Annotated in this window: 94 protein-coding genes (1 of these 94 only partly in view); 51 read left to right on the top strand and 43 right to left on the bottom strand. The window is 73.3% G+C overall.

Translation table 11 applies throughout. The annotated features are described in order from the left end of the window. Positions 1-377 precede the first annotated feature (377 nt). The 3 genes from HCK00_RS11585 to HCK00_RS11575 are packed head-to-tail and all read right to left on the bottom strand — an operon-like array spanning position 378 to position 2,100. Complete coding sequence (locus tag HCK00_RS11585) at positions 378-845, bottom strand: hypothetical protein (protein ID WP_168101767.1); 468 nt, start codon at positions 843-845, stop codon at positions 378-380. Then, on the bottom strand, positions 842-1,582 hold the full coding sequence (locus HCK00_RS11580) for an Asp23/Gls24 family envelope stress response protein (protein WP_168101766.1): 741 nt from the start codon (positions 1,580-1,582) through the stop codon (positions 842-844). Before HCK00_RS11580 ends, HCK00_RS11585 begins: the two co-directional genes overlap by 4 nt. After that, positions 1,579-2,100, bottom strand: a complete 522-nt coding sequence (locus tag HCK00_RS11575; protein WP_168101904.1) for an RNA polymerase sigma factor — start codon at positions 2,098-2,100, stop codon at positions 1,579-1,581. Before HCK00_RS11575 ends, HCK00_RS11580 begins: the two co-directional genes overlap by 4 nt. A gap of 632 nt (positions 2,101-2,732) precedes the next feature. Between HCK00_RS11575 and HCK00_RS11570 the strand changes: the two genes are divergently transcribed. The 6 genes from HCK00_RS11570 (at position 2,733) to tyrS (ending at position 8,080) form a co-directional block, all read left to right on the top strand. Continuing rightward, a complete protein-coding gene (locus HCK00_RS11570; RefSeq protein ID WP_168101903.1) occupies positions 2,733-3,236 on the top strand; it encodes an Asp23/Gls24 family envelope stress response protein in 504 nt (167 codons plus the stop codon). Positions 3,237-3,308: 72 nt separating this feature from the next. Beyond that, entirely contained in the window at positions 3,309-3,497 is a 189-nt protein-coding gene (locus HCK00_RS11565; RefSeq protein ID WP_168101765.1) for a hypothetical protein, read from the top strand. Continuing rightward, positions 3,494-5,077 (top strand): Asp23/Gls24 family envelope stress response protein, encoded by a 1,584-nt coding sequence (locus HCK00_RS11560; protein ID WP_168101764.1) that lies wholly within the window; start codon positions 3,494-3,496, stop codon positions 5,075-5,077. Before HCK00_RS11565 ends, HCK00_RS11560 begins: the two co-directional genes overlap by 4 nt. Further along, positions 5,074-5,658 (top strand): hypothetical protein, encoded by a 585-nt coding sequence (locus HCK00_RS11555; RefSeq protein ID WP_168101763.1) that lies wholly within the window; start codon positions 5,074-5,076, stop codon positions 5,656-5,658. The genes HCK00_RS11560 and HCK00_RS11555 overlap by 4 nt, the downstream gene beginning before the upstream one ends. After that, positions 5,648-6,571 carry a YihY/virulence factor BrkB family protein gene (locus HCK00_RS11550; protein ID WP_168101762.1) on the top strand — a complete coding sequence of 308 codons (924 nt, stop codon included), beginning with the start codon at positions 5,648-5,650 and terminating at the stop codon, positions 6,569-6,571. The genes HCK00_RS11555 and HCK00_RS11550 overlap by 11 nt, the downstream gene beginning before the upstream one ends. Before the next feature lie 240 nt (positions 6,572-6,811). Then, the gene (gene tyrS / locus HCK00_RS11545) at positions 6,812-8,080 is read left to right on the top strand and encodes a tyrosine--tRNA ligase (RefSeq protein WP_168101761.1); all 1,269 of its coding nucleotides are present in this window, start codon (positions 6,812-6,814) and stop codon (positions 8,078-8,080) included. Positions 8,081-8,181: 101 nt separating this feature from the next. Here the strand turns inward: tyrS and HCK00_RS11540 are convergent, their stop codons facing one another. After that, on the bottom strand, positions 8,182-8,700 hold the full coding sequence (locus HCK00_RS11540) for an ATP-binding protein (protein ID WP_168101760.1): 519 nt from the start codon (positions 8,698-8,700) through the stop codon (positions 8,182-8,184). A gap of 180 nt (positions 8,701-8,880) precedes the next feature. On the opposite strand from HCK00_RS11540, the gene HCK00_RS11535 reads away from it, so the two are divergent. From HCK00_RS11535 to HCK00_RS11525, 3 genes are all read left to right on the top strand, one after another. Next, the gene (locus HCK00_RS11535; protein WP_168101759.1) at positions 8,881-9,795 is read left to right on the top strand and encodes a helix-turn-helix domain-containing protein; all 915 of its coding nucleotides are present in this window, start codon (positions 8,881-8,883) and stop codon (positions 9,793-9,795) included. Then, positions 9,792-9,983: a DUF397 domain-containing protein gene (locus HCK00_RS11530; protein WP_168101758.1), complete on the top strand. Its 192-nt coding sequence runs from the start codon at positions 9,792-9,794 to the stop codon at positions 9,981-9,983. The genes HCK00_RS11535 and HCK00_RS11530 overlap by 4 nt, the downstream gene beginning before the upstream one ends. 67 nt (positions 9,984-10,050) lie before the next feature. Further along, positions 10,051-10,245: a DUF397 domain-containing protein gene (locus HCK00_RS11525; protein WP_168101757.1), complete on the top strand. Its 195-nt coding sequence runs from the start codon at positions 10,051-10,053 to the stop codon at positions 10,243-10,245. Between the two features lie 109 nt (positions 10,246-10,354). Here HCK00_RS11525 and HCK00_RS11520 read toward each other — a convergent pair whose 3' ends face one another. Then, the gene (locus HCK00_RS11520; protein ID WP_168101756.1) at positions 10,355-11,368 is read right to left on the bottom strand and encodes a LacI family DNA-binding transcriptional regulator; all 1,014 of its coding nucleotides are present in this window, start codon (positions 11,366-11,368) and stop codon (positions 10,355-10,357) included. Positions 11,369-11,798: 430 nt separating this feature from the next. Between HCK00_RS11520 and HCK00_RS11515 the strand changes: the two genes are divergently transcribed. Next, positions 11,799-12,764, top strand: coding sequence for a glycoside hydrolase family 6 protein (locus HCK00_RS11515; protein WP_168101755.1), 966 nt, complete (start codon positions 11,799-11,801; stop codon positions 12,762-12,764). A 195-nt stretch (positions 12,765-12,959) separates the two neighbouring features. On the opposite strand, the gene HCK00_RS11510 is transcribed toward HCK00_RS11515, so the two are convergent. Beyond that, a complete protein-coding gene (locus tag HCK00_RS11510) occupies positions 12,960-13,394 on the bottom strand; it encodes a MarR family winged helix-turn-helix transcriptional regulator (RefSeq protein WP_168101754.1) in 435 nt (144 codons plus the stop codon). 108 nt (positions 13,395-13,502) lie between these two features. On the opposite strand from HCK00_RS11510, the gene HCK00_RS11505 reads away from it, so the two are divergent. Continuing rightward, a complete protein-coding gene (locus HCK00_RS11505) occupies positions 13,503-14,420 on the top strand; it encodes an alpha/beta hydrolase (protein WP_168101753.1) in 918 nt (305 codons plus the stop codon). A 69-nt stretch (positions 14,421-14,489) separates the two neighbouring features. Here the strand turns inward: HCK00_RS11505 and HCK00_RS11500 are convergent, their stop codons facing one another. After that, positions 14,490-14,882 carry a winged helix-turn-helix transcriptional regulator gene (locus HCK00_RS11500; protein WP_168101752.1) on the bottom strand — a complete coding sequence of 131 codons (393 nt, stop codon included), beginning with the start codon at positions 14,880-14,882 and terminating at the stop codon, positions 14,490-14,492. Positions 14,883-14,993: 111 nt separating this feature from the next. On the opposite strand from HCK00_RS11500, the gene HCK00_RS11495 reads away from it, so the two are divergent. Both HCK00_RS11495 and HCK00_RS11490 read left to right on the top strand, forming a co-directional pair. After that, complete coding sequence (locus HCK00_RS11495) at positions 14,994-15,368, top strand: VOC family protein (RefSeq protein WP_168101751.1); 375 nt, start codon at positions 14,994-14,996, stop codon at positions 15,366-15,368. A 160-nt stretch (positions 15,369-15,528) separates the two neighbouring features. Then, on the top strand, positions 15,529-16,155 hold the full coding sequence (locus tag HCK00_RS11490) for a YdcF family protein (protein WP_168101750.1): 627 nt from the start codon (positions 15,529-15,531) through the stop codon (positions 16,153-16,155). A 220-nt stretch (positions 16,156-16,375) separates the two neighbouring features. On the opposite strand, the gene HCK00_RS11485 is transcribed toward HCK00_RS11490, so the two are convergent. The 12 genes from HCK00_RS11485 to HCK00_RS11430 form a co-directional block, all read right to left on the bottom strand. Then, a complete protein-coding gene (locus HCK00_RS11485) occupies positions 16,376-17,410 on the bottom strand; it encodes a 3-oxoacyl-ACP synthase III family protein (protein ID WP_168101749.1) in 1,035 nt (344 codons plus the stop codon). Positions 17,411-17,542: 132 nt separating this feature from the next. Continuing rightward, positions 17,543-18,718 carry a hydroxymethylglutaryl-CoA synthase gene (locus tag HCK00_RS11480; RefSeq protein WP_168101748.1) on the bottom strand — a complete coding sequence of 392 codons (1,176 nt, stop codon included), beginning with the start codon at positions 18,716-18,718 and terminating at the stop codon, positions 17,543-17,545. Then, positions 18,708-19,784 carry a hydroxymethylglutaryl-coenzyme A reductase family protein gene (locus HCK00_RS11475; protein ID WP_168101747.1) on the bottom strand — a complete coding sequence of 359 codons (1,077 nt, stop codon included), beginning with the start codon at positions 19,782-19,784 and terminating at the stop codon, positions 18,708-18,710. The genes HCK00_RS11480 and HCK00_RS11475 overlap by 11 nt, the downstream gene beginning before the upstream one ends. Further along, positions 19,781-20,962, bottom strand: coding sequence for a type 2 isopentenyl-diphosphate Delta-isomerase (gene fni, locus HCK00_RS11470; RefSeq protein ID WP_168101746.1), 1,182 nt, complete (start codon positions 20,960-20,962; stop codon positions 19,781-19,783). Before fni ends, HCK00_RS11475 begins: the two co-directional genes overlap by 4 nt. Beyond that, complete coding sequence (locus tag HCK00_RS11465) at positions 20,959-22,374, bottom strand: phosphomevalonate kinase (RefSeq protein WP_168101745.1); 1,416 nt, start codon at positions 22,372-22,374, stop codon at positions 20,959-20,961. Before HCK00_RS11465 ends, fni begins: the two co-directional genes overlap by 4 nt. Next, positions 22,374-23,375 (bottom strand): diphosphomevalonate decarboxylase, encoded by a 1,002-nt coding sequence (mvaD, locus tag HCK00_RS11460; RefSeq protein ID WP_168101744.1) that lies wholly within the window; start codon positions 23,373-23,375, stop codon positions 22,374-22,376. Before mvaD ends, HCK00_RS11465 begins: the two co-directional genes overlap by 1 nt. Further along, positions 23,362-24,384 carry a mevalonate kinase gene (gene mvk, locus HCK00_RS11455; protein ID WP_168101743.1) on the bottom strand — a complete coding sequence of 341 codons (1,023 nt, stop codon included), beginning with the start codon at positions 24,382-24,384 and terminating at the stop codon, positions 23,362-23,364. Before mvk ends, mvaD begins: the two co-directional genes overlap by 14 nt. Positions 24,385-24,744: 360 nt before the next feature. Further along, a complete protein-coding gene (locus HCK00_RS11450) occupies positions 24,745-26,139 on the bottom strand; it encodes a protoporphyrinogen/coproporphyrinogen oxidase (RefSeq protein ID WP_168101742.1) in 1,395 nt (464 codons plus the stop codon). Beyond that, the gene (locus HCK00_RS11445) at positions 26,136-27,650 is read right to left on the bottom strand and encodes a protoporphyrinogen/coproporphyrinogen oxidase (protein ID WP_168101741.1); all 1,515 of its coding nucleotides are present in this window, start codon (positions 27,648-27,650) and stop codon (positions 26,136-26,138) included. The genes HCK00_RS11450 and HCK00_RS11445 overlap by 4 nt, the downstream gene beginning before the upstream one ends. Continuing rightward, the gene (locus tag HCK00_RS11440; RefSeq protein ID WP_168101740.1) at positions 27,647-28,681 is read right to left on the bottom strand and encodes a terpene synthase family protein; all 1,035 of its coding nucleotides are present in this window, start codon (positions 28,679-28,681) and stop codon (positions 27,647-27,649) included. Before HCK00_RS11440 ends, HCK00_RS11445 begins: the two co-directional genes overlap by 4 nt. A 166-nt stretch (positions 28,682-28,847) precedes the next feature. Next, positions 28,848-29,918, bottom strand: a complete 1,071-nt coding sequence (locus tag HCK00_RS11435) for a polyprenyl synthetase family protein (protein ID WP_168101739.1) — start codon at positions 29,916-29,918, stop codon at positions 28,848-28,850. Then, the gene (locus HCK00_RS11430) at positions 29,915-31,129 is read right to left on the bottom strand and encodes a polyprenyl synthetase family protein (protein WP_168101738.1); all 1,215 of its coding nucleotides are present in this window, start codon (positions 31,127-31,129) and stop codon (positions 29,915-29,917) included. Before HCK00_RS11430 ends, HCK00_RS11435 begins: the two co-directional genes overlap by 4 nt. A gap of 687 nt (positions 31,130-31,816) precedes the next feature. Here HCK00_RS11430 and HCK00_RS11425 point away from each other — a divergent pair. Then, a complete protein-coding gene (locus HCK00_RS11425; RefSeq protein WP_168101737.1) occupies positions 31,817-33,172 on the top strand; it encodes an NsdA family TPR-like regulatory protein in 1,356 nt (451 codons plus the stop codon). A gap of 249 nt (positions 33,173-33,421) precedes the next feature. After that, a complete protein-coding gene (locus HCK00_RS11420; RefSeq protein ID WP_168101736.1) occupies positions 33,422-34,834 on the top strand; it encodes a cytochrome P450 in 1,413 nt (470 codons plus the stop codon). Positions 34,835-35,522: 688 nt separating this feature from the next. Here HCK00_RS11420 and HCK00_RS11415 read toward each other — a convergent pair. The 4 genes from HCK00_RS11415 to HCK00_RS11400 all read right to left on the bottom strand — a co-directional run bounded on the left by HCK00_RS11415 (position 35,523) and on the right by HCK00_RS11400 (position 39,424). Continuing rightward, on the bottom strand, positions 35,523-36,542 hold the full coding sequence (locus HCK00_RS11415; RefSeq protein WP_206320248.1) for an ABC transporter ATP-binding protein: 1,020 nt from the start codon (positions 36,540-36,542) through the stop codon (positions 35,523-35,525). Positions 36,543-36,655: 113 nt separating this feature from the next. Beyond that, positions 36,656-37,585 (bottom strand): molybdate ABC transporter permease subunit, encoded by a 930-nt coding sequence (gene modB / locus HCK00_RS11410; protein WP_168101734.1) that lies wholly within the window; start codon positions 37,583-37,585, stop codon positions 36,656-36,658. Beyond that, positions 37,582-38,418: a molybdate ABC transporter substrate-binding protein gene (gene modA, locus HCK00_RS11405; RefSeq protein WP_168101733.1), complete on the bottom strand. Its 837-nt coding sequence runs from the start codon at positions 38,416-38,418 to the stop codon at positions 37,582-37,584. The genes modB and modA overlap by 4 nt, the downstream gene beginning before the upstream one ends. Before the next feature lie 610 nt (positions 38,419-39,028). Further along, positions 39,029-39,424: a TOBE domain-containing protein gene (locus HCK00_RS11400; RefSeq protein ID WP_168101732.1), complete on the bottom strand. Its 396-nt coding sequence runs from the start codon at positions 39,422-39,424 to the stop codon at positions 39,029-39,031. Positions 39,425-39,658: 234 nt separating this feature from the next. Here HCK00_RS11400 and egtA point away from each other — a divergent pair, with 234 nt between their 5' ends. From egtA to HCK00_RS11385, 3 genes are all read left to right on the top strand, one after another. Next, a complete protein-coding gene (egtA, locus tag HCK00_RS11395; protein WP_168101731.1) occupies positions 39,659-40,927 on the top strand; it encodes an ergothioneine biosynthesis glutamate--cysteine ligase EgtA in 1,269 nt (422 codons plus the stop codon). 294 nt (positions 40,928-41,221) lie between these two features. Continuing rightward, entirely contained in the window at positions 41,222-42,163 is a 942-nt protein-coding gene (locus tag HCK00_RS11390) for an NAD-dependent epimerase/dehydratase family protein (protein ID WP_168101730.1), read from the top strand. Continuing rightward, entirely contained in the window at positions 42,133-45,885 is a 3,753-nt protein-coding gene (locus tag HCK00_RS11385; protein ID WP_311765264.1) for an aminotransferase class I/II-fold pyridoxal phosphate-dependent enzyme, read from the top strand. Before HCK00_RS11390 ends, HCK00_RS11385 begins: the two co-directional genes overlap by 31 nt. Before the next feature lie 29 nt (positions 45,886-45,914). Here HCK00_RS11385 and HCK00_RS11380 read toward each other — a convergent pair whose 3' ends face one another. The 5 genes from HCK00_RS11380 to HCK00_RS11360 all read right to left on the bottom strand — a co-directional run bounded on the left by HCK00_RS11380 (position 45,915) and on the right by HCK00_RS11360 (position 50,497). Beyond that, positions 45,915-46,508, bottom strand: a complete 594-nt coding sequence (locus tag HCK00_RS11380) for a toxin (RefSeq protein WP_168101729.1) — start codon at positions 46,506-46,508, stop codon at positions 45,915-45,917. Positions 46,509-46,521: 13 nt separating this feature from the next. After that, on the bottom strand, positions 46,522-47,001 hold the full coding sequence (locus HCK00_RS11375; RefSeq protein WP_168101728.1) for a helix-turn-helix domain-containing protein: 480 nt from the start codon (positions 46,999-47,001) through the stop codon (positions 46,522-46,524). A gap of 324 nt (positions 47,002-47,325) precedes the next feature. After that, positions 47,326-48,534 (bottom strand): MAB_1171c family putative transporter, encoded by a 1,209-nt coding sequence (locus HCK00_RS11370; protein WP_168101727.1) that lies wholly within the window; start codon positions 48,532-48,534, stop codon positions 47,326-47,328. A gap of 54 nt (positions 48,535-48,588) precedes the next feature. Beyond that, entirely contained in the window at positions 48,589-49,329 is a 741-nt protein-coding gene (locus HCK00_RS11365; protein ID WP_168101726.1) for a TetR-like C-terminal domain-containing protein, read from the bottom strand. 124 nt (positions 49,330-49,453) lie between these two features. Next, the gene (locus HCK00_RS11360) at positions 49,454-50,497 is read right to left on the bottom strand and encodes a medium chain dehydrogenase/reductase family protein (RefSeq protein ID WP_168101901.1); all 1,044 of its coding nucleotides are present in this window, start codon (positions 50,495-50,497) and stop codon (positions 49,454-49,456) included. A 352-nt stretch (positions 50,498-50,849) separates the two neighbouring features. Here HCK00_RS11360 and HCK00_RS11355 point away from each other — a divergent pair, with 352 nt between their 5' ends. Then, positions 50,850-51,617 carry a TetR/AcrR family transcriptional regulator gene (locus HCK00_RS11355; RefSeq protein WP_168101725.1) on the top strand — a complete coding sequence of 256 codons (768 nt, stop codon included), beginning with the start codon at positions 50,850-50,852 and terminating at the stop codon, positions 51,615-51,617. A gap of 10 nt (positions 51,618-51,627) precedes the next feature. Here HCK00_RS11355 and HCK00_RS11350 read toward each other — a convergent pair whose 3' ends face one another. Next, complete coding sequence (locus tag HCK00_RS11350; RefSeq protein WP_168101724.1) at positions 51,628-51,831, bottom strand: hypothetical protein; 204 nt, start codon at positions 51,829-51,831, stop codon at positions 51,628-51,630. Positions 51,832-53,107: 1,276 nt separating this feature from the next. On the opposite strand from HCK00_RS11350, the gene HCK00_RS11345 reads away from it, so the two are divergent. From HCK00_RS11345 to HCK00_RS11295, 10 genes are all read left to right on the top strand, one after another. Then, positions 53,108-55,645 carry an AfsR/SARP family transcriptional regulator gene (locus tag HCK00_RS11345; protein ID WP_168101723.1) on the top strand — a complete coding sequence of 846 codons (2,538 nt, stop codon included), beginning with the start codon at positions 53,108-53,110 and terminating at the stop codon, positions 55,643-55,645. A 916-nt stretch (positions 55,646-56,561) separates the two neighbouring features. After that, a complete protein-coding gene (locus tag HCK00_RS11340; protein WP_168101722.1) occupies positions 56,562-56,957 on the top strand; it encodes a chorismate mutase in 396 nt (131 codons plus the stop codon). Continuing rightward, a complete protein-coding gene (locus HCK00_RS11335; protein WP_168101721.1) occupies positions 56,954-57,847 on the top strand; it encodes a menaquinone biosynthesis protein in 894 nt (297 codons plus the stop codon). Before HCK00_RS11340 ends, HCK00_RS11335 begins: the two co-directional genes overlap by 4 nt. Beyond that, the gene (locus tag HCK00_RS11330; RefSeq protein WP_168101720.1) at positions 57,844-58,137 is read left to right on the top strand and encodes a Dabb family protein; all 294 of its coding nucleotides are present in this window, start codon (positions 57,844-57,846) and stop codon (positions 58,135-58,137) included. Before HCK00_RS11335 ends, HCK00_RS11330 begins: the two co-directional genes overlap by 4 nt. A gap of 39 nt (positions 58,138-58,176) precedes the next feature. Next, positions 58,177-58,593: a DUF2000 domain-containing protein gene (locus tag HCK00_RS11325; RefSeq protein WP_168101719.1), complete on the top strand. Its 417-nt coding sequence runs from the start codon at positions 58,177-58,179 to the stop codon at positions 58,591-58,593. 26 nt (positions 58,594-58,619) lie between these two features. After that, complete coding sequence (locus HCK00_RS11320) at positions 58,620-60,044, top strand: phenylacetate--CoA ligase family protein (protein WP_168101718.1); 1,425 nt, start codon at positions 58,620-58,622, stop codon at positions 60,042-60,044. Then, positions 60,041-61,105: a branched-chain amino acid transaminase gene (locus tag HCK00_RS11315; RefSeq protein ID WP_311765263.1), complete on the top strand. Its 1,065-nt coding sequence runs from the start codon at positions 60,041-60,043 to the stop codon at positions 61,103-61,105. The genes HCK00_RS11320 and HCK00_RS11315 overlap by 4 nt, the downstream gene beginning before the upstream one ends. Positions 61,106-61,127: 22 nt before the next feature. After that, entirely contained in the window at positions 61,128-61,733 is a 606-nt protein-coding gene (locus tag HCK00_RS11310) for a prephenate dehydratase domain-containing protein (RefSeq protein WP_168101717.1), read from the top strand. Positions 61,734-61,749: 16 nt separating this feature from the next. Beyond that, positions 61,750-62,757: an ornithine cyclodeaminase family protein gene (locus HCK00_RS11305; RefSeq protein ID WP_168101716.1), complete on the top strand. Its 1,008-nt coding sequence runs from the start codon at positions 61,750-61,752 to the stop codon at positions 62,755-62,757. Positions 62,758-63,070: 313 nt separating this feature from the next. Beyond that, entirely contained in the window at positions 63,071-64,147 is a 1,077-nt protein-coding gene (locus HCK00_RS11295; RefSeq protein WP_168101715.1) for a histidinol-phosphate transaminase, read from the top strand. Here the strand turns inward: HCK00_RS11295 and HCK00_RS11290 are convergent. Further along, complete coding sequence (locus HCK00_RS11290; RefSeq protein ID WP_168101714.1) at positions 64,131-64,583, bottom strand: Lrp/AsnC family transcriptional regulator; 453 nt, start codon at positions 64,581-64,583, stop codon at positions 64,131-64,133. The two genes, HCK00_RS11295 and HCK00_RS11290, sit on opposite strands and share 17 nt — an antisense overlap. Positions 64,584-64,742: 159 nt before the next feature. Here HCK00_RS11290 and HCK00_RS11285 point away from each other — a divergent pair, with 159 nt between their 5' ends. Next, complete coding sequence (locus HCK00_RS11285; protein WP_168101713.1) at positions 64,743-65,684, top strand: DMT family transporter; 942 nt, start codon at positions 64,743-64,745, stop codon at positions 65,682-65,684. Between the two features lie 205 nt (positions 65,685-65,889). Here HCK00_RS11285 and HCK00_RS11280 read toward each other — a convergent pair whose 3' ends face one another. Further along, the gene (locus HCK00_RS11280; RefSeq protein WP_168101712.1) at positions 65,890-67,056 is read right to left on the bottom strand and encodes a Dyp-type peroxidase; all 1,167 of its coding nucleotides are present in this window, start codon (positions 67,054-67,056) and stop codon (positions 65,890-65,892) included. Positions 67,057-67,143: 87 nt separating this feature from the next. Between HCK00_RS11280 and HCK00_RS11275 the strand changes: the two genes are divergently transcribed. Continuing rightward, complete coding sequence (locus HCK00_RS11275) at positions 67,144-68,481, top strand: right-handed parallel beta-helix repeat-containing protein (RefSeq protein ID WP_206320218.1); 1,338 nt, start codon at positions 67,144-67,146, stop codon at positions 68,479-68,481. A 7-nt stretch (positions 68,482-68,488) separates the two neighbouring features. On the opposite strand, the gene HCK00_RS11270 is transcribed toward HCK00_RS11275, so the two are convergent. The 6 genes from HCK00_RS11270 to HCK00_RS11245 form a co-directional block, all read right to left on the bottom strand. Continuing rightward, entirely contained in the window at positions 68,489-69,169 is a 681-nt protein-coding gene (locus tag HCK00_RS11270) for a hypothetical protein (protein ID WP_168101898.1), read from the bottom strand. Positions 69,170-69,483: 314 nt separating this feature from the next. Then, positions 69,484-72,039: an SdrD B-like domain-containing protein gene (locus HCK00_RS11265; RefSeq protein ID WP_311765262.1), complete on the bottom strand. Its 2,556-nt coding sequence runs from the start codon at positions 72,037-72,039 to the stop codon at positions 69,484-69,486. Between the two features lie 839 nt (positions 72,040-72,878). After that, positions 72,879-73,985, bottom strand: a complete 1,107-nt coding sequence (locus tag HCK00_RS11260; RefSeq protein WP_168101710.1) for a nucleotidyltransferase family protein — start codon at positions 73,983-73,985, stop codon at positions 72,879-72,881. 97 nt (positions 73,986-74,082) lie between these two features. Next, a complete protein-coding gene (locus HCK00_RS11255) occupies positions 74,083-75,258 on the bottom strand; it encodes an acyl-CoA dehydrogenase family protein (protein ID WP_311765261.1) in 1,176 nt (391 codons plus the stop codon). Next, positions 75,251-76,540, bottom strand: coding sequence for a type III PLP-dependent enzyme domain-containing protein (locus tag HCK00_RS11250; RefSeq protein WP_168101709.1), 1,290 nt, complete (start codon positions 76,538-76,540; stop codon positions 75,251-75,253). Before HCK00_RS11250 ends, HCK00_RS11255 begins: the two co-directional genes overlap by 8 nt. Next, on the bottom strand, positions 76,537-78,054 hold the full coding sequence (locus HCK00_RS11245) for a class I adenylate-forming enzyme family protein (protein WP_168101708.1): 1,518 nt from the start codon (positions 78,052-78,054) through the stop codon (positions 76,537-76,539). The genes HCK00_RS11250 and HCK00_RS11245 overlap by 4 nt, the downstream gene beginning before the upstream one ends. 295 nt (positions 78,055-78,349) lie before the next feature. On the opposite strand from HCK00_RS11245, the gene HCK00_RS28455 reads away from it, so the two are divergent. The 9 genes from HCK00_RS28455 to HCK00_RS11200 all read left to right on the top strand — a co-directional run bounded on the left by HCK00_RS28455 (position 78,350) and on the right by HCK00_RS11200 (position 87,703). Then, complete coding sequence (locus HCK00_RS28455; RefSeq protein WP_168101707.1) at positions 78,350-78,595, top strand: acyl carrier protein; 246 nt, start codon at positions 78,350-78,352, stop codon at positions 78,593-78,595. A 93-nt stretch (positions 78,596-78,688) separates the two neighbouring features. Then, positions 78,689-80,593: an ATP-binding cassette domain-containing protein gene (locus HCK00_RS11235; RefSeq protein WP_168101706.1), complete on the top strand. Its 1,905-nt coding sequence runs from the start codon at positions 78,689-78,691 to the stop codon at positions 80,591-80,593. Continuing rightward, entirely contained in the window at positions 80,590-82,449 is a 1,860-nt protein-coding gene (locus HCK00_RS11230) for an ABC transporter ATP-binding protein (protein ID WP_168101705.1), read from the top strand. The genes HCK00_RS11235 and HCK00_RS11230 overlap by 4 nt, the downstream gene beginning before the upstream one ends. An 831-nt stretch (positions 82,450-83,280) precedes the next feature. After that, positions 83,281-83,907: a hypothetical protein gene (locus HCK00_RS11225; protein WP_168101704.1), complete on the top strand. Its 627-nt coding sequence runs from the start codon at positions 83,281-83,283 to the stop codon at positions 83,905-83,907. Beyond that, positions 83,904-84,527 carry a hypothetical protein gene (locus HCK00_RS11220; protein WP_168101703.1) on the top strand — a complete coding sequence of 208 codons (624 nt, stop codon included), beginning with the start codon at positions 83,904-83,906 and terminating at the stop codon, positions 84,525-84,527. Before HCK00_RS11225 ends, HCK00_RS11220 begins: the two co-directional genes overlap by 4 nt. A gap of 7 nt (positions 84,528-84,534) precedes the next feature. Next, on the top strand, positions 84,535-85,023 hold the full coding sequence (locus HCK00_RS11215; RefSeq protein WP_168101702.1) for an NUDIX domain-containing protein: 489 nt from the start codon (positions 84,535-84,537) through the stop codon (positions 85,021-85,023). After that, on the top strand, positions 85,013-85,510 hold the full coding sequence (locus HCK00_RS11210) for a protein-tyrosine phosphatase family protein (protein WP_168101701.1): 498 nt from the start codon (positions 85,013-85,015) through the stop codon (positions 85,508-85,510). The genes HCK00_RS11215 and HCK00_RS11210 overlap by 11 nt, the downstream gene beginning before the upstream one ends. Next, entirely contained in the window at positions 85,500-86,555 is a 1,056-nt protein-coding gene (locus tag HCK00_RS11205; RefSeq protein ID WP_168101700.1) for a glycosyltransferase, read from the top strand. Before HCK00_RS11210 ends, HCK00_RS11205 begins: the two co-directional genes overlap by 11 nt. After that, a complete protein-coding gene (locus HCK00_RS11200; protein WP_168101699.1) occupies positions 86,546-87,703 on the top strand; it encodes a glycosyltransferase family 2 protein in 1,158 nt (385 codons plus the stop codon). The genes HCK00_RS11205 and HCK00_RS11200 overlap by 10 nt, the downstream gene beginning before the upstream one ends. Positions 87,704-87,902: 199 nt before the next feature. On the opposite strand, the gene HCK00_RS11195 is transcribed toward HCK00_RS11200, so the two are convergent. Continuing rightward, on the bottom strand, positions 87,903-89,432 hold the full coding sequence (locus HCK00_RS11195) for a helix-turn-helix domain-containing protein (protein WP_168101698.1): 1,530 nt from the start codon (positions 89,430-89,432) through the stop codon (positions 87,903-87,905). Positions 89,433-89,984: 552 nt separating this feature from the next. Here HCK00_RS11195 and HCK00_RS11190 point away from each other — a divergent pair. From HCK00_RS11190 to HCK00_RS11145, 10 genes are all read left to right on the top strand, one after another. After that, complete coding sequence (locus HCK00_RS11190; RefSeq protein ID WP_168101697.1) at positions 89,985-92,831, top strand: aconitate hydratase; 2,847 nt, start codon at positions 89,985-89,987, stop codon at positions 92,829-92,831. Between the two features lie 641 nt (positions 92,832-93,472). Then, entirely contained in the window at positions 93,473-94,897 is a 1,425-nt protein-coding gene (gene ngcE / locus HCK00_RS11185; protein WP_168101696.1) for an N-acetylglucosamine/diacetylchitobiose ABC transporter substrate-binding protein, read from the top strand. Between the two features lie 147 nt (positions 94,898-95,044). Next, positions 95,045-95,968 (top strand): carbohydrate ABC transporter permease, encoded by a 924-nt coding sequence (locus tag HCK00_RS11180; RefSeq protein WP_168101695.1) that lies wholly within the window; start codon positions 95,045-95,047, stop codon positions 95,966-95,968. Further along, the gene (locus HCK00_RS11175; RefSeq protein WP_168101694.1) at positions 95,968-96,936 is read left to right on the top strand and encodes a carbohydrate ABC transporter permease; all 969 of its coding nucleotides are present in this window, start codon (positions 95,968-95,970) and stop codon (positions 96,934-96,936) included. The genes HCK00_RS11180 and HCK00_RS11175 overlap by 1 nt, the downstream gene beginning before the upstream one ends. Before the next feature lie 494 nt (positions 96,937-97,430). After that, on the top strand, positions 97,431-98,630 hold the full coding sequence (gene rok7B7 / locus HCK00_RS11170; RefSeq protein ID WP_168101693.1) for an ROK family transcriptional regulator: 1,200 nt from the start codon (positions 97,431-97,433) through the stop codon (positions 98,628-98,630). A 120-nt stretch (positions 98,631-98,750) separates the two neighbouring features. Further along, a complete protein-coding gene (locus HCK00_RS11165) occupies positions 98,751-99,839 on the top strand; it encodes a sugar ABC transporter substrate-binding protein (RefSeq protein ID WP_168101692.1) in 1,089 nt (362 codons plus the stop codon). A 169-nt stretch (positions 99,840-100,008) separates the two neighbouring features. Next, positions 100,009-100,797 (top strand): ATP-binding cassette domain-containing protein, encoded by a 789-nt coding sequence (locus tag HCK00_RS11160; protein WP_206320216.1) that lies wholly within the window; start codon positions 100,009-100,011, stop codon positions 100,795-100,797. Next, on the top strand, positions 100,794-102,092 hold the full coding sequence (locus HCK00_RS11155; protein WP_168101690.1) for a sugar ABC transporter permease: 1,299 nt from the start codon (positions 100,794-100,796) through the stop codon (positions 102,090-102,092). The genes HCK00_RS11160 and HCK00_RS11155 overlap by 4 nt, the downstream gene beginning before the upstream one ends. Before the next feature lie 347 nt (positions 102,093-102,439). Beyond that, positions 102,440-104,368, top strand: coding sequence for a 1-deoxy-D-xylulose-5-phosphate synthase (dxs, locus tag HCK00_RS11150; RefSeq protein ID WP_206320240.1), 1,929 nt, complete (start codon positions 102,440-102,442; stop codon positions 104,366-104,368). 245 nt (positions 104,369-104,613) lie between these two features. Next, positions 104,614-106,353, top strand: a complete 1,740-nt coding sequence (locus HCK00_RS11145) for an ArnT family glycosyltransferase (protein ID WP_168101688.1) — start codon at positions 104,614-104,616, stop codon at positions 106,351-106,353. Positions 106,354-106,433: 80 nt separating this feature from the next. Here the strand turns inward: HCK00_RS11145 and HCK00_RS11140 are convergent, their stop codons facing one another. Next, a complete protein-coding gene (locus tag HCK00_RS11140) occupies positions 106,434-106,850 on the bottom strand; it encodes a PIN domain-containing protein (protein ID WP_168101687.1) in 417 nt (138 codons plus the stop codon). A 137-nt stretch (positions 106,851-106,987) separates the two neighbouring features. On the opposite strand from HCK00_RS11140, the gene recQ reads away from it, so the two are divergent. Next, positions 106,988-109,192, top strand: a complete 2,205-nt coding sequence (gene recQ, locus HCK00_RS11135; RefSeq protein WP_168101686.1) for a DNA helicase RecQ — start codon at positions 106,988-106,990, stop codon at positions 109,190-109,192. A gap of 228 nt (positions 109,193-109,420) precedes the next feature. On the opposite strand, the gene HCK00_RS11130 is transcribed toward recQ, so the two are convergent. The 4 genes from HCK00_RS11130 to HCK00_RS11115 all read right to left on the bottom strand — a co-directional run. Beyond that, positions 109,421-110,533 (bottom strand): LCP family protein, encoded by a 1,113-nt coding sequence (locus HCK00_RS11130; protein WP_168101685.1) that lies wholly within the window; start codon positions 110,531-110,533, stop codon positions 109,421-109,423. A 309-nt stretch (positions 110,534-110,842) separates the two neighbouring features. Next, the gene (locus tag HCK00_RS11125; protein ID WP_168101684.1) at positions 110,843-112,972 is read right to left on the bottom strand and encodes a 3-hydroxyacyl-CoA dehydrogenase NAD-binding domain-containing protein; all 2,130 of its coding nucleotides are present in this window, start codon (positions 112,970-112,972) and stop codon (positions 110,843-110,845) included. Continuing rightward, positions 112,969-114,189, bottom strand: a complete 1,221-nt coding sequence (locus tag HCK00_RS11120) for a thiolase family protein (RefSeq protein WP_168101683.1) — start codon at positions 114,187-114,189, stop codon at positions 112,969-112,971. Before HCK00_RS11120 ends, HCK00_RS11125 begins: the two co-directional genes overlap by 4 nt. Positions 114,190-114,529: 340 nt before the next feature. Further along, positions 114,530-115,343: the 3' portion of a ribonuclease D gene (locus HCK00_RS11115; RefSeq protein WP_168101682.1), read on the bottom strand. The gene runs 473 nt beyond the window's last position; the window shows 814 of its 1,287 coding nt (coding positions 474-1,287); the start codon falls outside the window, past its right edge; it ends in the stop codon at positions 114,530-114,532.

Genomic DNA, 115,343 nt, shown 5'->3' with positions numbered 1-115,343 from the left:
TCCCGGGATCCGCGGGGAGATCTCACCGGCCGGCGTCCGGCCGGGTGGTCGTGCACGGCGGAGGGGCGCGAGCGGCCCCGTGCCCCCTGGGTTGCCTCCCATGGCCTGATCCGCCGGTCCGCACGACCGGGTTGGCGGGGCACGGCCGCGTCTGGTGGCCCGGGCGCTGCTGCTGCGGTTCGGGACGGTGGCCGGTTCCTCGGCGAGCTTCCATGTGCTGCTGCCGGTCGTCCCCACGTCGTCTTCGAAACGGACTCCCCGGGCCAGCGTCGGCGGCCGCGCATGGTGATGCGCGCGCCCGCCCGCCGGGCGGCGGCACCGTGCCGGCCCCGCATGTGCCGACCCCGCACCGGTGCCGGGCTCAGACGGTGCCGGGCTCAGACGGTGCCGGTGATGGTGACCGTGATGTGGGCCGTCTCGGTGGGGAAGTGGGTGGCCAGGCAGGCTTCGACGGCTCCGCGGGTGGCGCGGGTGATGTCCAGGGCACGGGTGCCGGCGCGGGTGACGATCCGCACGTCGATCGTCCACGGGCCGGTGCCGCCGGGGCGGCTGATCCGCAGGCCCGCGGGGGGTGGCGCGCCGTCGCCGGGGTGGTGGGAGCCGTCGGGTCCGCCGGGCCCGGCGGACCCCTCTTGTGTGTGCCGTCCGTGGTGCGCGTCGGGCACGTCCTGCCCTGCGGACCCTGCGGACCCTGCGGACCCTGCGGACACGGCGGGCCGGTCAGCCCGCCGGAGGGCCGTGCGCAGGGAGCGCGCGATGCCGGGCTTGAGGAAGGCGACCCCGGGCACCCCGCGCACGGCCGCGGTGAGGGCCTCGGTGAGGGCCGGGAGCTGGGGCTGGGTCATCGGCCGTGGCCTTTCTCGCCGCTGTCGGGTTCGTCGATGAGGTCCGTGACGAGGATGTCGACGCCGGCCACGTCGAGGCCGAGGTGCCGGTCCGCCGCCGCCTGGACGTGCCGGCGCACCCGCTCGGCCAGGCGGGGCAGGTCGGGGGTGGCCAGCGGGGCGTGGATCTCCAGGCGCACGGTGACCCGGGTGGGGCGGACCGGCCGGCCGGCGACGGTCACCTGGGCGGGGCCGGCGGTCCCGGCGGGGGCGATCCGGCAGGAGCCCGCACGGACGCCGGGTACCTCTTCGGCGGCGGCGCGCAGCGGGCGGGCCGCGACCGACTCCATGATCCACAGGTCCTCGCCGGCCTCGCCCAGCGGCAGCGGGCGCCCGGGGCGCAGTTCGCGGCGCACCAGGTCCATGACCCGTCCGGTGAGGCGGGCGGCGATGTCGGCGTCGCGGGAAGCGGTACTCCCGGCTCCCGCCTCTCCGGGGCCGCCGGCGGCAGCGCCGTCAGCGGCATCAGCGCCGGCAGCGCCGTCAGCGGCGCCGTCGCGCAGGGCGCGGACCGCTGTCTCCAGTTGTTCCAGGTCCGCCACCGCGGCGCGGCAGTGCGGGCACCGCTGCCGGTGGGCGTCGGTGACGCCCTCCTCCCAGTCCGTCCAGACCTGGGACAGCAGCCGTCCGCAGGGCAGCCGTTCGTCGTCGGGCTCGTGTGGCGGTGGCGCGTCGGGCGGGTGGATTCGGGTGGTCATCGCCAGGCCCCCAGTGCGTTCGTCAGGTGGCGTCGGGCACGGAAGACGCGGGCGCGGACGGCTTGCTGGCTGATGCCGACCGTTTCCGCGATGAATGCGTAGGACTGGCCGTCCCATTCTCTCAGCACCCAGCAGGTGCGCTGTTCCGCCGACAGCCCGCCCAGCGCCTCGTGCAGCTCGGACACCGCGGCGCGGGCCTCGGCGATCCGGCCGGGGGAGACGGTGTGTTCGGGCGCGGCCACGGCCCCCGCCGCCTCCAGCGGCTCCTGGGGTTTGCGGGCACGGAGGACGTTCAGGCAGCGGTTGGTGACGATGCGGTACAGCCAGGTGGAGAAGGACGCGTGGCCGCGGAACTCCGGCAGGGTGCGCCACGCGCTGATGAACGCCTCCTGCACGGTGTCCTCCGCCTCCGGTCCATTGCCCACCAGCCGGGTCGCGAGCCGTACCAGCCCGGGGGCGTGCCGGCGCACCAGGACGGCGAAGGCCTCCTCGTCGCCCTCCGCCGCACGCACCGCCAGGAGGGCGTCGTCCGGGCCGGGGGAGGCGACGGCCGGCGTGGGGTCCGGCGCGGGTCCCGGCGCGGGCGGGGCGCCGGCCGTCGCCCCCGGAAGGGCGTCGCCCGGTCCGGCCGCCTCGTCGGGCGGTCCGGTCGGTGTGGGGTCCCCCGCCACGGGGCGGCTCCTCTCGTCGGTGCGGTGCGGTGCGGTGCGGTGCGGTGCGGTGCGGTGCGGGCCTCGCCGGCCTCCGCCGGTTCCGCGCCGTCCTCGCCGCTCCTTCCTGTTGGACACCGCGGGCGCCGTTCTGTGACGCGCTCCGCCGGATCCGCGGTCACGCGGCCGGCCGGTGCTTCCCGGAGGCGGTGCTTCCGGAGGCGGTGCTTCCGGAGGGCGGACGGGGCCGTTCGTGAGGCGGCGCGAGCCGGCCCCGAAGCTGCCCACCGATCGCAGTGGTGCAGGTCAGCGTCGCACAGACGGTGACTCCGGCGGGGACCGGCCGGCCCCGGGCCCCTCCCCGGCGCGGCGGCGCCGGTGCGGCTGCCGGAGGTTTTTCCGGGAAGGTGCGTCACAACCTCCGTCCGGTGGTGTCCAACGGAGTGAACGCACTTCACAGCACACCGCGACAGCGGCGGGCACGGAGAGGACTGATGACGATGGCCACGCAGCAGACGACCCCGGTTTCCCCGAGCGTCACCGCCCCCCGGAAGGAGCCGGCGGGAGGCTCGACGGACGTGGTCCTGGGCGCCCCCGGCGTGAACGAGCCCGCCGGGACGCGGGGCAGGACGTCGATCGCGGATGTCGTCGTCGTGAAGATCGCCGGTGTGGCGGCCCGGGAGATCCCCGGCGTCTTCGACATGGGCGGCGGCATGTCCCGCACCATCGGCGCGGTCCGCGACCGGGTCCCCGGCGGCCGGCCGAACGTGGGCCGCGGCGTGAAGGTGGAGGTCGGCGAGAAGCAGACCGCCATCGACCTGGACCTGGTCGTCGAGTACGGCGTGCCCATCACCGACGTGACCGCCGAGGTGCGGGAGAACGTGATCGGCGCGGTGGAGCGGATCACCGGCCTCGAAGTCGTCGAGGTCAACATCGCCGTCAACGACGTGCACCTGCCCGACGAGGACCACGACACCGCGCCCGCCGAGTCCCGCGTCGAGTGACGTCCGGCGTCCGGGACTGTCCTACGCACGGCGGGACCGCGCCCCGCGAGGGCCGGTGAGAGGTGGTTGACCATGAGCAGAGCGGTGATCGGGATGTTCGCGGGGATGGCGCTGGCCTTCGCCGGCTACTTCGGCGGCTTCGCGGCCTTCCTCCTCGTGGCCGCCCTCGGCGGGGCCGGCTTCGCGGCCGGGTCCTGGCTCGACGGTGAGGGCCGGACGGAGGACCTGCGCGAGATGTTCCAGGCACGGAGACGGCGATGACCTCCGGCACGGGACGCGGCACCGCCCCCGGGGCCGGGCGGGGCGAGGTCTCCTGGGTCGGCCGGGGCGGTGCCCCCACGAGGCGGGGCGGCGCCCCGGCCGGGACGCGGGTCGCCGGCGCGCCTCCCGGGGCCGGGGGAGGGACCGCCGCCGGAGCCCGGGCGGGCGCGCCCGTCGCCGCGGCCCGGCGGGGCACCACGACCATCGCCGGCAAGGCGGTCCGCAAGATCGCCGAACGGGCCGCCGGGGAGGTGCTGCCCGCGCCGGCGGCGGGCACCGTCAGCGGTTCCGCGACCGTCCGGGGCCGGCGGGCCTCCGTCGCGCTGCGCGCCGCGCTGCCCTACCCGGCCCCGCTGTCGGAGACGGCGCGCGAGGTCCAGCGTCATGTCGCCGACCGCGTCCGCGGGCTGACCGGGCTGGAGACCGGGCGCGTGGACCTGACCGTCACCGGCCTGAGGAATCCGCCGGCGCTGCCCGCCCCGGCGGCTCCGTCCCCACCGCTGTCCCCGCGGCCGTCCGGACAGCCGGCCGGCCGGCTGGGTCTCGCGCCGCCGTTCACGCCGGCGGAGCAGGTACCCACGGAGGCCGCGCGTCCCGCCGTGCGGCAGGCCCGGCGTCGCTGGTGGTCGGCGCGGCGCGGGCCGATGGCCGCTCTGACGCTGACGGCCGCGGCGGCCTGCGCGGCGGTGACCGCGGACGTCATCCGCGTCCACGCCACCGGCCGGCCGGCCGCCGCCTGGCGGACAGGGCTGCTGGACTGGCTCTCCGGGCACGGCCCGGGCGGCACACCGGTCACGATCGCCGGTGCCCTGCTCGCCCTGGCGGGCGCGTGGCTGCTCGTCCTCGCGTGTACCCCGGGGCGGCGTCACCAGCTCACCCTGACCCCGCCCGCGCCCGGATGGAACGTCGCGGTGGACCGCTCCACCGTGGCCGCGCTCGTCCGGGACGCCGTCGAGCGGGCCGGCGGGATCTCCACGGCCACCGTCCGGGTGCGCCGCGGGCGCGTCACCGTCCGGGCCCGCCTGGCCTTCGGTGACCTTCCCACGGCCCGCGAGCAGGCCACCGCCGCTGCCCGCCGGACCCTCGCGGACTGCCCGCTGCGCCGCGCGCCCGGGCTGCGGGTGACCGTCACCCCGGAACCGGCCTGGCAGCCACCGGGCGGCACGGGCACCTCCGTGACGGGGCGGTCGCGGAGGTCCGGCGAGGCCGGCGGTGGCGGCACGGACGCGGAGCCCCGTGACGTCATCGGCGACGGGCCCGGCGGCGCCCCCGGCGGTGAACCGGGCGGTGCGCGCCGTGCCGCCCCGGGGGACGCGCCGGACGACGGGCCCGGCCACCGGTCCCGCGTGATCTCCGGCGGGGCACCCGCCGGCCCTCCCCCTGACGCGGGCCGCTACGGTCCCCAGGGCGCTGCCGGCGCGGCCCGTCCCCTTCCCGAACGGGCTCCCGGACGGGACACGGAAGCCTTCCCCGGCGGCGGGCCCGGCGATCACGCCGGGCACGGGCACGGGCCCGGCCACGATCACGGCCACGACCACGACCGGCACCAGGACCGGCACGACGGAGGCGAGCGCCGATGAGACAGCCCCGTACCGCGGTGAACCGCACCGTGCTGGCGGCGGCCGGCCTGGCCCTGCTCCTCGGCGGTGGCCGGCTGGCGTCGGCCGGGACCGACGTTCTCCCGGGCCGTCCGCCCGCCTGGTGGCCCGCCGCGCCGGCCGGCGGCGTGCTGCTGGACCGCGAAGGGCTCGCGGCGCTGCGCGGCCAGGACTGGTGGACCCCCGCCGTCGTCACCGTGGGCGTCCTCGCCACCGTGCTGTTCGCGGTGTGGTTCCTCGCCCAGGTCCGGGTCCGTACGCGGTCCCTCCTGCCGCTGGCCGCCCCGGGCGGCGCCGTGCGCACCCGGGCCCTGGCGGACGCCCTCGCCGAACGGGCCGCCACCGTGGACGGTGTCACCCGCTGCCACGCGCGTGTTCATGCCGGACCCCGGATCCTGCGCGTGCGGCTGCGGGTCCGGCTCGCTCCGGACACCACCCCCGCGGACGTCCTCGGACCCCTCGCCGCCGCCACCGCGGAAGCCGAACGGGCCGCCGCCCCCTACACTCTCGACGCCCGTGTACGACTCAGCCACCAGAAACGCCCGAGGCCCCATGTCCGCTGATTCCCGCCCGGCCCCCGCAGGGCTCCGGGCCTTCGGGCGCACCCTCGCCGGCCCCACCCGCGCCTGGGGCCCGGCGCTGCGCCGTACCCCGGTGTCGATGTGGAACGACGACATCGCCGACTACGCGGCGGCCCTCACCTACTACGCCATCCTCACCGTGCTGCCGACCCTGCTGGTCACCGTGCTCGTCTTCGGGGCCGTCAGCCCCGGGACCGCCGAGCAGATCATCACGAACGTCACCCTCTACGCCCCCGGCGAGGCCGGCTCCGACCTGCACACCGCGCTCGCCGGGATCCTCACCCGGCACTCCGCCGTGTGGGCCGTGCTGGCCACGGGCGTGGTCAGCGCACTGTGGTCGGCGTGCAGCTACCTGGCGGTCTTCCGGCGGGCCCTGCACCACATGCACCGCGTCCCGGACGCCCGTTCGCCCTGGCGCAAGGCCCACCGCATCGTGCTCACGGCGCTGGCCCTGCTGGCCCTGCTCGTCGTCAGCGCGCTCGTGCTGGTGCTCAGCGGGCCGGTCGCCGAGTCCCTGGGCAGTCTGCTGCACCTGGACGCGACCGCCGCCTTCGTCTGGCGACTCGCCCGCTGGCCGCTGCTGGTGTTCCTGGTCGCCGTCCTGGTCGTGGTGGTCTTCCACACCGGCTCCGTCCCGGACCGGCGGCGGCGCGACAGCGTGCTGGGCGGCGCCCTCGCCGCCACCCTGTGGCTGGCCGTCTCCGGCGGGTTCACGCTGTACGCCTCCCTGCTGAGCACCTACAGCCGCCTGTACGGCTCGCTCGCCGGCATCGTCGTCTTCCTCATCTGGCTCTGGCTGTCCAACCTGGCGCTGCTGGCGGGCGCCCAGTTCACCGCCGAACTCGGCAAGCGGCGGCCGGTCCCGGCGCAGAGGCACACCACCGCGACGGCGTAGACGGCCCTGGCCCCGCCCCGGGAAGCCGCCCCGGCCGCCCGGCGCCCGGGGCGGGACCGAGCGCGCGGATCACGGGGCCACCGGGCAGGGGCTCCGGCCGGCCCGGGCCCGCCGACGGAGCTCGTCAGCGCCGGGCCCGCCTTTCCTCGCACATCCGCTGACCAGCGGAAACACGGGCGAACGGGCGCGGCACTACACTGGCCGCCTCAGCGAACACATCAACCGAGGAGACACGGGATCGTGACGGCCATCGTCGACGAGTTCCGGTGGCGCGGGCTCATCGCCCAGTCCACCGACGAGGACGCATTGCGCAAGGCTCTCGCGAACGGCCCCGTCACCTTCTATTGCGGCTTCGACCCGACCGCGCCCAGTCTGCACGTCGGGCACCTGGTGCAGGTCCTCACCGTCCGCCGGCTCCAGCAGGCCGGGCACCGGCCGCTGGCGCTCGTGGGCGGCGCGACCGGCCACATCGGCGACCCCCGGCCGACCGCCGAGCGCACCCTGAACGACCCGGAGACCATCGCGGGGTGGGTCGGCCGGCTGCGCGGGCAGATCGAGCCGTTCCTCTCCTTCGAGGGCGACAACGCGGCCATCATGGTCAACAACATGGACTGGACCGCGGGCCTGACCGTGATCGAGTTCCTGCGGGACATCGGCAAGCACTTCCGCGTGAACAAGATGCTCACCAAGGACTCGGTCGCCCAGCGCCTCGCCTCCGACCAGGGCATCAGCTACACGGAGTTCAGCTACCAGCTCCTCCAGGCCATGGACTTCCGCGAGCTGTACCGGCGCTACGGCTGCACGCTCCAGACCGGTGGCAGCGACCAGTGGGGCAACCTCACCGCCGGCCTGGACCTGATCCACCGCCTGGAGCCGGGGGCCGAGGTGCACGCGCTCGCCACCCCGCTGATGACGAAGGCGGACGGCACCAAGTTCGGCAAGACGGAGACCGGCGCGCTCTGGCTCGACCCGGAGATGACCACCCCGTACGCCTTCTACCAGTTCTGGCTGAACACCGACGACCGCGACGTCACCCGCTACGCGCGCATCCTCTCCTTCCGCTCCCGCGAGGAGCTGGAGGAGCTGGAGCGGATGACCGAGGAGCGGCCGCAGGCCCGCGCCGCGCAGCGCGCCCTCGCCGAGGAGCTGACCACGCTGGTGCACGGCGCCGGCCAGTGCGCCGCCGTGATCGCCGCGTCGAAGGCGCTCTTCGGGCAGGGCGAGCTCGCCGCGCTCGACGAGGCGACGCTGGCGGCCGCCGTCGCCGAGCTGCCCCACGTCACGGTGGGCGAACTCGGCCTGGTCACCGACCTGTTCGCGGAGGTCGGCCTGGTGGCGAGCAAGTCGGCCGCCCGCCGCACCGTGAAGGAGGGCGGCGCCTACGTGAACAACGCGAAGGTGACCGCCGAGGACGCGGTGGTCACCCCCGGTGAACTGCTCCACGGCCGCTGGCTGGTGCTGCGCAGGGGCAAGAAGAACCTGGCGGCCGTCGAGGTCACCGGGGCCTGAGACACCCGGACGCCCCCGGGGGCCGGAGCGCGCCGCTCCCGCCCCCGGGGGCGTCCCTGTGCCGTTCACCGGCCCCGGGGCGCGCACCGTCCCCGTGCCGCTCACCGTCCCGGGGCGCGCCTCGGGCCCGGGACCGTGAGCAGCGCGCGGACCGTCTTGCCACCGGGTGGGTGGGGGACGGTCTCCCAGTGGTCGGCCAGGGCGGCGACCAGCAGCAGCCCGCGCCCGCCGTCGCGCGGCCCGTCCGGCCCGCCCGAGCCGCCCGGACAGCCGGGCCCGCCCGGACAGCCGGGCCCGTCCGGCTCGTCCTCCGCCGGGACGAGGCGGGGGAGCCGGTCCCCGCGCGCATCGGTGACCTCGACGCGCAGACGCCCGGCCGCCGCCTCGTAGGTGAGCGTGAGCCGGAAGCCGCGGCCCGGCAGGAGGCCGTGGAGGGCGGCGTTCCCCGCGAGTTCCGCGACCACCAGTTCGGCACGCTCCGTAAGGTTCTCCGGGACGCCCCACGTTCGGAGCTGGTTCACGCCGAGCAGCCGCGCCAGCCGCGCGCCGCGCCGCGTCGCCGAGAGCAGCTGGGTAAACGTGCAGGCGGGGGAGTCCACTTGGGACGTCGCGTGGTTCATGACGCCAGCGTGACGGCCGGGACGGCCCACGTGCGAGCGCGGCACTCCGTACGCGGAGTGCGTGTACGGGCACAGAGGGTGGACGGTACGCACTTGTTTCCGTCACGCTGAGTGCCGTATGCCGAGTGCGGCGGCCGGAACGGGCCGTCGCGGTGGCGCGGTACGGAGAGAGGGCGGCGCATGGAGATCGTCGGTGGGGACGCGGCGGCGGAGGCCGAGTGCGACGGCGGGGGCGTCGGCACGCGGCCGGAACCGGGGAGCGGGACGGCGGGGGAGTGGGAACGCGAGCCGCATCCGTCGGACAGTCTGCGCACGTTCGGCGCGGTCGTCCAGGCGTTGCGCGAACACGCGGGGCTCAGCCGGGTGGAGCTGAGCACGCGGGTGCAGTACTCCAGGCACACCGTGGAGTCGGTGGAGCTGGGGCGGCGGATGCCGGACGAGGCGTTCGTCGAACGCGCCGAGGAGGCGCTCGGCAACACCGGCGCGCTGCGGAAGGCGGCCCGTCACCTCACCCGGGGCGAGGTGGGCCTCGCCGCCTGGTTCCGGCGCTGGGCACGGCTGGAACGGGACGCGGTGAGCCTGTGCACGTACGAGTGCCGGCTGGTACCGGGGCTGCTGCAATCGGAGGCGTACGCCCGGGCGGTGATCGAGGGCACGATCCCGCTGCGGACCGACGAGGAGCTGGAAGCCCAGTTCGTCGCCCGGATGGAACGACAGGCGACGATGCGGGAACGGCCGACGGTGCCGTTCAGCTTCATCGTCGAGGAGCACGTGTTCCGGCGGCGGTTCGGTGACGCGGAGGCGACGCGCGAACTGATCGACCACGTCCTCGAGCGCACGGCTCCTCGCAACGTGACGCTTCAGGTGGTGCCACTGGAAAGCGGGCTGCACGCCTGCCTGGACGGGCCATTGCAAGTGCTGGAGACGCTGGAGGGGCGGAGGCTCGGTTACTCCGAGGGGCAGCAGAACGGGCGGCTGATCTCCGACCGGAAAGAGGTGAGTCTGCTCTGCCGGCGCTATGACACACTGCGCTCGCAGGCCCTGGGCCCTACGGAGTCCAGGGACCTTCTGGAGCGACTGCGAGGAGTGTCATGAGCGCTGCTATGCCGGATCTCGTGTGGTTCAAGTCAAGTTTCAGCGGCAGTCAGGGTGACAGCTGTGTGGAGGTCGCGATCACCGGACAGGCCGTCCACGTCCGCGATTCCAAGGATGTGAGTGTCCCGGCCTTCGCGGTCGGCCGCGAAGGCTGGGACCGGTTCCTGCGGTTCGCCTCGGAGCACTGAGGTTGCGTCGACCGACTTGAAATCGGCCGGAGTCCAGGGGCCTTCCGGAGCGACTGCGAGGAGTGTCATGAGCGCTGATATGCCGGGTCTCGTGTGGTTCAAGTCCAGTTACAGCGGCAGCGAGGGCGATGACTGCGTCGAGGTCGCCGTCGTCGAGCAAGGCGTCTACGTGCGGGATTCCAAGGACGTGAGCCGACCTGCTGTCGGGGTTGGCCGACCTGGCTGGGGCCAGTTCGTGCGGTTCGCGGCCTCCGGGCGCTGAGGCCTCGTCGGGGTGCCGTCCGCACGGCGGGCGGCGCCACCGCGCCTGACGGCCGCCCAGGAGGCGAGCCGGGCGGGCGGGTGCCCGTCGCCCCGTGGCCGTCCGGCCGTCAGGCGCTGGCGCGGACGACCAGCCGGGTGGGCAGGAGCAGCGGGGTGGGGGTCTGCCCGCCGATCAGGGCGGTGAGCATGCGCGCCATCTCCCGCCCGAGGGCCTGTATGGGCTGGTGCACGGTGGTGAGCGGCGGGTCGGAGACCCCGGCGGGGGCCAGGTCGTCGAAGCCGACCACGGCGACGTCCCCGGGGACCCTCCGGCCGGCTCCGCGCAAGGTGCGCAGCGCCCCCACCGCCATGTTGTCGTTGGCGGCGAACACCGCGTCCAGGTCAGGGTGTTCCGCCAGCAGGGTGCTCATGGCGGCGGCGCCGCCGGTCTCGGTGAAGTCCCCCTCGCGGGGCGGGAGCGGTTCGAGACCGGCGGCCAGCAGGGCGTCGCGGTAGCCGCGGTACCGGGCGCGGCCCACTTCGGTGTCGAGCCGCCCGCAGAGCGCGGCCACGCGCCGGCGGCCGAGCGAGACGAGATACTCGACCGCCTCGCGCGCCCCGCCGGCGTTGTCGACGTCCACGTACCAGCGGGGCGCCGGGCCGACGGGGCGCCCGCCGAACACGACGGGCATCGGCGCCTCCTCGGCCATCCGGGCCAGCGGGTCGTCCTCGCGCAGCGCCATCAGCATCACGCCGTCGGCGCCCTGGGACCGCAGGAGTTCCGCCACCCGCTTGCGGCCCCGGTCGGAGGCGGCCAGACAGAGCATCAGATGCAGGTCCGCCTCGTCCAGGGCGGCCGACGCCCCGACGATCACCTGGGCGAAGAACGGGTCGGCGAAGATCGACGGGTCCTCGCCCGAGATCACCAGGGCCGCCACCCCCTTCTGCCGGGTGGCCAGCGCCCGGGCGGACGGGTTGGGCACGTAGCCGAGGTGCCGCACGGCCCGTTCGACCGCCTCGCGCTTGGCCCGGCTGACGTGCGGGGCGTTGTTCAGGGCCCGCGAGGCCACGGAGCGGGACACGCCGGCGAGCCCGGCCACCTCGTCGAGCGTCGGCTGCCGGCGCGGAGCGTCCTCGGTCATCGGCTGGATCCTCTCGCGGTCGGCCGGACGGCCGCCCGGCCTCGTCACCCTCGTCGCCCTCGTCATCCTCGCTCATCCGGCCGCCCGGCCCGGCGGAGGGGAGCCGGACAGGGGCGGCCGACGAAACTGGGACCGCTTCCAGTCTTACCCCCGCCACCTCCGGCCACCTTGCCGATCCCTGACACCGGACCCTTGACAGGGGAAACAGAACGGCACAACCATACCGGTCACATGCCGGGGAACAGCGCTGGAAACGCTTCCAGTTGGGAGCGCTTCCAGTCTCCGCCGTCTCCTCGCGCACGGCGTCCCCGCCGGGAGTGCCCGTTCACCGGGTGGGGCCGCCGGACCACCGCGCTCCGCCAGCCTCCAGCGCGCCGCACGCCCGGGACGAGGGCGGGCGGCGCATCCCCCACGAAACCGAGGTACCGACATGCGCCGCAGTCTCCGCACCCTGGCAACCGCGCTGTTGACCCTGCCGCTCGCGCTCGCCCTCGCCCCGCCCGCCCACGCGGCCGACCCGACCACCATGACCAACGGGTTCTACGTGGACCCCAACTCCAGCGCCAAGCAGTGGACCGCCGCCAACCCGGGCGACGGCCGGGCCTCCGCGATCAACTCCTCGATAGCCAACACCCCGACGGCCCGCTGGTTCGGTTCCTGGAGCGGCAACATCTCCTCCGCCGCCGGGGGGTACGCGAGCGCCGCGGACAGCCAGGACAAGCTGCCGATCATGGTCGCCTACAACGTGTACAACCGCGACTACTGCGGCGGGCACTCCGCCGGTGGGGCCTCCTCGCCGTCCGCCTATCAGAGCTGGGTCTCCCAGTTCGCCGGTGGCATCGGCCAGCGCCCGGCCGTCGTCATCCTGGAGCCGGACTCCCTCGGCGACTACGGGTGCATGAACCAGGCGCAGATCAACGAGCGCCAGTCCATGCTCAGCGGCGCCGTCTCCGAGTTCGGCCGCCAGGCCCCCAACACCTGGGTCTACATGGACGCCGGCAACCCGGGCTGGGCCGACGCGGCGACCATGGCCCGCCGGCTGCACGACGCCGGGCTCCGGCAGGCCCGCGGCTTCTCGCTGAACGTCTCCAACTACTACACCACCTCCCAGAACACCGCCTACGGCAACGCCGTCAACAACGAGCTGGCGTCCCGCTACGGCTACACCAAGCCGTTCGTCGTCGACACCAGCCGCAACGGCAACGGCGCGAGCGGCGAGTGGTGCAACCCTGGCGGCCGGCGCATCGGTACGCCCACCCAGCAGGGCGGCGGCGCCGAGATGCTGCTGTGGATCAAGGTGCCGGGTGAGTCCGACGGCAACTGCGGCGTCGGGTCCGGCTCCTCGGCCGGTCAGTTCCTGCCCGAGGTGGCCTACAAGATGATCTACGGCTACTGACGCCCCGCCTCACACCTCCGCCTCACACCCCCAACCTCACAGCCCCGCTCCCTCGGGACCCCGTGGCCCGGCCGCTCCCCGCCTCGCGGCCGGGCCACGGGTGCGCCGTCCCGCCGGTGCCGGACGCCCGTTGTCGTCGCGGCCGGAAAGGCGCGACGCGGGCGCCCGGCCGGGGCGGCGCGCCGAACGGACGGGTCAGTCGCGGTCCCGGTCCTGCGCGGGCGGGGTGAGCATCGCCGTGAGGATGCGGAGCAGTTCGGCGCGGTCCCGGGGGGTGACCCGCGCCAGCCTGCGGTCGTACTCCGCCGCGAGGGCCGCCAGGGCCCGATCGCGCGCCCGGGTGCCCTCGGGGGTCAGGACGAGCCGATGGCGCCGCAGGTCGGTCTCGTCGATCTCGCGGCGGATGAAGCCCTTGGCGACGAGGTTGCGGACATAGACGGTCACGCTCGCCTTGGGCAGCAGCAGCGCCGTCGCGATCCGCGCCGGGTACGGCGAGGCCTCCACCTCGGCCAGGACGAAGAACTCCTTGGTCTCCAGCCCGCACCCGGCCAGCTCCTGTGCGCAGGCGTCCATCACGGCACCCAGCAGCCGCTGGTTCAGCGTCCACAGCCGTGCCCCGTCGACGGGCATGCGGGATCCTCCTTCAAGTGCTACCGTTTCGTACTAGTTCCAAGCTGTACTAATAGCTGTGCCGTACTGCGCAGCCACGGAACGACGACCTCACGAAGGGTGCCACACGTGCCTCAGCACTTCAGGATCCCGCGCGGTCCCGTCGAACTCGACGCCCACCTCCACCTGCCCGACGCCACCACCGGCAGTGCCGCGCCCCTGCGCGCGGTGGTGCTGTCGACCCCCGGCAGCAGCGTGAAGGAGCAGATCGGCGCCACCTACGCCGCCCGCCTCGCCGCCCGCGGCATCGCGGCGCTCGTCTTCGACCCCGCCCACCAGGGCCGGAGCGGAGGAGAGCCCCGCGACCTCGAAGACCCGTACCGCCGCGGCGAGGACATCTCCTACGCCCTGGACGCGCTCACCACGATCCCCGGGATCGACCCGCGGCGCATCGGCGTCCTCGGCATCTGCGCCGGTGGCGGGTACGCCGTGCACACCGCCCGCACCGACCACCGCATCAAGGCGGTCGGCACGGTCGTCCCGGGCAACATGGGCACCTCGTTCCGCGGCTTCCCGCCCGGCGGCCCGGCCGCCGCGCTCGACGCCCTCGCCGCCGCACGTCTCGAAGAGGCCCGCTCCGGCGAGATGACCCGGGTGAACTGGCTGCCCGACACCCCGGAGGACGCCGTGGCGGCCGGCCTGACCGACATCGACACCACCCAGGCCGTCAGGTACTACCGCACCGAACGCGGCCGCAACGCGTACTCCACCAACCGCCGCCTCGCGCGCGGTGACTCCCTCCTGCTGGGCTACGACGCGTTCCACCTGGTCGAGGAACTCCTGACCCAGCCGTTGCAGATCGTCCTCGCCGGGCGCACCGGCAACACCGGCCAGTACGAGGCCGGCATGGAGCTGTGGAAGAGGGCCCCCAACCCCGTCGACCTGATGGTGATCGACGGCGCGGGCCACTACGAGATGTACGACGAGCCCGAGTACGTCGACGCCGCCGTGGAACGCCTCGCCGGGTTCTACGGGAAGCATCTCTGAGGGGGCGGTTCGTGGTTCCTTCGCCACGGACCCGGCCATGACCGGTCCGGCTGTTCCCGTTCGGCCGCGTCACATCGCACGGGCCGAGTCGAACCGGCGCCGAGCCTCCTCGATGTGGTCCAGATAGGTGCGGGTCCAGGCGCACATGCCGTTGATCGTGGCGCGCAGTGCCTGGCCGGCTTCGGTGAGGCGGTACTCGACCCGTGGCGGCACCACCGGATGAACGGTCCTGTCGACCAGCCCGTCCCGTTCGAGGTGCCGCAGCGTCTGAGACAGCATCTTGTGGCTGATGCCCCCGACCTGCCTCTGCAACTCGGTGAACCGCAGGGTGCGGTCGGCCAGGACGTTGATGAGCAGCAACGCCCATTTGTTGGCCACGCCCGCGAAGACCTCACGGGCCAGCGAGTCGGCGCGGGTGAGATCCGTGTCGGCCGGATCACGGGCGGGGTGCTTGGTCACCACGAGGTGCCCCTCTCACCGAAAAGTGCGTTCTTCCAGCTCAGAGCATACTCTCCTACGGTTAGTCCGTATCCGCTGGAGACTGAACAGCCTGAACGGACCCCTGGAGCAACGATGATCCTCAAGACGTACGCCCGCCTCTGGGCCGACGACCTGAGCACGACCCTCCCCCTGCTGGAGCGCCTGACGGGAACGCGTCCGGACCTGCGCTTCGCCTTCGACGAGATCGAGCTCGCCGCCATCGGTGACTTCCTGGTCATCGCCGGACCCGCCGGGGAACGCGCCCGGTATGCCCACGCCACGGCCACGGTGATCGTCTCCGACCTGGACCAGGCGCGCGCGGCGCTGGACGAGGCGGGCGCCGAGATCACGACGGAGGAGGCCACCAGCGCAACCGGCCGCTTCCTCTACGCCCGTCACCGGGGCGGGGTGGAGGCCGAGTACGTCGAATGGAAGCCGGAGGTGCGGCGTCAGGTACTCGGCGCGTAGGTGTGTCGGCCGGCTCCTCCGGAGAGGAATCAGCGGATGCCGTCAGAGACTCACGAGCCGCCCACGGAGATATCCCTGAGGCATCGCTGAGCCATCTCCGAGGCGTCTCCGGGGCATCCGGACCGGCGGGCCCGCACGGTCACGGCGGTAGGGTCACCGCATGCGACGCGGGACGGGGCCGGTGGTGGCCGGGGCGGTGGTGGTGGCGTCCGCCCTGGCCTGGAGCGAGTGGCTGAACTGGCGCTGGTCCCGGACCCTGGTGGGGACGGGCGCGGGCGCCGGTGAGGCCGTGGTCGTGCTGGGATACCGCAACCCGCGGCCGGCGGTGAACGCCGTCAACCGCTGGCGGGTACGCGCCGGGATCCGCTCCCTCGCCGCCGGGGGCGGCCGGGAGACCTGCCTGATCCTCAGCGGCGGCACGACCGGCGACGGCGCCACGGAAGCCGAGCTGATGGCCGGTTACGCGAGGTCCGTGCTCGGCTTCGACGGCACGGTGCTGCTCGAAGACCGGTCCACGACGACCTGGGAGAACATCACGAACGTGATCCCGCTGCTGGAGGACGCCGGCCGCATCAAGATCGTCTCCCAGCCGGCGCACGCCCTCAAGGCCCGGGCGTACCTGCGACGGCAACGCCCCGACCTCGCCGAGCGGCTCGTGCGGGCGGACGACTACCGCCCGGGCGAATGGCTCGCCGCCAAACCGCTGCTGGCGCTCTACGGCCTCTGGAAACTCCGCGTCCTGACGGCCGGGGAGCGCGGGGCCCCGGCGCGGGCGGAGGCTCGGTAGCGGCCGGCCGGCCCGGATCGCGGAGAGCGCCGGTGAGACGTCCGCGAACAGCGGCCGGAGCATCTGCCGCCGCAACGCCGTGAGAAGGGCCCGGGTCTCCGGGACCGGTCTCGCCGGTGGGCCGGCGGCGGCGCTTGCCGCGCGCGGAGGGTGGTGCGGAATCGGCGGGGGCGCCCGGACCGGTGGTGTGGGTCGTGCCGGGCCGGGCGCCCCGGGGGTGTCAGGCGCCCGGCGGGCGTGGGTCCCACTCCAGGAGGGCCAGCCCGGCGGACATCCCGCCGCCGAAGCCGGCGAGGAGGACGCGATCGCCGGGGGCGAGGCGGTGCGCCGCGTGGTCGAGGGTGATCGGCACCGACGCCGCGCCCGTGTTGCCGTACTCCCGTACCGTCACATGCGTACGGTCCGGGGCGAAGCCCAGCGAGGCCGCCAGGTCGTCGATCATCCGGCCGTTGGCCTGGTGGGGCACGAAGTGGACGGGGGACGTCCCGTCGGGCTCCGCGCCGTCGGTGTGCTCCCGGAGGAAGTCGCGGATCATGGGCCCGACGTTGTCCTGGACGAAGGCGCGCACCGCCCTGCCGTCCATCGTGAAGTAGTGCAGGCCCTCCGCGAGGGAGGCGGCCGAGGCCGGGATCCGGGAGCCGCCCGCGGGGACGCGGATGAGGTCGCGGTGGTCGGGGAAGGTCGCGAGCCGGGTGGCGAGCACGCCCTGGCCCCGGGTGGGGCCCAGCACGACCGCCCCCGCGCCGTCGCCGAAGAGGACCGCCGTGCGGCGGTCGGTGGGATCGAGCGTGCGGGAGTAGATGTCGGCGCCGACGACCAGCGCGTGCCCGGTGGTGCCCCGCAGCATCCGCTCCGCGCTGACCAGCGCGAAGACGAAACCGCTGCACACGGCGTTCACGTCGTAGGCCGGCGTGCCGGGCCGGACGCCGATCTCGAAGGCGACGGAGGTGGCGGTGGGGGGCTGCGGCGAGTCCGGCGTGGAGGTGGCCACGATGACCAGCGAGATCTCCTCGGCGCCGATACCGGCGTCGGCCAGGGCGGAGCGGGCGGCCGCCGCGGCGAGGTCGGAGGTGGCCTCGTCGGGCTTGGCCCGGCGGCGCGCGTGGATGCCGGTGCGATCGGCGATCCACGCGTGGCCCACCCCGGCCGGCTCTCCCACCTCCTCGTTGGTGACCACGTCGCCGGGGAGGCAGGAACCGGTGCCGAGGACGCCGACGGCGCCCCGCGCGGGAACGGCTGCTGAACGGAAGGTCATGTCGACTTGTCTCCTGTCGCGCCGAGTGGGGGCGGCTGTGGATGACCCGGTCGCGCCGCCCCGCCGCGGCGCCGGGCCGCGGGACCGAGGGGCGTGAACGCCGGGAGGGGACGGACGCGGGTGCGGGGACGCTCAGGCCGCCTCGTAGATGCGCTGGTGGTCGCGGACCGCCGTGAGACGGAAGGGCCCCTGGGTGCGGTGCGGCAGCTCGTGCCATCCGCCGTCGGTGGGCAGCGACCGCTCCCTCAGCGAGCGGTAGGTGGCGTAGTCGATGACCTGCCGGTCCTCCACCGCCCGCCGGTGCGCCTCCTGGCGCAGGTGGGCCCGGTAGCCGGGGCGGACCCGGGCGGCGAGGAACTCCGCGACGCTCCCGGAGCCGTAGCTGAACAGGCCGACGGTCCGCCCGTCCAGGTCGTCGCGGTTCTCCAGCAGCGCGGTGAGGGCCAGGTACACCGAGGCGGTGTAGCTGTTGCCGACCGTCTCGTTGTAGCTGGTGGTGGGGGCCACGTCCCGGTGGAGCGCCTCCTCGTCCAGGTGCGCCCCGGCGGTCTCCAGCAGCTGCCGGTGCGCCTTGAACGCCATGCGGGTGTACGGCTGGTGGTAGCAGAAGCCGCGGAAGTCGGTCAGGGGCAGCCCGCCCTGGGACCGGTAGTCGCGCCAGGCGCCCTCGACGGCGTCGAGGTAGGCCGCGACCGACTCCTTGCCGTTGACCAGCGGGGTGGCCCGGTAGTTGGGGCGCCAGAAGTCCATCACGTCGGCGGTGAACAGGCCCGAGGGGCCGGTGAGTTCCAGCAGCGCGGGGTCGGCCGTGACGAGCATCGCCGCCGCCGCGGCCCCCTGGGTGGCCTCCCCGGGGCTGTCCAGGTCGTACTGGGAGACGTCGCTCGCGATGACGAGCACCCGCTGCCGGGGGTCCCGGTGCACCAGTCCCGCCGCGAACTGGAGGCCGGCGGTGGCGCCGTAGCAGGCCTGCTTGACCTCCACCACGCGCGTGTTCGACGCCAGCCCCAGCAGGGAGTGGACGTAGACACCCGCCGCCTTGGACTGGTCGACGGAGCTCTCGGTGGCGAGGACCACGGTGGTCACGTCGTCCGGGCCGTGCCGCTCGATCAGGGGGAGGGCGGCGGCCGCGGCCATGGTGACGATGTCCTCGTCCTCGGTGGGGACGCTCATCGCGCGCTGCCCGAGGCCCTTGTGGTACTTCGCCACGTCGCTGCCGTTGTACCGGGCGAGTTCGGCATGGGGCAGGACGAGACTGGTGGTGCGGAGGGAGAGGTCGTGGACGCCGATGGCGAGGTCAGTGGACATGGGAGTCTCCTGTCGCGCGTTCGAGTCGGGTGTGCGCCTTCATCAGTTCGCCGGGGTTGGTCTGGGCGGCCAGCAGGGACAGCTCGCCGCACAGGACGGTGGCCGCGGCGAGGGCGGCGAGCCGGCGGGCGTTCTCCCCGGCGGGGCGGTCCTCGCGGCAGCCCAGCCGGGTGAGGTTGTCCTCCACGAAGCCCAGGCCCTTGCCGTTGCCCACGGTGCCGAGGATCAGATTGGGCAGGGTGCAGGAGAAGTACAGGTCGCCGTCGCGGTCCTGGACGTACGTCACGCCCTGGGAGCCCTCGACGATGTTGGCGGCGTCCTGCCCGGTGGCCAGGTAGAAGGCGAGCAGCATGTTCGCGTAGTGCGCGTTCGCCGAGCGGATGCCGCCGGCCAGCAGGGTGCCGACCAGGTTCTTGTTCGTGTTGAGCGCCGTCACCCGGGCCGCCGTGGTGCGCAGGCGCTCGGCCACGATGTCGCGGGGGATGAGGATCTCCGCGACGACGTTCTTGCCCCGGCCGAGGATGCCGTTGATCGCGGTGGCCTTCTTGTCGGTGCAGTAGTTGGCGGAGATCGAGCCGTAGCGGATGCCGTCCACCGTGGCCAGCAGGTGGGCGAGGAGCGCGTCGGAGGCGAGCGTGGCCATGTTGTGGCCCGAGGCGTCCCCGGTGGCGAACTCGAAGCGGATGAACAGCAGTGGGCCGGTGATCTCCTGACGGATCCCCAGCAGCCGTGCGAAGCGGCTGCTGCGGGCGGTGACCTCCCGCAGCCGGGGCAGCTGTTCCTCGACGGCCAGGGAGGCGGCGTGGGCGCCCGCCGCGTCGTCGGCCTCCACCAGCACCGAGCGCGTCATGCGCTCGTCGACGAGCGTGGTGCGGATGCCCTCGTCCACCAGGCGGGAGATCTTCGCCCCGCGGCCGACCGACGGCCACAGCGGTGACTCGTAGGTGGCCAGGGGGACCTCGGTCTCGGCCGTGGTGACGTTGCCCGTGACGCGCAGGGGGCCCACCCAGCGCAGGGGGACGCCCGCGGCGGTGACCTCGGTGGACGGTTCGGCCGTGATGGTCATGACGTGATTCCTTTCGCGGTGTTCCCGGCGTGCGCGGTGTTTCCGTTGCGCGCGGTGGCCCAGCCGTTTTCGGGGGCCCGCCCCGTGGCCCGCTCCGTGGCGAGGCGCGTGGCCCCTTCCGTGGCCCCGGCGAGGCCGCGGTCGAGGCAGAAGGCGCGCAGTTCGCCGGTGAGCTGCACGTCGCAGTCGGCGAGTTCGCCCGGGCTGTGCGCGCCGAGCAGGGTCATCAGGGCCGCGAGGTGGTCCAGCCAGGTGGTGATCTGCTCCACCAGGGCCTCCACGCCCCCGTCGAGCAGGGTGGTGAGGAACGGGCCGGAGGCGCCGGCCGCCCGCGCGCCCAGGGCCAGCGACCTGGCCACGTCCAGCGGGTCGCGGATGCCGCCGGAGGCGAGCAGCGGCAGACCGGCGTCCCGGGCGTCGAGCAGCGCTGCCGGGGTGGACAGGCCCCAGCCCTCCAGGTAGGCGTAGTCGGGCCGGTCGCGGCGGCCGTTTTCGATCCGGGCGAAGTCCGTGCCGCCGCTGCCGGCCACGTCCGCGGCGTGGACACCGAGCGAGGCGAGTTCCCGCACCGTCCGGCCGCTCAGGCCGAAGCCGACCTCCTTGACGATCACCGGTACCCCGACGGCCGCGACGATCTTCTCGATGGCCCCGGCCCAGTGCCCGAAGGAACGGTCCCCCTCGGGCATGACGGTCTCCTGAACGGTGTTCAGGTGGATCTGCAGCGCGTCCGCCTCCAGCAGCTCCACCGCCCGGCACGCCTGGTCGGGCGTGGCGTCGGTGTTGATGTTGGCCAGGACGAAACCGCCGGGGTTCTCCCGGCGGACCGGGGTGAAGGTGGGGGCCGTGGACGGGTCCTTGAGATAGGGGCTCATGGACCCGGTGGCGATGGGCAGCCCCGTCTCGTGGGCGGCGATCGCCAGGTCGCGGTTGATCTCGCCGGTGCGCGGGCTGCCGCCCGTCATGGCGTTGATGTAGAGCGGGCGCCGCCAGCGCATCCCGGCGAAGCCGGTCTCCAGCGAGACCTTCTCGCGGTCGGTGCCGGCCAGGGCGTGGTGCACGAAACGCACCTCGTCGAACTGGCTGGGCCGGCGCGGCGGTCCGGCGTCCCGTCCCTCGCCGGCCGCGGTGTGCTGGGAATGGGCGAGCCGTACGTGGTCGTCCTTCCGGTGTGCGCTCATCGGATCCGTCCTCGCGGGGTTGGGGAGGGGAGACCGGCCTGTGGCCCGGTACCGGCGGGGTGCGCTTCCGCGCGGGGGGCGGAGCGGGCTGAGCCGGCGGAGGGGGCTGAGCGGGCTGAGAGGGCGGGGCGGGCTGAGCCGGCGGCCGGGGCGGAAGGACCGGCCGGGGCCGGGGCCGTGGCCGCGCCCGCGCCCGCGGCCACGGCGAGCGGCAGGGGCGTGATGCCGGCCTCGCGCCACCGCCGGTGCAGGGGCGCGGCGGACGCGGCCGAACCGTCCCCCGGCAGCAGGGCGATCCCGCAGTCACCGCCGCCCGCGCCGGAGGGCTTGGCCGCCGCGCCGCACGCCTCCGCCACCTCGCACAGGCGGCGCAGGGGCTCGGTGACGACGCCCTGCGCGGCCTCCCCGTCCAGGCGGTCCAGCAGGCGCCGGGCGGTGCGGACGGACGCCAGGAGGTCCGCCGGCCGGTCGTCCTCCAGGGCGCGGACCATGCGCGTCACGCAGTCCTCGCTGTCGTCGAGGAAGCGGCCGCGGGCGTCGCTGTGCCACCACGGCCCGGCGGTCAGCCCCGCGACCAGGTCCGGGGTGGAGGCCGGGCTGCCGCTCCAGCCCACGTGCAGGGTGACGCCGGACGGCGGGGGCAGCGGCCGGACCGCGAAGCCCGGCCAGGGCGCGGCGAGCGTCGCCGCGACCCCGTCCCGGCGCACACCGGCCAGCAGCGCCCGGCGGTCGGGGGCGCGGTACGCCACCCAGCCGCCGCAGGCCGCGGCCGCGAGATCGGCACCGGAGGGCCCCGCGTTCACCCGGACGCCGGCCAGCAGCGCGACGCGCAGGCACTCCCGGTCCGGCAGCGGCGTCCCGTGGTACTCCGCCAGCGCCCGGACCGTCGCGACGGTGACGGCGGCGCTCGACCCCAGCCCGGTCTTGACGCCGCCGTCGTGCAGGTCGCTGCGGATCGTGAGCCGGACGGCGGCGGGCCCGAGGGGACGCCGCCCGACCGGCGCCGCCTCGGCCAGCGCCTCGACCGTCTCCACGGCGGACACCACATGCGCCAGCACCGCCGGCACCGCGGCCGTGGCCGGGAAGCCCTGACCCGGCAGGACCCGCAGCCCCTCCGGGGTCCGGCGCAGCCCCACCTCGTGGCCGACCAGGTCGGAGTCGACGATCACGTCGGCGGTTCCGGGGCCCGGGGAGGCCGGGGCGTCCCCGCAGGGCGCGGAGCCGGCGGTTTCCGCGGGGCTTCCGGGGTGCGCGGGGTGATCGGTGCGCACGGTCCCGTCGGCGTCCCCGGCGGTGACGGTGACATACCGGTCCACCGCCACCACCACCGCGGGCCGCCCCGGTTCGAGGACCGCGTACTCCCCGGCGACCAGCAGCTTGCCCGGCGCCCGGCGGGTGACCCGGCGCGCCATCAGGCGTCCTCCGTCCGCAGCCGGGCCCCGGGCCCGCCGCCCGCCACGACCACCCGGGCGCCGGTAACCTCACCCATCCGGGCGGCGACGGTCTTCGCGTCGGCCGCGTCGCAGATCACCTTGACGTTGGGGCCGGCGTCCATCGTCGCCCAGGCGCCCAGCCCGTCCGCGCGCAGCCGGCGGACCTGGGTGAGGGCGGCGTCGGAGGCCGCGGTCCGGTACCGGACGGGTGGGCTCGCCGTTTCCATCGTGGCGTGCATGCCGAGGGCGTTACGTTCGGCGGTCTCACCCACGGTGGTGATGTCACCCTCGCGCAGCGCCGCGCGCATGCGGCCGAGATCCTCCCGGCTCTTCCGCAGCCAGCCCGGGAACAGCGGTGAGGTGGCGACCGTGCGGCGCATGGCCTCCCTGCTGGACACGGACTTGGGACCGGCCTCCAGGATGACGGCGACCAGCGCCAGGTCGACGCGGGCGTCGGTCACCGCCTCGGCGTAGGAGGCGTGGTCCGGATCGGCGGCGCCGGGGTCGCCGGCGTGCCAGACGGCGAAGCCGCCGTGGACGGAGCGGGAGGCCGAGCCGGAGCCGCGGCGGGCCAGCCGGGAGAGCGACACGGGGTCGCGGGGGAGCCCGTAGGCGCGGGCCGCGGCCAGGGCCAGCGCGGCGAAACCGCCGGCGGACGAGGCGAGTCCGGCCCCCACCGGCACGGTGTTGCGGGTGTCCACCACGGCGGGGGCGCGGATCCCCGACCGCTCGCGCACCAGATCGAGGAAGTCCGTGATCCGGCGCCGCATCTCGCCGCGGGCCGGCACCCCGTCCATGATCACCCGGTCCTCCGGGGCGTCCGGGGCCTGCCGTACGGCGGTGGTGGTGGGGAAGGCGTCGAGGGTCAGGGACAGGCTGTCGGCGAGCGGGAGGATGAGACGCTCGTCGCGCTTCCCCCAGTACTTGACGAGGGCGATGTTGGGGTGGGCGACCGCCACCGCCGGTTCACAGTCCGTCATGGCCTGCTCCTTCCGTCAGCGCGGCCGTCCAGGTGCGGGCGCCGAACGCGCCGGCGAGGGCGGCGGCCACGGACTCCGCCTCCCGGGCGGTGGTGGTGAGGGCGATGACGCAGCCCCCCAGCCCGCCGCCGCTCATCTTGGCGCCGAGGGCACCCGCGCCGACCGCGGCCCGGGCCAGGGCGTCGGTACGCTCCGTGGTCAGCCCCAGGCCGGCGAGGAGTTCGTGGCAGTCCGTCAGCCGCTCACCGAGCCGGGGGAGGCGGCCCGCCGCCAGATCGGCGAGCGCGGCGCGTGTCAGGGTGCCCGACCGCTCGACGAACCGGTCGCGGGCGGCGGGGTCGCGGGTGAAGGCGTCCCGCAGCATGCCCACCGCCTGCCTGGTGCCGCTGCCCCGGCCGCTGTCGGCCACGACGACGTGACAGCCGGTGCCCACCGGCGGGGTGACGCAGGTTCCGCCCGCCAGCAGCACCGGGTGGTCGCTGCCGGTCGTCCAGGCGTCGATCCCGCTGGCCAGCCCGTGCGCCGACCGCTCGGACACCTGCACCAGCTCGTAGATCTCCGCCGGGCCCAGACCGGTGGCGAAGAGCCCGTCCAGGGCGCGGACGAGGGCCCGGGCGTGCGCCGCGCTGGACCCCAGCCCGCGGGACGGGGGGATCCGGCTGTCCAGGCGGATGTCCAGCGCCGGGCGGCCGTCGAGCCCGGCCCGCCGGGCGAAGGCGTCCAGCAGCGGTTCGAACTCCTCGGGCAGCTCCTGCCAGGTCTGCTCGGCCGGATCGGGCGAGGGGCCGGGAGCGGGCGCGGGAGGGGCGGGGTGGCGCGTGCCGCCGGCCGGGGAGCCGGAGGGCGGCGCGTGGCGGACGGTGGCCCGGCAGCCGAGCGCGGGGAGGGGGAGCGCCAGCGCGGGGGCCCCGTAGACGACCGCGTGCTCGCCCAGCAGGATGGCCTTGCCGTGGGCTTCCCCCGTCGCGGTGGATCGCTCCTCGGTCACGAGGGCGCGGTGCGTGGACATGGAGTGCGGTTCCCTTCTGCGGTCGTGGCCTTCCTGGGGTGGTGCCGGAGCGGCCTTTCCGTGACGCGGCGGCCTGCCGTGGTGGGGCGGCGGCGATCGCCGTCCGGCCGTCCGGACTTCCAGCCTTGCCTGGGCGCGGGGCTCTTTCCAGTCGCCCACCGCCGTCGTCCCGCCGGGACCGCCCCCTCGTCCCGCCGGGACCGCACGGCTGTCCCGACGGGACCGCGCCGGTGTCCCGCGGGGACCGCACCGCCGTCCCGCCGGAACCGCGCGGCCGTGACGGCGGTCCCGGCGGGACGGTGGCCCCGGCGCGTCCGGACCGGACGGGGCGCGGCCCCCGGGCCGGACGCGCCCGCCGGGTCAGACGCGGCCCGCGGCGACCGCTCCGCCGGTCACCACCTCGCGCACCCGGCGGGCCGCGCGCTCACCGGTGACGAGGCTGGAGTTGGTCGCGCTGAAGCCGAGGTAGTCGCCGGCGAGCTGGATGCGGGAGCGGGGGTCCAGACCCTGGTTGAAGGCGCGCAACCGCGCGTAGTCCCCGGGCTTGCGCAGGATGACCGCGTTCTTCCAGCGCTGGACGTACGCCATGTCCTGGTGGGCCTCGATGTGCCGGGCCATCTCCGGCCAGGCCTGCCGGTGGATCTCGTGGGTGAGGGCCTCGACCGTGTCGTCGTCGTCGTCCCAGTGCGCCATCGCCCAGGGGTAGCGGTAGTAGCTGGTCAGCAGGGCGTGGCCCTGCGGGGCGCGGCCGGGGGCGAAGTTGTGGTTGAAGGTGATGACCCCCAGGTCGGCGTGTTCCCGCTGCGGGAACAGGACGCAGGTGGCGGGCTCGCTCGGCACCCGGTCGACGCCGAAGTAGACGTGGATGTCCGGCACGTAGGGGACGTTCGCCAGGTAGTCCAGGGTGCTGGGGGCCAGCCCGGGGCAGAGCCCCGCGGCGACCGGCCCCGGCAGGGCGACGATCGCGGCGGCGGCCTCCTCGGTGTGCTCCGGCTCGCCCTCGCGCCGCCAGTGCACCCGGACGCCGTCCGAGGTCTCCTCGACCTGGGTGACCTCGGCGCGGGTCTCGACGTCCAGCCGGGCGGCGAGCGTGGTCGTGAGGGTGTCCACCCGGTCGTGGAAGTTGAACCACTCGGAGTTCACGGCGGGCATGGAGAACAGGAAGTTGACCACCGACAGGTCGGGGGGCGAGTTGAAGAACATCGCGCTCATGGGGTCCACCACGTAGTCGCGGAACTCCGTGTCCAGCCTGCGCTCGGCGTAGGCGGCGGCGGTCTCGGTGTCGAGCGTGGCCGCCTCGCCCATGTCGCTGTTCCAGCGCAGGCGCCCGGCGTACTTCCGCAGGTCCGCCTGGAGCCGGACCATCGCCGGCACCGAGGACCAGGGCAGCAGGCCGGAGCGCTTGAGGTCGGTCGGCCGGTTCGCCCGCAGGCGGTGGACGCGGCCGTCGCGGCGGATGCCGACGAGGTTGTTGGTGCGCAGGGTGGTGTCCTCGATGTCCAGGTCCCGCACGAGGTCGCGCATCTGCGTGTAGTTCTCGATCAGCAGGATGGCGGCCAGGTCCATGTGGTAGCCCCGGCGCCGGACGGTGCGCATCCGGCCGCCCGCCCGGTCCTCCCGCTCCAGGACCCGCACCGGGTGCCCGGCCTGCTGGAGGCGGAAGGCCGCGGTCATGCCGGCGATGCCGGCGCCGACGACGATGACCGGTTCCTTGGACTCGCGTGCGGTGTGTGCCGGGTTCGGTGTGTGTGTCACGACGGCGTTCCTTTCGTCCGGGAGAGGGCGGGGACGCGGGCGGAGGGCCCGGCCTGCGCGGGTGCCGCGGCCTCCAGGCGTTCCCAGACCCGGCGGGCCGTCCGCGCCGCCGAGCAGATGCTGTGGTGGGTGCTGGACTGGGTGAAGTAGTCACCGCCGGCCAGGTGGACGCGCGAGCCGGCCGGCCAGGCCCGGCTGAGCCGGGCGAGTTCGCGGTAGTCCCCGGGGCGCCGGAAGACGACGCACTCGCCGGGGCGCATGACGTGCGTCATGACCGTGTGGTTCTCGGTCTCGGGCACCAGCCGCAGCGCCCGCAGCGCCGCGCGCGCGTGGTCGACGAGCCGATCCTCGGGCAGATCGCGGTGGCGGTCCGACCAGGAGCCGCGGAAGTGCGCCATGACCAGGCCCCGCCCCTCGGGCACCCGGCCCGGGGCGGTGTTGTGCGGGAGGATCACGCCGACCAGGGCCGGGTGCTCCGCCCGGGGCGCGTTCACCATCACGGCGCGCTCGGCCGTCGGGCGGTCCAGGCCGAAGGCCACGTGCACGCTGCCGGTGTACTCCACCTGCCGGAAGAACTCGGTGAACTCCCGTCCCATCTGGCCGTAGAGTTCCGGCGCCTGGGAGACGGGGACCGCCAGCACACAGGCGTCGGCCCGCTCGGTGCGCTCGCCGCCGTCACCGGGCCGCCAGGTGACCCGGACCCCGGAGGCGTCCTCCTCGACCTGGCGGACCCGGGCGTGGTACGTCACGGGCAGCTGGGCGGCGAGGAGACGCGGCAGGAGGCCGACGCCGCCGCGGAAGGTGAACAGCCCGCCCCCGCCCAGCAACGAGTTGAGCAGCATGAACGGCGCCACCGACGAGGTGCGTTCGACATCCTGGAGGGAGGCCAGCATGCACAGCGGATCGAGCAGGTGGTCGACCGTGCCGGGCCGCAGTCCGCGGCGGAGCGCGTAACCGGCCACGGACTCCCCGTCGTGGCGGGCCGCGGCGGACATGTCGTACCAGTCCAGCGAGCGCCGCACGCGCAGATGGTCCAGCATCAGCTTGGGCAGATCGGCCGGGAACGGCGCGAACCGCAGCAGCCCCGCCGCCATCCGCGGCAGGGACCCCACATGCAGATGGTGCACCCGGCGGTCCCGCATCAGGCCGATGAGGTCGGAGGAGGGCAGGAGGCGGTCGCCCACCCCGGCGAGCTCCGCCAGCCGCAGCATCGCGTGGTACCGGCGGGAGAGGAGGGAGGCCCCGGTGTCGATGAAGAAGCCGTCACGCCGCACCGACGCCATGCGGCCGCCCACCTCCTCCGGTCCGCCGCTCTCCAGGACCGTGACCCGGCAGCCGCGCCGCTGGAGGAGGAAGGCGCTGGTCAGGCCGGCGATGCCGGCGCCGGCCACGATGACGTGGGGGCGGCCGCCGGAAGCGGCGCGCTCCGCACCGGCCACGGCGGGCCCGGCGGCTGGGGTGCCGGGGGCGCCGAGGGCGTCAGGGCGTGTCGTGCGGGGGCCGCCGGTCATGCGGACACCTCCCCGCGCGGCTCTTCCCCGTCGTAGCGGTCGTAGCGGCCGTGCCGCAGGTACCACTCGACGTGGTTCTGGAAGCTCAGCAGCCCGTCGGCCCAGGCGCGGATGGCGCCCGCCTCGGCGGCGTTGTAGGGGGCGCCCGAGCCGGCGGGCCCGGTGACGTGGTCCAGCGCGCGCCGGAGCTGCCGCACCCGCTGCTCGATGCGGTCCATGGTCTCGGCGGCTGCGTCCTGGAGCGACTTGTGCTCCAGCCGGTGCAGCAGGATCACGAGGTTGTACGCGTCCGGCCGGTGCAGCTCCTTCGACACCGAGCACACGTCGTTGATCCAGGAGGCGATGTCGGCGGCGCAGCCGATCATCTCGGTGTACTCCGCGGTCCCGTAGAAGCGCGCCGGGAGGCGCACCGACTCCCCCTGCTCCACGAAGTCCAGCAGCGGCAGCACCGGGCCGGTGTCGCGGCGCAGCGCGATGTAGGAGTCCACGGCGGGGAGTTCACCGCGCGCCCGGTACCCGGACTCCACCACGAGGGAGGTGAAGTAGTCGTCCAGGTGCGCCAGCAGCTCGTGGAATTGCAGCGGCGCCATGACCAGCGCGGTCCGCTCCAGCAGATCGGCCAGGGAACGCTGGAGGGGATCGGCGGCCTCCGGCAGCGGCACGCGGCGCCGGGCGGCGTCCACCATGCGGCGCAGCGGCCCCGCGGCCTCCTCGGCGGCGGCGGTACCGGCGCCCGCGGCGCCGTCCTCGAAGTGGTCGTCGAGGTTGAAGTACCACATGGTCCACTGGGTGACGAGGACGCGGATACCGGTGTCCGCGTGCGGGTATCCGTGGCTGACCAGCTCACCCGCGCACAGGCGGCGCAGCGGGTGCCGGGGGTCGCCGGAGTCGATCAGGCCGAAGCGCAGGGCCCAGGCGGCACCGCCGGACTCCACGGCCTCGACGTCGTGCGGGTCCCGGACGGGAGCGGCGGGGAAGGGCCACCGGGGCAGGACGGTCTCCAGGACCGGATCAGCTATCGGGCTCTGCACGACTGCTCTCCTCTCTCCGCATCCGGCCGGCCGGGACGCTCGCGGCGCGGCGGGTGCGGGACGGACTGTCGGGGGTGTTCACGCGGGAGCCGGACGGCTCCCGCGTGTGGAAGGGGGACACGGGCCGTGCGTCCCGGGCCCGGCCGGGGCGGGCGGGCGCGGGGGGTCAGTGGTCACGGGCCGTCAGCCAGTGGGCGAGGTCCCGCAGCGGCCTGGTGCGGGAGGGGGGCAGCTCCAGGGCGCCGAGGTGGTCCAGCGCCTCCCGCAGATGCCGGCCCGCGAGTCCGGCGGTCCGCTCCCGGCCGCCCGCGCGTTCCACGAGCGCGGCGGCGTGGCGGAGGGTCCCGGGGTCGTCCAGGGACGGATCGCGGGCGTAGAGCTCGGCCAGCCGCGCCGCCTCCGGGCCGCCGGAGTCCAGGGCGGCGACCACGGGGAGGCTCTTCTTGCGCGCGTGGAGGTCCGCTCCGGCGGGCTTGCCGGTCCGTTCCGGGTCGCCCCAGATCCCGAGCAGGTCGTCCACGTGCTGGAAGGCCAGCCCCAGCGACCGCCCGAAAGCCTCCAGCCCCGCCGCCCGTTCCCCGTCCGCCCGGCCCGCCAGGGCGCCGAGCCGGCAGGCGGCCCCCATGAGCGCACCGGTCTTGCGCGCGGCCATGGTGGAGCATTCGGCGAGCGAGACCTCCGCCCGTTCCTCGAAGGCCATGTCCTCGAACTGGCCCCCGATGAACTGCTGTACGGCCTCGTTGAGCGCCGCGGTGGCCGGAGCGCCCAGGTCCTCCCGCTGGATCAGGGAGGCGGCCAGGGCCAGCATGGCGTCCCCGGCCAGCAGCGCCCCGGCGACCCCGAAGGCACGCCAGGCCGCGGGGCGGTTCCGGCGGGTCTCGTCCCGGTCGATGATGTCGTCGTGCAGCAGCGAGGAGTCGTGCGCGAGTTGCACCGCCGCCGCGCAGCCGGCGCCCGTACCGGGGGCGGCCCCGGCGGCGCGGGCGGAGAGCAGCACGAGCGCGGGGCGCACCGCTTTGCCCCAGCCGGCCGCGACGGGCCGGCCCCGCTCGTCCCACCAGCCCAGGTGGTAGCCGGCGACGGCGCGGGCGCGGGGGTGGAGGGAGAGCACGGCCTCCCGCAGGACCGGGTCGGTGACGTCCGTGGCGTGACGCAGCCACCGCGGGGCGCCGGCGTCACCGGGCGGCGCCGGAACGGTGTTCCGCCGCTCCGTGACGGTCGTGTCGGCTGTGGTCATCGGGCCGGTCCCTTCTCGGCGGGTGCGGCAGGCTCGGTGGGCCCGGCGGGTGGGGCGGCTCCGGGGGAGGCCCCGCCCGCGGAGAGCCACCGTTCGTGCCGGCCCAGCACATGGCGGAACAGGGCGGTCAGATCGTCCATCGCGGCCGGGTCCCCGCCCGCCCCCTCCAGCGCCCGCAGGGCCCGGCCGAGGTGGTGGCGTGCGTCGCGCTCGGCCCCCGCCCGGCCGCCGGCCTCCGCCACCAGGTCCGCGAGCTTCGCCAGTTCGCCCTCCCCGGGGACGGCGGCGGAGCCCAGGCGCGCGGCCAGCCGGGAACCCGCCCGGGTACCGGAGCGCAGCGCGACGATCACGGGGTAGGTCCGCTTGCCGCGGCGCAGGTCACCGTAGGCGTGCTTGCCACCGGTGGTGTCCCCCCAGAGATTCTCCAGGTCGTCCGCCATCTGCCAGGCGATCCCCAGGTCCCAGGCGGCGGAGCGGAGCGCGGACACGGCCGGCGCCGGGGCGCCCGCCAGGGCCGCGGCGACCTCGGCGCAGCCGCTGAGCAGACCGCTGGTCTTGGCGCAGGCCGCCAGGTAGTCGTCGGGGCCGGTCCGGGCCACGTCCCGGCCGTCCAGCTCCAGATCCGCGGCCTGTCCCCGGATGATGGTCTCCACCGCCGCCGCCAGCGCCCGGGTGGCGGCCGGCGCGGCCGCCCCGGGCACTTCTGCGGTGGTCCGCAGCGCCTCGTTGAGCAGCGCGTCACCGGCCAGGACGGCCGGGCCCGCCCCGAACACCACCCAGGCGGAGGGCCGCCCGCGGCGCAGCTCGTCGGCGTCCATCAGATCGTCGTGGAGCAGGGAGAAGTTGTGCACGAGCTCCGCGGCGACCGCGCCGGGCACCGCCTCGGCCGGGCCGGCGCCGAACGCCCGCGCGGTGAGCGTCACCAGCGTGGCGCGCAGCATCTTGCCGCCGGGGTCCCGGGCCGGTCTCCCGTCGGGCCCGCACCAGCCGAAGTGGTAGGAGCTGATCAGGGCGAGCCGGGGGTGGAGCCGGTCCACGGCCCGGCGCAGGGCGGGGAGTACCGCCTCCCGGCACTCGGCCAGGAGGTCCGGCACCGGGTCCGGGGTGTGGGCGGCCGGTCCGGGGGCGCCGGGGCCGGAGGTGTCCGTGCCGGGGGTGCCCGTGCCGGAGGTGTCCGTGCCGGGGGTGTTCAGGACGCGTGCGTCGCTCATGGGTGCTGTCTCACCCTTCCCACGGTGGTCGGGGGCGGCCGGGGATCGTGGCCGGTGGAGCCCGGATCCGCCGGCCCGCTCACGGCGGTGCCGCCGGCGCGCGGTGGTCTCTCGGCCGGTGCGCGGAGCGTCATGTGTGCGGCGAAGATGCGCGGTGCCGCGGTGCGCGGTGCGCGGTGTGCGGTGTGGCGCGTGGTGCGGAACGCGTGTGCCGTGGTGGTCCCGTGCCCGGTGGGTTCCGGTGCGCGGGGTGGGCCCGGGGTCCGGTGCGGACCAGGGCGTGTCGCACCTGTTCGTGCCGCGGATATCCCACGGTGTGCCGGTGACGGGAAAGGCCGGTGTATCCCGGCGGACCCGGCGGCACCAGAAAGTCAAACAGTCCCGTGGCCCGTCCGCCAAGGCCGTTCGGTAATCGCGTTCGTCCGGCGGGTCGCCCTCTTGTGAACTTGTGATTCTGGTCGAATGGGAGCGCTCCCGGAGAGACTGCGGAAAACCGGAAGAGATCCGCCGGTTATTCCTCCGCCATGCGCGGATAAAAGAAGGACTGTCCTCTGATCGTCAACGGGGCGGACGGCATTCCCACAGCGGTGACAGCCGGCGGGCGCGGAACGGTGGTTTCACCGCGTCGTCCGCGATCCCGGTTCTCGTCCTGTGTGCCCGGATCTGAACACATTCCGAGGAGTTGTCATGGCGCGCAGCCACCCGAACCACAGGCTGAAAAGGCTCCTGGCCGAGGCGGGGATGTCCGGCGAGACGCTCGCCCGCGCGGTGAACCGGACGGCGGCCGAGAGCGGGCGCGTCCTGCGCTACAGCCGGAAGACCGTGGCCGGCTGGCTCGCCGGATCCCGGCCGCCCGCCCCCGTCCCCGCGCTGGTGGCCGAGGTGCTGACCCGGCGCCTGGGCCGCTACGTCAGCCTTCAGGAGACGGGCCTGTCGCCCCTCCCCGACGAGCCGGTCGACCCCCTTCTCGCCACCGGGGGCCGGGGCCGCGAGGCCCTGGCGACGCTCACCGCGGCCGATACGGGCGCGGACACCCGGGCGGCCCTGCGCGGGCTGCCCCTGCGGCCGTCCGCCACTCCACCGGCGTGGGCCGAGGCCGAACCCGGGCCGGCGCGGGGGGAGTGGTGTCTCGGCGCGGGCGACCTGGCCGCCCTGTCGCAGACCACCGCGCACTACGCGAGAGTCAGCGACACCTACGGCGGAGCGCACAGCCGCACCGCCCTGGCCGTCTACCTCGCGACCGACGGCGCCGCCTTCCTCGCCGCCCGGTGCGACGCGCCCACCCACGCCCAACTGCTCGGCAACCTCTCCCGGCTGACGCATGTGCTGGCCCGGATGTGCGCCGACTGCCGGCAGAACGGCCTGGCGCAGCGGTACTTCCACGTGGCCGCGCAGCTGGCGGTCGAGGCCGGTGACCGCACCCAGTACGCCGTCACGCTCCGCGCCATGAGCGCCCAGCTGAGCCGCCTCGGGCACCGGGGCACCGAGCTCGCGCTGTCCGCGTGGCGGGCGGCCCCGGAGGACGCCTCCCCGGCCATCAAGTCCTTCTTGCTGAGCAATCTGGCCGTGGTGCACGCGGCGGCCGGCCGGGAGCGGCGGGCGCTGGACGTCCTCTCCGACGCGACGACGCTGCACGGCGGGCGTGACGAACCGCCCGCGCCGCCGTTCAGCGGGTACCCGCTGGCCGCGCTGCACTACCAGCGGGGCCACGTGCTCCAGAGCCTCGGTGACTACGACCGGGCCGGGGCCGCCCTCGCCGCCTCCCTGCGGCACCGTTCCCCCTTCGCGCACCGGGCCCGGGCGCTGACCCTCGCCAAGCTCGGCGAGGTCCTGCTGCTGGAGGGCAGGCTGGAGAAGGCGTGCGAGGTGACCGACCGTCTGCTGGAGGACTACGGCCGGATCCGCTGCCCCAGCACCACGAACCGGGTGAGGTCCCTGCGTACGCGGTTGATGCCGCACGCCCGCCGGCCGGCGGTCCGGTCCGCCATCGGCCGGCTGGAGGGCTACACCGCGCAGCAGGGCTCCCCGGCTTTCACCAGGTGAGCCGCGTGCCCTGGGACCGCGTGACCGCGTGACCGCAGCGGACCTGGGGCTCGGTGCCGGCCGGGGAGCGCTCCGCGCCGGCACAAGCGCACAAGCGCACAAGCGTGGGGAGCGGCGGACATCTCCGCTCCGGCCGGGTCTGGCCGGAGCCCGGCCGGCCGGGGTGCACTGGACAGGAGAGAGAGGCGGGTGTGACCCGGGAGACGGGTCCGCCCACCCGCCCGCCCGAGCCGGTGAGAGGGATCAGGGATGGAGCCGAACGCGACCGAGGTGCCCACCGCAGGCGGACTGCCGCTCCTGGGCTCGATGCTGGACCTGCGCCGCGATCCGCTGGGAACGTACCAGCGCGCCCGCGAGGAACACGGGGACGTCGTACGGATCGTCGCCGGGCCCCCCGGGCTGCGCACCACGATCTACTTCGTCTTCTCGCCCCCCGGCGTCCAGCAGATCCTGGCCGCCCGGTCCGCCGACTTCCGCAAGGACGACGCCTTCTCGATGGAGATGCGCGACACCTTCGGCAACGGGCTGCTGAGCAGCCTCGACGAGGACCACCTGCGGCAACGCCGGCTGCTGTCCCCGCTGTTCACCAAGAAGAAGGTGGCCGAGTACGCCGGCGCGATCTGCGACGAGGTCGACCTCCTGTGCGAGGAGTGGGCCGCGGACCCGGAGGGCCGCCCCGACCTCAACGAGGACCTGAGCCGGCTCACCGTACGGATGATCACCCGCATCCTCTTCGGCGCGGACGCCGAGGAGGCCGCCGAGGTCGTGCGGCGCTGTATGCCCGCCCTGAGCACCTACACCCTCCGGCGCGGCCTGATGCCGGTCAACCTGCCCCGTTCCGTCCCGACCCCCGCCAACCGCCGGGCCCGCGCGGCCCAGGCCGAACTGCACGCCCTGTGCGACCGCCTGATCGAACGGCGCCGCCGCAGCGGCGGCACGAGCGGCGCGACGGGCTCGGACGACCTGCTGACGCTGCTCATCAACGCCCGCAGCGACGAGGACACGCCGCTGACCGACCTCGAACTCCGTGACCAGGTCCTCGTCTTCCTTCTGGCGGGCTCGGACACGACGGCGACGTCCCTGACGTTCACCCTGTACCTGCTGGCGCGGCACCCGGAGATCCAGGACGCGGCCCGCGAGGAGGTGCGGTCCGTCCTCGGCGGCCGCAGGCCCACCCCGGGTGACCTGGACGCGATGCCGTCGGTGGAACGCATCCTCAAGGAGGCCATGCGCCTCTACCCGGCGGCGCCGGTCCTCATCCGCAGGGCGGCACGGGACTCCGTCGTGGACGGCCACGCCATACCGGCGGGCGCCTACGTCTACGTCTCGCCCTGGGTGACGCACCGCCACCCGTCCCACTGGGAGAGCCCGGGGTCCTTCGACCCCGAACGGTTCCGGCCGGAGGGGGAGGAGGGGAGGCACCGCTACACGTGGTTCCCCCTCGGCGGCGGGCCGCGCTCCTGCATCGGCAACCACTTCGCCATGCTCCAGATGAAACTCGCCGTGTCGCTGCTGCTCCAGCGCCACCGGTTCACCGGGGCACCGGAGGACGTGGAGCTGGAGGTCGGCGTCACGATCCGGGCGGCGGGGGCGGTCGGCTGCCGGCTGACCCCGGCGGACCAGGAGGCCGCGGAACCGCGCACCCTGCCCGCCCGCCGGTGACCGGTCCCCACCGCCCGCGCCGCCCGTCCGGAGGGACGGGCGGCGCGAGCGCCGGGAGCCACCGCCGGGGAAGCGGGCGCGGGCGGCCGCGCCGGGCGCCGTGGCCCTCCCTTACCTCTCACCCCGCCCGGCCGCGCCGCGCCTCCGGGATGGCCGGAACCGGACCACGGTGTTCCACCGGACGGAACGACCCGGGCGCGAAACGGTCCCGTGACGGGAGGGCGTGGGCACGGCGATGCCCGTATATGCGGTGCCCCGGAGGGGGCGCGAAGGTGAGTCACCGCTCTCCGCCTGCCGCTTTTCCCGGACGGCGAGGCGGGGGGAGTTCCTGGAAACGGGCACCGGTAACCGGCCCCTATCGGTCGGAAGTGAATCCCGGAAGTGCTCCCCCGGAGCGCCGGGAACAATGGACTGGACGGCATTTCCGTACCGCTCGGCCGTGCCGCTCCTTTCACGCGCCGCGATTTCCCCGAATTCATCTTCCGGACACTGGGATGACGCCCGCGCGGGATCACTCGGAAGCCCGGTGAATTGTGCCACCGGTGCCCGGATCCCGGGTCCGGAATTCCGCGGCCCACGGCCGCACGGCACACCCTGACATCACGGAGCCGCGCCGTGCCGCCGGGGGCACCGGGAATTCCCGCCCGGCCTGCTCCGGGCGGCCCTCCCCGCCGTGACCCACGACCCGTCAGGCGCGGTACGCGCGGGCCCGGGCGGCGTCGACCACCGCCCACACCGTGGCCCCGGGCCGGAGGTCCAGCTCCGCGGCGGCGACCGTGGTCAGATCGGAGACCAGGGGCAGCTCACCGGTGAGATCGACGCGGACCAGGTCACCGTGGGACTCCAGGCCGGCCACCGCGCAGCGCCGGGCGTCGCGGGCGCCGGAGCCGGTGGGCCGGTCGCCGTGGAGGGTGACCGCGCCGGGCGGGAAGGCGACGAACGCCGGGCCGGTGAGGTCGTCGGCCGTGGCGATCACGGGCCCGCCGTCGACCCGTACCGTGTGCCCGCGGGCCTCTCCCCGGTAGAGGTTGAGGCCGACCAGCCGGGCGACGTAGTCGGTGCGCGGCCGGCGGGCGACGTCGGCCGGGCTGCCCTCCTGCACGACACGGCCGTCCTCCACGACGACGACACGGTCCGCCAGGACCATCGCGTCCAGCGGTTCGTGCGTGACCAGCACGGCGACCGCCTCGAAGCCGGCCAGGTGGTGACGGAGCCGGGCCCGGACGTCCAGGCGGGTGCGGGCGTCGAGCGCGGCGAGGGGCTCGTCGAGGAGCAGCAGCCGGGGCCGGGTGGCCAGGGCGCGGGCCAGGGCGACCCGCTGGGCCTGGCCGCCGGAGAGCCCGCGCGGTTTCTTCCCGGCGTGGTCCGCCAGGCCCATGCGGTCCAGCCACGCGCGGGCCTCCGCACGGGCCCGCGCCTTGGCCGTGCCCCGGCAGCGGGGCCCGAAGGCCACGTTGTCCACCGCCGTGAGGTGCGGGAAGAGCAGATAGTCCTGGAAGACGACGCCGACGGGGCGGGACTCCGGCGGCCTGCGCTCCAGGTCCTCGCCGTCCAGCCGCAGATGCCCCCCGGTGAGCGGCAGCAGGCCGGCCAGGGCCCGCAGGGCGGTCGTCTTGCCGGAGCCGTTGGGGCCGAGGAGCGCGACCACCTCACCGGGCGCGGCCCTCAGCGCCACATCGAGACGGAACGTGCCGCGCTCGGCCACCAGCCGGGCGTCGAGCCCGCCCTCCGCGGCTCCCGTTTCCCCGGGTCCCCCGGCCGTCTCCTCCCCGGCGCCGACGGAGGGTCCGGCCGTCGCGCGGGCCCCGCCCGCGGTGCCGGTCACGTGGACCTCATCCAGCGGTCCCGCAGCCCGGCCAGCACCGCGACCGACACGGCCAGCAGGACGAGGCTGAGGGTGATCGCCGCCTCCGGGTCGTTCTGGAGGGCGAGGTAGACGGCGAGCGGCATGGTCTGGGTGGTGCCGGGGAAATTGCCGGCGAAGGTGATCGTCGCGCCGAACTCGCCGAGCGCCCGTGCCCAGGCCAGGACGGCGCCGGCCGCGACACCCGGGGCGATGAGCGGGAGGGTGACCCGGCGGAAGGCGGTGAAACGGGAGGCGCCGAGGGTCTGGGCCGCCTCCTCGTAACGGGGGTCCGCGGCCCGCAGCGTGCCCTCCACGCTGATCACCAGGAACGGCATCGCCACGAAGGTCTCCGCGACCACCACCCCGGCGGTGGTGAACGGCAGGGTGATCCCGAACCAGGCGTCCAGCCACTGCCCCACCACCCCGTTGCGGCCCAGCGCCATGAGCAGGGCCACACCGCCCACCACCGGGGGGAGGACGAGCGGGAGCGTCACCAGGGCCCGCAGGAGCCTGCGCCCGGGGAACTCGACCCGCGCCAGCAGCCAGGCGAGCGGCACCCCGATCACCAGACTCACCCCCGTCGCCGCCGTGGCGCAGAGCAGGGACAGCTGGAGCGCCTGCCAGACCGCCGCCCCGGCCAGCAGGTCGGGCATCCCGCGCCAGGGGGCCCTGAGCAGCAGGGCGACGAGGGGCAGGACGAGGAACGCCAGACCGGCGAGCGCGGGCAGCAGCAGAAGTGGCGGAACACCACCGCGGACCCGCCGGCGCCCCGGCCGGCCGGCACGGGGGCCGCCGGTACGGGGACCGGCCGCGGGGGGCCCGCCCGCACGGGACGGAGCCGCGGAGGGCCCGGCCGTACCGGATCCGGCCGCGGCTCCGGTGGCGCGGGCGCCGGCGGGCGTCACGGCTTCAGGAACCCGGCCCCGCCGAGGACCTTCCGTCCCTCGGCGGACCGCACGAGCGCGATGAACGCCTTGCCGCCCTCGGCGTTCCCCGCGTCCTCCAGCAGCGCGATCGGATAGTCGCCCACCGCCTCGGCCGACTCGGGGAACGCCACACCCGTCACCGTGTCCCCGGCGGCCCGCACGTCGGTCCGGTAGACCAGGGCGGCGTCCGCCTCCTTCAGCACCACCTTGTTCAGCGCGGCCTTCACGTCCTGTTCGTAGGAGACCGGGGTGAGGTCCACGCCGCCGGCGTCCAGGGCCTTCCGGGCGGCGGCGCCGCACGGCACCGCCTCGTCGCACAGCACCACCTTCAGGCCGGGCCGCGTGAGGTCCTTGAGCGAGGAGAGCTTCCGCGGGTTGCCGGGGAGCGTGGCCATCCTCAGTTCGTTGCGCGCGAAGGTGACCGGGGTGCCGGCGGTGCCACCGGCGTCCGCCACGATCTTCATCGTCGTGGGGCTGGCGGCCGCGAACACGTCGGCCGGCGCGCCCCCGGTGATGCCCGCCGCGAGGCTGTCGCTGCCCCCGAAGCTGAAGGTCACCTTCGTCCCCGGATGCCGGCTCTCGAACTCCTCGCCGAGCGCCGTGAAGCTCTCCTTCAGCGAGGCGGCCGCGAAGACCGTCACCTCGCCGGCCGGCCCCTCCGCGGCGGAACCCGCCTTCCCGGCGGAATCACCCCGCTCCGCGGAGGAGCCCGAACCGGAGGAGGAGCAGGCGCTCAGGGCCAGCAGGACGGCGGCGCCCGCGGCGCCCGCCTGGAGCCGCCGCCGGGTCCGGCGTGCGGAACGAGTTGTCACGGGGCCACTCCCTCGATGTGCTCGGCGGACCGGACGCGCCCGGCCGGCGGACTCCCCGTCGCCCGGACGGGGCTGCCCGGTGTCCCGGTGCCCGGCGTGCGGTGCACGGCGCGCCGGGCCGGACGCCTCACGGCGCTCCCAGTGGCCCGGGGCCGGAAGGCCCGGGCCGGTCGGCCGGTGCGTGGCTCCGGGTCGGTACTCATGTGCCGATCATACTGTCGTAGATGCGAGGGGAAAGACCCCTGTCCCATCGCATACTCCGATACCTGGGCTCATCGGCCTGGCATATGCGCTCCTGCTGCTTGCTCGTTCGGCCGCCTGGCCGCCTGGCCGCCGGAGCGCCGGAGGAGCCGGGTGCCGTGCGCCCCGCGAGGGGCAAGGTGCGACATACCGGGCGCGGGTGCGGTCGTCCGGAGGGACCGGCCGCGAGGCCGGGGGCGCGTCCGGGCTTCCGCCCGCCGTCCGGCGCGCGTCCACCAGCCCACCGACTCACCGGCGGCGCCTGCCGGGCCGCGGGCCGCCGCGCCTGCCGGACCACGGCCTGCCGGATCACCGCCCGGCGCCGCCACCTCGGCCGCGGCGCGTCGGGGCCGGGCACACCGAGGCGTACTCAGCGGAGGTCGACGTGCACGTTCGTCGACTTCACCCGCGCGGTCGCCGCCATCCCGACCTCCAGGCCCAGTTCCTCCACCGCCTCCCGGGTGAGCAGCGACACCAGCCGGTGCGGACCCGCCTGGATCTCCACCTGCGCCGCCACGTCACCGAGCCGGATCTCGGTGACGATGCCGGGAAAGGCGTTGCGGACCGAGGTGACGGAGGCGTCCTCCTCGCCGGTGCCGCTCCTGGCGAGTTCCACGGAGAAGGCGGCCAGGGCCTCCCCGTCGATGAGGCGTTTCCCGCTCTCGTCGCGATGGGTCGCCATCCGGCCCGCGTCCGCCCACCGCCGCGCGGTGTCGGGGCTCACGCCGAGGAGCCGTGCCGCCTGGCCGATCGTGTAGGACTGCATGCGCGCCAAGATAGGCGACGCGGACCCTTGGGCGCCGTGCCGTGCCGTGCCGTCCCGCTGCCGCACCGGCGTCCCCGGCCGCCGGCGGGTGCCGCCCGGCGGTCCGGGACATGCGCTCTTGTGGTGTCCGGGCCGCACGGCCGACCCTGGAAGCGGACGCGGCCGAACAGGTGTACCTGTCGTCGGCTCTCCCCACGCGTCCCTCATGACCGCGGCGACCCAGGAGGCTCCCCGATGGCGGTTCCAGCGGAGCACGGTGCGGACGGCCCACCGGCCGTCACCGAGGACGAGGCGGAGGCCCTGGTCGCGGGGATCTGCTTCAAGACCGGCCCGCCGCGCACCGTCGGGGTGGAGGTGGAATGGCTCGTCCACGACGAGTACGACCCCCACGACCCCGTCGCCCGGGGGCGGCTGGAGGCGGCCCACGCGGCGCTGCGCCTCCTGCCGCTGACCTCGGTGCTGAGCGTCGAGCCCGGCGGGCAGCTGGAGTTGAGCTCCCGGCCCGCCCCCTCCCTGGGGCGGTGCGTCGAGGACGTCCGTGCCGATCTGGGGACCGTGCGGGCCGTCCTGCGCGAGCACGGGCTGACCCTGGCCGGCATGGGCGTCGACCCCTGGCGCCCGCCGCGCCGGTTCCTCCGGGAACCGCGGTACGACGCCATGGAGGTCAGCCTGGGCCGCACGGGAACGGCGGGGCGGACCCTGATGTGCGCCTCGGCCTCCGTGCAGGTGTGCCTCGACGCCGGTACGGAGGAACCGGGCGTCATGGGGTTCGAGAGCCGCTGGTGGCTCGCGCACCGGCTGGGCGCGGTGCTGACGGCGGCGTTCGCGAACTCGCCCCTGGCCGAGGGCCGGGCCACGGGGTGGAAGTCGACACGGCAGCTCATGTGGGCGCGGCTCGGCCCGGGCCGGTCCGGGGGCCCCTTCCTCGCCCACGACCCCCGCCGCGCCTGGGCCCGGCGCGTCCTCGACGCACCGGTGATGTGCATCCGGCGGGACGGCCCCTGGGAGGTGCCGGACGGTCTGAGCTTCCGCGCGTGGACCCGCTCGGCCACCCCGCGCCCCCCGACCCGCGCCGACCTCGACTACCACCTCACCACCCTGTTCCCGCCCGTCCGGCCCCGCGGCCACCTGGAGCTGCGCATGATCGACGCGCAGCCCGGCGACGACGGGTGGATCGTGCCGCTCGCCGTCACCACGGCCCTGTTCGACGATCCACGCGCCGCCCGGACCGCGCACCGGGCCGTGGAACCCCTGGCCGGACGCGCCGCCGGGACCCCGGCCCCGCACAATCCGCTGTGGACGGCCGCGGCCCGGGACGGGCTCGCCGACCCGGACCTGAGGCGCGCCGCGGTGACCTGCTTCACCGCGGCCCTGGAGGCCCTGCCCCGGCTCGGGGCGGGCACCGCGGTCGTGGACGCCGTCGCCTCCTACGCCGACCGCTACGTCCAGCGGGGCCGCTGCCCGGCCGACGAGGTGCTGGAGGGGCACCCGGCCGCACGGTGACCGGCGCTCCGTCACGCGCGCGCCGGTGAGGTGGTGGTGACCGGGTTGACGAGGCTGACCAGCCTGACGGCTTGATCAGGTGCTGCCCAGGTGTTGCGCGACGGCCGGTGGCAGGCGCGGTGCGGCCCCGCGTGCGCCCCGCGCGGGACGCTGCGCCGCGCACGGCGGCCGAGCGTCCCCGCGAGGGACCGGTCCCGTCGGCGAGTTGGCCGCCCGGGGCCCGTGGCGGCCCGCCACGCCGGTGCCTCCGGAGCGCCCACGCGGGTGCGGTGCGCTCGCGCTAGTGTGCGTAGGGTGAGTCTTTCCGTCGTCTTAGGTTTCGGGCCCGCCGGGGCAGCCACCGCACGGCTGCTGGCCGATCAGGGGCATTCCGTACGTGTCATCACCAGGTCGGGCCGGAGTCCGGAGCCCGGCATCGAGCACGTCGCGGTCGACGTGCGGGACAGCGAGCGGCTGGCCGGGGCGGTGCGCGGCGCCGACGCGATCTACGGCTGCGCCGCGCCGCCCTACCCGCGCTGGGCGGACGAGTGGCCGGCGATGGCCGCGTCGATCGGCGCGGCGGCCGAGGCGTCCGGGGCGGTCCTGGTCATGCTGGGCAACCTCTACGGCTACGGTCCGGTCGACGGCGTCATCACCGAGGACCTGCCGCTCGCGGCCACCGACCGCAAGGGCCGGGTGCGCGCCGCCGTCTGGGAACACGCCCGTGAGCTGCACGAGCAGGGCCGGATCCGGGCGGTCGAGGTGCGGGCCTCGGACTTCTTCGGGCCCGGCGTGACCGACGGCGGGCACCTGGCCGGCCGGGTCATGCCCCGCCTGCTGCGCGGCAAGCCGGTCTCCACGCTGGGCGATCCGGACGCCCCGCACAGCTGGACCTACCTCCCCGACGTGGCCCGGGCGCTGACCGAGGTCGCGGGCGAGGAGCGGGCCTGGGGGCGCGCCTGGCACATCCCGACGGCGCCGGCGCTCTCCGTCCGGGAGATGGCCGGCCGGCTCGCCGCCGAGGCCGGGACGGGGCCGGTCGCGGTGCGCGGCCTGCCGCCGGCCGTCCTGGGTGTGGCGTCGCTCTTCTCCCCGTTGCTGCGCGAACTGAAGGACATCCGGTACCAGTTCGACCGTCCCTTCGTCGTCGGCACGAGCGCCTACGAAGCGGCGTTCTCGGTGCGGGCCACCCCCGTCGACGAGCAGATCAAGGCGACGGTCGGCTGGTGGCGCGAGCGAGTGACGGCCTCCCGGTGACGGCGGGGACGGCACCGGCCGGGACGGCGGGAGGCCCCCCGGCGGGCCCCGCGGCCGGCCCGAGCCGTGACGACGTCGCCGTCGTGGGCATGGCCTGCCGGTTCCCGGGGGCTCCGGACGTGAACCGGTACTGGCGCCTCCTCATGGAGCCGCGGGCCCAGTTCGCCCCCGTTCCCGGCGGCCGCTGGCGCGCGGAAACCTTCCTCCGCGACGACTTCCGCGACACGAGCTCCACCTACACGGACACCATGGCGCTGCTGCCCGGCATCGGCCACTTCGACGCCGCGCACTACGGCATCCCGCCCCGGCGGGCCAGGGCCATGGACCCGCAGCACCGGCTGCTGATCGACCTCGCCCGGGAGGCCGTCCAGGACGCCGGCTGGGAGGCGGAGGGCTTCGACCGCGAGGAGACCTCGGTCGTCACGGCGCTCACCGAGAGCGGCTACCGCGGGCTCAGCACCCTGCACATCCGGATGCGCCAGCTGGCCGGGGGCGAGTTCGGGGCACGGGCGGACGGCCCCGGGTGGGCGGACACCGTCCGCGGGGTCAGCGGTCTGCACGGCACCTCCGTGGCCGGCCTGCTGCTCAACATGGGCCCGAACACGATCAGTTCGGTGCTCGGCCTGCACGGCGAGAGCTACGCGCTGGACTCGGCGTGCTCCGGCGGTCTCCTGGCCGTCGCCAACGCCGTCCTCGCCCTGCGCGCCGGCCGGTGCCGCATCGCCCTCGCGGGCGGCGCCCAGCTGCACGTGACCCCTGACCTGCTGGTGGGGCTGTGCCGGATCGGGGCCATCTCGCGGACCGGCCGGTGCCTGCCGTTCGGCGCGGAGGCCGACGGCTTCGTGCTGGGGGAGGGCGCCGGAGTCCTCGTCCTGCGGCCCCTGGCGGACGCGCTGGCGGCCGGCGACCGGGTCTACGCGGTGATCCGGGGCGTGGGAACGGCCAACGACGGAACCGTCCAGGGCGGCATGCACCCCGAGGCGGCCGGCCAGCTCCGGGCGCTGCGCCGGGCCTACCGCGACGCCGGCGTCACCCCGGACACGGTGGGGTACCTGGAGGCGCACGGCACCGGGACCACGGTCGGTGACCCGGTCGAGGTCGGGGTCCTGCGCCGGCTCCGCGCCGGGCCGGCCGGCCGGGAGGAGCCGAGCGGCCCGCCCGGCCCGGACATCGCGGCGGGGGCCGCGCCCGCCTACCTCGGCGCGGTGAAGGCGGTCGTCGGGCACGCGCTCAACGCCGCGGGCATCGCCGGACTCATCAAGACCGTCCTGGCCGTGCACCGGGGGGTGATACCGCCGCAGCCGGAGTTCGGCCTGGCCGACCGCGCCGGGCTCGACGCCGCGCGGCTCACCGTCCCGACGGAACCGGTCACGTGGCCGGAGAGACCGCCCGGGCAGCCCCGCCGGGCGGGCGTGAGCGCCTTCGGCTTCGGCGGTACGGGGGTGCACCTGGTGCTGGAGGAGCCCGCCGCCCCGCCTCCCCGCGGCCCGGCGGCGGACGGAGGACCGCACCTGCTGGTGCTCAGCGCCCGCGACCGTGCCGGACTGGCCCGCCACGCCCGGGAACTGTCCCGGGCCGTCGACGGCGACCGGCTGCCGGCGGCCGGGGTGGCGGACACCCTGGCCCGCCGGGCCCTCTTCGCCGAACGGCTGGCCGTGGTCGCGGAGGACACCGCCGACGCCGCCGCCAAGCTGGCCACGGCGGCCGAGGCCGTGGCGGCGGGCCGCACCGGCAGCCTCGGTCCGGGCCTGGTGGCCGGCACGGCGCGGACGGCCGGTACCGGCCCGGCCGGCCCGGCCGAGCAGCCCGAGGTGGCCGCGCCGGAGCCGGGCACGCTGTCCGCCGAGGCGCGTGCGGCGGTGCTGGCACGGCTCGCGCAGCGCGTCACCGCCGGCGCGCGCCTCCGCCCGCCTCAGGAGCGCATACCCCCGTACACCCTGCCGCCCAGCCCGCTCGCCCCGCGCCACCACTGGGTCGTGGACGAGTCGGCCCGCGAGGACGGGGAGCCGCCCGCGGCCACCGGGGCGGCGGGCGGCGGGCACGCCCCGCCCGCCACCGGAACCACCGGAACCACCGGAACCACCGGAACCACCGGAACCACCGGAACCACCGGAACCACCGGAACCACCGGAACCACCGGAACCACCGGCGCGGCGGCGGAGCGTCCGGCCGCCCCTCCGGCGCCGCCACCGGGCGGGAGACCCGCCGCGGCGCGGCCCGGTGACACCTCCGCCGCGCTCTCCCTCGTCCTCGACGAGGTGTCGCGCACCGGTGTCTTCCCCCGCGCCGATCTGAGCGAGGGCGCGGTCCTGGTGACGGATCTCGGCTTCGACTCCCTGATGCTGCAGGAGCTGGAGGCCGCCCTCGGCAAGCGGGTGCCGGGCTTCCACACCGAGGAGATGTTCTCCCGCGAGCTGACCGCCGGACGGCTGGCCGCGCTGGTCGCCCCGCACCTCACCGGGGAGCCGGCGCCCGGCGGGGTGCCGCTCCCGCGGGCGCGTCCGGAGTGGGACGCCTCCGCCGCGAGCGTCGACGACTTCCCGGAGGTGCGGCGGTTCGAGGAGCGTCTGGGCGCCGTCACCGCGAGCGGCGCGGACTACCCGTACTTCCGCGTGCACGAGGGCACCGTCCGCGACCGGACCGTCATCGGTGACCGGGAGTACCTGTCCTTCGGCAGCTACAACTACCTGGGCCTGTCCGGCCATCCGGCGGTCGGGGAGGCCGCGCGGCGGGCGGTGGAGCGGTACGGGACCTCGGTCTCCGCGAGCCGGGTCCTCTCCGGCGAACGGGACCTGACGGTGCGCCTGGAACGGGCGCTCGCCGGCTTCCTCGGCGTCGGGGACTGCGTGGCGCTGGTGAGCGGCCACGCCACCAACGTCACCGCGATAGGGCATCTCGTCGGCGCGGGCGACCTCGTGATCCACGACGAGCTGGCCCACGACAGCATCCTCCAGGGCTGCGTCCTGTCCGGGGCGGCCCGGCGCCCCTTCCCGCACAACGACACCGCCCGGCTGGAGCACCTGCTGCGGCTCAACCGGAACCGGTTCCGGCGGGTGCTGGTCGTGGTCGAGGGCGCCTACAGCATGGACGGCGACCTGGCCGACCTGCCCGCCGTGATCGAGCTGAAGAAGCGTTACGGCGCGCTGCTGATGGTGGACGAGGCGCACAGCATCGGCACCGTGGGCGAACGCGGCCGCGGGGTCGGCGAGTTCTTCGGCGTCGACCGGTCCGCCGTCGACGTGTGGATGGGCACCCTCTCCAAGGCCTTCGCGAGCTGCGGCGGTTACCTCGGGGGATCGGCCCGGATGGTGCGGTGGCTGCGGCACACGCTGCCGGGCTTCGTCTACAGCGTCGGCCTGACCCCGGCCAACGCGGCGGCGGCCCTGGCCGCGACCGAGCTGATCACCGCCGAACCGCAGCGGGTGCGCGCGCTGCGGCGGAACGCGGAGCTGTTCCTCGCTCTGGCCCGCGCGGCCGGGCTCGCGACCGGCTCCAGCGCCCACACGCCGATCGTGCCGTGCCTCCTCGGTGATTCGGCGCGGACGCTGCGCGTCGCGGACCGGCTGTTCGCCCGGGGCGTCGTCGCCGACCCGATCTTCCACCCCGCCGTGGAGGAAGGGCTCGCGCGGCTGCGGTTCTTCGTCACCGGCGAACACCGGGAGGAGGACATCCGGCGGGCGGTGTCGGTACTGGCCGAGGAGGTGGCGGCAGCCGGGCGCTGAGCGGCAGCCGGGCGCTGAGCGGACCGTGCTCAGATCAGCGTGCGTTCGATCCGGCCCAGCGTGGCGTTCTCCCCGGCCGTCCCGGCACGCCCGCCGGCCTCGCCGTTCCCGTCCGGGGCGGGCAGTCTGCCCCGGCGCTTCCCGGCGCCGGCCAGCCGCTGGGAGAGCAGATAGGCGATGATCTCCGCCTCCTGCTCCTGGACGTCGTCGTAGGTCGCGCGCAGGAGCATGTCGCGGACGAGGTCCGGGTCGAGGTTGGGGAAGAGGAGGCGTGCGCTCGCCTCGTCCAGCCGGCCCGCCCCGCGATGGCAGCAGATGATGTGCCCCAGCTCGTGCAAGATGATGTGCTCCCGGTGCGCGGCGGTCGTATCGGCGTCGTAGAAGATCAGGTCCTCGTCCCGGGCGGCGACCCACATGCCGCACGGGTGCGACGCGGGCATCCGCATCGGCACCACCGTGATGGGGCGGTCGCGGATCTCGCCGAGATGGCGGCAGAGTTCGGCCACGTCGGCGACGACCGGCAGATCGAGTTCGGCGATCCGCCGGGCTCCGGCCTTGCGCAGTCTCTTCAGGGTGACGCGGCGGTCCTGGTCGGCCGGCTGTCCCTTTCTGCCGCCTCTCACCACTCCCCGCCCCTCACGTCCGCTCCGGGCGGCCGAAATCCGGGCCGGAGCCGGGGTCGCCGTCCACGGGTTCGGTGACCGCCGGCAGCCCCTGCAACTGGCGGTACTGGTCCATGATGGCCGTGATGGCCTGGAGGTTCTCCTTCTTCATCCCGGCGGCCCGCATGGCCACCGAGCGGACTCCGGCCTGCCGCATCGCCTCGATGGCGGCGATCTCACCGAGTACCGACTCGGCGACCTCGTCGTCGAAGAAGTAGGCCACCGAGACGCCGAAGAACCGCGCCAGGGCGGCCAGCAGGTCGGGGGAGGGGTTGGAGCGCTTGCCCGTCCGCAACTGCGACAGATACACGCCGCCGACCCTGAGGTCGGGGTTGGCCCGCTTCAGTTCCTCGGCCACCTCGGCGTTGGTCCAGTGCCTGCCCTTGGGGCGGGCCGTCCTGAAGAGCTGGTCCAGCCGCACGGCCAGTACGGGCCGGTCATCAGTCTCGGACATATGAGATCTCCCTCCCGCCCGCCACCTCCTCGGACTTGCTCTCAGCTATCCGCCAGCTTTCCAGATTAGCCGCTGGTTGACAATCCGACGGGACTGCGACACCGTAGACCCCGGCCGATAGCTGGCAGCTAACTCGACCACGGGGGATCTGAGTTCGCTGCCGGACGGCCGGGCCCGGCTCGGAATCGGGGGATCGAGCCGGGCCCGGGCCGGGCGGGGAGAACCTGCCCGGCCCACCGGAAACACGGGGGAAACGGGGGAGTCCGTCCGGCCGGTCCACGGGGGACGCGGGCCGGCCGGCCGGACTCTCCCGTACGGCTCCCGTCAGCCCGACTTCTCCAGCTTGCGGTAGGCGGACGCCACCTTGGTGAGCCAGACGATCTCCGCCGTGAAGGTGTCCGTGCCGCGGGCCTGGAACTCCGCTGTGTCCCCGGCGTCCCCGGTGGCCCCGGCGCTCCCGGTCTCGTCGGGGACGGCGCCGGCGCGCTTGGCCCGCAGGGCCTGCCGGATCTGCGCGGCCTCGGCGAACGCCTGCCGGGACTCCTCACTCACCCCGTGCTCCGGCTCGTCGGCGGATCTGTGGGCGGCCCCGCCGGCGCCGCCCGGGGCGCGGTCGATGTAGGGCCGCAGGTCCCGCCAGCCGTCGCGGATCTCGATGACCCGCCGGTGCAGGCGGTAGTCGAGATCGGAGACCGAGGCCGCCCCGGACGGCTCCAGGACGATGTCCGGCGAGGACTCGTACAGATCCCGCCAGAGCGGATACAGCGTCCGGTACGACCGGTAGCTGCGCGCCCAGTCCACCATTCCGGCGACCGGGCTGCCCCAGGAGGGGACGGTCAGGCTGAGGGAGAGGATGACGATGCCCGCCGCGCTGAAGATGTTGGAGGCGAGCTGCCAGACCCCGATGTCGATCCCGCTCGCGGCGGTGAGGATGTTGACGGTCCTGGCGGAGCAGTAGAGGAAGAGGACGACCGCGGCGACCCGGAGCATCCGCAGGGCCTGCCGCAGCGCGTCGTTGTCCGTCATCCGCGCGTAGCGGCCGCACTGGCGGAAGATGGTGACGCAGGGGATCGCCTGGGAGACGACGAAGAACAGCAGATAGGTGAGGACCAGCGGCTGACCGCTGCCGGAGTTGAAGTCCTCCGCCGGCCGGGCGGGACCGTCGGCGACGAGGAACAGCGCGACGAGGAGCGCGTTGAGGGTGATGCCGGCGATCAGCCAGAAGCGGGTCCGCCAGACCGCCTCCCCGGCGCCGGCCGCCCAGCGCAGCAGGATGATCTGCGCGCTGACGCAGAAGGCCACCGCCGTCACGTGCATCAGCAGGATGGCGAGGTTGCCGACGCCCAGGAAGCTGTCGCTCCCCATGGCCACGGCGCCCATCGTGAAGGTGAGGCACTGCAACAGCAGCGTGGTGATCAGCGTGCGGTAGGTCGCGTCCCGCCAGCTGCGCCGCACCTGGATCAGCCGGTAGCCGAGCGCGGCGTAGGACGAGAGCGCCGCGATGACGAAGCAGAGCGTTCTGATGCTGTTCACGAAACCGATCCCCCGTGGGTGCCGCGCGCCGCGCGGACGGACTGGCCGGACGGACTAGTCGGTGGTGCCGCCCACCGGAACCGTGAGCCCGATCCCCTCGGCCGCCACGGCGACGGCGTAGTCGAAGAACGCGGACTCGTCCCGGACGCTGTCGTGGGTGCGGCTGAAGACCTGGAACACCAGGAGCCCGATCAGGCTGCTCCACAGCACGATGCCGCGCTCGATGATGTCCGAGAACGGAGCCCCGGGGGTGCCGCCGAAGAGCTGTACGGCCTCCGGCAGCAGCAGCGGCGGACCGGGCACCGTCCGCCGGGGCGGGGCGAGTTCGCCGGCCTCCAGTGCCGACCGCACGATCCCCGCCAGCACGGCGGGGGTGCGCGAGGCGGGCGGGACCGTGTCCTGCGGGGCGTGGTAGCCCGGCACGGGCGAGCCGTAGATCAGCGTGAACTCACCCTGGTTGGCGAACGACCACTCCCGCAGCGCGCGCGCCACCGCGAGCAGCCGTGCCCCCGCCGGCGCCCCGGCCTCCCGGGCCGCCTGGTCGGCCCGCTCCATCGCGGTGGCGGACGTGTCGTAGGCGTCGATCACGAGCGCGGTCAGCAGCGCATCCCGGTGCGGGAAGACGGCTTCCACCTCGCCGGGGCCCCAGGCGCCCTCCCGGGCCACGGCCTCGGGGGACAGCCCCGCGGCGCCCAGCTCCACCAGCAGCCGGCGCGCGGTGGCCTTGACGGCCGCGACGGTCGCCTCGGTGGGCCCGCCGTTCTCATCGGTGACGCTTGATCCGGAAACTCCCATGGCCAAACCGTAGCGGCCGGTGACCGCCTGGCTGAAACGCCGTCACCCGGGCGCCCCGGCCGTGCGCCGAGATCCGGCCACCTCCGGCCGGTGGCGCGGCCGGGCCGGCCGGCTCCACCGTGTCTCAGGCATCCGCGACGATGACGACCTTGCCCAGCACGGTGCGGGACTCGGCGAGCGCCAGCGCCTCCGCGGCGCGGCTGAGCGGGATCCGGGCCGCGATCTGTGGTTCCAGCTCACCCCGGGCGACCAGCCCCAGCACCTGGGTGAGGTCCTCGGCCAGCCGGGCGCGGAAGGAGTCCAGGCGGCGCCTGCCCGCCCAGAAGTTGTAGAACAGCGCGCTCCTGCCGTTGGGAAGGTGGTTCCACACGAGCAGTCGGCCGAGCAGCCGCACGAACCCCAGTGCCGAGGTGCCCTGATCGTCCTTCCCTGCCGCCACGCCGTAGTTGACCAGGGTGCCGCCCTTGCGCAGCAACCGCCACGACCGCGTGAGGCCGGGGCCGCCGACATGGTCGAAGACCGCGTCCACCCCCTCGGGGGCGAGCGCGCGGATCTGCTCGTACAGGTCCGGGTCGCGGTAGTCGACCGGGATCGCTCCCAGTGCCCGCACCGCCTCGTGGTGCCGGGCGGAGGCGGTGCCGATCACCGTGAGCCCGGCGCGCCGGGCGAGCTGCACCAGAAGGGTCCCCACACCGCCGTTGGCGCCCAGCACCACCACCGTCCCGCCCGCGCGGACGGCGGCCGAGCGGTGCAGCATCTGCCAGGCGGTGGCGCCGTTGACGAGCACCGTCTCGGCGGCGGCCGCGTCGACCCCCTCCGGCACCGGCACCAGGTCCCCGGCCGCCAGATGCAGGTGGCCGGCCCACCCGCCGACCTTGGTCACCGCGGCGAACCGGCGCCCCCGCAGCGCCGGGTCCACGCCGGGGCCGGTGGCCTCCACCGTGCCGACCACGTCGTAGCCGGGCACGAAGGGGAAGGGCGGCTGGTCGTAGTACCTGGCCAGACGCATCTGCTGCTCGGCGAACGACACACCGGACGCCTCCATCCGCAGCAGGACCTGCCCCTCACCGGGAGGGCCCAGTTCGCGCACCCTGACCTCCAGGCCGTCGGGCTCGACCGGGCCGGGCAGCACGATCTCGGTGGCAGGAGTGGTGACGGGACCGGCCATCGGGTACCTCTTCGGACTCATCGCACTCTTCGGGCTCTTCAGACTCTTCAGGCTCTTCGGATTCATCGTCAACTCGACTTCCCGGGTGCGGCGGGCAGGGCTGTCCGCCGGGTGGCAACGCGGATGAACGTCACGGCGCGGGTCGGAAACCGCCGGTCCGCCCTGTCCTCGGCGCCTGTGCCGTGACGGCGGTCATCGCACCGCGCGGAGTCGCGCCGGTGGTGCCGCCGTGGAAGACGCTAGCGATGTCAGAGAAGATGGAGCAGTAGGAAATTTTTCGAACAGTGTCAGGTTTTCCGAGCGGCGCCTGTATCCCTGGTGGCCGTCAGGGTGATTGCCGTACGGTCGCCGTATGTCCTCGGAGAATCCCGCGACGGCCCTGCCACCCCTGCGGCAGCGGCGGCGGGCCGCCGCCGTCCAGGAGGTGGTCGACGCCGCCGAGCGGCACATCGCCGAGCACGGGCCCGCGGCCCTGTCACTGCGCGCGGTCGCCCGCGGTCTCGGCATGACCGTGCAGGCGCTCTACCACTACTTCCCGAACCGGGACGCCCTGGTCACGGCGCTCATCGCCAAGGCGTACGGGGACCTGGCCGATGCCCTGCAAAGGGCCGTCGACAGCGCGGAGGGTGACCCGGACGTGCCACCCCTGATGGTGGTCGCCGGGAGCTACCGCCGCTGGGCCGTCGAACACCCCGCGCTCTTCCAGCTCCTCTACGGCGCGCCACTGCGGCACTACACGGCGCCCCCGGAGGGGCCGACCACCCAGGCCGTCCGCCGGATGGGCACGCTCTTCGAGCGCGCGCTGTTCGACGGGTACACCGCAGAGCAGTTCGCCGCGGCCGACCTGCCCGAGCTGTCCGCGTCCTTCCGGGAGTTCGCGTCGGGGCTGCCACCGGGCGGCGGCGGAGGGCCGTCCGCCGAGGCGGCGGCGCTGTTCCTGGGCGCGTGGGGCCGCATGCACGGCCTCGTCGCCCTGGAGGTGTTCGGGCACACCTCGTTCGTCGGCGACCACCAGGCCGAGATCTTCCGCGTGGAGATGGAGAACCTCCACCAGGACATCCGCAAGCGGTTGCCGGCCGCCGCGCCGGCCGCCGCGCCGGCCGGCCGGAGGCGCCGCTGACGCGGGGCGGTCAGCCGGCGAGCGAGGTGACGAGGTCCGAGGCCGACAGCAGGCGCAGGGTGCCCGCGTCCAGCGTTCCGGGGTACAGGGCGTACACCTCGGCCCCGGCCGGGAGCGCGATGTCGCCGCGGAGCAGGTAGGCGAGCGAGGCGCCGCCCGGGTCCGCCGGGGCGTCGGTGCCCGGGGTGCCGATGCGCGCGGCGAAGGCGGCCACGTCCTCCCCGGCCCGGCGCCGGTGGGTGCCGGCCGATCCGTCGTGGTGGCGGACGACGACCGTGCGGGCCCGGGCGGCGGCGTGCCAGAGCGCCAGTTCGCCGAGGCCGACGCGGGCTCCGGGGGCGAACTGGGCGGTCAGGTGCTCGCGGGCCCGGCCACCGGCCGGCTGAGGCCGTTCCCCCGGGGCGCGGCGGGCCCCGGGCCGTCACGCGCCCGTCGCCCCGGCGCGGGCCAGGTTTCGCCGCCGGGGGAGGGCGGTTACCCGCCCCCGGCGGCGGTCGGCCGATTCCGCGGGCCGCCCATGAATTCCCGCGCGGTTCGGAAAAAGGGGCAGCCGGTACTTTCCCGCCGACTGTCACGCTTCCCGCCCGGACCTTTCACGAGGGAGACCCCGCCGGGTGAATGGCGTCGCCTGCGGCGGCTTCACCACGGTTCGGCGAGTGGTGGATAACCGGCGGCAAAGGGGCGGTGTATCGAGCGGTGTGCTGGACGAGGAATGGCGCGATGGCTGAGCTGCTGAAGGGAGTTCGGTGGTCCCGGGCGGACGGGAATCGCGGATGGGCTTCGTTCCTCGCCGGTCCGGCTGCTGACCGAGGATGGCCGGCGGCCGGTCCGGCCCGTGTGTGGCGTGCCGGGGCCGGAACCCGGGGAACGAGCTCCGGCCCGCCAGTTGCGGAATTCCCCGGTCCGCGACCACGGTGCCGGAGACCGGAGCTGGAGATTCCGGAGGCGCCGTGCCCTCCCCGCCTCACCACCTTGCGGGACAGGGAGCCGCGACGACCGGGGGAGACACCGGGGGAGACACCGGGGGAGGGGTGGGAACAGGCCAGTTTCGAGGGGACGGCGGCCGGCCCGGCCCGGTCCGGACGGAACGCGCGCCCGGGTGCCGGGGGCGCACCGGGGTTCCGCGTCGCGAGTGCCCCGGGTCCGGCGGTGGGGCCGGCGCGGCGGCGCACGGCCCGCCGCATCGGCCGGACGGAACGGGGCGGGGCGGGAGGTTCCCCCGGCTTCGGCCGGCGGACTCCGCGGCCACCGGATGTGGGCATCCTCGGTAAACGTCAATTCCGGTAGGGGCGGTTCCGGTTTTCTGGCGGATCCCCATCCCCCTGGCCTGACCAGCCGGAACGTCATGGCCTGAAAGATCCTTCCGCCGTGTCGGGGCGTCATCGATCGTTTATCCGTTCACTCTCGGAGGGAGATAGGATTGCTGTTCGTCATCCGGGGCGGGGCGGGCCCTGATTCACCAGGGAAAGCAAGGTAGCGGGGAGTTTCGTGTGCTGTCTTCACATGCCGACAAGCTGCGATTCCGAGTGCTGGGGCCCCTGGAGGTGTGGGCGGGTGGTAAACGGCTCCAGCTGACGGCTCCGCGGCTGCAGATCACGCTGGGAACGCTCTTACTCAGCCCCGACCGGACGGTTTCCGTGGGGGATTTGGCGAAAAGCATCTGGGATGACCGGTTGCCCGCCGATCCCGCGAACCAGATCGCCGTCTGCGTCTCCAAGCTGAGGGGCCGGTTCCAGCGGGCGCGAGTCGCGGGCGAGGTCATCCGGACCCAGCCGCCCGGGTACCTCCTCGCCACGCGGGACGTCGATCTGGACACCAGGCGCGTCCTTGCCCTCAAGGCGGAGGCCGGGGAATGGGCGGCGGCCGGGGAGCGCGCCGAGGCGATCTCCTGTCTGGACCGGGCGCTCGCGCAGTGGCGCGGCCCGCTGCTCGCCGGACTCGCGCGGGAGACCTGGCACGACGAGGCCCGGCGATGGGAGGAGACGCAGGTCGCGCTGCGGGTCGGCAAAGCCGAACTGCAACTCGAACTCGGCCGGGTCGAGCCGGCGATCGAAGAATTGTCGGCCTTCGTGCCGGAGCACCCGTTCTTCGAGAGGCCACGGGCCCTGCTCATGACCGCCCTGCACCGATCGGGCCGGCAGGCGGACGCCCTGCGCCTGTACCACGACACCCGCCACGTGCTCGACGAGGCGCTGGGCGTGGAACCCGGCGCGGAACTGCGGCGGCTGCACCGGGAGATCCTCGGGGGGACCCGGCAGCCGGGTCCCGCGTCACCTCCCGTCCTGCCGTCCGCCCCGGTCCCGTCACCGGCGGCCGGACCCTGCCTGCTCCCCAGCGACGTCGGTGAGTTCGTCGGGCGGGAACAGGAGCTGGCCGAGCTGGTCGGCGGTCTGCGACCGAAGGGCGGAAACGTACCGGTCGTCGAGGTGGTGGGGGCGGGGGGAACGGGCAAGACCACCCTCGCCGTGCACGCCGGGCACCGGCTGCGGGCCGAATTCCCGGACGGCCAGCTCTACATCGATCTGCGCGGTCTCGCCCGGGACCCGGTCATCCTGGAGGAGGCGCTGGCCCGTTTCCTCCGGGAGCTGGGGGTGCCGGGGAGTGAGATTCCGGACGGGCTGGACCAGCGGGCCGAGAGATACCGCGCCCTGCTCACGGGCAAGCGCGTCCTCGTCGTTCTGGACGACGCCTCCAGAGCCCTCGGAATCCGGCCCCTGATGCCGGGAACGGACAGTTGCGCGGTGATCGTGACGAGCCGCTCCCGGGTCGCGTCCTCCTTCTCCTCCCAGGTGGTGGAGTTGGGCGGCCTGCCCACGGAAGAGGCGCTGGACCTGCTCCACCGGAGCGCCGGGCGCGAGCGCATCCCCGCCGATCAGGGGGCCGCCCGGCAACTGGTCGAGTACTGCGGCAGCCTGCCGCTCGCGGTGGGCATCGTCGGCGCCAGGCTCGCGGCCCGGCCGCACTGGACGATGAGCCGTGTCGCGGCCCGGCTGGCCGACGAGCACCGCAGGCTCGACGAGCTGACCCACGACAGCCTCGCCGTCCGGACCACGGTCGCGCTCTCCTACGACGGCGTCAGCGCCGACGCCCAGGCCCTGCTGCGCCGCCTGTCGGTGCTCGCCGTACCGGACTTCGCGGACTGGCTCGCCCCGCACCTGGTGGACCGGGGCTGGGGCGAGGCCGAGGACCTGGTCGAGGAACTGGTGGAGGCGCGCCTCATCGAGGTGACCGGACGGGACCGGGCGGGGCAGCTCCGCTACCGCCTCCACGACCTCGTCCGCCTGTTCGGCTCCGAACGGGCGGAGGAGAGCGAGCCGGAGTCCCGCCGCCGTCTCGCGGTCTCGCGCGCCGCGTTCGCCGCCCTCACCCGCGCGGACGTGGCCCACCGCACCGTCTGCGGCGGTGAGCGCGCCGGCACGGCGAACGGTGCAGCCGGTGCAGTCGGCCCGGACTGCGCCGACTGCGCGGGCGGCACGGAGAGCACCGACCGCAGAACCGCCGTGTCCGGGGCCGACGGCGGTTTCACCGGTCACGAGGACGCCGACCCCCTGCGCTGGTACGAGGCCGAACGCACCACCCTGACCACTCTGGTGCGGCTGGCCGCCGGTTACGGGCTCGACGACATCGCCTGGGATCTCGCCGCTGTGTGCCGCTGCCTGTTCAGCACCGGCGGGCATCACGACGACTGGCTGACGCCCCACCAGCACGCCTTGGACGCGGTCCGCAGGACGGGCAACGGCAGGGGCGAGGCCGCGCTCCTTCTCGGCCTGGGCGATCTGTACCTCGGCAAGCGTGACCACGCGCGGGCGGCGGTCCTGCTGGAGCGGGCGCACAGGGCGTTCCTGGAGGCGGGGGAGGAGTACGGTGCCTCGCTCGCCCTGCGGAGGGTGGTTCTCGCGCGGAGCGGGTCCTGGGCCGCCACGACCCGCAGGCGGGACGGCCGGCCCGCCTGCCTCTCCACGACGGGGGCGGGGACCGGGACGGGGAGCCGGAGAACCGGGTCCCGGTGCCACGCGGGCTCGGGGTGAACCCGCGCCCGCGCCCGGCCCAGGGCTGCCGTGCCGGCCGCCGCGGGTCCGGCGTGGGCCCGCCGCCGGCCCGTCCCCGGTCCGGTCGCGGGGTCCCCGGTCCGGTCGTGGTCCGGTCGCGGTCCGGTCGCGGTCCGGTCGCGGGCCGGTCGCCGGCCCGGCGAGCCGGGCGTCCCCGCCGGTCGAACCGGTGGCCGGTCCTGGAGTCCGGAGAGCGTCCCAGGCCGGGGTTTCTCTCCGATGTCCCTCCGATGTTCTGTCGAACGCGCAGTTCAGAGAGGGTTTTTCGGGACGCGGGAAACCGTCGGGGAACGTCCTTGCCGCTCTTGGCCGAGTTCGGAAAGTATGGCGAAGGCGGTGAGTCGCACCGAACGTCACCGCCTCGAAAGCAGTGGAGGCACGGGCAAGATGAGCAGATCAGGAAGTGGTGCCGCCGGATGGCTGACCGGATTCTCCGGCGGAGGCCGGCGGCAGTGCGGGAGAACGGGGTAGAACCCCGGCCCCGGTGACCCACCGGACGGCGGCCGCCCAGGCCGCGTCCCCGGCAGCGGGACGCCTGGAGCCGTCCGCACAGCGCCCCGAGCCCCGGCCGGCCCGGCCGGGCCGCTCTCCGGAGCGGTGCCCGTGTCCCGGAGACCGATGACGGAACGGCCCCTTGGACCTGTGCCCGGCCCCGGCCCGGCCCCGTTCGGGAGGCTCCCTCGCCGGACACGTCTCCACATCGTTCACGGCCCGCGGATTCCGCGCGAGCCCGACCTACCTACCTACGTACCACCGCCGTTCCGCCCCGCGGCCGGCCACGCGCCGTGCCGCCCGGGCGAGCGGCCACGTACGGCATGGCGCCGAGACGGGACGGGCCCCCTCGGCGTGCCTGCCGCGACGCCGAGCAGACCGTCCCTCCCGCTCCCAGTACCGGATGGAAGAGGTTGAAGTGGAGCAGCACGAGAACCACCGGAACCACCTGAACGATGAGAACCACCTGAACCGCGAGAACCACCCGACCCACGAGAACACCGCGAGCGAGGCGGACCGCCGGATCGAGCAGGCCCGTGAGGTGATCGACGCCCTGGACCTCCAGCTCATGGACCTCCTCCGGCACCGCCGGGCCGTCTCGCTCGAGATCCAGCAGCAGCGCATGGGCCAGGGCGGCACCCGGACCGTCCTCTCCCGGGAGAACGTCGTTCTCGACCGCTACGCGGCCGGGCTCGGACCGGAGGGGACCGCCCTCGCCCTCACCATCCTGAGTCTCTGCCGGGGCCGGGCCACCGCCTCCGTGCCGCGGCAGGGCGGACCCGCCCGGGTGGCCTCGTGACCACCTGCGCGACCCTGACGGCCCGTCTCGGCGACATCTCCTTCCTCAACTGCGCGCCCATCCGCTGGGGCCTGGCCGACAGCGGAGCCGCGCGCCAGGCCGAACTGGTCTCCGCGCCACCGGAGCGGCTGGCCGGGGAACTCCTCTCCGGCGGCCTGGACATCAGCCCGGTCAGCCTCGTCCGGTATCTGCGGCACGCGGACGACCTGTGCCTGCTGCCCGGCATCGCGATCGGCAGCGACGGCCCGGTGCGCTCCTGCCACATCGTCTCCCGCGGTCCGCTCGACGACCTGGACGGACGGGTGGTCGCGCTCTCCGCGGCCAGCCGTTCCACCACCGCGCTGGCCCGGACGCTGCTGGAGGACGCGGTCGGGGTGCGCCCCGTGTACCGCTCCGTCCCGCAGGACCGGCAGGACGGGTCCGGGATACCGGCCGGGGCCGCCGCCGCCGTCCTCATCGGCGACGACGCGCTGCGCCTGTACGCCGACCCGCCGCGCGGCGTCACCGTCCACGACACCGGAGCGCTGTGGCGGGAGTGGACGGGACTGCCCATGGTCTTCGCGGTGTGGGCGGTGCGCCGGCGGTTCGCCGAGGCCTGTCCGGACGCGGTGCGCGAGGCGGGTGCCGCGCTCACGGACGCCGTGGCCCGGGCCCGGTCGCATCCGGTGGAGGTGGCGGCCGCCGCGGCCCGCGAGTCGGGCCGGGGCGGGGCCGCCCCCCTCGGGCCGGCGGTCCTGCTCGACTACTACCGGGCCCTGGACTACTCGCTCGGGGACCGCCAGCTGGCCGCGATCCAGGAGTTCGCCCTGCGCGCCGCGGGCCGCGCCGGGACTCCTCTTCATCCCCTTCATCCGTCCGTGCGACTGCCGGCCCCAGGAGGTCGAACGTGATCCGTCACATCGTGCTGTTCAAGTTCAAGCCCGGAGTTTCCTGGGACGACCCCAGGGCGCGGGAAGCCGAGCGTGTCGCGGCCAAGGTGGGCGGCGAGGTGCCGGAACTCCACGAGTGGAAATTCGGCCGCAACATATCCGGCCGGGCCGTCGCATACGACTACGCGGTGATCGGTCTCGTGGACGACGAGGCCGCGCTGGAGCGGTATATGGTGCACCCGTTCCACCAGGAAGCGATCCGGCTCTGGCGGGAGATCAGCGACTGGAACATCGCGGATCTCGAAGAGTGACGGATATGCGCGACGACCCATGAACGGCAGGGATTTCCCGTGAACGCAGTGTACGAGAAGTGTGCCTTCGTCATCGACGAGGACCTCGCCCCCGGACTCGCCATGAACACCGTGGCGGCGCTCTCGATGTCCGTCGGGCGGTTCGTGGAGGGCATCGTCGGTGACGCCGTCAAGGACGCCGACGGCCGGACGCACACCGGCATCACGGCGATCCCGCTGCCCGTTCTCAAGGGCGAGGCGACGGACCTGCGGGACATCGTGCTGAAGGCCGCCGGAATGCCCGAGGTCTTCGTCGTCGATTTCACGGCCGTCGCCCAGTCCTCGCGGAGCTACGAGGAGTACACCGGCCGCACCGCGAAACTGCCCACCGCCGAACTGCCGTACATCGGCATCGCCGTCTGCGGCAGCAGGAGCGCCGTGGCCAAGCTCACCGGCAGCCTGCCGCTCTACCGCTGACGCCACCGACACCACAGGGGGGGAACATGTTCACCGTCTTCAACGAGGAACTGGACCGGACCGCACGTGAGTTACGCGACCGCCACCAGGCGTTCGCCGCGGGGGAATGGAGCGGGGAGGCCCTGACCGCCCACCAGCTCCGGGAGTTCCGCCGCACGGTGGCGTACGTGAAGGAGAAGTCGCCTTTCTACGCCCGCCATCTGGCCTCCGTGGATCCCGGGGCCATCGCCTCGACGTCCCCGGAGCACCTCGCCGCCGTCCCCTTCACCACCAAGGACGATCTGCGGCGCGAGTTCGAGAACGTTCTCTCGCTTCCACCGCACGAGGCGTGGATCTTCTACGAGACCACCGGCACCACCGGCCGCAGCACACCCTGCCCGCGGAACAACACCGACTCGCTGCACAACAACACCGCGCTGACGGTGTACTACGACACGATCTTCCGGCAGTTCGGCGACGAACAGGTGATCGGCGTCTCCGGCCCGACCGAACTCCACGCCTTCGGGGACACCTTCGGCGACGTCTGCCGCAATCTGGGCCTCGCCGTCGCCAAGATGTGGCCGCATTCGCCGATGGTCGGGTACGGCCGGGCACTGGAGACCCTGCGGGTCCTCCCGGCCACCGGCCTGTTCAGCACCCCCGGGATGGCGCTGTCCCTGGCGAAGAAGGCGTACGCGGCCGGCCTGCACCCGCGCCGTGACTTCCGCCTCGACGTCCTGATGTGCACGGGCGAACTCGCCTCCCCCAGCCTGCTGGAGAACATCGGCGAGGTGTGGGGCGCCACCGTCCACAACGCCCTCTACGCCTCGCAGGAGGCCTCCGTGATGGGCGCGGCCGGCGCCGACGGCGCGCTCTACACGGCACCGCTGCTCAACCTGTACGAGGTGATCGACCCGGACACCACACGCGCGGTCGAGCCCGGCCCGGACGGGGTGCGCACCGGCGAACTCGTCGTCACCTCGCTCTACCAGGGGAGCAAGCCCCTGGTGCGCTACCGCACGGGAGACCTGGTCCGGCTGGCCCCCGCGGCCGCGGGCCGCACCCTGCCCGCGCCGACGCTGGAGGTGCTCGGCCGGACCCGGGACAGCCTCTCGATCGGCACCGGCCGGATCAGCGGCTACGACCTGGAGGAACTGCTGCTCGCCCAGCCCCGCGGCTACCTGGACTACCAGATCGTCATCGACGCGGTGGACGGCCGGGACGAGCTGACCCTCCACTTCGAGACACCCCCCGACGGCGAGGGCGTCCGCGTCGACGAGGCGGCGGTGGCCGCGGCCGTGCGCGAGCGGCTCGGCGTCCCGGTCCACTTCGCCTACGGACCGCTCGGCGGCGTCACCACCACGGGCGCCATGGTGAGCTGGAAGGCCGCCCGGGTGGAGGACCGGCGCCGCTCGGTGCCCGACGAGGAGCGCGCCGCAGCGCTCGCCGTGGCCGGGGGGAGGGCCCGGTGACCGCCCCGGCGACCGGCACCGCGAACGGCAGGACGACCGGCCAGGACGGCGCCCGGGCCGGGACGGGGGCCGGCACAGGGGCCGGGGCGGGACCCGCGGCCGCGGGCGCCCCGTCCCCGACGCCCTCCCTGGCGGCCCTGGCCTACCACGACGGGGAGTTCGTCCCGCTGGAGCGCGCCCAGGTGCCCGTCACCACCCAGGCGCTCCAGTACGGCACCGGCGTCTTCGAGGGGATCCGCGCCTACGCCCAGGCGGACGGCGGTCTGGCGGTCTTCCGCGGCCGTGACCACTACCGGCGCCTGCTGCGGAGCGCCCGGACCCTCCGCATCGACGTCGGACCGGACGCGGAGCGGCTCTGCGAGGTGACGGCGGAGCTGCTGCGCAGGATCGGCGCCACCACCGACATGTACATCCGCCCGCTGGCCTACAAGCGGGCCCTGCTGCCCGGCACACCGCCGGGCGTCCAGCTCACGGGCGTCTCGGACGCCCTGACGGTCAACGCGTTCCGGATGGGCTCCTACACCGACCGCGGCGGGATCAGCGTCGCGATCAGCTCCTGGCGCCGGCCCGACCCCGGCGTGCTCCCGGTCCGCGCGAAGATCACCGGCGGCTACGTCAACAACGCGCTCGCCGTGGACGAGGCGCGGGCCGCCGGATACGACGACGCCATCCTGCTCAACGGCCGGGGCCAGGTGGCGGAGGCCAGTACGGCCAACGTGTTCGCGGTCGTCGGGGGCCGGTTGGTCACGCCGCCGGCCACGGCCGGTCTGCTGGAGGGGATCACCAGGGACACGGCGGTGACTCTGGCGGCCGACCTGCTGGACACGGAGACCGACGTCCGCGACCTCGGCCGGGACGAACTGTACGACGCCGACGAGGTGTTCCTCACCGGCACGGGCGCGGAGATCGTGCCCGTCACCGGGATCGCCGGCCGGCCCGTCGGGGACGGCGTCCCCGGACCGCTCACCACAGCGCTGACGACCGCGTACCACGAGGTCGTCCGCGGCAGGGACCAGCGCTATCACCATTGGCTCCAGGCCGTCGGCCCCGCCACGGCCTGACCGACAGTTTCGGGGGGACACCATGATGCAGACAGCGGGCTGGATCGACACAGCCCTGTCCACGGGCCCGTCGGTGGACACCATCGGCACACTCGGACCCGCGGGCACCAGCAGCGAGCAGGCGGCCCTGTACCTCTGGGCCGACCACGGACGGGGCGGCCCGCCCGGGATCAGGCTCTACGACACCTACGAACAGGCCGGCGCGGCGTTGCACGAGGGCGCCGTCAGCCATGTCGTGGTCGCGAACGCGTACGCGTCGGTCCACAGCTTCTACATGGACCCGACGCTGCGGTTCGCGGGCGCGTTCCTCTTCGACACCCCGCACTACGGCATCGCCGTCCTGCCGGGGCACCGGGTTCCGCGCGCGGCCCGGATAGCCACGCACCCGGCCCCCGTGCCCCTGGTGGCGGAACTCCTCCCCGAGGAGTACTCGGTGGCGGAGATCCGCTACGCCACCTCCACCAGCGCGGCGGCCGGGCAGGTCCGCCGCCGGGAGATCGACCTGGCGCTCACCACCCTGCCGGCGGCCAAGGCCCACGCCCTCGAATTCATCTCCCGGACCCGGCCGATCCGCATGCTCTGGTCGGTCTTCACCCGCGCCGACGCGGACCCCGGCACGGACTCCTGAAGGGACAGTCGGACCCATGCTCCTGATCGACCGCGCCACCGTGCGTGAGCTCTACCCGGTCGAGCGCGCCCTGCCGGTGATGGCCGAGGCCATGCGCCGGTACAGCGGCGGCCAGGTGGAACTCCCGCTGCGGACCATCCTCCGGCCGGAGAAGGACACCGGCCTGCTGGGCACCATGCCCGGGTTCGTCGCCGGGGACGACCTGGCGGGATACGGGCTGAAGGCGATGGTGCTGAAGCCCGAGAACCCGGCCCGCGGGCTCGATCTGCACATCGGGGTGGTCATGGTCTTCGACCCGCGGACCGGCGCCCCGCTGGCCCTGATGGACGCGGGCGCGGTGACCGCCGTGCGCACCGCGGCCGTCTCCGGCGTCGCCACCGAGGCGCTGGCGCGCCCGGACGCCGGGGATCTCGCGGTGCTCGGCTCCGGGGTGCAGGCGCGGAGCCACCTGGAGGCGATGCGGCTGGTCAGGCCGTTGCGGCGGGTCCGGGTCTGGAGCCGCACCACCGAACACGCGCAGGACTTCCGCCGGTGGGCGGCCGCGGAACTGGACCTCGACGTGGAGGCCGTGCCCACCCCGGCGGCGGCGCTGGCCGGGGCCGACCTGGTCTGCACCACCACGGCGGCCCGGGAGCCGCTCGTGGAGGCCGGGGACCTGGCCCCCGGGGCGCATCTCAACGCGGTGGGCGCCTCCTTCGTCGACCACCGCGAGCTGTCCTCCCAGGCCGTCGCGGACGGGTCCTTCTTCGTCGACAGCCGGGAATCGGCCCTCGCCGAGTCCGGCGACCTGCTCGGGCCCCTCACCGAGGGCCTGGTGGGGCCCGGGCACATCCGGGCCGAACTGGGAGAGGTGCTGCTCGGGGCGCGTCCCGGACGCACCGGCGAGAGCGAGATCACCATCTTCAAGTCACTCGGCCTCGGGGTGCAGGACATCATGTCCGGCTTCGCCGTCGCCGAGGAGGCCCGGGCGCGTGGGCTGGGCCGGACCTTCGAGCTCGACGGAGAGCCGGCGGCCCACCACTGAGCGGACCCGGCCGAACGTCACCCGGCCGAACATCACCCGGACGGGGCGCCGCCCCGCCGGGCCCACCTGAGCCGGCCGGTCCGGTGCCGGCGCGCCGGGCGTCACCGCCTCCGCGCGCCGGGCCGGCCCCGCGCCCGGCACCACACCCGGCGCCGGCCCACCTGACCGGCACCGGAACCGAACCCCTGACCGCACCCGGCCACCGCACCCGGCGGTGACCGCACCCGGAGTCACGCCCACGGGCCCGCCCCGGGGCGGTGACCGCCTCCGGCCTCCACCGGGACCGGCAGACCAGCAGAGGAGAGCGACCCGAGTGAGCCCGCACCCGCCTTCGCCGCGCGCCGTGCTCGACGGCATACCGGCGTACGTACCCAAGCCGCCGCAACCGCCCGCCACGGGCGTGTCACACCGGCTGTTCCTCAACGAGAACCCCTGCCCGCCGCTGCCCTCGGCCCTCGCGGCCATCTCCCGGGCCGCGTCGCGGACCAACCTCTACCCGGGGATCTTCCCCGACGAACTGGCCGACGCCCTCGCCCGCAAGCTGGGCGTTCCCCTCTCCCATGTGGTGACCGGGCCGGGATCGGTCGGCATCTACCAGCAGATCGGGCAGGCCATGCTCGCGCCGGGCGACGAAGTCGTCTACGCCTGGCCCTCGTTCGAGGCGTTCCCGATCGTGGTGCGGATGGCCGGGGCCGTCCCGGTCGAGGTCCCGCTCACCGGCGAGACGCACGACCTGGACGCGATGGCCGCCGCCATCACGCCCCGGACCACCATGGTGCTGCTCTGCGAGCCCAACAACCCCACGGGTACCGCCGTCGGCGCCGCCGGGCTCAAGCGGTTCCTCGACACCGTGCCCGAGCACGTCCTGGTGGTGCTGGACGAGGCGTACTTCGAGTTCCATCAGGGACCGGACGCGCCGGACGGGGTGGAACTCCACCGGGACAGGCCCAACCTGGTCGTGCTCCGCACCTTCTCGAAGGCGTACGGACTGGCCGGTCTGCGGGTCGGTTACGGCGTGGCCCACCCGGAGATCGCCGGCGCCCTGCGCAAGTGCGCCGTGCCGTGCGGGGTGAGCCGGATCGCCGAGCAGGCGGCGCTGGCCGCGCTGGAGGCGGAGGCCGAACTCCTCGAGCAGGTGGCGGGGATCGCCGCCGAGCGGGAGCGGGTGCGGGAGGCCCTGGGCGGGCAGGGCTGGACCGTCCCGCCGAGCGGGACCAATTTCCTCTGGCTGCCGCTCGGCGGGGACTCCGGCGCCGTGGCCGCCGAACTGGAGCGGCGCGGGCTGCTGGTGCGCTGCTTCCCCGGCACCGGACTGCGCGTCACCGTCGGCGGCCCGGAGGCGAACGACCTGCTGATCGCGGTCCTGGCGGGGCTCAGAGCGGATCGATGACGGTCTTGCGCAGATGCCCGTAGATCACCGACGTGCGGACGTCGGCCAGTTCCTTGCGCTCGGTCAGCTTGTCCAGCACCACCGAGTGCAGGTGGTCGGTGTCGCGGACCGCCACATGGAGGAGGAAGTCGTCGGGCCCCGTCAGGACGAAGACGGCGATCACCTCGGGCATCCGCGCGACGAACGCCTGGAACTGCTCGATGACCGCACGGGTCGGCGGCCGTACCCGCACGGCGATGATCGCCTGTAGTCCGCGGTCGAGCGAGGGGAGATCCACCTGGGCGTGGAAGCCGAGGAGTACGCCGCGCTCGCGCAGGGAGCGCACCCGCTCCAGACAGGTGGAGGGGGCGATCCCCAGCTGCTGTGCCAGATCCCGGTTGGTGCGCCGACCGTCCTGCTGCAGAAGACGCAGCAATGCCGAATCTAATTCATCCATGTTCCGCCATGCTCCCTGAATTGCCGAATTATATTCGGTCAGCGTGCCATATTCCCGGACGGATTGCTAGCATGACGCTCTCCGATCCGTTCACCATGTGCCGCTCCAGTATGCGGTTCGGGCGGAGTCGGCGTGTTCGGACGGGAAGGGGTATCGGAGATGGACGAACGGAACACCAGGGTTCTGGCGATCTGTTCGGTCGCGGCGGCCGCGCTGTTCTGGAGCAGCTCGTACGCGGTGACCAAGGAAGTGCTGGCGGAAGTCGGCCCGTTGACCATCGGGGCCGTCCGCTTCTCGATCGCCGCCGTGCTCCTCGCCGCCCTGGTGCGGATGCGCCGCGGCCCGGCGGTCCGGCCCGGCCCCCGGGAACGGCGGCTGATCTACCTCAGCGGACTGCTCGGCATCACGCTGTATTTCATTCTGGAGAACATCGGCGTGGAATTGTCCACCGCCTCCGACGCCTCCCTGATCGTGGCCTCCTATCCGCTGATGACCATGCTCCTGGAACTGGTGGTCTTCCGGATGCGGCTGCCGCTGCTGCGCGTCGGCGGTGTGCTGCTCGCCGCGGTGGGAGCCTTCCTGGTCGTGCGCAACGGGGCGGAGGTCGGCGGTACCGAGCGCTGGTTCGGCGACGTCCTGCTGCTGGTCGGCGGGCTGGTGTGGGCCGGGTACAACGTGCTGGTCAAGTACGTGGGCCGCGGGCAGGACTCGGCGTACCTCACCTACTACCAGACCGTGGCGGGCGCCGCCGGCTTCCTCCTCGCCTCGCTCCTGGAGGCCGGGGACTGGCGGATGCCGGGCACCACGGCCTCCGCGCTGCTCGTCTATCTCGCCGTGGCCTGCTCCGTCGGCGGTTTCCTCCTGTACAACTACGGTCTGCGCCGCATGACGTCGAGCGTCGCCGTCAACATCCTCAATCTGGTACCGGTGTTCGGCGTGCTCGGTGCCGTGGTGATCAACGGGGAGACGGTGCGGCTCGCACAGGTCTTCGGCGGCGCGATCATCATCGCCGGGGTGGCGCTCGGACTGGTCGAACGGCGGACGGCCGCCACGGAAGCGGCGGTCCGCGCCGACCGCACCCCGGTCGGCGACCGCGGCTGACCGGGGTGTGTCCGGCCGGAGCCGGCCGCCCCGCACATACCGGGGCCCACCGCCCCTCCGGCCCCGTCCCGGAGGGGCCGCCCGCCCCTCCCGCCCTCGCGTCGGCGCGACGCCCGGGAGTTCCAGGAGATCCGGGAGTTCCAGGAGATAGAGGCCAGGAGGTCCAGGAGCGAGGACGGCGCTCCGGCCCGCCTTCCGGGAGCCTTCAGCCGAACAGCTGGGAACCGAGCGGACGCCGCCGGCCGAAGCCGGGAAGGATCAGGAAGGTCGCGCCGGCGGTCGTGGTGGTGAACGGCAGCAGCGCGTCGGAGGCGTCCATGTGGGCGAGGGTGGCGGTGAAGGTCCGCAGGTCGTTCTGGAAGCTGATGAAGAGCAGGCCGGGGGCGGGCTGGTCGGTGTTGTAGGAGCGGCGGAGCATGAGGCCGACCCCGACGACGGCGGAATGCGCTCTGCGCACGTGGGCGTCCGCGGGGACGAGGTAACGCCCGTCCGGTGTCTTGGCGCCGAGTTCCGGGCCCGAGGCGGCGGTGCCACCGGAGAGCGGGACGCCACTGGCCCGGCGCCGGCCGAAGACCGCCTCCTGTTCGGCCACGGACAGCGCGGCGAACCGCGGCAGGTCGAGTTCCATCCGCCGCAGTACGGCAAGGGTGCCGCCGGCGACCGCCGGGGGCCCGGCCAGCCACAGGTCGCGTCGCTGTTCGGCGTCGGTGTGCGGGCCCACGACGCCGTCGAGGAAACCGAGCGCGTTGCGGGGCGCCGTCAGGCCGTCGCCCACGGGCACGTTCGCGCCGCGGCGTGCGGACTGGCGCCAGCGTTCCCGTAAGCGGTCACCGGCGTGGTCCAGGAGCGCGGCGGCGACGACCGGCAGGAGCAGCGCGTCGCCGGCGCAGATCTGCATCAGCAGGTCACCGCCGCGTGCTCGCGGGGCGATCCGCTCACGGGAGAAGCGTGGGAGGTCCGCCGCACCGGGCAGTGAGCCACCGGCCATGCGCACCAGCCGGGGGCCCACGCCGATGGTCACGGTGAGATCGCCCGCCGGCAGGCCCAGGAGCCGGGCGTCGCTGCCGGCCGTGAGGGCGCGGACGGCTTCGCCGAGTCCGGCCAGTAACGGGCCGGGCGCCACGCCGGCACGGAGGTCGGCCACCACGGCGAGCAGATGGGGCTGGGCCGGCTGGGGGAGCGTGATACCTGCCTGATGGCGGCCCGTCGCCGGAACCGGCGCGGGCGCGGAACCCGGGTCGGGAGGGGGAGGGCCGTGCCGGCCGGGCCGCGCGGAGTCCGGCGTGCACCCGGCGGCCAGGCCGGCGGTCATCATGGCGCCGGTGACATCGAGGAACGCGCGGCGGGACGGGTGGCGGTCGGCTCGGCGCATGGGGGGCAGAGTGCCATATCCGCAGGGTGCGTGGTGGTAAATCCCGTGATTTCAGCACGGGTCCGGGCGCCCTGCCAGAGTGGGCCCATGGATCGATCAGTTCTTCGCGTGCTGGCGGCGGTGGTGGGCACGCTGACCCTGGTGGCAGGCTGCGGCGGTGACGGCGGGTCGGACACCGGCCGGCGTCCGGCCGGTGAGCGGGCGACGATCCGGGTGCCCGCCGACGCCCCGACCATCTCGGACGCGGTGTCCTTGGCCCACCCCGGTGACCTGGTGCTGGTCGCGCCGGGTGTGTACCACGAGTCGGTGAGGATCGACACGGAGCGCATCACGCTCCGCGGCCTGTCCCGGGACAAGGTGGTCATCGACGGGCGGTTGCGGCAGCCGAACGGCGTCGTCGTCTCGGCGCCCGGGGTGGCCGTGGAGAACCTGACCGTGGAGAACAACACGCACAACGGGGTCCTGGTCACCGGTTCGGCGAAGGCGGCCGCCGGCCTGCCGGGGGGAAGCGGTGGCTACGACACCGGCGACGAGCCCGTCACCTTCCTCACGTCGTTCCTTGTCTCCCATGTGACCGCCACCCGGAACGGGTTGTACGGCATCTACGTGTTCTCCGCCCGGAACGGAGTCGTCGAGCACTCCTACGCGTCGGGCGGCGCCGACTCGGGAATCTATGTCGGCCAGTGCAAGCCCTGCGGCGTCGTGGTGCGGGACAACGTCGCCGAACTCAACGCGGTCGGTTACGAGGGCACCAACGCCAGTGAGGACATGTACGTGGTCGGCAACCGCCTGGTCGGCAACCGGGTCGGGCTCACCACCAACTCCGACCACCAGGAGAAACTGGTCCCGCAGAAGGGTTCCGTGATCGCGGGCAACCTCATCGCGGGCAACCAGCGGACGGCCACCCCGGAGCAGGCGGACGGCGGCTGGGGCATCGGCGCCGGCATCGACGGCGGCAGCGGGAACCTGTTCCTCCGCAATCGCATCGCCGGCAACCGCAACGCCGGGCTGGTGATCACGGCGACTGCCGACATGCCCCCGGTCGGCAACCGGATCGTGGACAACACGTTCACCGGCAACGGGATCGACGTCGGATGGACGTTTCCCACCGCCACGGGAGGACGGGGCAACTGCCTCCGGGGCAACGATCTGCGGACCACGGTGCCCGCCCGGCTCGCGACGACCGCGGCCTGCCCGGTGGCGGACGGGGCGACCTCCCCGTCCGGCCGGTGGGCGGCGCCGGCGCCACCCGGTGGCATCCCGTTCACCGAGGTCGCGGCGCCCGCCCCGCAGCCGCAGTTCCCCCGCGCCGCCACCGCGGGCGCCACCGTCGTCCCGGCCGTCCCGGCGCTGCCCGAGACGGCGGACGCCCGGCTGCCACCCGTGTCCCTGCTCGCGGCGCACGCGCGGGTGCGGACGTCCTGAGCGGCGGTCACCGGCCCGGGGTGGTTCCGGGTACCGGCCCGGCCGGCACGTAGGGGTGGGTGTCGAAGTCGATGACTACCGGCTCCGGCTCCGAGCCCACCTGGACACGCACCCGGTACATGGTGCCGTCGGAGCCGACCCAGTAGCGCACGTTGCCCGCGGTACCGGAGCGGTCCGGCGAGGACGGTCCGGTCATGACGTCGACCTGATGCCCGCCCACACGGTCCCGCCCCCACCAGGCGGCGCCGTTCTGCGGCAGCAGCGCGGCGTTGTCCGGCCGGTCGCCGCCGAGACCGAGCGCGATGGACAGGGAGGTGTCCAGCGCGCTGCCGGACGACAGCAGCGGACGGTCGTACCAGCCGGAACGGGGCGGTGCCGTGGGCGCGTGCGCCGGGGCGTCCGCCATCGGGTGGAGGTACACCGTCGTGGGCGTCCACCGGATCAGCCCGTCGCCGGCCCGGGCACGCCCGGTGCCGTGCACCACGCCGTAGCCGTTTCCGCGCCGGTAGTCGACGGACGCGGTGACGGTCAGCCCACCGTCGGTGCCCGGGACGGTGATGGTCACCGAGCGGCCCCGCGCCTGGTGGTTGCGGAAGCGTGTGATCGCCAGCCGGTTCGTCTCCTCCGTCGTGAGCGGGCGCGGACCGTCGGCGCCCGAGTCGCCGTCGGCGATCAGGAACGCGGCCACCACGGCGGCCGCGATACCCAGGACGGCCGCGGCCCGGCCCGGCCGTGACCGGCGGCGCCGGCCGGCCGGATGTCCTGGTGGGGCTTTCCGGCTTCTCACGCCCCGCACCCGGTTCGGCACCGGCACTCTCCGATTCATCCTGTCGAACACCTTGCCCTCCGGCCGCCGCGGGCTCGCGGCGGCACTCGGCGGTCCGGTGACGGAGCACGTCCCGGCCGGCCCTCGTGGACCGGCCGGGACGTGCTCCGCCCGTCCGCGCCGCCCGGATCATGGCCTTCCGGTCAGGACGGGCGGATCACCGCGCTGCGGTTCGTTCAGTGGTGCCGGGTGCGGCGATTCCGGGTCACGTACGCGATCACCAGACCCGCGCCCACCAGCAGACCGGCGGCGCCGAGCATCTCCGCCGGCCCGGACGTACCGGTGTTCGCCAGCGAACCTCCGCCACCACCGGCCGGGGCGTGGGGGTTGGCGGGCGGCACGGCCGGTGGCGGCGGGGAGGCCGCGGGCGGCTCCGGCGCGGGCGGTGGCGGTGCGGAGGACGCGGACTGCGTGGGCGTGGGGGTCGGGGTCGAGGTCGGTGTGAGCGTCGGGGTCGAGGTGGGTGTGGGCGTGGGAGCCGGTGACGAGGGGTCGGTCGGTGTCGGTGTGGGCGTAGGTGCCGAGGTCGTGGGTGTGGGTGTGGGTGTGGGTGTCGGGGCCGGGGTCTCCTCCGGGATGTACACCCCGGCGTCGATCGTGTGATCGACCCCGCCCGGCTTGTCCGGTGCCGTGACGGGCGCCTGCCCGTTGCACAACGGCCCGGTCGTCGGCGGCGTCACGTCGGAGTCGTGCGCACGGTCGGCGCCGGCTCGCGGGAGCGTGAACCTCAGTTCGCTCGCCGGGGGCTGCCCGGGCACCTGGCCGGTGTCCGCGGTGCACACGTCGAACTCCACCGTGTACTTCGCGCCCGGCGTGAGCTCATAAGCGGCGCCGACGCCACCGAAGTAGTACTCGCCGGCGGCATCGGTCCTGGTCGTGGCGACCTGTGCACCGTCCGCGTCCAGCAGGCTGACCGTCGCCCCCGGCAGCAGCACGTGGCCCGGGTCCTGGATCCCGTTGTGATCGCCGTCGAACCACACGACGTTGCCGATCTGGACCGGCGCGTTCGCCGCCGCGTACGCGATGTCACCGAGCCCGCCGGCTTTGCCGAATCCGCCCTGGTCCCGGCTGACGAACTGGTACCCGTTGGCCTTCGGGTTGTTGCCCGGGCCCTCGCCGGTCGCGATGTCGAAGTACCCGGTGCCGGACGTCGCGACGTCGACGACCGGGTCGAACTCCGTGCTGACGACCCACTGCTGCTGCGGGATGTAGGCCACCGACCCCAGCGCGGTCTCCTTGTGCGCGTTGGCGTAGAAGTCACCCGGGAAGTACTCGACGACATCGGCGGGCTGGCCCCCGTTGTTGGCGGGGGTGGCGTGGTTGGGGCAGCTCCCCGTGCCCTCCCACTGGTACTCACCGGTGGGAGTCGCGCAGACCATGGTGATGTCACCACCCGACATGCCGCTCTGCGGTGTGTCGTTTCCCGGGCGGGGGTCCAGCCCTCCCCAGCTGAGCACGTCCATGAACCGGTCGCGGAATCCCAGGATCATCGAGCCGTCGCGGGCGAAGGCGAGGGAGGCCAGCTCCGGTTGCGGGTCGATGTAGACGTTGCCCGACCTGCGGTCGTCCCACGAGTCGAGGCCGGTGTTCCACGGGTTCCAGTGGGTGGCCTTGTCGCCGGAACCGTAGACGGTGCCGCGTTCGTACGTGAGCGGGTGGCTCAGCACCGTGCTGAACCGCTCGCCGTCGTAGGTGGCGACGACGGCCTTCAGGTCCGAGCGCTGTTGCGTGCTCTCGGCGCTGCACACGCCGCCGACGTACAGGGTGCCGTCGTGGGCCTGGAGACCGAACGGCCGCCAGTCGCCGGGGCTCGCGCACCCCGGGTCCGGGATGGGGACCGTCGCCTTGGGCGCCGCGGCCGTGGCCCCGGTCGCGTCGAAGCTCACCAGGGCGCGGGTCCGCAGATTCACCGCGTACAGCGTGGAGCCGTCCTCCGACAGGGCGAGGCCACCGATGCTCTCCTTGCCCGGCACGTCGGTGAACCCGGCATCCTTGATGATGTTGGCGGTGTCGTGCGGCGTCACCGCGGCGTCCGGCACCCGTGCGAAGAGGCGCGGCGTACCGGAGCCGTCGACGGGCACGGTGTAGATCGCGTCCCCGCCCTGGGGCCCGTACGGGGCGTACCGGCGGGCGAACGCGCCCTGGAACAGCCGGGTCCGGTCCGTGTCGTACGCCAGCCCGAACGTCGTGCCGACCTGATCCTGTGTGGCCAGCGTGGCCGGGCACGCCACGTCGGTGGGGCACGTACCCCGGGCCTCCGTCCCGAACGCCACCAGCGCCCGGTCGTCGGTCGCGCCCGGGCCGTTGTGGACCGGGACGAAGTACCGCGAGTCCGGCAGTGTGTAGTCAGCCGGGTTCCACACCCCGGTCACCACCGAGGCGTCCTTGCCGTCCGACACGTCCACGAACGACGTGAAGCTGTCGAAGTGGTTCTCCTGTGTCGACGCGGGCGCCGCCCGGAGATGGTCGCTGTACGGCGCCGGGATGCTGACGTCGACGCGGTACCGGCCGCCGCTCAGCTCCGTCGACCCCGGCGTCACGACCTTTCCGGTGACATCCGTGACGCCGGTGACACTGTGCCCGGCGGGGTCGGAGACCTTGACCCTCATGCCCCGCTGCGGGACGTCCATCGCCGCGTTGACCACTCCGGTGCCGAAGAAGTCGCGCAGCACCTCGACCGTCAGCGTCCCGTCGGTGGCCGCAGCGGCAGCGGGTCCGGCCGTGACTCCCACGGCGCCCCCTGCCAGCAGGAGAACGGATAACGCGACGCGCGCCGGCGGCTCCACAAGCCGCCGGGCCGCCCGGCGCGCATCCCTGCCGGTTCGATTCATTGCACCACACTCCACATGTCTCTTGTCGTGAGAACGAAGCACTCGCTTTGCGCCGCCCGTGCACGTCGTGACCCCGGGCGTGGACGCCGGCGGCCGGGTCACGGAATGAAGAGGGGCCCTCGCCGTTGCGTGGACCCGATGTGCGGCGGTCGCGGGAGGACGGTTTGCGCATGTCGCGAGTCCGAGAAGTGAACACGCCTTCACGAATTCGGGTAAAATCGCCGTGGATTGAGTGTTCTCGCAGCTCAATCACGGTCCCCCGCCCTCATTCCCGACCCCGCCGACCGCCGTCACGGACAGCGCGCAATATCGTATCCATGGAGTCTGCCGGCACGGCAAGAACGCCTCGTATTCATCGGGATACGCGATAATGTTCGAGCGTTCAACGGATTGTTGTGGGACGGGTGTTCGGCTGTGAATGGGGGTTCGAATCAGGTGGTGCCGGTTCCGTGCCTTCGGGGAAACGCGGCGGGCGGGATCGTCACGCGGGAGCGTTGCGTCGCGGGGATCGGCCGTCCCGTCCCCTGCGCGACCGGCCTGACACGAGCATGGATACGCGGAGCATGACGGCGGCCCGCCCCAGGGACGCCCGAAAACCCCTCTCGTCCCGCGCGTACGGGTCAGGAGGGGTTTCCGGATCCATCTCGGAGAATCTTCAGACGTCGCGGAAGGGGCCGGGCGCCTTTCCGGCCCGAGGCGACCGGTTCTTGCATGGCGCTGACCGTCATGCAGGATCGAGGCTAATCAGCACGCACATCCAGTCCGGCTGTTGTGTACGGGCCCAGTGGGCGGCGCAGGCGATGCTCCATCGTGGCCGGCGAAACTTCTGATGGGCCATCGGGAAGCATGGAGGTGGCGAGCCACTCTTGGGTGGCTTCAGATGTGAGGTCCAGTTCCGCGGAGATATCGGATCCGAAGAGGGAATCGGTGTGCGCAACTACCCAGGCCATCGGCTGAGTCAAGTTGAGCCGTTTGATCATGTGGTGGACCTCGGTGCGCTCGGCGGGGCGAAGCCGATGCCATTCGGTGACCACATCGCCGAACTGGGCCAGCGTGAGTGGCTTGACGGAGGCGACGCGAGTGAGCCAGCCTTCCCGGAACAGGTGGAGGCACGTGAACAGGAAGGCGTAAGTGGGCGTGAGGGTGTGAAGCTGCTGCCCGGATCCGGTGTCGACACGGCGCAGTTCCGTCAGGGCCTCTTCCATCGGCACCTGCCAGGAACTGGTGTGCCAGGTGAAGCTGTTGGCCACATCGACTGCGATGTACGAGACCACAGGGTCTGGTCCGAGGCGATGGTAGTGCGGAAGGTGATCCGGGGAAAGCTGATATACCCGCAATTCCGCCTTCGGCAAAGGCGCCAGGGTGCGGGTGGCGGCATCGTAGCGCGAGTTGCGGCTGTAACCCGAGGCGGTGAGTGCCTCGTCGGCCGTCTTACGGTGTTGTGGGTGAATCATGATGTCGATGTCGTTGAAAAGCCGGGCGCCGGAGTGTTCGTAGAGGGTGTGGTGTGCCACCACGCCCTTGGTCCAGGCTCCGGAAACACCCGCCTTGCGGAGGACCTCGCCGAGGCGTGCCGCTTCTTCGGTCAAGGTCGCCGCGCGATGCTGTCCGGCATTGCGGAGGATGTCCGCTTGGCTGAGCAGCCGAGGGGGAACGGCATCGCGCAGGCCTTGGACCTGGAGGAAGTCGGCCAAGGCCGCCAGCAGGTGGTGACGTGCCGCTCTTCCGAACAGGGCTTCGAAGTCGAAGCCCGGGCCGGCCAGGAGCGGTGTGACGCGCTCCCGTCCGTCGGGAATCGCGCGGGCCGCCGCGACGGTGATCAGTACCTCCCAGATCTTGTCAGACATGCTCACTCCGGCCGGTCCGGCATCGAGGGGGGTACTCATCGTGAATGCGCTTCCTTTCGTTGGGGTCCCGTGTTCCTTCGCCGACCGTGCGGCCGTCTCACAGCAGGCGCACGGAGCGGTCGGCCAGGCTGAGGATTCCGGTCGCGGTCAGGAGACGGTCGTTGGAGTAGTTGAGCGCCGCCGAGCGCAGGTCGCGGAAAACGCGTTCCAGCGGAATGGGGGCGTCCGCGCTGTAACCGACGGCCAGGCCGGCCAACTGCACCATGCGGTCGACCGCGCGAAAGGTGAGTTCGGATGCGGCTATTTTCAGCGTGTTGAGGTGTATGTGGAGATCCGGCCTGTTGGGGCTCTGACCCCGATCGCGCTGGGACTCGATCTCTTCGCAGGTCCGCCTCAGGTAGGCGTTGACCAATTCCAGATCAACGCGAATGCGGGCAATGCGCTCCTGAACCAGTGGTGAACCGCGATCCACCCGAATCGTTTTTCCGATCTGGTGCAGCAAACCGGAAAATGCCTTCTGGGCGGCCCCGAGCCAGCATGCGCTCCAGGCCAGGTGACCCAACGGGATCATGCTGTCGTGGGAGACCTCGCGGAAACGCCCGGGCTGTCCGACCAGCCGGTCCCGGCGGACGGTTCCGTCCAGACGCAGCGCTCCGCTGGCGGTGGCCCGCATGCCCAGCGGGTTCCACTCGCCGACCCGGCGTATCGTCAGGTCCGCACGACTGGCGTAGATTAGAGAAACTCCGTGGCCGGAGTGGTCGGTGTCGTCTTGCATCGTCACCAGAAATGCATCGGCGTACTCCCCGCCGGTAACCACGGGGGCGGTTCGCCCCAGGGCGAGGAGATTGCCGTCAGGCGCACCGGTGAGGCTGTCGTCGACGGACATGAGGTGCCCGCCGCCCGTGCCGGTGGTGACTGATGCAAGGTAGATCTCACCGGACGCGATGCGCGGTAAGACCTCTGACTTGAGGTCTGGACCGGCGTGCCGAACCAGGCAGTCGACCTGCTGGCAGTGCATCGCCCAGATCAGCGCCGTGGACATGCAGGCACCGGCGAGATCTTTTGCGTCGCTGACCAGCCCGTTCAAGCTGCCGCCCATGCCGCCGTATTCCGCAGGTACGAGGTAACCCAGGTAGCCGTTCCTCCGCAAGGCCGCCATACTTTCGGTGGGGAAGCGCGCATCACGGTCGACTTCGCGGGCATGGCGACCGACCAGCTCCATGAGAGAGGCAGGAACGCCGGTCGGGGGAGGTGTGCTGCTGGTTTCAGCCACGGAGAACAACTTCCTGGGTGTGCAGTCCGAGGCGGCCTGCGGCGACGATGCGGTCGCCGTCGACCACGACCTCGGCAGGCGGAGTACGGCTGAGGAATCCCAGAAGACTCGCGGTAGGCCCATAGGCACCGGTGTTGGGAATCGCCAGCGTCTGACCTGGGGAGAGGGACAGACCTTCAACGGCCGGAGCGAGTACATCGAGGGGCGTGCACAGCGGGCCGACCAGAGTCACCGGACCGGCCGGGCTGAGTTCAGAGGCGGGTGTTCCTTCACCGAGAGGGATGGGGACAACGCTCGGCGACCTGAGCCGGCCAAGTCCCGACATTCCGCCGAGGACATTGACGCCGGCATCCAGCACGGCAAAGACGCGATCACCACTGAGTTTGACGTCCAGAACGGTGGTGAGCAGGGTTCCGGCCGTTGCCGTCAGGGCCCGGCCGGACTCGAAGAGCACGCGCGTGCCGTTGCGGCGCTGATCGGGGAAGGCCGTGTCCAGGGCGGCGTCGATGGCCGCGCGGAGCTGGGGGTGGCGAGGTAATGATCCGGGGCGGGCGAACGGAGCCGGGAATCCTCCGCCGAGGTCGAGTACCTGGGGGGTGAATCCGGCAGGCCCGGCAATTGCGGCGATCGTACGAACGGACTGCTCGAACTCGGCCGCCAGTGCCACGGGATCTGCGATGTTGGTTGCGCAGAAGGTGTGCATCCCCACCGGCCGGACCGCTCCGAGCGGTCGCAGCAGCCGGTCAAGAGCCTGGGAGTCGTTGTGATCGACGCCAAAGGCGCTGGGGCGACCAGTCATGCGGAGGGATCCGCCAGTGCTGCCCCTCGGGCTGTTGACCCGAATCAGATAGTCGGCGGTGCTGCCCGTTCGCGAGCAGGCTTCGGCCAGACGCTGCCGATCGGTGACGGACTCGACGGAGAACAGCCGCACCCCACGATGGAGTGCGTCTTCCAGTTCTGCCATCGTCTTGCCCGGTCCGGTGTACAGCACGCCGTGCGCGGGGCAGCCTGCCGCCAGTGCTACGGACAACTCGCCGGTCGAGCTGACTTCCGCCCGTGCGCCCAGATCGGCAAGTTGAGCCACCACAAGCGGGTGAGGGTTGGCCTTCAGGGAGTAGAACAGCTCCGAGGCGGCCGGAAGGTCCTCCCGGAGAGCTGCGAATGAGGAGCGCACGACGCCGAGATCGTAGACGTATGCGGGGGTGCCGACGCTCTGGATGATCTGTGTCAGATGGCGCCTGGTCGACGTAGGAACTCCCGACTCGGTGGAGGGCTCCGTCATGACTGCGTCGCAGCCGTTCGGCGGAGTTCTGATGTATCGACTTTGCCGTGAGCGGTCAGCGGGAGACGGCCGAGCACGATGCAACGGTCCGGGGTCCGCTCGTGACCGAGTCGCTCCCGCACTCCGTCGAGGACTTGACCGGGAGTGAGCGCGGTCACCGCCCACACGGTCAGCCGGCCCTCGGGCTCGGGCGGCAGGGCTGCCGCAGCTTCGACGCCTGGGATGTCCGAGAGGACGGCTTCCAGTTCTGTGCTGCTCATCCGCCACCCGCGATGCTTGAACATGTCGTCGTCGCGCCCCAGGAAGTACAGCCTGCCCGAGTGGTCGAGCCTGCCGCGGTCCCCGGTGAACACCGCCTTGCCCTGGCCGTCGGGTGAGGGCCGGAACCTCAGCGCGGTCTCCACCGGTGCGTGCCAATAGCCGTCCATCACATGCGGGCCGGCCGAAACGATCTCGCCGGTCTCACCTGGCGGCAGCGGCCGCGCCGCGGAGTCCACGATGAAGAGCCGGGTGCCGGGCAGAGCGCGTCCGACGCTCCCGGGGCTGATCAAGTCCTCGTCCGGGGCTGCCACCGTGATGCGCTTGCACTCGCTCATGCCGTACATCAGGACGATGCCGGCACCCGGGAACGCCGTGCGCAGTTGCGCGGTGCGGGCCGGACGGAGCGCCGCACCGGTGTTGGTGAACAACCGGACGTGGGTCGGTTCAGGATCGCGCAGGGCCAGTCGTAGGAGCGTGTGGGCCAACGCGGGTACGACAGGGACGACCGTTGCCCGTGCGGCACGGATCTGTACCAGCTCACGGGCGGACAGTTCCGCTGTCGGTACGACGAGTTCAGCACCGGCCAACGCGCACAGGAACAGCTGGTAGAGACCATAGTCGAACGAAAACGGGAGCCGGTTCCACACGATGTCGTCGGAATGGTAATCCACCCGGTCGGCAATGGCTCGCACGGCGAACAGCACCGCAGCATGCGGGCACACGATTCCCTTGGGGCGGCCGGTGCTACCTGAGGTGTAGAGCAGCAGAGCCGGGTCGGTGCCCTCGATCGGTGCTGCCGCGGGGGTGGACGTCTCTTCGCCGTACCGATCAGCAGGCCTCAGGACAGCAACGCCGGTCTGCTCGATCAGCCCGGCTGCCGGGCCGTCCGCGACCGCAACGGCCGGATCTGCGTCCCGTACCAGCCACTCCAGCTCGTACGCGGTGGCACTGTGCCGGGCCGGCACCAGGACCGCGCCGAGTCGCAGGACTGCCAGGAGCGCCGTAGCGAACCCGGGACCGGGCGCCAGGGACACGATCACCCGGTCACCCCGTCCGACGCCGGCGGCGGCGAGTGCCCCGGACAGCCGCCGCCCGGCCAGACCGAGCTCGGACCACGTGAGCGAATTCCCGTCCGTGGTACGGACCGCGGACCGTGCGGCGTGCGCTCGCGCGGCGAACTCCAGGAGGCCGGCCAGATCGCTGAAGGCAGGGGGAGCGGGGCGAAGTCCCTCGGTGGATGGCGAGACAGTCATCGCATCACCTCTCGGCAATCCGTCACACCCATCGCCTCCACTCGTTGATCGGTCGTTTCTCCGTGGCCGCGCCTGGAGGAGGTACCTCCGGCTCCACGGTCGGCGCACCCTACATTGATCGACTGAGGAACCGGCTGTCTCTCGATTTGCTGATATGCGCAACGAACCGCACTGTTGCAAAGCAGAAGGACTCCCTTCAGGTGTAACGTGCGCTCACCCCGGGGTGTCACTCCGCTTCGCCCGGAACGGCCGTCGGCCGTCCGAGGTGCCGAATGTCATCGAGGAGACAGGCTGCGTGGATCAATCTGAGATAGCAATCGCCGTGCGAGAGGTGGTGCGTGTACTCGTGCCCGATGCGCCCACGATGGCGGACAGTGCGTCGTTGAATTCTCTGGGTCTTGACTCGCTGGCAAGCGTAGAACTCACACTTCGCCTGGAGGAACGGTTCGGTGTGATTTTCGAGGACGATGAGCTGGCGTTTGGAAATTTCGAGAGTGTTGCGACCATCGTTGACCTGCTGTCAGCGAAGACCGTCACTTGAAGGGATCTTCCGTCGTCACGGATATCTTTGAGGTGAAAAATCCGCCCACCGTTTGAGGTGAGAAGTGCCGGATCTCGGCCGCCGGAGAATCGGATGATGCAATTCCATTCCTTCTCTTCACGGATATCCGACGTCAGGCCCCTGCTCACCGACCGAATCAAACTCTTGCGGCTCTCCGTCGCCGACCGTCGCGCCGGCGGTCTCCTGGTCCTGACCCATCTGTGGTCGGCCGCGGTACCCGCCCTCACCGCGGTGGCAACAGGCCGGCTGGTGGCCGTACTCACCGGCGCCGCCACCGGGCGGGAGACCGCTTCGGCCGTGGTGTGGCCGTTGACGGCGATGGCCGCTCTGCTGGTGGCCGATGAGATCCTCACCTCGCTGAGCGAGACCCTTGAGCATTACACCGCCGGACGCCTCGACGCGCGAACCCGGCGCCAGGTGCGCCGCCTGGCCATGGCGCCGCCGAGCATGGCGCATCTGGAGGATCCGGTCTTCGCCGATGATGCCGCTCGTGCCTCGGATGTGGGGGAGGGCCGGGTTCGTTCACCGGGGACTGCGGCGGTCGGCCAGCTCCGGCTGGTTTTCCGTTTTCTCGGGGCCATGGGATCGGCCACCGTGATCGCCCTGACCTTCTCCCCGTGGCTCGCCGTCCTCCTGCTGGTGGTCTGTTTGGTCAACCGGGCGCTCATACGGCGCTGGTGGGTTCATCTGGCCGAGGTCCGGGACGAGCGCGAGAGCATGCGGCGCCGTGCGGAGTACTGGAGCGAGGTCGCCTCGACCGGACCAGCAGCCAAAGAGATCCGTCTCTTCGGTTTGCAGGAGTGGGTGGTCCAGCGCCGCACGCGTGAACTGCTGGCATGGGCGGAGACGATCTGGGCGGCACGCCGGGATATTCTGCGCCAGCAGGGCTGGATATCCCTCCTGGCAGCGGTCGCCGCCGGGGCCGCACTTCTGCTGCCTGGGCTGGCTGCGGCACGCGGTAACCTTCCCGCCGGCGATCTGATGACCGTGATCGTGGCCGCTTGGAGCCTCTTCCACATCGCGGCAATGGGGCGCGAGGCATTCGACATCGAATACGGTCTCGGCGCGGTCCGGGCACTGGAACGTCTCGAAAGCGCCTACCGCGTGCCGGCCGTGTCCGCCAGGGCCGAACCTCGGCAGTCCGATGAGGCTTCGGACACCATGGGGGAGGGTGCCCCGGCGGCCCTGCGCATCGAAGGGCTCGTCTTCGCATACCCCGGAAGCCGGCAGCCGGTCTTCGACGGTTTGGATCTGTCCGTCCATCCCGGTGAGGTCTTGGCGCTGGTCGGCCAGAACGGCGTCGGCAAAACCACGCTGATCAAAGTGCTCGCAGGCCTCCGTCCACCAACTGCCGGACAGGTACTGATCGATGGAAAGCCCTTGGACGCGGCGCGAGTCGCGGCGTGGCGCAGGCGGGTCGCGGTCGTATTCCAGGACTTCAACCGTTATCCGCTCACGCTCGCCGACAACATATCCCTCTCCGCGCCCGAACACCGTCACGACCGGGAAGGAATCCGTGAAGCCGCGCGCCGCGCCGGCATCGACGCCCTCGCCGGGGAGTTCCCCGACGGCTATGACACCGTTCTGAGCGCCGATCGCACCGGTGGGACGGACCTGTCCGGCGGCCAATGGCAGAGAGTCGCGATCGCGCGCGCCGTCTTCGCCGTCGAGCACGGCCGCGATCTCCTGGTCCTGGACGAGCCGACTGCCCATCTGGACGTCGAAGCGGAGGCCCACTTCTTCCGTCAGGTCGTCGCGAAGGTCGGCGGAGCGACCGTCCTGCTCATCTCGCACCGGCTGTCCACGGTGCGTCAGGCGGACCGGATCGTCATGCTGCATGCAGGACGGGTCACTGAGCAGGGCAGCCACCGCGAGCTGCTGGAGAACGGCAGCGAATACGCCCGCCTCTTCCAGCTCCAGGCCGCCCGTTTCACCGAAACCCAGCAGTACGCCGGCGGGAGGAAAGCACCACGATGACCTCCAAGGACTCGAAGAGCGTGCGGAGAACCGGATCCGGCACCCTGCGCACCGCAAGCCACACCTTCGCCTTGGCATGGCGTGCCGACCCCGCTGTGGTACGCGTCATCATCGTTCTCTCTCTCGCCCAGGCGGGGGCGGTCGCGGCCACGGGCGTCAGCCAGCGCTGGGTCGTCGATGCGACGCAGAATTCCGGTGGCCGGCCGCTCGGTGCCCTGGCACTTGCCGTCCTGATCGGGGTGGCTGCCCACGTAACCGCCGCCGCCGGCAACCGCACGCGGTACAACTACCAGCACGACCTCACCGACCGCGTCGATCTCGAAGTCAACCGGGAGATCCTTACCGCCACCGCTTCGATTCCCACCCTTGAACACCTCGAACGACCCGGGTATCTCAATCGTCTGGAGCTGCTGCGCCGCCACACCAGCGCGCTGGCCGGCTCCTGCTGGGCCCTGACGGACACCGGTATCGCCGTGATGGGCGCCGGGCTGTCACTGTGGCTTCTGATCGGCGTCCACCCCGCCCTCGCTGCCTTGGCGCTCCTCGCGCTTCCCTCGTTGTGGGCGGTCAAGTTCGCGGAGCGCAGCCTGGCCCGGGCCCGGAACACCACCGCCGAGGACCAGCGCCTGGAGAACCGGATCCACCGCATGGTCCTCGCACCGGAGTCAGGCAAGGAAATCTACCTCGCCGGAGCCGGCTCGGTCCTGGACGAAACCGCACACGTCGCCCGCACACGCGTGGTCACCGCCGTCGTCAAAGCCCGGCTCAGAGCGACAGGCTGGCAGCTTTCCGGCTGGGTGATCTACGCCGCCGGATTCATCGCCGCACTGATCCTCACCGTCTCGCTGGTCGCCCAGGGCAGGGCCTCGCTCGGGGATCTCATGCTGGTCATCACTCTGGGAACGCAACTGCGTTTCCAGATACACGCAACCACCTCAGGCTTCTCCCGCATCGCCGAGGCCGGTCACGCCACCGGCCACTACCTGTGGCTGTCGGCCCACGCCCGCCGGCGGCGGTCCACGGGCACCTGCCAGATCCCCTCCATGCTGAAGCGCGGGATCCAGATGCGTGACGTTTCCTTCACCTACCCTGGTTCGCCCGTGCCGGTCCTTTCCGGGGTGAACCTCACGCTGCGGCCCGGATCCACCGTCGCGGTGGTCGGCGTGAACGGCGCAGGCAAAACCACTTTGGTCAAGCTGCTGAGCGGCATGTATGCGCCCACCGCCGGGAGGGTCGACATCGATGGTGTCCCGCTGGGCGAGCTGGACATCGAGGCCTGGCGCCGCGGACTTACCGGCGCCTTCCAGGACTTCGTCCGCTTTCAGCTGCCGGTTCGTCACACGGTCGGGATCGGTGAGCCGGACGCGATGGACAGTCAAGAGGAGGTGGCCCGCGCAGTGCGCGAGGCAGGGGCCGAAGCGATCATTGCCCGGCTGCCCGAGGGCCTGGACACTCAACTGGGACCCGTATACGGGGGGACGGAACTCTCCCAGGGGCAGTGGCAGCGCCTGGCCCTCGCTCGCGCCCTGATGCGCCGGCGCCCCAGGCTGCTCGTTCTGGACGAACCCACGGCCGCCCTCGACCCGCTGGCCGAGCACGAACTCTACGAAGCGTTCATGCGGCAGGCGAAGGCGGCCCCAGGCCAGATCACACTCCTGGTGTCCCATCGCTTCTCCACGGTCCGCGGAGCCGACCACATCGTGGTCCTGGACGGCGGACGCGTCACCGAAGAGGGCACGCACACCCAGCTGATGGCCGCGGGCGGCCGCTACGCAGAGCTCTACCTCACCCAGGCTGCCGCCTACGAGGAGGAGGGTGACCGAGGAGGTGGGCACGCCGGATCGGACGCGCGGTGAAGGGATCGTCACAGGAGTGCGTCACCGGGTACGAACCCCGGCCCCGAAAGATGCCCAGCTCGCCCATGACCCCGGCAACCCCGAACCGCCCCGAACCCGGCAGGGGTGGTTCGACGGAACACAGAGAGGCCCCCGGGCGGTCACCTGTTCTGCCGCTTCTCAGGTCTGACCATCCTTGTGCAGGCATTCCACAAGGAGCGCGAGGCGATTCCAGCGGGCCGCCGCTTCCTGTCGGGTACCCGTTTCCGAATCGAGCAGAAGAATCTTCTGGCGGACTGCGCCGTAGCGTACAAGGAGCCGCTCCTCTCGCGCGCGTGATTGCGGAATACGGAAAACGGCATTGCTGACCCCGCTCGGCGGTGCTTAAGCTGATGCCCGTTCCGGCAATCCAGTCGAAGGTGGATTTCATGGCCAAGCGCAATTCGTCCCTGGGCCCCGGCAAGAGCGCACCTGAGGACCGCTGACGACTCCCCTCCAGAACTACTTGGCCGGGTTGAGGTGAGGTCATCTCGCCGTGCCTGATGTGATCACGGCCTCGGCGCCGCCGCATTCGGATTGGTCCCCGCCGGTTTCCGTTCCGGCGCGAGGGAGCGGATCCCTTGGGTAACGGCCGGCCGTTGAAAATGCCGCTGAAGGACTGCCTGCCGTGGGATTGCGGAGTGTCGAATGGCCTGCGTCGTGGAGGCCATACGCGGGGAGCGACCTGAGAAATGCTCCACCGGCCACTCGTCCACGGAGTACGTCCACCGACGTCCCTCCCGGTGCGCGCGTCTCCGCGCGCCCGTGCAGAAGCCCTTCCACAAGCCGAAAAGCCGACGTGACAGGATCCCCATGCGTGTTCTCATTGATGGTCTCGACCTCTCCGGGAAGACGACTCTGGCGACCCTCCTGACCGAGGCCCTGCGGGCCCAGGGCCGTAGCCCCGTCCACCACCGGGGTTTCCTCGCCCGCCGCAACCCCCTGGCCCGGCCTCTCGAGACGGTCAGAGCGCCGGACCATCCGACGAGCGCGCTGCTCAACATGGGCTATCTCGCGGGGTGCGTTCTGGACCGGGTGCTCGGAGCCGCGGAGGCCTGGGATCGCCGGGGGCTGCTCATCCAGGAGTCCTATGTGGACCGGTGCCTCGCCTACGGATACGCGAATGGTCCGTGGCCGCCGGCCAGACTCGCGCTGGGCAGACCGGGAATGTTCATCGGGTTCGACCTCGCGATCTACCTCAGCGCCCCGCTGCACATCCGGCGGGAGCGGCTGCGGCGGCGCCTGGACGCGAACTCGGTCGACCGGCTCTCGGTACTCAGTGAGAAATTCCACGACGACTTCATGACCGCCCTGGCCATGGCCGGCCGCCGGCACCGCCGGGTGCTCACCTTCGACACCTCGCGGACTCCCGCGGAGCAGATCGTCCAGGAGGTCGTGCGCTGCCTGGACGAGGCCCCCGAGCAACGGATGGTCCGGTGATCACCGTGGTGGTGGAGGGCCTTGACTTCGCCGGGAAAACCACCGTCTGTCGTGAAGTCAACGCCCGGCTGTCCGAGGCGTCCGTCCCGGTCACCGACTCCCTCACCTGTCTCACCGGCGGATTCGTCGACCGGTTGCTCGATCTGGTCTACCGGGCGCCGCGCATGCCGTCGTGGCTGCGCAGCACCGTCTACCATCTCGGTTATGTCCCGGACCTGTTCCCGGCCCTGCGGGCCGGGCGAGGACGCGGCGGGGTGCTCCTCCAGCAGAGCTACATCCACCGGGTGCTGGCTTATGATCGCGCAAGCCGCAGAAACCTGTTGAGGTGGGCCGCCCAGCAGCTCGCGGGGCGCCTGGCCGGCCAGGTCGACCTGTTCGTCTATCTGGAGTGCCCGCTCGACGAGCGCCGGCGACGCTATCTGCGCTCGTCGGACCCCAATAGGCGGGACGACCTGCGTTTCTCGGCCGCACAAGAATCCTTCGAGGAGCGGCTCGAATTCGAGCTGCGCGAACTCGTCGGCCGGAACGGATACCTGGTTGTCGACAACACCCACGGCGACCACCGGAAAACGGCCGCTCGCATCGTCGAACTCATCGAACAGCTCACAGAAAGGAGATAGCGGAACCATGAAAGCCCAGTGGATCACGGCGCCTGTCCCCGGCGACCTGCCGGTACGCCAGGTGTACGGATTCCTCTTCGACGCCGAGGGCCGAGTCCTCGTCCAGGACGACGAGGGATACCACAACCTGCCCGGCGGAAAGCCGGAGTTCGGGGAGGATTTCCAGGCGACGCTCTTCCGCGAGTCCGTCGAGGAGAGTCAGGTGGAAATCGGGAACGCTGTCTACCTTGGCTACGTCCGAGTCGAAGAACCGAATCTGGAGCCTTACGTCCAGGTCCGGATGACGGCGCGGATCACCCGATTCCTGGAACGCGCCCCTGACGTCTCGACGGGCCGCCTGCTGCGGCGGCTGATGACCTCGGTGGATCACGCCTCGGACCTGCTCGCCTGGGGTGACATCGGGGTGGCGCAGACTCGGGCCGCCGCAGCTGTCGCGCCCGCGGAACTCGGCATCACGCTCGCGGCCCCGGACGCGGAGGCGGTGTATGTCGACTGACCCCCACGGGGACCCGTGCACCCCTGACCGGGCCTGGCCCGTCGTGCCCGGCATATACGTCGCGGGGCGCGACAGCGCCTCCTGGGTGCTGCCTGCCCGTCCGACCACCGTTTTCTGCCTCTCCCGGACCCTTCCGGGACCGGAGCTGTACGAGCGGGCCGGTCTCTCGCCGGACAGGGTGCTGCACCGGCCCTTCACCTACTGGGAGTCAGAGGCGCCCGTCGCGCTCCTGGACGACCTGGTCGGTGAGATATCGCTACAGACGGGCCCGGCGCAGACCCTCATCCACTGCACCCTCGGCCTCGATCGCACAGGCGTCGTCGCGCTCGCGCTGCTGCTGCGGCACTTCCGCACGCTGGACGAGGCGTTCGCCCGCTACCAGGCCCGAGGGGTGCGCCTGCCTCGGCACGACGCGCTGAACGTCCTGACGCGCTACGCAGAGCACCATCACCGCACCGAATCCGAGGAGGCCGGGCATGCGCATTGACCTGATCGCCCCCCGGACGCCGTGGTTCTCCCCTGCCGATCTCGACGGGCGCGGCCTCGGCGGCAACGAGGCGACGCTCGTGCTGTGGTGGCGTGAGCTGCGCGCCCGCGGCGTCGAGCTGCGGGTGGTCCTCGACGGAACCGGTACAGACGCCCTGGGGGAACGGGGGTGGCTGGGCGCAGAACAGTACGGCGGCCCGGCAGGGGCGGACGTCGTGATCGGCTTTCGGGACGCGGCTCCACTGCTCACCACGCCCGCCGGCTCGCTCCGGGTGCTTTTCGTGGGCGACCGCAAGACTCCCGGCACCGAGGAGCTGGAGGCAGCGGGGGCGTGCGACCTGGCACTCGTCGGCTCGTACGCGGCGCGTGATCGCTACGCGCCCCTGCTGCGTCCGCGTCACGGCTACCACGTCGACAGCTTGGGCCATGCCCTGCCGGAGGACCCGAAGGGTGACCCCGCGGAGCGCCGCCGTTTCCAGTGCGTACACATGGCGGCGCCCTATCGGGGACTGGCCCGGCTGCTGCGCCTTTGGCCCCGCATTCGGCAACGAGTGCCACAGGCACAGCTGGTGCTCCTCGGCGGTTACACCTTGTGGGGTTACGACACCGATCGCGCGGCGGACATGGCCAGGGCCGAGGCGCCCGCGCTCGCGGACCTCCCGGACGGCGTCGTCCACCATGGGCCGGTTGCCCGCGAGCGGTACGCCCGGGTCGTTCGGGAGAGCGAGGTCATGCTGTACCCGACCACCTATGAGGAGATGTGCTGCGTCAGCGCGCTGGAGTGCGTGGCGCTCGGCACGGTGCCCGTCCTCTCCGCGGTCGCGGCGCTGCGTGAACGGGTCGAGCCGGGAATCACCGGGGTGCTGGTGGAGGGGGACATCGACGACTCCGCCGTCGAGGAGCGGTTCGTGGACGAAGCGGTCCGGCTGCTGCTCGACGAGGAGCGGCTGCGCGCCATGAGCGCGCGGGGTGTCCTGGACGCTCCGGAGCACAGTGTCGGCCGGGTCGTCGACCGCCTGCTCAACGCATTGGGGGCGTGTCTGTGACGGCGGGCGAGGGCGGCGGCGCGCGAGGCGCCGCGGATGGCGGGTTGCTCATCGCCGTCATCACCAACACGGCCCCCGAGTCGACGCTGCCGCGTGTGCTGGACGCGTTACGGACGGAGGGCGCGGGTCCGGGGGAGGTCGTGGTGCTGTTCACCGGGGAGCCGGGCGGCGCGGCCGACCGTACCTTGGAGGTCCTGCTCAGGAACCGGCCGGTGGAGGTGGTGCGCACCCCGCGCGCCATGCGCGCCGGTGAGGGCAGGCAGTTCCTCGCCGACGGAGTCCGCGGCCACCGGTTCGTGGCGTTCCTGGACGACGACTGCGTCCCGCAGCCCGGCTGGCTCTCGGCCGTACGGGCAGCCTGCGCGGATCCGCTGCCCACGGCCCTGTTCTTCGGGCCGCGCCACCCGGTCGCAGCCGGCGGGGGCGGGGCGCTGGTCCGCGCACTGGAGTCGCGGTCCTCGAAGAAGCTGGCCTTGATCGACGCGGCTGACGTACCCGCTGCGGTCCTCGCCCCGAAGGCTCTCTCCGCTGCCGGCAACTTCGTCGTCAACGTGATGGCGGCCCGCGAGATCGGGCTGGCCCTGCCGCTGTTCGCACGGACCGCCTTCGAGGACGTCGACTTCCAGGTTCGCGCCGAACTTCACGGCTGGGCCGTGCAGTTCCACCGCGATCTCCTGGTGGAGCATCACGACGAGGTCGGTGTGGTTGCCCTGCTGCGCAAGTCCTGGCACTCGGGCAAGGGTATGGCCAGGTGCGCGGTCCTGTACGGCACGGCCTTCTGGGACAAGTGCCGCCTTCGGCCGTGGCGCGCTCTGCTCTCCTGGGCCGTTGCGCTGTTGTGCCTTGCGGCTGTGCCCGTCCTGCCCTGGGCCGCTGCCGGGGCGCTGCTGCCGGTGCTTCTCAACACGTGGCTGCACCGGAGGGAGCTGCGGGGTGCGCGGCTGTCGCACCGGGCACTGTATCTGCTGGTCAAACCGGTCCGCGATCTGATGATCGGGCTGGGCTTCATCGTGCACTACGCGGCGATCCGCCTCATGTCCTGGCCTCCCTCGGAGTGGGCGGAGATGCGGCGGGCCGGGACAACGGTCGGGCTGAGGTACACACCGCTCCACGACGCGGAAGAGGTGCGGGCATCCCCCACCGGTTGAGCGCCGCTCACCGGACGGGGAGGCGAAGACCGGCGGAACTCTTGCCCGGCGTCTTCCCCCACGGTGCGCATGGCCCACACGAGGACGCCTTCGGTTCCGATGGAACATCCCAGAAAAGTCCCAGAGGCGCCGCCACGCCCCTCCTTCCTCGCGTTTGCACAGGTCAGAAGAGGTATGGCGGCGTCATTTCCGAGGCTCTTCAGATGTCGCGGAAGATCTCGATCTGGGCGCCCACCGAGTTCAGGCGTTCGGCCAGTTCCTCGTAACCGCGGTTGATGACGTAGACGTTGCGGAGTACCGAGGTGCCCTCGGCGGCCATCATGCCCAGCAGGACGACCACCGCGGGGCGCAGCGCCGGCGGGCACATCATCTCCGCCGCGCGCCAGCGCGTCGGGCCCTCGACCAGCAGCCGGTGCGGGTCGAGCATCTTGATGTCGGCGCCGAGCCGGTTGAGGTCGGTGAGGTAGATGGCGCGGTTGTCGTAGACCCAGTCGTGGATCAGTGTCGAGCCCTGCGCGGAGGCCGCGATGGCCGCGAAGAAGGGGACGTTGTCGATGTTGAGGCCGGGGAACGGCATCGGGTGGATCTTGTCGATGGGGGCGCTCAGCTTCGACGGGCGCACCGTGAGGTCGATCAGCCGGGTGCGGCCGTTGTCCGCCGGGTACTCCGGGCTGCGCTCGTGGTCCAGGCCCATCTCCTCCAGGACCGCCAGCTCGATCTCCAGGAACTCCACCGGCACCCGGCGGATCGTCAGCTCCGACTCGGTGACCAGTGCGGCGGCGAGCAGGCTCATGGCCTCCACCGGGTCCTCCGAGGGCGCGTAGTCCACGTCGCAGCTGATGTCCGGGACGCCGTGCACGGTGAGGGTGGTGGTGCCGACGCCCTCGACGGTGACGCCGAGCCGCTCCAGGAAGAAGCAGAGGTCCTGGACCATGTAGTTGGAACTGGCGTTGCGGATCACGGTGACACCGTCGTGGCGGGCCGCGGCCAGCAGCGCGTTCTCGGTGACGGTGTCACCGCGCTCGGTCAGCACGATCGGGCGGTCCGGGGTGACCGAGCGGTTCACCTCCGCGTGGTACGTCCCCTCCGTCGCGGTGATCTCCAGGCCGAAGGGGCGCAGCGCCGTCATGTGCGGCTGAACCGTGCGGGTGCCGAGGTCGCACCCGCCCGCGTAGGGGAGGCGGAAGCGGTCCTCGCGGTGGAGCAGCGGGCCGAGGAACATGATGACGCTGCGCGTGCGGCGCGCCGCGTCCATGTCCATGGCGCCGAGGTCCAGCCGGGCGGGCGGGGTGATCTCCAGGTCGGCGCCGCCGTTGATCCAGCGGGTGCGGACGCCGACGGAGCCGAGCACCTCCAGGATCCGGTAGACCTCCTCGATCCGGGCCACCCGCCGCAGCGTGGTGCGGCCCGAGGTGAGCAGTGAGGCGCAGAGCAGCGCGACGCAGGCGTTCTTGCTGGTCCGGACGTTGATGGAGCCGGAGAGCCGGCGCCCGCCGACCACACGCAGATGCATCGGACCGGCGTACCCGAGCGAGACGATCTCGCTGTCCAGGGCTTCGCCGATGCGGGCGATCATCTCAAGGCTGATGTTCTGGTTGCCGCGCTCGACGCGGTTGACGGCGCTCTGGCTGGTTCCCAGGGCGTCCGCGAGCTGCGCCTGGGTCCAGCCACGGTGCTGGCGGGCATCCCGGATGAGGCGGCCGATACGTACGAGGTAGTCGTCTCCCATGGGGATCACATTATCTCAAATATGAGATGCGCGCTCGCTGGAGGAGTGGCGCGCGGCGGGGCGCCGGGGTGGGGCGTTTCGCGCGTCGGCGTGGGGCGTCCGCCGGGGTCCGCCGCATCCGGGGGCTTTCCTGGCCGGCGCTCTCGGGTGCCCCATTATCTTCGTTTCTCACCTTTCGCCCCGCCCCGGCGCGCCCCGGTACTCCCGCGGGGTGCGGGGCGCCGCGGGCTCCCGCCGGGTCCTCCTCGCGGTTCGCCGGCCCGCCCCGGGGGTATCCGGAAGGCCCCGGTCCGTCATCACGTGAACCCCGCTTCCCCGGCGGCCGTACGGCTGGCCAGGGGCCGTCCGTGCGTGTTCGTGGGGCCTCCCCGTGTCCTGTGCCGGATGGGTGTACTAAGGTTATCTCGACATCGAGATATATTCTGCCGAGCAGGCACACCGCGGCCGTCGGGCGCCGGGCCACCCGGAAGGGTGGGCCGACCTCAGCGGAGGAACTGTGAGTCAGGGCGGCAGCATCGCGGTAACGGACGCACATTCATGAAGGAGACTGTCGTGTCGGCGAACAGCTTCGACGCCCGCAGCACGCTGCGTGTGGGCGACGAGTCGTACGAGATCTTCCGGCTGGACAAGGTCGAGGGCTCGGCCCGGCTCCCCTACAGCCTGAAGGTGCTGCTGGAGAACCTGCTGCGCACGGAGGACGGCGCCAACATCACCGCCGACCACATCCGCGCGCTCGGGAGCTGGGACGCGGACGCCCAGCCCAGCCAGGAGATCCAGTTCACGCCGGCGCGCGTGATCATGCAGGACTTCACCGGCGTGCCCTGTGTCGTGGACCTGGCGACCATGCGTGAGGCCGTCAAGGAGCTCGGCGGCGACCCGGCGAAGATCAACCCGCTCGCGCCGGCCGAGCTGGTCATCGACCACTCCGTCATCGCCGACAAGTTCGGCACCCCGGACGCCTTCACGCAGAACGTCGAGCTGGAGTACGGCCGCAACCGCGAGCGCTACCAGTTCCTGCGCTGGGGCCAGACCGCCTTCGACGAGTTCAAGGTCGTCCCGCCCGGCACCGGCATCGTCCACCAGGTCAACATCGAGCACCTGGCGCGCACCGTCATGGTCCGAGGCGGCCAGGCGTACCCCGACACGCTCGTCGGCACCGACTCGCACACCACGATGGTCAACGGTCTCGGCGTGCTCGGCTGGGGCGTGGGCGGCATCGAGGCCGAGGCCGCGATGCTCGGCCAGCCGGTCTCCATGCTGATCCCGCGCGTGGTCGGCTTCAAGCTGACCGGCGAGCTGCCGACCGGCACCACCGCCACCGACCTGGTGCTCACCATCACCGAGATGCTCCGCCGCCACGGCGTCGTGGGCAAGTTCGTCGAGTTCTACGGCGAGGGCGTCTCCGCCGTCCCGCTGGCCAACCGCGCCACCATCGGCAACATGTCCCCGGAGTTCGGCTCCACCGCGGCGATCTTCCCGATCGACGGGGAGACCCTCAACTACCTCAAGCTCACCGGCCGTTCCGAGCAGCAGCTCGCGCTCGTCGAGGCCTACGCCAAGGAGCAGGGCCTCTGGCTGGACCCGGCCGCCGAGCCGGACTTCTCCGAGAAGCTGGAGCTGGACCTCGCCACGGTCGTCCCGTCCATCGCCGGCCCCAAGCGCCCGCAGGACCGGATCGCCCTGTCCGACGCCAAGGCGCAGTTCCGCACCGACCTGCTGAACTACGTCTCGGACGAGGTCACCGGCGGCGCCGACCGCAAGCCGGGCGTGCCGCAGCAGGAGCAGCCGCACGGGGTCACCTCCACGGTGGACGAGGCGAGCGCCGAGTCCTTCCCGGCCTCCGACGCCCCGGCGTACGGCAGTGCCGAGAACGGTGGTGGTGCCCCCGAGCACGCGGCGCCCGCCGCCGGCGGCCGCCCGCGCAAGCCGGTCGAGGTGACCGCCGCGGACGGTTCCGGCTACACGCTCGACCACGGCGCGGTGACGGTCGCGGCCATCACCTCCTGCACCAACACCTCCAACCCGTACGTCATGGTCGGCGCCGCCCTGGTCGCCAAGAAGGCCGTCGAGCGGGGCCTGACCCGCAAGCCGTGGGTGAAGACCACCCTGGCGCCGGGCTCCAAGGTCGTCATGGACTACTACGACCGGGCCGGCCTCACCCCGTACCTCGACAAGATGGGCTTCAACCTCGTCGGCTACGGCTGCACCACCTGCATCGGCAACTCCGGCCCGCTGCCGGACGAGGTCTCGAAGGCGGTCAACGACAACGACCTGGCGGTGACCTCCGTCCTCTCCGGCAACCGCAACTTCGAGGGCCGGATCAACCCCGACGTCAAGATGAACTACCTGGCGTCCCCGCCGCTGGTCGTCGCCTACGCGATCGCCGGCTCCATGGATGTGGACATCACCAGCGAGCCGCTGGCCGAGGACGCGAGCGGCAACCCGGTGTACCTGAAGGACATCTGGCCCTCCGAGCAGGAGGTCGAGGAGGTCGTCGCCTCCGCCATCGGCCAGGAGATGTTCGGCTCCTCCTACGCGGACGTCTTCGCGGGCGACGCGCAGTGGCAGGCGCTGCCCGTCCCCACCGGTGACACCTTCGAGTGGGACGCGGAGTCCACCTACGTCCGCAAGCCCCCGTACTTCGAGGGCATGGGCACCGAGCCCGCCCCGGTCGAGGACATCTCCGGCGCGCGGGTGCTGGCCAAGCTGGGCGACTCGGTCACCACCGACCACATCTCCCCGGCCGGTGCCATCAAGGCCGACACCCCCGCCGGCCAGTACCTCACGGAGCACGGCATCGCCCGCCGCGACTTCAACAGCTACGGCTCCCGCCGCGGCAACCACGAGGTCATGATCCGCGGCACCTTCGCCAACATCCGGCTGCGCAACCAGATCGCGCCCGGGACCGAGGGCGGCTACACCCGCGACTTCACCCGCGAGGGTGAGGAGGGCGGGGGGCCGGTCTCCTTCATCTACGACGCCGCGCAGAACTACCAGACGGCCGGTATCCCGCTGGTGGTGCTGGCCGGCAAGGAGTACGGCTCCGGCTCGTCCCGCGACTGGGCGGCGAAGGGCACCGCGCTGCTGGGGGTCAAGGCCGTCATCGCCGAGTCCTACGAGCGCATCCACCGCTCGAACCTCATCGGCATGGGCGTGCTGCCGCTGCAGTTCCCCGAGGGCGAGTCGGCCGAGTCGCTCGGCCTGAGCGGTGAGGAGACCTTCTCCATCGCCGGGGTGACCGAGCTCAACGAGGGCACCACGCCGCGCACGGTGAAGGTCACCACGGACAGCGGCGTGGAGTTCGACGCCGTGGTCCGCATCGACACCCCCGGCGAGGCGGACTACTACCGCAACGGCGGCATCCTGCAGTACGTGCTGCGCTCGCTGATCCGCAAGTGAGCGCCCGTCCGGCGCCCTCACCCGCCAGGTGGAGCGCGCGCCGGACGCCCCGGGTGCCTGAGCGCCCCCGGGCGCCGGTTCACCCCGGCGCCCGGCCACGGGCCGTACCCCCGGCACGGGGGTGCGGCCCGTCGGCCTGTGCGGGCCGGCGGCGCGGCAGAAGGCGGGCCGGGGACGGGGCCGGGGACGGCGGGAGCGCACTCCGGCGCGGGCGCCCCGCGGCCCGCGCCGTGACCGGGGCCCGCGCGGCGGCGTCCGCCCTGCCGCACCGCCCCCGCCGTCCCGGCTCGGCGCCCTGCGCCCTCCGGTCCCGTCACGTGACGAACAGAGGTGGGGCGGGCGCGTACCGCCGTGCCTGAGGAGGTCTCAACTCGGGAAAGACTGCGCCCGATGCTGCGTCCGATCTTGCCCACCCGGCGAGGAGTGGACTATACCTGTCGGCGTCCAGGGACAGGGAGACTCCGTGGCCACCGGGTGCGACCGGCGGGACGCGGGGCGGCCCTCTTCCGCCGGGCCCCGAACGGGGTCCGGCACCATCCGGCTCCACCCCGACCCCGTCCGCAGGTACCCCGCGCCGAGGCCGCCGCCGGCCGGAGGCGGGCACCCGCCGCCCGGGACCGGGAGAAGGCGAGGACTTGAGCATGGGATCCCCTTCCGACCACACCCGCCGCGATCTCATCAGGCGGGCCGCCGCACTCGGGCTGGCGGCCGTCCCCGCCTCGGGCCTCCTCACCGCCTGCGCCAGCAGCGGCGGTTCCACCTCGGACAAGGCCGCGAAGGGGGAGAAGAGCGCCGGCAACCCGCTCGGCGTCAACGCCGGCGCGCCGCTCGACGTGGTCATCTTCGACGGCGGTTTCGGTGACGCCTACGCCAAGGACGCCCAGAAGATCTACCGGGAGAAGTTCCCGAAGGCCGACGTCAAGCACATGGCGACGCAGAAGATCCAGTCGGTGCTGCAGCCGCGGTTCAACGGCGGCACCCCGCCGGACCTCATCGACAACTCCGGCGCCGAGCAGATGGATCTGGGTGTCCTGGTCGGCCAGAAGCAGCTCACCGACCTCACCCCGCTGCTGGACGCTCCGTCCTACGACGACCCGGAGAAGAAGGTCCGCGACACCCTCCGCCCGGGCGTGGCCGAGATGGGCCGCTTCCAGGGCGACGCCGTCCACGTCCTCTACTACGCCTACAGCGTCTTCGGCGTGTGGTACTCGCAGAAGAACCTCGACCGGTTCGACGCGGAGTACCCCAAGACCTGGGACGACATGCTCGCCCTCTGCGCGCGGGCCAAGAAGAAGGGCGTCGCCGGCTGGACCTACGCCGGCAAGAACCCGTACTACCTCACCTTCGCCCTCTACCCCTTCATCGCCAAGATCGGGGGAGCGGAGGTGCTGCGGGCCATCGACGACCTGGAACCGGACGCCTGGCGTCACCCGGCGGTGCGGGACGCCCTGGAGGCGTACCACGAACTACAGCGCAAGGGGTACGTGCTGCGCGGTACCCCGGGCCTGACCCACACCGAGTCGCAGACCGCCTGGACGGAGGGCGACGCGCTGTTCATCCCGAACGGCTCCTGGGTCGAGAACGAGGCCAAGGCCACCATGCCGAAGGACTTCGAGCTGCGGGTGGCCGGACCGTCCGCGCTGAACGGCTCGGACGAGCTGCCGGCCGCCCTGTGGGCCGCCGGCGGCGAACCGTTCATCGTCCCCGCGAAGGCGAAGAACCCCGAGGGGGGCATGGAGCAGCTCCGCATCATGCTCTCGGAGAAGTCCTCGCGGAACTTCACCGGCCAGGTCTCCTCGCTCACCTCCTTCGACGGCGGCACCGACGGGCTGACCCTGCCGCCGGGTCTCGGCTCCGCCGTCGAGGCGCTGGAGCAGACGGGGGAGAACACCGTCAACCCGCTCCACACGGGCTGGTACGGGGCCCTGTGGAAGGAGAGGATCGGCGCCGCTCTCGGCGAGATGATGGCGGGCCGGCTCACCCCCGGCGAGGCGGTGCGGAAGATCCAGGCCGACGCCGACGCCACGGCGGAGGACGACTCCATCACCCACTACCGGCACCGGTGAGCGCGGGCCACCGGCGGCCCCGGCGGCCTCCGCGCCCGGCGCGCGCGGAGGCCGCCGGGCGTGTCCCGTTCACCCGGCCCACGGGGCCCTCCGGGTCCGTGCCGTACGCGCGGCCCGGTGGGCGTGACGAGAGCGGAGTCCGTCCTCATGCACCACGGTAAGTACCGGTTCGTCACGGGGTTCCTGGCCGCCCCGCTGGCGCTCTACACCCTCTTCGTGATCTGGCCCTTCCTCCAGGCCGTCTACTACTCCTTCACGGACTGGACGGGGCTCAGCCCGGAGTACGCGATGGTCGGCCTGCGCAACTACGAGCGGATGCTGGGCGACGAGGTCTTCTGGAAGTCCTTCCAGCACAGCCTGGTCCTCGTGCTGCTGGTGCCGCTGGTGACGCTCTCCCTCGCGCTCTTCTTCGCCTTCATGCTCAACGTCGGCGGGCGGCGGCGCGGGGCGGCCGTCACCGGGGTGCGCGGCTCCGGGTTCTACAAGATCGTGTACTTCTTCCCGCAGGTGCTCTCCATCGCCATCGTGGCGCTGCTCTTCCAGTTCGCCTACAGCCCCAACAGCGGGGCGATCAACTCCGGGCTGCGGGCGGTCGGGCTGGAGTGGCAGCCGGACTGGCTCGGCGACCCCGACTGGGCCCTGTGGTCGGTGGCGGCCGTCCTCGTCTGGTGCACCGTCGGCTTCTTCGTCGTCCTCTTCTCGGCCGGGATGTCCTCCATCCCGCACGACTTCTACGAGGCGGCGCTGCTGGACGGGGCGGGGCGGGCCACCACCTTCTTCCGGATCACCCTGCCCCTGCTGTGGGACACCGTCCGCTCCGGCTGGATCTACATGGGCATCCTGGCTCTCGGCGCGGAGGCCTTCGCCGTCGTCCACATCATGACGGTCGGCCCGGGCGGCGGCGGCCCGGACCACTCCACCACGGTGCTGCCGCTGTACGTGTACGCGAAGGCGTTCCGCGACGGACAGGCGGCCTACGCCACGACCATCGGCGTCGCCCTGCTCGTCGTCACCCTGGCCTTCGCGGCCGTGGTGCTGCGGCTGGGGCGGCGCGAACGGCTGGAGTTCTGATGGGGACCACCGACATCCCGCGGGCGTCCGGCGCCGCGCCCTCCGCCGGCCCCCGGCCGCACGAGAGGGCCGGCGGAGCGGCGAAGGAGAGCCCCGGCGGGGCCGCACCGGGGGGAGGGCCGCCCCGCCGGGCCCGGGGCGGCAAGGGGCGGACGCTCAACGTCTTCTCCCACGGCATGCTGGTGCTGTGGGCCTTCATGGTCGTCCTGCCGCTGCTCTGGGCGGTGATGACCTCCTTCAAGACCGACCGTGAGATCTTCACCGCCCCGTGGAGCCCGCCGGCCGTCCCGCAGTTCGACAACTGGGCGCGCGCCTGGACCCAGGCGAACATGAGCGATTACTTCCTCAACACCCTGTTGGTGGTGGGCGGTTCGCTGACCGGGACGATGCTGCTGGGGTCCATGGCCGCCTATGTGCTGGCCCGCTTCGACTTCCCCGGCAACCGGTTCCTCTACTTCCTCTTCATCGGCGGGATGAGCTTCCCCGTCATCCTGGCGCTGGTACCGCTGTTCTACGTGCTCAGCAACCTCGCCCTGCTCAACACCCTGCACGGGCTGATCCTGACGTACATCGCCTACTCGCTGCCGTTCACCGTCTTCTTCCTGACCGCCTTCTTCCGCACCCTGCCCACGTCGGTGGCGGAGGCGGCGCTCCTCGACGGGGCCTCGCACACGCGGACGTTCTTCCAGGTGATGCTGCCGATGGCCCGGCCGGGGCTGATCAGTGTGGGGATCTTCAACTTCCTGGGCCAGTGGAACCAGTACCTGCTGCCGACCGTGCTCAACACGGACCCGGAGCGGAAGGTGCTCTCCCAGGGCCTGGTGCAGCTCGCGGTCAGCCAGGGCTACAAGGGCGACTGGTCCGGCCTCTTCGCCGGGCTGGTGATGGCGATGCTGCCGGTGCTGGCGGCCTACATCGTCTTCCAGCGGCAGGTGGTGGCCGGGCTGACGGCGGGGGCGCTGAAGTAACCCGGGGGTGCGGGGGCGTCCGTTCCCGCGCCGGTGCCGAGCACCGGATGGTGGGCCGGGCCGGGGGCGGCCGGCGGGCGTGTGCGCCCGGGCCCGGTCCTCCACCCCCGCCCGGCTGCGTGGCTGCCCGGCGCCTGGCTCGTCCGTCGTCCCGTCGGCGGGTTCGTGGCGCGGGGCGTTCCCGGTCCGGAGCGATGGCCGGGAAACGGCTTTTCCGCCGCTTCATCCCGTCCGCGGGTGTTCTGTGTTCGGACGGTGCACAAGAGGCTGCCGGGGTTCGCGAGCCGGGCGGGCGGGGCGCTCGGGCGCCCGGGCAGGTCGCGCGCGGTGCCTGGGGGCGCATCGGCTCTCCGGGCGCTCCAGCTCTTGACGGGATCTCCCGCACAGGCTGAGCTTAGGGTTCACAAGTTGGAGGAAGGCCGGACCACCCTCGGGGGACCGGCCCGGGCGGGCCGGCGGTCGTGCCACCGGGCCCCAGGCGGGAGTGGGTGATCGTGGAGACTCCGGGGTCGCAGTCGTCGCTGCACCGGGCCAATCTGGAGCGGGTCGTGCGCGCGGTGCGGCTGGCCGGGTCGCTGACGCAGGCCGAGATCGCCCGGAGCACGGGCCTCTCCGCGGCCACGGTCTCCAACATCGTCCGGGAGCTGAGGGACGGCGGCATCGTCCAGGTCACGCCCACCTCCGCGGGGGGCCGCCGGGCCCGCTCGGTCTCGCTCAGCGGGGACGCGGGCATCGTGGTGGGCGTGGATTTCGGCCACACCCATCTGCGGGTGGCCGTCGGCAACCTCGCGCACCAGGTCCTGGCGGAGGAGGCGGAGCCGCTGGATGTGGACGCCTCGGCCACCCAGGGCTTCGACCGGGCGGAGGCGCTGGTCAAGCGGCTCGTCGAGAGCGCCTGCCACGGGACCCCGAAGGTGATCGGGGTCGGCCTCGGCGTGCCGGGCCCGATCGACGTGGACAGCGGGGTGCTGGGTTCCACCGCCATCCTGCCGGGCTGGGCGGGCACCAACCCCAAGGAGGAGCTGGCGGCCCGGCTCGGGGTGCCGGTCTCCGTCGACAACGACGCCAACCTCGGCGCCCTCGGCGAACTGGTCTGGGGTGCCGGGCGCGGGGTGCGGGACCTGGCCTACATCAAGGTCGCGGGCGGTGTCGGCGCCGGCCTGGTGATCAACGGGCAGATCTACCGCGGTCCGGGCGGCACCGCGGGCGAGATCGGGCACATCACCATCGACGAGTCCGGTCCGGTGTGCCGTTGTGGCAACCGCGGCTGCCTGGAGACGTTCACGGCCGCCCGGCACGTCCTGGACCTGCTGCGCACCAGTCACGGCCCGGACCTGACCATCGAGGGGATGGTGCGGCTGGCCCGGGAGGGCGATCCGGGCTGCCGCCGGGTGGTGGCGGACGTCGGCCGGTACATCGGCACCGGCGTGGCGAACCTCTGCAACCTCCTCAACCCCAGCCGGGTGGTGCTCGGGGGGGATCTGGCCGAGGCCGGTGAGCTGGTGCTGCTGCCGATCCGGGAGTCCGTGTCCCGGTACGCCATCCCCAGCGCGGCCCGGCGGCTGGCCGTCGTCCCCGGGGCGCTGGGCGGCCGGGCCGAGGTGCTGGGCGCGCTCGCCCTCGTACTCAGTGAAATGGGCGATTCGACACTTCTGGACGGATCGGTCGTCTCCCGAGCTCCTGCATTCACCTAGTGACGGATGGCACCGTTGTCATCTCGTTAAGTCTTTACTTCTTGACGGTTACGTCCCTGCCGAGTTGACTGCGACCCACCTCGGCCGCAGGGACGCGGCCTCGTCAGGGAGGTTCCAGTAATGAACAGCACGATCCGTCGTGTCGTCCTCGGGACGGCCGCCTTCTCGATGGCTCTGTCGGTGGCGGCCTGTGGCAAGGCCGGCAGTGACAGCGGCGACAGCGGTGACAGCAAGACCATCGGCATTCTCCTCCCCGAGAACAAGACGACCCGGTACGAGACCTTCGACCGGCCGCTGATGGAGAAGAAGATCAAGGCCCTCTGCTCCGACTGCGAGATCTCCTACAACAACGCCAACCAGGAGACCGAGCTGCAGAAGAAGCAGTTCGACGCCATGATCACCAAGGGTGTCAAGGTCATCATCCTGGACGCCGTCGACGCCACCGCCACCAAGTCCTGGGTGGACGCCGCCACCAAGAAGGGCGTCAAGGTCGTCGCCTACGACCGGCTGGCCGAGGGTGACATATCCGCCTACATCAGCTACGACAACGAGCGGATCGGCGAACTCCAGGGCGAGGCCGTCCTGGAGGCCCTCGGCGACAAGGCCGCCGACAGTGAGCTGGTCATGATCAACGGTTCGCCGACCGACCCGAACGCGGCCCTGTTCAAGAAGGGCGCCCACACCGTCCTGGACGACAAGGTCAAGAAGATCGTCTACGAGCAGGACATCCCGGACTGGTCGCCGGACGAGGCGAACAAGAAGATGAGCGCCGCGATCACCTCCCTCGGCAAGGACGGCTTCGACGCCGTCTACTCCGCCAACGACGGCATGGCCGGCGGCATCATCACCGCCCTGAAGTCCCGTGGCGTCAAGGATGTCCCCGTGGGCGGCCAGGACTCCGAGCTGGCCGGGCTCCAGCGCATCGTGGCCGGCACCCAGACCTTCACGATCTACAAGGGCATCAAGCCCGAGGCCGAGCGCACCGCGGAGATCGCCGTCGCCCTGCTGAACGGTGACAGCATCGACAAGTTCGCGCCGCAGAAGGCGGACAGCAAGAGCAAGAAGGGCATCCCGACCCAGCTCTTCGACGCCACGATCGTGACCAAGGACAACATCAAGGACACGATCGTCAAGGACGAGGTCTACTCCGTGGACGACATCTGCACCAAGGAGTTCGCCGCCGCCTGCAAGAAGGCCGGTCTGCAGTAACCCGGCCGGCGCTCCGCGCCGCAGGCCCGCCGGAGCCGCCCGGCACCCGCCCCCTTGTCATCCCGCTGCCGGGGGCGGGTGCCGGGCAACGGCGGTCCCCCCACCGTGCTCGCACCACCCGCGCGCCGTCGTGCGCGCCCCCTCCCGCCTGGTCCAGGCGGTTAAGGAGATGATTGACGTGTCCGCTCCGCCCGTGCTGGCGTTGCGCGGGGTCTCCAAGCGGTTCGGCGCCGTGCAGGCGCTGACCGACGTCCACCTGGAGATCCATCCGGGCGAGGTCGTCGCCCTGGTCGGTGACAACGGCGCCGGCAAGTCCACCCTGGTCAAGACCATCGCCGGGGTCCACCCCATCGACGAGGGCGCCATCGAGTGGAAGGGGCGCCGGACCGAGATCCACAAGCCCCACGACTCCCAGCAGCTCGGCATCGCCACCGTCTACCAGGACCTGGCGCTCTGCGACAACCTCGACGTCGTCGCCAACCTCTTCCTCGGCAGCGAGCTGCGCCGCGCCGGGGTGATCGACGAGGTCGCGATGGAGAAGCGGGCCCAGGAACTGCTGGACACCCTCTCCATCCGGATCCCCAGCGTGCGGATCCCCGTCGCCTCCCTCTCCGGCGGTCAGCGCCAGGTGGTGGCCATCGCCCGCGCGCTCGTCGGCGACCCCGAGGTCGTCATCCTGGACGAGCCGACCGCCGCCCTCGGTGTCGAGCAGACCGCGCAGGTCCTCGACCTGGTCGAGCGGCTGCGCGAGCGCGGTCTCGGCGTGATCCTCATCAGCCACAACATGGCCGACGTCAAGGCCGTCGCCGACACCGTGGCGGTGCTGCGGCTCGGCAGGAACAACGGGGTCTTCCCGGTCCGCACGACGTCCCACGAAGACATCATCGCCGCGATCACCGGTGCCACGGACAACGCCGTGACCCGTCGCCAGGCGCGCACCACGGAGGCAGGACGATGAGCCACACCGCGCAGAAAGGCACCGGCGGCGCCGGTACCGGGGCCGGTGCCGACGCTGCCGGCGCCGCGGCCTCCTCGGGCGCGATCGACCCCCGGCTGCTCGTCCGCGAGCAGGGCCTGAAGGGCTACCTCACCGAGTTCAAACGGAAGATCCGCGGCGGCGAGCTGGGCTCCATCCCGGTCGTCCTCGGCCTGATCGTCATCGGGATCGTCTTCCAGTCCCTGGACGACAGCTTCCTCTCGGCCGGCAGCCTCAGCAACATCAGTGTCTACATCGCCGGCCAGGGCATCATGGCCGTCGGGATCGTCTTCGTGCTGCTGCTGGGCGAGATCGACCTCTCGGTGGGCTCCGTCGCCGGTGTGGGTGCCGCCATCTGGGCGGTGCTCGGCGTCACGGGGAGCCTGGGGGACGGCACGGCCGTGCTGCTCGCCGTCGCCGCGGGCGCCGCCATCGGCGCCGTGCACGGCTTCTTCTTCGCCAAGGTGGGCGTGCCCGCGTTCGTGGTCACCCTCGCCGGCTTCCTCGGCTGGAGCGGCTTCCAGATCTGGCTGATGGGGTCCGAGGGCACCATCAACACCCCGAGCGGCAGCATCGTCGAGGACCTGACCAACTTCTACTTCGAGGACGTCGCCGCCGCCTACGGCCTGGCCTGCGCCGCCGTCGTCCTCTACTGCCTCGCCATGCTGCGCGACAGCCGCCGCCGGCGGGCGGCCGGGCTGCTGTCGCGGCCGATGAGCGAGATCCTGCTGCGCACCGCGGTGCTCGGGATCATCGCCTTCGTCTGCGCCTACCAGCTCAACCAGTCCCGCGGCCTGCCGCTGGCGCTGGTGATCTTCCTCGCCGTGCTGGTCACGGCCGACTTCGTGGTCCGGCGGACCACCTACGGCCGGCAGATCTTCGCGGTCGGCGGCAACGCCGAGGCGGCCCGCCGCGCGGGCATCAACGTGGAGAAGATCCGCATCACCGTGTTCATGATCGCGGGGCTGCTGGCGGCCTTCGGCGGCCTCTTCATCGCGAGCCAGTCCGGTGGCGCCTCCAAGAGCCTCGGCGCCGGCAACGTGCTGATGAGCGTCATCGCCGCCGCCGTCATCGGCGGGACGAGCCTCTTCGGCGGACGCGGCAAGATCTGGTCCGCGCTGCTGGGCATGCTGGTCATCCAGTCCATCCAGCAGGGGCTCAACCTGCTCGGCATGGCGAGTGAGATCCAGTACATGATCACCGGCGCGGTGTTGCTCGCCGCCGTCGTGATCGACTCGGTCTCGCGCCGCACCCAGAAATCCGCGGGCCGCACCTGACGCGGTCCCGCGGGGCCGGGCCCCTCGCCTCCGGCGGTCCCGGCCGCCGCGGCCTCCCGGCCTGCCCAGCGCCCGGTACCGGCTCCGCGCCGGTACCGGGCGCCGTGCGTCGGGGGCGTGCCCGGGGAGCGCCGGGGCGGGTGCCGGAGGCCCTGTGCGGGGGGTGCCCGCGCGGCCGGCGGGCGCGTTCGCGCTGCCCCGCCGCCCCAGAGTCCCCGCGCGCCCGCCGCACCTCCCGTTCCGCGCGACCGGAAAGGGAACATTAGACTCGGCTGACCGGCAATGTGCTCGATGCAAGACGGCCAAGAGGAGAGACTGTGGCAAAGGAGCCGCGCGAAGAGCGGGAACTGCTGCCCCGCATCACCGGACCGCGCGATCTGGACCGGCTCGACCAGGAACAGCTCGACCGGCTGGCCGGGGAGATCCGGACCTTCCTCGTCGGCGCCGTCTCCCGGACGGGCGGCCACCTCGGACCGAACCTCGGGGTCGTCGAACTGACGATCGCCCTTCACCGCGCCTTCGACTCCCCCCGGGACAAGGTGCTCTTCGACACCGGTCACCAGAGCTACGTCCACAAGCTGCTGACGGGGCGCCAGGACTTCACGAAGCTCCGCGCCAAGGGCGGGCTCTCGGGCTACCCCTCCCGCGCGGAGTCCGAGCACGACGTGATCGAGAACAGCCACGCCTCCACGGTGCTCGGCTGGGCCGACGGGCTGGCCAAGGCCAACCAGGTGCTCGGCCGCCCCGACCACGTGGTGGCGGTCATCGGCGACGGCGCGCTGACCGGCGGCATGGCCTGGGAGGCGCTCAACAACATCGCCGCCGCCAAGGACCGCCCGCTGGTCATCGTCGTCAACGACAACGAGCGTTCCTACGCGCCGACCATCGGCGGCCTCGCGGACCACCTGGCGACCCTCCGCGTCACCGACGGTTACGAGCGCTTCCTCGCCCGCGGCAAGGACCTCCTGGAGCGCACGCCGGTCGTCGGCCGCCCGCTCTACGAGACGCTGCACGGCGCCAAGAAGGGCCTCAAGGACTTCATCGCCCCGCAGGGCATGTTCGAGGACCTCGGGCTGAAGTACGTCGGCCCCATCGACGGCCACGACATCGAGGCGCTGGAGTCGGCCCTGGTCCGCGCCAAGCGGTTCGGCGGCCCCGTGATCGTCCACTGCCTCACCGAGAAGGGCCGCGGCTACTCGCCCGCCCTGGAGGACGAGGCCGACCGCTTCCACGCCGTCCCCGTGATCCACCCCGACACCGGGCTGCCCGTCTCCGTCGCCGGCGCGGACTGGACGTCCGTCTTCGGCGAGGAGATGGTCGCGCTCGGCCGGGAGCGCGAGGACATCGTGGCGATCACGGCCGCCATGCTGCAGCCGGTCGGCCTGGAGAAGTTCGCCCGGACCTTCCCCGACCGGGTGTACGACGTGGGCATCGCCGAGCAGCACGGCGCCGTCTCGGCGGCCGGCCTGGCCACCGGCGGGCTCCACCCCGTCTTCGCCGTCTACGCCACCTTCCTCAACCGCGCCTTCGACCAGGTGCTGATGGATGTGGCGCTGCACCGGTGCGGGGTCACCTTCGTCCTGGACCGGGCCGGGGTCACCGGCACCGACGGCGCCTCGCACAACGGCATGTGGGACCTGTCGATCCTGCAGGTGGTGCCCGGCCTGCGGATCGCCGCCCCGCGCGACGCCGACCAGCTCCGCGCCCAGCTGCGGGAGGCCGTCGAGGTCGACGACGCCCCGACCGTGGTGCGCTACTCCAAGGGCGCGGTCGGACCGGCCGTCGCCGCCGTCGGCCGCGTCGGGGGCATGGACGTGCTGCGCGCGCCGGACGAGGGCGACGGCACGGGCACCGGCGAGCAGGCGGACGTCCTGCTGGTCTCCGTCGGGGCGCTGGCCCCGATGTGCCTGGAGGTCGCCGACCTGCTCGACCGGCAGGGGATCTCCACCACGGTGGTCGACCCCCGCTGGGTCAAGCCGGTGGACGAGCAGCTTCCCGCGCTCGCCGACCGCCACCGGGTCGTCGTCACCGTCGAGGACAACGGCCGCGCCGGGGGTGTCGGCTCGGCCGTCGCCCAGGCGCTCCGCGACGCCGGGGTGGACGTGCCGCTGCGCGACTACGGCATCCCGCAGCGCTTCCTCGACCACGCCTCCCGCAAGGAGGTGCTGGCCGAGATCGGCCTCACCGCGCCCGACATCGCCCGCCAGGTCACCGGCCTCGTGGCCAAGCTCGACGGCCGCTACGACGCCGCGACCGCCCAGGCGGCCCGCGACTGACGGGCCCCGCCGCGCCCCACGGGCCGGCCGGCGCCCCCGCCGAGGGGCGCCGGCCGGCCCGTTCTTCCGTTCGCGGAGCCCTCCCTGTGCCCGGCCCGGCCCCGGGCGGTGACATCCCGGGCAGCCCGGGCGGCCGGGCCGCCCGGCGCGGGGCGGCGCGGGGCGGGGCGGCGCGGGGCGGCGCGGGGCGGCGCGGGGCGGGGCCGCTGCCGGGCGGGCGCCCGGTGGGGCCTACGTTAAGGGCCATGCCCGCCGAGTCCTCCCGCTCCGTCCACGCCGGTGCCCCGCACGGGCAGCGGCACGTACCGCCACCGGCCGCGCGGGCACCGGACGGGGCGGAACCGGTGACCGGCGCGACCGGCACGACCGGCGCGGCCGGCACGACCGGCGCGGCCGGGCCGGGGTCCTCCGCCCCGCCGCCGGCCCGCGGCGCGTCCGCCCCGCCCGGGGGCCGCCGCTACTGGCTGCGGCTCGTGCCCCTGCTGGCCGTCCTGGTGACGGCGGCCCGGCTGCCGTCCTTCGCCCGCCCCCTGTGGAACCCGGACGAGGGGTATCTCGCGGTCCAGGCCCGCATGCTGGCCGCGGGTGGCTCGCTCTACGAGACGGTGGTCGACCGCAAACCCCCGCTGGTGCCCTGGCTCTACCAGGGGTCGTTCGCCCTGGCCGGGGACGATTCGCTGTGGCTGCCGCGGGTCCTCGCCGTCCTGGCCCAGCTGCTGACCGCCGTCCTGCTCGCCTCGCTCGCCCGCCGCCACTGGGGGGACCGGGCCGGGCGCACCGCCGGGGTGCTGTACGCCCTGGTCTCCATCGGCCTGAGTCCCGAGGACGCGCAGGCGGCGGCTTTCGCGGTGTTCCTGCTGCCCGCCACCGCCGCCGCCGTGTGGTGCGCCGACCGCTCCCGCTGGGGCGCCGCCGGGCTGCTGGTGGCGGTCGCCGGGCTCACCAAGCAGACGGGGGCGGTGGTGGTGCTGCCGGTGCTGTGGCTGCTCTGGCGGAGTGTGCCGGGGACGCGCCGGAGGGGCCTGGCCCGGCTGGCGGCCGGCGTGGTCGCGCCGGCCGTCGCCGCGGCGCTCCTCACCGACCCGGAGGGCTTCCTGTTCTGGACGGCGGGCGCCTCGACCGGGTACGTCGTCCCCGACGGCTCCGTGCCGCACGTCCTGCTCCGGGCGGCCGGCAACGCCGGGCTGCTCGCCGTGGCCTGCGCGGGGCTGCTGGTGCCCCTGGCGGTGGCGGCCCGCCGCCGGCGCGGCCCGGCGCGCGGGGAACGCGGGGAACGCGTCGAGGAGGCGGACCGGACCGGCGGGGAGACGGAGACGGGCCGGGCGGACGGGGGAAGCGGTCCGGAAGGCCCGGAGCGTGAGGACCGGCCGGGCGGCCTGTGGGTCTGGCTCGCGGCCTCGGCCCTCGCCGTCACCACCGGTTTCCACTTCTTCGGCCACTACTACCTGCAACTCCTGCCCCCGCTCGCGCTGCTCGGAACGGCGGCGCTGCGGCGGTTGCCGGAGGTCTGGACGCGTGCCGCGCTGGTCTGGTCCGCCGCCTCCTGCCTCGCGTTCGCCGGCTGGGGCCTCCTCGCGCCGAGCACCGAGCTCGACCACGCCCGCCGCCTCGCCGAGCGGGTGGAGCGGCGGACGGAGGCGAGCGACCGGGTGCTGTTCTGGGGGATGCATCCCGAGCAGTACTGGTTCGCCGGCCGGGCCCCCGCGAGCCGCTACCTCACCGCCGGCCTGCTCACCAACTACAGCGGCGGCCGGTCCGGCGCGGAGCACGTCGGCCCGCGCCACGGGGTGCCGGGGAGCTGGCAGGTCTTCCGCCGCGAACTCGCCGAGGCGCCGCCGGAGCTGATCGTGGACGACTCGCGCGGCAAACCGTACGGGCCGGCCCGCGTCCCGGAGCTGCGGGACTTCCTGCGGGCGCACTACACACCGGTGGAGACGGTGGACGGGGCGGTGCTGTACGAGCGGGTGGCGGGGGAGAAGGGCTGAGACCGGCCGGACCGGGCAGGGGTGCGGCCCGGGGCCCCGGGTGGCTGCGCCGAGGGGGCCGACGGTCCGCCGTGGCCGGGCTACGGGCGGACGGCGCGGGGACCCGCGCAGACGGCGCCGAGGGCCGTGACCCGGCGGCGCAGTTCGCGGTCGGCCGTCACCACCAGGCACGGCCGTCCCGCGTCCGGTGCGGCCTCTTCGGTCACGAGTTCGACGATCCGGTCGTCCCCGCTGCCCGGGGCGGACTCCACCCGGACGCCGGGTACCGCCGGCACGCCGCGCGCCGCGCCCTCCACGACCAGCACCAGCTCCGCCGGCGGGCAGGACGCCCAGGCCGGGAGGTCCCCACGGTCCGGCAGGCCCTCGCGGGCGTACACGGCCAGGCCGTCACGGAGCCGCTCGGCCGCCCCGCGCCGGTCGCGCCACCAGCCGTCGGGCACCGATCCGACGACGTTGGCGGCGTCCACGACGATCAGGGCGGGCGGTGCGGCAGTCATCCCACCAGTGTGCGCCGGGCGCGCGCCGCCGGCGGACCGGGGCCCGGGAAGGAGCCCGCGGCGGCGGCCGTGCCGGGGCCGTCAGGGGTTGTCCACAGGCCGCACGGCGGTCCGCCCCGGGCTCGTAGACTGCCCGGATGACCGCCCTCGACGACACCACCGGCCCCGGCGACCCCTCCCGCCCCGCCGCTGCCGCCGCTCCTGCCGCTTCCGGACCGGGACCCGCCCCCGCCGGGGCGGACGGCGGCGATGCGGGTGGCGGCGGAGCGGGCGGGGACGAGGCGCTGCGCGTGCTCCGCCGCGTCTTCGGTTACGACTCCTTCCGCGGCCCGCAGCAGGAGATCATCGACCATGTGATCGCGGGCGGTGACGCCCTGGTGCTGATGCCCACCGGCGGCGGCAAGTCCCTCTGCTACCAGATCCCCGCCCTGGTACGGCGGGGTACGGGCGTGGTGGTCTCCCCCCTGATCGCCCTGATGCAGGACCAGGTCGACGCCCTGCGCGCGGTGGGGGTCCGCGCGGGCTTCCTCAACTCCACGCAGGACATGGAGGAGCGCCGCCTGGTGGAGGCCGAGTTCCTCGCCGGCGAGCTGGATCTGCTCTACCTCGCGCCGGAGCGGCTGCGCGGCGAGGCCACCATGAGCCTGCTCGCCCGCGGTGAGGTCTCCCTCTTCGCCATCGACGAGGCGCACTGCGTCGCCCAGTGGGGCCACGACTTCCGCCCCGACTACCTGGCGCTCTCGGCGCTCCACGAGCGCTGGCCCGGCATCCCGCGCATCGCGCTCACCGCGACGGCCACCGAGGCCACCCACACCGAGATCGCCCGCCGGCTGGATCTCGGCGGCGCCCGGCACTTCGTGGCCAGCTTCGACCGCCCCAACATCCAGTACCGCATCGAGCCCAAGAACGACCCCCGGAAGCAGCTCCTGCGGCTGCTCCGCACCGAGCACGAGGGGGACGCGGGCATCGTCTACTGCCTCTCCCGGGCCTCGGTGGAGCGGACGGCCGAGTTCCTGGTGCGCAACGGCATCGAGGCCGTGCCCTACCACGCCGGGCTGGACGCGCCGGTGCGCGCCGCCCACCAGTCGCGCTTCCTGCGGGAGGACGGCCTGGTGGTCGTCGCCACCATCGCCTTCGGCATGGGCATCGACAAGCCGGACGTCCGCTTCGTGGCCCATCTCGACCTGCCGAAGTCGTTGGAGGGCTATTACCAGGAGACCGGCCGCGCCGGCCGCGACGGTCTGCCGTCCACCGCCTGGCTCGCCTACGGCCTGCAGGACGTCGTCCAGCAGCGGAAGATGATCGAGACCTCCGAGGGGGGCGAGGCGCACCGCCGCGTGCTCCGCGCCCATGTCGACGCGATGCTCGCGCTCTGCGAGACCGTCGAGTGCCGCCGCGTGCATCTGCTGGACTACTTCGGCGAGAAGGGCACCGCCTGCGGCAACTGCGACACCTGCCTCACGCCGCCGGCCTCCTGGGACGGCACGGTGCCGGCGCAGAAGGTGCTCTCCACCGTCGTCCGGCTGGACCGGGAGCGGCGGCAGAAGTTCGGCGCCGGGCAGATCACGGACATCCTGCTCGGCCGGAAGACGGCCAAGGTCATCCAGCACGACCACGACGCCCTCTCCGTCTTCGGCATCGGCGCGGACCTGGGGGAGCTGGAGTGGCGGGGCGTGATCCGCCAGCTCCTCGCGCAGGGCCTGCTCGCCGTCGAGGGGGAGTACGGCACGCTGGTGCTGACCCCCACCAGTGCTGAGGTGCTGGGCGGGCGGCGTGAGGTGCGGCTGCGGCGGGAGCCGGAGCGGCCCGCCGGCCGTTCCCCGAAGGGGTCCTCCACCGGACGCCGCGCGGCCGCGGCCCCCGCGGAGCTGCCCGAGGAGGCGGCGCCGGTGTTCGAGCGGCTGCGCGCCTGGCGGGCGGCCACCGCCAAGGAACAGGGCGTCCCCGCCTATGTGATCTTCCACGACGCCACGCTGCGCGGGATCGCGACGGCCGCCCCGGGAAGCCTGGACGACCTGGGCACGATCAGCGGGGTCGGCGAGAACAAGCTGCGCAAGTACGGCCAGGCGATCCTGGATCTGCTGACCGGGGAGGCCGGCGGGGCCGGGGAGGCCGCAGGCCCGGGGGAGCCGGAAGGGGCCGGGAGCCCCGGTGACGGGGGAGGCGTGCCCGCTCCGGCGGCGGCCGGTGGTGGCGCGGCGACGGCGCGGCCGACCGGGCCGTCACGGGCCGCGGGACCGTCCGGCGCCGCCGGCGGCCGGACGCGTCCGCGCGGGGACGAGCCGGACTGGGCCCAGGAGGAGCCCGACTGGGGGTACGACGAGCCCGAGCCCGACTTCTGAGCTGAGGAGCGGCCCCGGCGGCCCCGGGCCCGGGGCGCCACCGCGGGGACGCGGCAGGACGCCCCGGGGAGATCGCGGAGAGATCCCGGGGCCCGGGCGGACCGGCCGGCCGGACGGCGGCCGGTCCCCGGGAGCCCCGGCGGCGGACGGTGGCGGACGGCGGCGGACGCCCGGGCGCCGGCCGCGTGGCCTCGCCGGGCGCCGTGTCACCGCGGCGCCGCCGCGCCGTCAGGAGCCGGAGCCCTCCCCGCCGCCCTCCTCGCCCCCGGCGGAGGCCCGTGCCGCCTCGGGGACGGGTGTGCCGTCCCGCAGCGCCTGCCACACCGCGTCCGCCCGCTCCTTCACGGTCACCACGCGGTTGGGGTCCCGCGCGTCGGGGCGGACGGGCAGCGTGAGCGTCTCCATGGTGGCCGGGTCGACGCCCTCCAGGCTCCGGCCGAAGTCCGCGAGGTCGGTGAGCGTGCCCAGGCCGGAGTCGGTGGTCAGGGCCTCCGTCGCCGCGTCCGCGACGCGGTACAGCTTCGCCGGGCTGGTCAGGATTCCCTGCTGCCGGACCTCGGCGACCACCGCCGTCAGGAACTGCTGCTGGAGTTCGATGCGGCCGAGGTCGCTGCCGTCCCCGACGCCGTAGCGGGTGCGGACGAACCGCAGCGCCTCCTCACCGTCCAGCCGGTGGGTGCCCGCGTCGAGCCGCAGCCCCGTCGCCCGGTCCGCGATGGGCTCGCGGGTGGTGACCGTGACCCCGCCCAGGGCGTCGACGACCTCCCGGAACCCGGCGAAGTCGATCTCCACATAGTGGTCCATGCGGATGCCGGAGAGCGCCTCGACGGTCCGGACCACGCAGGCCGGTCCGCCCGTCCCGTACACGGAGTTGAACATCACCCGCTCGGCCTCCGGGAGTTCCCGCCCCGCGTCCGTGGTGCACGCCGGGCGGGTCACCAGGGTGTCGCGGGGGATGCTCACCGCCGTGGCCCGTTCCCCTCCCGGGGGGAGGTGGATCACCAAAGCGGTGTCGGACCGCGCTCCGGCCACCTTCCCGCCGTCGAGCTCGGCGTTCTCCCCGGCCCGCGAGTCGGACCCGACGAGCAGGATGTTCCGGCCGGCGGCCGGCTGCTTCCCGGGGCGGTCACCGCCCAGGGCGCGGTCGAGATCGACGTTGTCCAGATTGCCGTTGAGGTCCTGGTACATCCACCAGGCGCCGCCGCCCAGCGCCAGCAGCCCCGTCAGCAGCACGAGGACCGTCACCCGCCAGACGCGACGCCGGCGGCGGGCCGGTGGCGCCGTGCCGTCCTGTGCGGGGGGCTGGGGGTCCGTGCCGGTGTCCGCCGTCGTCCGTGCCATCTCCGAGCGCCTCTCTCCGGAACAGCCCGCGGTGCGCGGGCGAGCTGAGGGGGTGTGGGGGGAGGCGGCCGATCCGGGGTGATCCGGGGGGCGGATGTCACCGCTGGTGCAGCATAGGCCCAACGGCCGTGAACGGCACGGGAATCGGTTCAACTTTCCACCACCGGAGGGAGCCGTTCCCATCCGCCGCGGTGGTCCGGGGCGGTTCCGCACGCCGGACGGGCCGGGCGGGAAACCCCCGCCCGGCCCGTCCGCCGTTCCGTTGTCCTGCGCTCCGCGAGGCGACGGCCCGCCGCCCGCGGAGCGTCCTCAGGCCGGGACGCTCGCGACGCCCGGGGCGAGGAACCGCTTGCCGTTCACCCGCTCCGAGACACCCTCCCGGTCCAGGTACGGCGTGACGCCGCCCAGGTGGAAGGGCCAGCCGGCACCGGTGATCAGGCAGAGGTCGATGTCCTGCGCCTCGGCGACGACCCCCTCCTCCAGCATCAGCCCGATCTCCTGCGCGACGGCGTCCAGCACCCGGGCGCGCACCTGCTCCTCGGTGAGGACGGTGTCCCCCTGCTTCAGCAGCGCGGCGACCTCCGGGTCCAGCTCCGGGCTGCCGGAGTCGTGGACGTAGAAGCCGCGCTTGCCCGCCTTGACCACGGCGGCCAGGTTCTCCGAGACCGTGAACCGCTCCGGGAAGGCGCGGTTGAGCGTCTGGGAGACGTGCAGGCCGATCGCCGGCCCGACCAGCTCCAGCAGCACCAGCGGCGACATCGGCAGCCCGAGCGGCTCGACGGCGCGCTCGGCGGTCTCCACCGGGGTGCCCTCGTCGATGACGTTCTGGATCTCGCCCATGAAGCGGGTGAGGATGCGGTTGACGACGAACGCGGGGGCGTCCTTCACCAGCACCGCCGTCTTCTTCAGCTTCCTGGCGACGGCGAACGCCGTGGCCAGCGAGGCGTCGTCGGTGCGCTCACCGCGGACGATCTCCAGCAGCGGCAGCACGGCGACCGGGTTGAAGAAGTGGAAGCCGACGACCCGCTCCGGGTGGGCCAGGTTCGCGGCCATCTCACCGACGGAGAGCGAGGAGGTGTTGGTGGCGAGGATCGCGGTCTCCGGCACCACCGCCTCCACCTCGGCGAAGACCTGCTGCTTGACGCTCATCTCCTCGAAGACGGCCTCGATGACGAAGTCGGCGTCCCCGAACCCTGCGGCCTTGTCCAGGGAGCCGGTGACCAGGCCCTTGAGACGGTTCGCCTTGTCCTGGTTGACCCGGCCGCGGAGGAGCAGCTTGTCGATCTCCTCGTGGACGTACCCCACGCCCTTGTCGATCCGCTCCTGGTCGATGTCGGTCAGGACGACCGGCACCTCCAGCCGGCGGGCGAAGAGCAGCGCGAGCTGGGAGGCCATCAGGCCGGCCCCGACGACGCCGACCTTGGTGACCGGGCGGGCCAGCGACTTGTCCGGGGCGCCGGCCGGCCGCTTGGCGCGTTTCTGGACCAGGTTGAAGGCGTAGATGCCGCTGCGCAGCTCACCGCCCATGATGAGGTCGGCCAGCGCCTCGTCCTCCGCGGCGAACCCGGCGTCCAGGTCCCCGTCCTTGGCGCGGGCGATGATGTCCAGCGCGCGGTACGCGGCGGGCGCCGCTCCGTGCACCTTGGAGTCGGCGAACGCCCGGCCGCGCTCCACGGCCGCGTCCCAGCCCGCGTCGCGGTCCACGGCGCCGCGCTCGACCCGGAGCTCGCCGGCGAGGACGGCGGCGGTCCAGCGCAGCGACTCCTCCAGGAAGTCCGCCCCCTCGAAGATCGCGTCGGCGATCCCGAGTTCGTAGATCTGCTCCCCCTTGAGCTGCTTGTTCTGGTTGAGGGAGTTCTCGATGATCACCTTGACCGCGCGGTCCGCGCCGATGAGGTTCGGCAGCAGCACACAGCCGCCCCAGCCGGGGACCAGCCCGAGGAAGACCTCGGGCAGGGAGAGCGCGGGAACGGCGCTGGAGACGGTGCGGTAGGTGCAGTGCAGGCCGACCTCGACCCCGCCGCCCATCGCCGCGCCGTTGTAGTAGGCGAAGGTGGGCACGGAGAGGCCGGAGAGCCGCCGGAAGACGTCGTGCCCGCCCTTGCCGATGGCGAGCGCGTCCTCCCGGCGCTTCAGCAGCTCGACGCCCTTGAGGTCGGCGCCGACGGCGAAGATGAAGGGCTTGCCGGTGATCCCGACGCCCTTGATCTCGCCCGCGCCGGCCTCCTTCTCGACCTGGTCGAGCGCGGCGTTCAGGTTCGCCAGCGACTGCGGGCCGAAGGTGGTCGGCTTGGTGTGGTCGAAGCCGTTGTCCAGGGTGATGAGCGCGAAGCGGCCGGCGCCCCGGGGGAGGTCGAGGTGGCGGACGTGCGCCTGGGTCACGACCTCGTCGGGGAACAGCTCCGCCGCGCCCTTGAGGAGTTCTGCGGTCGTGCTCACTTGGTGCCTCCGTCGAAGTGCGGGTTCTCCCAGATCACGGTTCCGCCCATGCCGAAGCCCACGCACATGGTGGTGATGCCGTAGCGGACCTGCGGCTGGCGCTCGAACTGGTGGGCGAGCTGGGTCATCAGCCGGACGCCGGACGAGGCGAGCGGGTGGCCGTAGGCGATGGCGCCGCCGTACTGGTTGACCCGCGGGTCGTCGTCCTCGATGCCGAAGTGGTCCAGCAGCGCGAGGACCTGCACCGCGAACGCCTCGTTGATCTCGAACAGGCCGATGTCACCGATCGACAGCCCGGCCTTGGCCAGCGCCTTCTCCGTGGACGGCACCGGGCCGATGCCCATGACCTCCGGCTCCACACCGGCGAACGCGTAGGAGACCATGCGCATCTTCACCGGCAGGCCCAGCTCCCGGGCCACGTCCTCGGCGGCGACGACGGAGGCGGTGGCGCCGTCGTTGAGCCCGGCCGCGTTGCCCGCGGTCACCCGGCCGTGCGGGCGGAACGGGGTCTTCAGCCCGGCCAGCATCTCCAGCGTGGTGCCCGGCCGCATCGGCTCGTCGGCGGTGGCCAGGCCCCAGCCCGTCTCGCCGCCCTCCGGAGTGGTGCGGCGCACCGAGACCGGGACCAGGTCGTCCTGGATGAAGCCGTCGGCGTACGCCTTGGCGGCCTTCTCCTGGCTGCGCACCGCGTAGGCGTCGGCGCGCTCCTTGGTCAGGTGCGGCAGCCGGTCGTGGAGGTTCTCCGCCGTCATGCCCATGAAGAGCGCGGACTGGTCGACCAGCTTCTCGGAGACGAAGCGCGGGTTGGGGTCCACACCCTCACCCATCGGGTGGCGGCCCATGTGCTCCACGCCGCCCGCGATGGCGATGTCGTAACCGCCGAAGGCGATACCGCCCGCGGTCGTGGTGACGGCCGTCATCGCGCCGGCGCACATCCGGTCGATGGAGTAGCCGGGCACGGACTGCGGCAGCCCGGCGAGGATGCCCGCGGTGCGGCCGAGGGTCAGGCCCTGGTCCCCGATCTGCGTGGTGGCGGCGAGGGCGACCTCGTCCACCCGCTCCGGCGGCAGGTCGGGGTTGCGGCGCAGCAGTTCCCGGATGCACTTCACGACCAGGTCGTCGGCGCGGGTCTCGTGGTAGATGCCCTTCGGGCCCGCCTTGCCGAACGGTGTGCGGACGCCGTCGACGAAGACGACGTCCCTAGCGGTACGAGGCACGTTGGCTCTCCTCCAAAAGGGTGCGGTGGTACGCCGAGCGGCGCGCTTCCCGGAAACCCATGCTACTTGCCGGTAACCGGGTGGCAACGTCACCCGACCGGGGGAGGCGTAGGTCACACCCCGGGACCCCGTCACCCGCCACCGCACGGCCCGGCGGCGGGAGCGGCCGGCTCGTTCCGCCCCTCACGGGCGGGGTGGAGCGACGCCGACGCACGACGGGCCCGCACGGCCGGTTCGGCCCGCCCGGCCCTGCCTCCGCCGGCGCATCTGCCCGCCGGTGCGGCCGGTGCCGTGCGGCCGTGTCCGACGGTGCCGTGGGCCGCGCCCGGGCCGGTCCGGCTCAGTCCTCCGGTGGGCTCACCCGCACCGCCGCGGCCAGCAGCGGGGCCGTCAGTTCGATCTGCCAGGGGCGGGCGCCGTACCCCGCCAGCGCCTCGGTGACGGACTCGGGGCCGGCCTCGGCCGGCGGCTCCCAGCACAGCCGGCGCACGGTGTCGGGGGAGACCAGGTTCTCCTGCGGGAGGTTCAGGCGCTCGGCGAGCGAGGTCACCGCCGCCCGCGCAGCCGACAGCCGTGCCGCGGCCGCCGGGTCCCGGTCCGCCCAGGAGCGGGGCGGCGGCGGGCCGGTCAGCTGCTGGCCCGGCTGCGGCAGTTCGGCTTCCGGCAGCGCGCGGGCCCGTTCGACGGCGGCCTGCCACTGCTCCAGTTGCCGGCGCCCCATCCGGTGACCGAACCCGGGCAGTGCGGCGAGTGCCTGCGCGTTCTGCGGCAGGGCCAGGGCGGCCTCGACGATGGCGGTGTCGCTCAGCACCTTGCCCGGTGAGACGTCGCGCCGCTGCGCGATCCGGTCCCGGGCCGTCCAGAGCTCCCGGACGACGGCCATCTGCCGGCGCCGGCGGACCTTGTGCATCCCGGACGTGCGGCGCCAGGGGTCCTTGCGCGGCGGGGCCGGGGGCGCGGCGGCGATGGCCGCGAACTCCTGACGCGCCCACGCCAGCTTCCCCTGGCCGTCCAGCTCCTCCTCCAGCGCGTCCCGCAGATCCACCAGCAGCTCCACGTCGAGCGCGGCGTAGCGCAGCCAGGGCTCGGGGAGCGGCCGGGTCGACCAGTCGACGGCGGAGTGGCCCTTCTCCAGCGCGAAGCCGAGTACCTTC

It is taken from the genome of Streptomyces zingiberis (assembly GCF_012034935.1).
Taxonomy (GTDB): Bacteria; Actinomycetota; Actinomycetes; order Streptomycetales; family Streptomycetaceae; genus Streptomyces; species Streptomyces zingiberis.
The sequence above is the reverse complement of the archived record's forward strand: the minus strand, read 5'-3'. Positions and strand labels throughout refer to the sequence as shown.

What these genes read in the sequence shown, in the direction of transcription:
- HCK00_RS11140 (WP_168101687.1), bottom strand. Translation starts at nt 106,850, where the DNA reads ATGACTGCCGCACCGCCCGCCCTGATCGTCGTGGACGCCGCCAACGTC.
- mvaD (WP_168101744.1), bottom strand. Translation starts at nt 23,375, where the DNA reads ATGACGGACTGTGAACCGGCGGTGGCGGTCGCCCACCCCAACATCGCC.
- HCK00_RS11230 (WP_168101705.1), top strand. Translation starts at nt 80,590, where the DNA reads ATGACCTCCAAGGACTCGAAGAGCGTGCGGAGAACCGGATCCGGCACC.
- HCK00_RS11250 (WP_168101709.1), bottom strand. Translation starts at nt 76,540, where the DNA reads ATGACGGAGCCCTCCACCGAGTCGGGAGTTCCTACGTCGACCAGGCGC.
- HCK00_RS11435 (WP_168101739.1), bottom strand. Translation starts at nt 29,918, where the DNA reads ATGACCACAGCCGACACGACCGTCACGGAGCGGCGGAACACCGTTCCG.
- HCK00_RS11565 (WP_168101765.1), top strand. Translation starts at nt 3,309, where the DNA reads ATGAGCAGAGCGGTGATCGGGATGTTCGCGGGGATGGCGCTGGCCTTC.
- HCK00_RS11555 (WP_168101763.1), top strand. Translation starts at nt 5,074, where the DNA reads ATGAGACAGCCCCGTACCGCGGTGAACCGCACCGTGCTGGCGGCGGCC.
- HCK00_RS11205 (WP_168101700.1), top strand. Translation starts at nt 85,500, where the DNA reads ATGCGCATTGACCTGATCGCCCCCCGGACGCCGTGGTTCTCCCCTGCC.
- HCK00_RS11225 (WP_168101704.1), top strand. Translation starts at nt 83,281, where the DNA reads ATGCGTGTTCTCATTGATGGTCTCGACCTCTCCGGGAAGACGACTCTG.
- HCK00_RS11480 (WP_168101748.1), bottom strand. Translation starts at nt 18,718, where the DNA reads ATGTCCACTGACCTCGCCATCGGCGTCCACGACCTCTCCCTCCGCACC.
- HCK00_RS11360 (WP_168101901.1), bottom strand. Translation starts at nt 50,497, where the DNA reads ATGGCCGGTCCCGTCACCACTCCTGCCACCGAGATCGTGCTGCCCGGC.
- HCK00_RS11155 (WP_168101690.1), top strand. Translation starts at nt 100,794, where the DNA reads ATGAGCCACACCGCGCAGAAAGGCACCGGCGGCGCCGGTACCGGGGCC.
- HCK00_RS11285 (WP_168101713.1), top strand. Translation starts at nt 64,743, where the DNA reads ATGGACGAACGGAACACCAGGGTTCTGGCGATCTGTTCGGTCGCGGCG.
- HCK00_RS11580 (WP_168101766.1), bottom strand. Translation starts at nt 1,582, where the DNA reads ATGACCACCCGAATCCACCCGCCCGACGCGCCACCGCCACACGAGCCC.
- HCK00_RS11550 (WP_168101762.1), top strand. Translation starts at nt 5,648, where the DNA reads ATGTCCGCTGATTCCCGCCCGGCCCCCGCAGGGCTCCGGGCCTTCGGG.
- mvk (WP_168101743.1), bottom strand. Translation starts at nt 24,384, where the DNA reads ATGTCCACGCACCGCGCCCTCGTGACCGAGGAGCGATCCACCGCGACG.
- HCK00_RS11530 (WP_168101758.1), top strand. Translation starts at nt 9,792, where the DNA reads ATGAGCGCTGCTATGCCGGATCTCGTGTGGTTCAAGTCAAGTTTCAGC.
- HCK00_RS11260 (WP_168101710.1), bottom strand. Translation starts at nt 73,985, where the DNA reads ATGTCTGACAAGATCTGGGAGGTACTGATCACCGTCGCGGCGGCCCGC.
- HCK00_RS11235 (WP_168101706.1), top strand. Translation starts at nt 78,689, where the DNA reads ATGATGCAATTCCATTCCTTCTCTTCACGGATATCCGACGTCAGGCCC.
- HCK00_RS11540 (WP_168101760.1), bottom strand. Translation starts at nt 8,700, where the DNA reads ATGAACCACGCGACGTCCCAAGTGGACTCCCCCGCCTGCACGTTTACC.
- HCK00_RS11400 (WP_168101732.1), bottom strand. Translation starts at nt 39,424, where the DNA reads ATGCAGTCCTACACGATCGGCCAGGCGGCACGGCTCCTCGGCGTGAGC.
- HCK00_RS11210 (WP_168101701.1), top strand. Translation starts at nt 85,013, where the DNA reads ATGTCGACTGACCCCCACGGGGACCCGTGCACCCCTGACCGGGCCTGG.
- HCK00_RS11495 (WP_168101751.1), top strand. Translation starts at nt 14,994, where the DNA reads ATGATCCTCAAGACGTACGCCCGCCTCTGGGCCGACGACCTGAGCACG.
- HCK00_RS11180 (WP_168101695.1), top strand. Translation starts at nt 95,045, where the DNA reads ATGCACCACGGTAAGTACCGGTTCGTCACGGGGTTCCTGGCCGCCCCG.
- HCK00_RS11425 (WP_168101737.1), top strand. Translation starts at nt 31,817, where the DNA reads ATGGCGCGCAGCCACCCGAACCACAGGCTGAAAAGGCTCCTGGCCGAG.
- HCK00_RS11165 (WP_168101692.1), top strand. Translation starts at nt 98,751, where the DNA reads ATGAACAGCACGATCCGTCGTGTCGTCCTCGGGACGGCCGCCTTCTCG.
- HCK00_RS11560 (WP_168101764.1), top strand. Translation starts at nt 3,494, where the DNA reads ATGACCTCCGGCACGGGACGCGGCACCGCCCCCGGGGCCGGGCGGGGC.
- HCK00_RS11535 (WP_168101759.1), top strand. Translation starts at nt 8,881, where the DNA reads ATGGAGATCGTCGGTGGGGACGCGGCGGCGGAGGCCGAGTGCGACGGC.
- HCK00_RS11515 (WP_168101755.1), top strand. Translation starts at nt 11,799, where the DNA reads ATGCGCCGCAGTCTCCGCACCCTGGCAACCGCGCTGTTGACCCTGCCG.
- HCK00_RS11320 (WP_168101718.1), top strand. Translation starts at nt 58,620, where the DNA reads ATGTTCACCGTCTTCAACGAGGAACTGGACCGGACCGCACGTGAGTTA.
- HCK00_RS11280 (WP_168101712.1), bottom strand. Translation starts at nt 67,056, where the DNA reads ATGCGCCGAGCCGACCGCCACCCGTCCCGCCGCGCGTTCCTCGATGTC.
- HCK00_RS11290 (WP_168101714.1), bottom strand. Translation starts at nt 64,583, where the DNA reads ATGGATGAATTAGATTCGGCATTGCTGCGTCTTCTGCAGCAGGACGGT.
- HCK00_RS11465 (WP_168101745.1), bottom strand. Translation starts at nt 22,374, where the DNA reads ATGGCGCGCCGGGTCACCCGCCGGGCGCCGGGCAAGCTGCTGGTCGCC.
- HCK00_RS11340 (WP_168101722.1), top strand. Translation starts at nt 56,562, where the DNA reads ATGGAAGAGGTTGAAGTGGAGCAGCACGAGAACCACCGGAACCACCTG.
- HCK00_RS11510 (WP_168101754.1), bottom strand. Translation starts at nt 13,394, where the DNA reads ATGCCCGTCGACGGGGCACGGCTGTGGACGCTGAACCAGCGGCTGCTG.
- HCK00_RS11195 (WP_168101698.1), bottom strand. Translation starts at nt 89,432, where the DNA reads ATGGGAGACGACTACCTCGTACGTATCGGCCGCCTCATCCGGGATGCC.
- HCK00_RS11520 (WP_168101756.1), bottom strand. Translation starts at nt 11,368, where the DNA reads ATGACCGAGGACGCTCCGCGCCGGCAGCCGACGCTCGACGAGGTGGCC.
- HCK00_RS11420 (WP_168101736.1), top strand. Translation starts at nt 33,422, where the DNA reads ATGGAGCCGAACGCGACCGAGGTGCCCACCGCAGGCGGACTGCCGCTC.
- HCK00_RS11365 (WP_168101726.1), bottom strand. Translation starts at nt 49,329, where the DNA reads ATGGGAGTTTCCGGATCAAGCGTCACCGATGAGAACGGCGGGCCCACC.
- HCK00_RS11215 (WP_168101702.1), top strand. Translation starts at nt 84,535, where the DNA reads ATGAAAGCCCAGTGGATCACGGCGCCTGTCCCCGGCGACCTGCCGGTA.
- egtA (WP_168101731.1), top strand. Translation starts at nt 39,659, where the DNA reads ATGGCGGTTCCAGCGGAGCACGGTGCGGACGGCCCACCGGCCGTCACC.
- HCK00_RS11485 (WP_168101749.1), bottom strand. Translation starts at nt 17,410, where the DNA reads ATGACCTTCCGTTCAGCAGCCGTTCCCGCGCGGGGCGCCGTCGGCGTC.
- ngcE (WP_168101696.1), top strand. Translation starts at nt 93,473, where the DNA reads ATGGGATCCCCTTCCGACCACACCCGCCGCGATCTCATCAGGCGGGCC.
- HCK00_RS11130 (WP_168101685.1), bottom strand. Translation starts at nt 110,533, where the DNA reads ATGGCACGGACGACGGCGGACACCGGCACGGACCCCCAGCCCCCCGCA.
- HCK00_RS11475 (WP_168101747.1), bottom strand. Translation starts at nt 19,784, where the DNA reads ATGACCATCACGGCCGAACCGTCCACCGAGGTCACCGCCGCGGGCGTC.
- HCK00_RS11585 (WP_168101767.1), bottom strand. Translation starts at nt 845, where the DNA reads ATGACCCAGCCCCAGCTCCCGGCCCTCACCGAGGCCCTCACCGCGGCC.
- HCK00_RS11445 (WP_168101741.1), bottom strand. Translation starts at nt 27,650, where the DNA reads ATGACCGGCGGCCCCCGCACGACACGCCCTGACGCCCTCGGCGCCCCC.
- HCK00_RS11305 (WP_168101716.1), top strand. Translation starts at nt 61,750, where the DNA reads ATGCTCCTGATCGACCGCGCCACCGTGCGTGAGCTCTACCCGGTCGAG.
- HCK00_RS11375 (WP_168101728.1), bottom strand. Translation starts at nt 47,001, where the DNA reads ATGTCCGAGACTGATGACCGGCCCGTACTGGCCGTGCGGCTGGACCAG.
- HCK00_RS11490 (WP_168101750.1), top strand. Translation starts at nt 15,529, where the DNA reads ATGCGACGCGGGACGGGGCCGGTGGTGGCCGGGGCGGTGGTGGTGGCG.
- HCK00_RS11310 (WP_168101717.1), top strand. Translation starts at nt 61,128, where the DNA reads ATGATGCAGACAGCGGGCTGGATCGACACAGCCCTGTCCACGGGCCCG.
- HCK00_RS11145 (WP_168101688.1), top strand. Translation starts at nt 104,614, where the DNA reads ATGCCCGCCGAGTCCTCCCGCTCCGTCCACGCCGGTGCCCCGCACGGG.
- HCK00_RS11430 (WP_168101738.1), bottom strand. Translation starts at nt 31,129, where the DNA reads ATGAGCGACGCACGCGTCCTGAACACCCCCGGCACGGACACCTCCGGC.
- fni (WP_168101746.1), bottom strand. Translation starts at nt 20,962, where the DNA reads ATGAGCGCACACCGGAAGGACGACCACGTACGGCTCGCCCATTCCCAG.
- HCK00_RS11245 (WP_168101708.1), bottom strand. Translation starts at nt 78,054, where the DNA reads ATGACTGTCTCGCCATCCACCGAGGGACTTCGCCCCGCTCCCCCTGCC.
- recQ (WP_168101686.1), top strand. Translation starts at nt 106,988, where the DNA reads ATGACCGCCCTCGACGACACCACCGGCCCCGGCGACCCCTCCCGCCCC.
- HCK00_RS11175 (WP_168101694.1), top strand. Translation starts at nt 95,968, where the DNA reads ATGGGGACCACCGACATCCCGCGGGCGTCCGGCGCCGCGCCCTCCGCC.
- HCK00_RS11275 (WP_206320218.1), top strand. Translation starts at nt 67,144, where the DNA reads ATGGATCGATCAGTTCTTCGCGTGCTGGCGGCGGTGGTGGGCACGCTG.
- HCK00_RS11355 (WP_168101725.1), top strand. Translation starts at nt 50,850, where the DNA reads ATGTCCTCGGAGAATCCCGCGACGGCCCTGCCACCCCTGCGGCAGCGG.
- HCK00_RS11525 (WP_168101757.1), top strand. Translation starts at nt 10,051, where the DNA reads ATGAGCGCTGATATGCCGGGTCTCGTGTGGTTCAAGTCCAGTTACAGC.
- HCK00_RS11570 (WP_168101903.1), top strand. Translation starts at nt 2,733, where the DNA reads ATGGCCACGCAGCAGACGACCCCGGTTTCCCCGAGCGTCACCGCCCCC.
- HCK00_RS11160 (WP_206320216.1), top strand. Translation starts at nt 100,009, where the DNA reads ATGATTGACGTGTCCGCTCCGCCCGTGCTGGCGTTGCGCGGGGTCTCC.